Source organism: Ancylobacter crimeensis, from assembly GCF_023016805.1.
In the GTDB taxonomy this organism is placed as follows: domain Bacteria; phylum Pseudomonadota; class Alphaproteobacteria; order Rhizobiales; family Xanthobacteraceae; genus Ancylobacter; species Ancylobacter crimeensis.
In genome coordinates this window covers 280,894-394,265 of record NZ_JALKCH010000004.1, presented here as the reverse complement: position 1 = coordinate 394,265, position 113,372 = coordinate 280,894, and the positions used below count along the sequence as shown (strand labels likewise).

The 113,372-nt window shown below is 66.9% G+C and carries 101 protein-coding genes, 1 tRNA gene and 2 pseudogenes (1 of these 104 running past the window's edge); 45 read left to right on the top strand and 59 right to left on the bottom strand.

Annotated elements, in window-relative coordinates; genetic code table 11:
• A protein-coding gene (locus MWN34_RS08045; RefSeq protein ID WP_247028318.1) for an Lrp/AsnC ligand binding domain-containing protein crosses the window boundary here: on the top strand, positions 1–5 show its 3' portion. Its footprint begins 232 nt before the window's first position; 5 of the gene's 237 nt are visible here — the last part of the coding sequence; its start codon lies off the left edge, out of view; its stop codon occupies positions 3–5.
• 4 nt (positions 6–9) lie between these two features.
• On the opposite strand, the gene MWN34_RS08040 is transcribed toward MWN34_RS08045, so the two are convergent.
• The 4 genes from MWN34_RS08040 to MWN34_RS08025 form a co-directional block, all read right to left on the bottom strand.
• Positions 10–936 (bottom strand): DMT family transporter, encoded by a 927-nt coding sequence (locus MWN34_RS08040; protein ID WP_247028317.1) that lies wholly within the window; start codon positions 934–936, stop codon positions 10–12.
• An 87-nt stretch (positions 937–1,023) separates the two neighbouring features.
• Positions 1,024–1,755 (bottom strand): cytochrome b/b6 domain-containing protein, encoded by a 732-nt coding sequence (locus MWN34_RS08035; RefSeq protein ID WP_247028316.1) that lies wholly within the window; start codon positions 1,753–1,755, stop codon positions 1,024–1,026.
• Between the two features lie 10 nt (positions 1,756–1,765).
• Positions 1,766–2,200, bottom strand: a complete 435-nt coding sequence (locus tag MWN34_RS08030; RefSeq protein WP_247028315.1) for a c-type cytochrome — start codon at positions 2,198–2,200, stop codon at positions 1,766–1,768.
• A gap of 110 nt (positions 2,201–2,310) precedes the next feature.
• On the bottom strand, positions 2,311–3,159 hold the full coding sequence (locus MWN34_RS08025) for a fumarylacetoacetate hydrolase family protein (RefSeq protein WP_247028314.1): 849 nt from the start codon (positions 3,157–3,159) through the stop codon (positions 2,311–2,313).
• A gap of 149 nt (positions 3,160–3,308) precedes the next feature.
• Between MWN34_RS08025 and MWN34_RS08020 the strand changes: the two genes are divergently transcribed.
• The 5 genes from MWN34_RS08020 to MWN34_RS08000 all read left to right on the top strand — a co-directional run bounded on the left by MWN34_RS08020 (position 3,309) and on the right by MWN34_RS08000 (position 7,716).
• A complete protein-coding gene (locus MWN34_RS08020) occupies positions 3,309–3,929 on the top strand; it encodes a LysE family translocator (protein ID WP_247028312.1) in 621 nt (206 codons plus the stop codon).
• A 90-nt stretch (positions 3,930–4,019) separates the two neighbouring features.
• On the top strand, positions 4,020–4,829 hold the full coding sequence (locus MWN34_RS08015; protein WP_247028310.1) for a UDP-2,3-diacylglucosamine diphosphatase: 810 nt from the start codon (positions 4,020–4,022) through the stop codon (positions 4,827–4,829).
• A complete protein-coding gene (locus MWN34_RS08010) occupies positions 4,829–5,908 on the top strand; it encodes a glycosyltransferase family 4 protein (protein ID WP_281502913.1) in 1,080 nt (359 codons plus the stop codon). The genes MWN34_RS08015 and MWN34_RS08010 overlap by 1 nt, the downstream gene beginning before the upstream one ends.
• Positions 5,909–5,995: 87 nt before the next feature.
• Positions 5,996–6,616 carry a helix-turn-helix domain-containing protein gene (locus tag MWN34_RS08005; RefSeq protein WP_247028309.1) on the top strand — a complete coding sequence of 207 codons (621 nt, stop codon included), beginning with the start codon at positions 5,996–5,998 and terminating at the stop codon, positions 6,614–6,616.
• A 92-nt stretch (positions 6,617–6,708) separates the two neighbouring features.
• Positions 6,709–7,716 carry a threonine ammonia-lyase gene (locus tag MWN34_RS08000; RefSeq protein ID WP_247028307.1) on the top strand — a complete coding sequence of 336 codons (1,008 nt, stop codon included), beginning with the start codon at positions 6,709–6,711 and terminating at the stop codon, positions 7,714–7,716.
• Positions 7,717–7,803: 87 nt separating this feature from the next.
• Here MWN34_RS08000 and MWN34_RS07995 read toward each other — a convergent pair whose 3' ends face one another.
• The 5 genes from MWN34_RS07995 to pncB all read right to left on the bottom strand — a co-directional run bounded on the left by MWN34_RS07995 (position 7,804) and on the right by pncB (position 14,238).
• On the bottom strand, positions 7,804–8,958 hold the full coding sequence (locus MWN34_RS07995; RefSeq protein ID WP_247028306.1) for a DegT/DnrJ/EryC1/StrS family aminotransferase: 1,155 nt from the start codon (positions 8,956–8,958) through the stop codon (positions 7,804–7,806).
• 12 nt (positions 8,959–8,970) lie between these two features.
• Positions 8,971–9,954, bottom strand: coding sequence for a Gfo/Idh/MocA family protein (locus tag MWN34_RS07990; protein WP_247028304.1), 984 nt, complete (start codon positions 9,952–9,954; stop codon positions 8,971–8,973).
• A gap of 146 nt (positions 9,955–10,100) precedes the next feature.
• Positions 10,101–10,940 (bottom strand): glycosyltransferase family 25 protein, encoded by an 840-nt coding sequence (locus MWN34_RS07985; protein WP_247028302.1) that lies wholly within the window; start codon positions 10,938–10,940, stop codon positions 10,101–10,103.
• A gap of 181 nt (positions 10,941–11,121) precedes the next feature.
• Positions 11,122–12,561: an SH3 domain-containing protein gene (locus MWN34_RS07980; RefSeq protein WP_247028301.1), complete on the bottom strand. Its 1,440-nt coding sequence runs from the start codon at positions 12,559–12,561 to the stop codon at positions 11,122–11,124.
• A 375-nt stretch (positions 12,562–12,936) separates the two neighbouring features.
• Positions 12,937–14,238, bottom strand: coding sequence for a nicotinate phosphoribosyltransferase (gene pncB / locus MWN34_RS07975; protein ID WP_247028299.1), 1,302 nt, complete (start codon positions 14,236–14,238; stop codon positions 12,937–12,939).
• Positions 14,239–14,552: 314 nt separating this feature from the next.
• On the opposite strand from pncB, the gene murJ reads away from it, so the two are divergent.
• The 4 genes from murJ (at position 14,553) to MWN34_RS07955 (ending at position 21,945) form a co-directional block, all read left to right on the top strand.
• Positions 14,553–16,118 (top strand): murein biosynthesis integral membrane protein MurJ, encoded by a 1,566-nt coding sequence (gene murJ / locus MWN34_RS07970; protein WP_247028297.1) that lies wholly within the window; start codon positions 14,553–14,555, stop codon positions 16,116–16,118.
• A gap of 127 nt (positions 16,119–16,245) precedes the next feature.
• Entirely contained in the window at positions 16,246–17,472 is a 1,227-nt protein-coding gene (locus MWN34_RS07965) for an efflux RND transporter periplasmic adaptor subunit (protein ID WP_247028295.1), read from the top strand.
• Positions 17,473–17,487: 15 nt separating this feature from the next.
• Positions 17,488–20,679, top strand: coding sequence for an efflux RND transporter permease subunit (locus MWN34_RS07960; RefSeq protein ID WP_247028293.1), 3,192 nt, complete (start codon positions 17,488–17,490; stop codon positions 20,677–20,679).
• 165 nt (positions 20,680–20,844) lie between these two features.
• Positions 20,845–21,945, top strand: a complete 1,101-nt coding sequence (locus MWN34_RS07955; protein WP_247028291.1) for an alkene reductase — start codon at positions 20,845–20,847, stop codon at positions 21,943–21,945.
• A gap of 76 nt (positions 21,946–22,021) precedes the next feature.
• On the opposite strand, the gene MWN34_RS07950 is transcribed toward MWN34_RS07955, so the two are convergent.
• From MWN34_RS07950 to MWN34_RS07915, 8 genes are all read right to left on the bottom strand, one after another.
• On the bottom strand, positions 22,022–22,396 hold the full coding sequence (locus MWN34_RS07950; protein WP_425532073.1) for a RidA family protein: 375 nt from the start codon (positions 22,394–22,396) through the stop codon (positions 22,022–22,024).
• Between the two features lie 213 nt (positions 22,397–22,609).
• A complete protein-coding gene (locus tag MWN34_RS07945) occupies positions 22,610–23,500 on the bottom strand; it encodes a transglutaminase family protein (protein WP_247028287.1) in 891 nt (296 codons plus the stop codon).
• Positions 23,501–23,620: 120 nt separating this feature from the next.
• The gene (locus tag MWN34_RS07940; protein WP_247028285.1) at positions 23,621–23,836 is read right to left on the bottom strand and encodes a hypothetical protein; all 216 of its coding nucleotides are present in this window, start codon (positions 23,834–23,836) and stop codon (positions 23,621–23,623) included.
• Positions 23,837–23,949: 113 nt separating this feature from the next.
• Positions 23,950–24,120 carry a hypothetical protein gene (locus MWN34_RS07935; protein ID WP_247028283.1) on the bottom strand — a complete coding sequence of 57 codons (171 nt, stop codon included), beginning with the start codon at positions 24,118–24,120 and terminating at the stop codon, positions 23,950–23,952.
• Positions 24,121–24,495: 375 nt separating this feature from the next.
• Positions 24,496–24,571, bottom strand: a tRNA-Lys gene (locus MWN34_RS07930).
• Between the two features lie 95 nt (positions 24,572–24,666).
• Positions 24,667–26,166, bottom strand: coding sequence for a tripartite tricarboxylate transporter permease (locus tag MWN34_RS07925; protein WP_247028281.1), 1,500 nt, complete (start codon positions 26,164–26,166; stop codon positions 24,667–24,669).
• A 10-nt stretch (positions 26,167–26,176) separates the two neighbouring features.
• Complete coding sequence (locus tag MWN34_RS07920) at positions 26,177–26,653, bottom strand: tripartite tricarboxylate transporter TctB family protein (protein ID WP_247028279.1); 477 nt, start codon at positions 26,651–26,653, stop codon at positions 26,177–26,179.
• Positions 26,654–26,762: 109 nt separating this feature from the next.
• Positions 26,763–27,821, bottom strand: coding sequence for a tripartite tricarboxylate transporter substrate-binding protein (locus MWN34_RS07915; protein WP_247028277.1), 1,059 nt, complete (start codon positions 27,819–27,821; stop codon positions 26,763–26,765).
• 416 nt (positions 27,822–28,237) lie between these two features.
• Here MWN34_RS07915 and pabB point away from each other — a divergent pair, with 416 nt between their 5' ends.
• The 3 genes and pseudogenes from pabB to MWN34_RS07900 all read left to right on the top strand — a co-directional run bounded on the left by pabB (position 28,238) and on the right by MWN34_RS07900 (position 31,222).
• On the top strand, positions 28,238–29,647 hold the full coding sequence (gene pabB / locus MWN34_RS07910) for an aminodeoxychorismate synthase component I (protein ID WP_247028275.1): 1,410 nt from the start codon (positions 28,238–28,240) through the stop codon (positions 29,645–29,647).
• 7 nt (positions 29,648–29,654) lie between these two features.
• Positions 29,655–30,224 (top strand): annotated as a pseudogene (locus MWN34_RS07905) (anthranilate synthase component II); the annotation flags it as partial.
• A 188-nt stretch (positions 30,225–30,412) separates the two neighbouring features.
• Entirely contained in the window at positions 30,413–31,222 is an 810-nt protein-coding gene (locus MWN34_RS07900) for an aminotransferase class IV (protein WP_247028273.1), read from the top strand.
• Here the strand turns inward: MWN34_RS07900 and MWN34_RS07895 are convergent.
• From MWN34_RS07895 to MWN34_RS07880, 4 genes are all read right to left on the bottom strand, one after another.
• Complete coding sequence (locus tag MWN34_RS07895) at positions 31,219–32,271, bottom strand: serine hydrolase domain-containing protein (protein WP_247028271.1); 1,053 nt, start codon at positions 32,269–32,271, stop codon at positions 31,219–31,221. The genes MWN34_RS07900 and MWN34_RS07895 overlap by 4 nt on opposite strands.
• Before the next feature lie 8 nt (positions 32,272–32,279).
• Positions 32,280–33,851, bottom strand: a complete 1,572-nt coding sequence (locus MWN34_RS07890; protein ID WP_247028269.1) for a 2-isopropylmalate synthase — start codon at positions 33,849–33,851, stop codon at positions 32,280–32,282.
• 343 nt (positions 33,852–34,194) lie between these two features.
• Positions 34,195–35,769, bottom strand: a complete 1,575-nt coding sequence (locus MWN34_RS07885; RefSeq protein ID WP_247028370.1) for a DHA2 family efflux MFS transporter permease subunit — start codon at positions 35,767–35,769, stop codon at positions 34,195–34,197.
• Positions 35,770–35,823: 54 nt separating this feature from the next.
• A complete protein-coding gene (locus MWN34_RS07880; RefSeq protein ID WP_247028267.1) occupies positions 35,824–36,984 on the bottom strand; it encodes an HlyD family secretion protein in 1,161 nt (386 codons plus the stop codon).
• 172 nt (positions 36,985–37,156) lie between these two features.
• Here MWN34_RS07880 and MWN34_RS07875 point away from each other — a divergent pair, with 172 nt between their 5' ends.
• A complete protein-coding gene (locus MWN34_RS07875) occupies positions 37,157–37,813 on the top strand; it encodes a TetR/AcrR family transcriptional regulator (RefSeq protein ID WP_247028265.1) in 657 nt (218 codons plus the stop codon).
• A 34-nt stretch (positions 37,814–37,847) separates the two neighbouring features.
• Here the strand turns inward: MWN34_RS07875 and MWN34_RS07870 are convergent, their stop codons facing one another.
• Complete coding sequence (locus tag MWN34_RS07870; RefSeq protein WP_247028263.1) at positions 37,848–39,068, bottom strand: SAM-dependent methyltransferase; 1,221 nt, start codon at positions 39,066–39,068, stop codon at positions 37,848–37,850.
• Positions 39,069–39,438: 370 nt separating this feature from the next.
• Between MWN34_RS07870 and MWN34_RS07865 the strand changes: the two genes are divergently transcribed.
• The gene (locus MWN34_RS07865) at positions 39,439–40,311 is read left to right on the top strand and encodes an undecaprenyl-diphosphate phosphatase (protein ID WP_247028261.1); all 873 of its coding nucleotides are present in this window, start codon (positions 39,439–39,441) and stop codon (positions 40,309–40,311) included.
• Between the two features lie 12 nt (positions 40,312–40,323).
• Here MWN34_RS07865 and MWN34_RS07860 read toward each other — a convergent pair whose 3' ends face one another.
• Positions 40,324–41,697 (bottom strand): malonyl-CoA decarboxylase, encoded by a 1,374-nt coding sequence (locus MWN34_RS07860; RefSeq protein ID WP_247028259.1) that lies wholly within the window; start codon positions 41,695–41,697, stop codon positions 40,324–40,326.
• Between the two features lie 97 nt (positions 41,698–41,794).
• Positions 41,795–43,153 (bottom strand): Nramp family divalent metal transporter, encoded by a 1,359-nt coding sequence (locus MWN34_RS07855; RefSeq protein WP_247028257.1) that lies wholly within the window; start codon positions 43,151–43,153, stop codon positions 41,795–41,797.
• A 235-nt stretch (positions 43,154–43,388) separates the two neighbouring features.
• Here MWN34_RS07855 and MWN34_RS07850 point away from each other — a divergent pair, with 235 nt between their 5' ends.
• The 3 genes from MWN34_RS07850 (at position 43,389) to MWN34_RS07840 (ending at position 46,758) form a co-directional block, all read left to right on the top strand.
• On the top strand, positions 43,389–44,138 hold the full coding sequence (locus MWN34_RS07850) for a DUF3750 domain-containing protein (protein WP_247028255.1): 750 nt from the start codon (positions 43,389–43,391) through the stop codon (positions 44,136–44,138).
• A gap of 122 nt (positions 44,139–44,260) precedes the next feature.
• Entirely contained in the window at positions 44,261–45,088 is an 828-nt protein-coding gene (locus MWN34_RS07845) for a lytic murein transglycosylase (RefSeq protein ID WP_247028253.1), read from the top strand.
• A 47-nt stretch (positions 45,089–45,135) separates the two neighbouring features.
• Positions 45,136–46,758 (top strand): GMC family oxidoreductase, encoded by a 1,623-nt coding sequence (locus MWN34_RS07840; RefSeq protein ID WP_247028252.1) that lies wholly within the window; start codon positions 45,136–45,138, stop codon positions 46,756–46,758.
• A 9-nt stretch (positions 46,759–46,767) separates the two neighbouring features.
• Here the strand turns inward: MWN34_RS07840 and mepA are convergent, their stop codons facing one another.
• The gene (mepA, locus tag MWN34_RS07835) at positions 46,768–47,697 is read right to left on the bottom strand and encodes a penicillin-insensitive murein endopeptidase (RefSeq protein WP_247028368.1); all 930 of its coding nucleotides are present in this window, start codon (positions 47,695–47,697) and stop codon (positions 46,768–46,770) included.
• Positions 47,698–47,885: 188 nt separating this feature from the next.
• Here mepA and MWN34_RS07830 point away from each other — a divergent pair, with 188 nt between their 5' ends.
• Positions 47,886–48,266 carry a PRC-barrel domain-containing protein gene (locus tag MWN34_RS07830; protein WP_247028250.1) on the top strand — a complete coding sequence of 127 codons (381 nt, stop codon included), beginning with the start codon at positions 47,886–47,888 and terminating at the stop codon, positions 48,264–48,266.
• A 65-nt stretch (positions 48,267–48,331) separates the two neighbouring features.
• Here the strand turns inward: MWN34_RS07830 and MWN34_RS07825 are convergent, their stop codons facing one another.
• On the bottom strand, positions 48,332–48,526 hold the full coding sequence (locus MWN34_RS07825; protein ID WP_247028248.1) for a YegP family protein: 195 nt from the start codon (positions 48,524–48,526) through the stop codon (positions 48,332–48,334).
• An 85-nt stretch (positions 48,527–48,611) separates the two neighbouring features.
• Positions 48,612–50,417, bottom strand: coding sequence for a translation elongation factor 4 (lepA, locus tag MWN34_RS07820; protein ID WP_247028246.1), 1,806 nt, complete (start codon positions 50,415–50,417; stop codon positions 48,612–48,614).
• A gap of 126 nt (positions 50,418–50,543) precedes the next feature.
• On the opposite strand from lepA, the gene MWN34_RS07815 reads away from it, so the two are divergent.
• Together MWN34_RS07815 and MWN34_RS07810 are read left to right on the top strand one after the other, a co-directional pair.
• Positions 50,544–51,179: an MBL fold metallo-hydrolase gene (locus MWN34_RS07815; protein WP_247028244.1), complete on the top strand. Its 636-nt coding sequence runs from the start codon at positions 50,544–50,546 to the stop codon at positions 51,177–51,179.
• 7 nt (positions 51,180–51,186) lie between these two features.
• Complete coding sequence (locus MWN34_RS07810; protein ID WP_247028242.1) at positions 51,187–51,651, top strand: PACE efflux transporter; 465 nt, start codon at positions 51,187–51,189, stop codon at positions 51,649–51,651.
• A 7-nt stretch (positions 51,652–51,658) separates the two neighbouring features.
• Here MWN34_RS07810 and MWN34_RS07805 read toward each other — a convergent pair whose 3' ends face one another.
• The 9 genes from MWN34_RS07805 to pdxY form a co-directional block, all read right to left on the bottom strand.
• Entirely contained in the window at positions 51,659–53,734 is a 2,076-nt protein-coding gene (locus MWN34_RS07805; RefSeq protein WP_247028240.1) for a putative bifunctional diguanylate cyclase/phosphodiesterase, read from the bottom strand.
• Positions 53,735–53,838: 104 nt separating this feature from the next.
• The gene (locus MWN34_RS07800) at positions 53,839–55,128 is read right to left on the bottom strand and encodes an amidohydrolase family protein (protein ID WP_247028239.1); all 1,290 of its coding nucleotides are present in this window, start codon (positions 55,126–55,128) and stop codon (positions 53,839–53,841) included.
• A complete protein-coding gene (locus MWN34_RS07795) occupies positions 55,125–56,069 on the bottom strand; it encodes an ABC transporter permease (RefSeq protein ID WP_247028367.1) in 945 nt (314 codons plus the stop codon). The genes MWN34_RS07800 and MWN34_RS07795 overlap by 4 nt, the downstream gene beginning before the upstream one ends.
• Positions 56,069–57,136 (bottom strand): ABC transporter permease, encoded by a 1,068-nt coding sequence (locus MWN34_RS07790; RefSeq protein ID WP_247028238.1) that lies wholly within the window; start codon positions 57,134–57,136, stop codon positions 56,069–56,071. The genes MWN34_RS07795 and MWN34_RS07790 overlap by 1 nt, the downstream gene beginning before the upstream one ends.
• A 52-nt stretch (positions 57,137–57,188) precedes the next feature.
• The gene (locus MWN34_RS07785; RefSeq protein ID WP_247028237.1) at positions 57,189–58,760 is read right to left on the bottom strand and encodes an ABC transporter ATP-binding protein; all 1,572 of its coding nucleotides are present in this window, start codon (positions 58,758–58,760) and stop codon (positions 57,189–57,191) included.
• 90 nt (positions 58,761–58,850) lie between these two features.
• Positions 58,851–59,888 (bottom strand): BMP family protein, encoded by a 1,038-nt coding sequence (locus MWN34_RS07780; RefSeq protein ID WP_247028236.1) that lies wholly within the window; start codon positions 59,886–59,888, stop codon positions 58,851–58,853.
• Between the two features lie 99 nt (positions 59,889–59,987).
• On the bottom strand, positions 59,988–60,710 hold the full coding sequence (locus tag MWN34_RS07775) for an NUDIX hydrolase (RefSeq protein WP_247028235.1): 723 nt from the start codon (positions 60,708–60,710) through the stop codon (positions 59,988–59,990).
• Positions 60,707–61,603: a PhzF family phenazine biosynthesis protein gene (locus tag MWN34_RS07770; RefSeq protein ID WP_247028234.1), complete on the bottom strand. Its 897-nt coding sequence runs from the start codon at positions 61,601–61,603 to the stop codon at positions 60,707–60,709. Before MWN34_RS07770 ends, MWN34_RS07775 begins: the two co-directional genes overlap by 4 nt.
• Before the next feature lie 4 nt (positions 61,604–61,607).
• Positions 61,608–62,456 carry a pyridoxal kinase PdxY gene (gene pdxY / locus MWN34_RS07765; RefSeq protein WP_247028232.1) on the bottom strand — a complete coding sequence of 283 codons (849 nt, stop codon included), beginning with the start codon at positions 62,454–62,456 and terminating at the stop codon, positions 61,608–61,610.
• Between the two features lie 207 nt (positions 62,457–62,663).
• Between pdxY and MWN34_RS07760 the strand changes: the two genes are divergently transcribed.
• Entirely contained in the window at positions 62,664–63,938 is a 1,275-nt protein-coding gene (locus MWN34_RS07760; RefSeq protein WP_247028230.1) for an amidase, read from the top strand.
• Here MWN34_RS07760 and MWN34_RS07755 read toward each other — a convergent pair.
• The 5 genes and pseudogenes from MWN34_RS07755 to MWN34_RS07735 form a co-directional block, all read right to left on the bottom strand.
• A complete protein-coding gene (locus MWN34_RS07755) occupies positions 63,895–64,254 on the bottom strand; it encodes a hypothetical protein (protein ID WP_247028228.1) in 360 nt (119 codons plus the stop codon). The genes MWN34_RS07760 and MWN34_RS07755 overlap by 44 nt on opposite strands.
• A gap of 35 nt (positions 64,255–64,289) precedes the next feature.
• A pseudogene (metH, locus tag MWN34_RS07750) lies at positions 64,290–68,109 on the bottom strand (methionine synthase).
• 11 nt (positions 68,110–68,120) lie between these two features.
• Positions 68,121–68,492: an endonuclease domain-containing protein gene (locus MWN34_RS07745; RefSeq protein WP_247028227.1), complete on the bottom strand. Its 372-nt coding sequence runs from the start codon at positions 68,490–68,492 to the stop codon at positions 68,121–68,123.
• 164 nt (positions 68,493–68,656) lie between these two features.
• Positions 68,657–69,574: a methylenetetrahydrofolate reductase [NAD(P)H] gene (gene metF / locus MWN34_RS07740; RefSeq protein WP_247028225.1), complete on the bottom strand. Its 918-nt coding sequence runs from the start codon at positions 69,572–69,574 to the stop codon at positions 68,657–68,659.
• The gene (locus MWN34_RS07735; protein ID WP_247028223.1) at positions 69,574–70,620 is read right to left on the bottom strand and encodes an ArsR/SmtB family transcription factor; all 1,047 of its coding nucleotides are present in this window, start codon (positions 70,618–70,620) and stop codon (positions 69,574–69,576) included. The genes metF and MWN34_RS07735 overlap by 1 nt, the downstream gene beginning before the upstream one ends.
• Positions 70,621–70,727: 107 nt before the next feature.
• On the opposite strand from MWN34_RS07735, the gene tsaA reads away from it, so the two are divergent.
• Both tsaA and MWN34_RS07725 read left to right on the top strand, forming a co-directional pair.
• Positions 70,728–71,315 (top strand): tRNA (N6-threonylcarbamoyladenosine(37)-N6)-methyltransferase TrmO, encoded by a 588-nt coding sequence (gene tsaA, locus MWN34_RS07730; RefSeq protein WP_247028222.1) that lies wholly within the window; start codon positions 70,728–70,730, stop codon positions 71,313–71,315.
• 156 nt (positions 71,316–71,471) lie between these two features.
• The gene (locus MWN34_RS07725) at positions 71,472–72,563 is read left to right on the top strand and encodes a L,D-transpeptidase (protein WP_247028221.1); all 1,092 of its coding nucleotides are present in this window, start codon (positions 71,472–71,474) and stop codon (positions 72,561–72,563) included.
• 94 nt (positions 72,564–72,657) lie between these two features.
• Here MWN34_RS07725 and MWN34_RS07720 read toward each other — a convergent pair whose 3' ends face one another.
• Positions 72,658–73,266 carry an MOSC domain-containing protein gene (locus tag MWN34_RS07720; protein ID WP_247028220.1) on the bottom strand — a complete coding sequence of 203 codons (609 nt, stop codon included), beginning with the start codon at positions 73,264–73,266 and terminating at the stop codon, positions 72,658–72,660.
• Between the two features lie 289 nt (positions 73,267–73,555).
• On the opposite strand from MWN34_RS07720, the gene MWN34_RS07715 reads away from it, so the two are divergent.
• From MWN34_RS07715 to MWN34_RS07700, 4 genes are read left to right on the top strand one after another with little or no spacing between them, the layout of a single operon-like run.
• Entirely contained in the window at positions 73,556–74,134 is a 579-nt protein-coding gene (locus tag MWN34_RS07715) for an HdeD family acid-resistance protein (RefSeq protein WP_247028219.1), read from the top strand.
• A gap of 11 nt (positions 74,135–74,145) precedes the next feature.
• On the top strand, positions 74,146–75,414 hold the full coding sequence (locus MWN34_RS07710; RefSeq protein ID WP_247028218.1) for an OpgC family protein: 1,269 nt from the start codon (positions 74,146–74,148) through the stop codon (positions 75,412–75,414).
• Between the two features lie 15 nt (positions 75,415–75,429).
• Positions 75,430–76,233, top strand: coding sequence for an SGNH/GDSL hydrolase family protein (locus MWN34_RS07705; RefSeq protein WP_247028217.1), 804 nt, complete (start codon positions 75,430–75,432; stop codon positions 76,231–76,233).
• A 2-nt stretch (positions 76,234–76,235) separates the two neighbouring features.
• Positions 76,236–77,237, top strand: a complete 1,002-nt coding sequence (locus MWN34_RS07700) for an SGNH/GDSL hydrolase family protein (RefSeq protein WP_247028215.1) — start codon at positions 76,236–76,238, stop codon at positions 77,235–77,237.
• Between the two features lie 37 nt (positions 77,238–77,274).
• On the opposite strand, the gene MWN34_RS07695 is transcribed toward MWN34_RS07700, so the two are convergent.
• Positions 77,275–77,955, bottom strand: coding sequence for an O-methyltransferase (locus tag MWN34_RS07695; protein WP_247028213.1), 681 nt, complete (start codon positions 77,953–77,955; stop codon positions 77,275–77,277).
• Positions 77,952–78,248, bottom strand: coding sequence for a hypothetical protein (locus MWN34_RS07690; protein ID WP_247028211.1), 297 nt, complete (start codon positions 78,246–78,248; stop codon positions 77,952–77,954). The genes MWN34_RS07695 and MWN34_RS07690 overlap by 4 nt, the downstream gene beginning before the upstream one ends.
• Before the next feature lie 149 nt (positions 78,249–78,397).
• Here MWN34_RS07690 and prmB point away from each other — a divergent pair, with 149 nt between their 5' ends.
• The 3 genes from prmB (at position 78,398) to MWN34_RS07675 (ending at position 80,390) form a co-directional block, all read left to right on the top strand.
• A complete protein-coding gene (gene prmB / locus MWN34_RS07685) occupies positions 78,398–79,300 on the top strand; it encodes a 50S ribosomal protein L3 N(5)-glutamine methyltransferase (protein ID WP_247028210.1) in 903 nt (300 codons plus the stop codon).
• Positions 79,301–79,402: 102 nt separating this feature from the next.
• Positions 79,403–79,702, top strand: coding sequence for a hypothetical protein (locus tag MWN34_RS07680; protein WP_247028208.1), 300 nt, complete (start codon positions 79,403–79,405; stop codon positions 79,700–79,702).
• A gap of 109 nt (positions 79,703–79,811) precedes the next feature.
• Entirely contained in the window at positions 79,812–80,390 is a 579-nt protein-coding gene (locus MWN34_RS07675; protein WP_247028206.1) for a hypothetical protein, read from the top strand.
• 28 nt (positions 80,391–80,418) lie between these two features.
• Here MWN34_RS07675 and MWN34_RS07670 read toward each other — a convergent pair whose 3' ends face one another.
• Positions 80,419–81,657 (bottom strand): lytic murein transglycosylase, encoded by a 1,239-nt coding sequence (locus tag MWN34_RS07670; RefSeq protein WP_247028204.1) that lies wholly within the window; start codon positions 81,655–81,657, stop codon positions 80,419–80,421.
• Between the two features lie 136 nt (positions 81,658–81,793).
• Between MWN34_RS07670 and MWN34_RS07665 the strand changes: the two genes are divergently transcribed.
• Complete coding sequence (locus tag MWN34_RS07665; protein ID WP_247028202.1) at positions 81,794–82,273, top strand: VOC family protein; 480 nt, start codon at positions 81,794–81,796, stop codon at positions 82,271–82,273.
• 3 nt (positions 82,274–82,276) lie between these two features.
• On the opposite strand, the gene tam is transcribed toward MWN34_RS07665, so the two are convergent.
• Positions 82,277–83,059 (bottom strand): trans-aconitate 2-methyltransferase, encoded by a 783-nt coding sequence (gene tam, locus MWN34_RS07660; protein ID WP_247028200.1) that lies wholly within the window; start codon positions 83,057–83,059, stop codon positions 82,277–82,279.
• A 137-nt stretch (positions 83,060–83,196) separates the two neighbouring features.
• A complete protein-coding gene (gene ettA / locus MWN34_RS07655) occupies positions 83,197–84,852 on the bottom strand; it encodes an energy-dependent translational throttle protein EttA (RefSeq protein WP_247028198.1) in 1,656 nt (551 codons plus the stop codon).
• 373 nt (positions 84,853–85,225) lie between these two features.
• On the opposite strand from ettA, the gene otsB reads away from it, so the two are divergent.
• Genes otsB through otsA form a run of 3 tightly spaced genes read left to right on the top strand, consistent with a single transcriptional unit; the run spans position 85,226 to position 89,156 of the window.
• Complete coding sequence (otsB, locus tag MWN34_RS07650) at positions 85,226–85,972, top strand: trehalose-phosphatase (protein WP_247028196.1); 747 nt, start codon at positions 85,226–85,228, stop codon at positions 85,970–85,972.
• Positions 85,969–87,765: a glycoside hydrolase family 15 protein gene (locus MWN34_RS07645; RefSeq protein WP_247028195.1), complete on the top strand. Its 1,797-nt coding sequence runs from the start codon at positions 85,969–85,971 to the stop codon at positions 87,763–87,765. Before otsB ends, MWN34_RS07645 begins: the two co-directional genes overlap by 4 nt.
• On the top strand, positions 87,750–89,156 hold the full coding sequence (otsA, locus tag MWN34_RS07640; RefSeq protein WP_247028193.1) for an alpha,alpha-trehalose-phosphate synthase (UDP-forming): 1,407 nt from the start codon (positions 87,750–87,752) through the stop codon (positions 89,154–89,156). Before MWN34_RS07645 ends, otsA begins: the two co-directional genes overlap by 16 nt.
• A 296-nt stretch (positions 89,157–89,452) precedes the next feature.
• On the opposite strand, the gene MWN34_RS07635 is transcribed toward otsA, so the two are convergent.
• Positions 89,453–90,355, bottom strand: a complete 903-nt coding sequence (locus MWN34_RS07635) for an aldose 1-epimerase family protein (RefSeq protein ID WP_247028191.1) — start codon at positions 90,353–90,355, stop codon at positions 89,453–89,455.
• 124 nt (positions 90,356–90,479) lie between these two features.
• On the opposite strand from MWN34_RS07635, the gene MWN34_RS07630 reads away from it, so the two are divergent.
• On the top strand, positions 90,480–91,745 hold the full coding sequence (locus MWN34_RS07630) for an MFS transporter (protein WP_247028189.1): 1,266 nt from the start codon (positions 90,480–90,482) through the stop codon (positions 91,743–91,745).
• 88 nt (positions 91,746–91,833) lie between these two features.
• Positions 91,834–92,043, top strand: coding sequence for a DUF1328 domain-containing protein (locus MWN34_RS07625; protein ID WP_247028187.1), 210 nt, complete (start codon positions 91,834–91,836; stop codon positions 92,041–92,043).
• Positions 92,044–92,052: 9 nt separating this feature from the next.
• Here MWN34_RS07625 and mbfA read toward each other — a convergent pair whose 3' ends face one another.
• From mbfA to MWN34_RS07600, 5 genes are all read right to left on the bottom strand, one after another.
• Positions 92,053–93,030: an iron exporter MbfA gene (gene mbfA, locus MWN34_RS07620; protein WP_247028185.1), complete on the bottom strand. Its 978-nt coding sequence runs from the start codon at positions 93,028–93,030 to the stop codon at positions 92,053–92,055.
• 58 nt (positions 93,031–93,088) lie between these two features.
• The gene (locus MWN34_RS07615) at positions 93,089–93,388 is read right to left on the bottom strand and encodes a hypothetical protein (RefSeq protein WP_247028183.1); all 300 of its coding nucleotides are present in this window, start codon (positions 93,386–93,388) and stop codon (positions 93,089–93,091) included.
• Positions 93,389–93,558: 170 nt separating this feature from the next.
• Entirely contained in the window at positions 93,559–95,556 is a 1,998-nt protein-coding gene (rpoD, locus tag MWN34_RS07610) for an RNA polymerase sigma factor RpoD (RefSeq protein ID WP_247028181.1), read from the bottom strand.
• 219 nt (positions 95,557–95,775) lie between these two features.
• Positions 95,776–97,692 carry a DNA primase gene (gene dnaG / locus MWN34_RS07605; protein ID WP_247028179.1) on the bottom strand — a complete coding sequence of 639 codons (1,917 nt, stop codon included), beginning with the start codon at positions 97,690–97,692 and terminating at the stop codon, positions 95,776–95,778.
• Between the two features lie 157 nt (positions 97,693–97,849).
• Complete coding sequence (locus MWN34_RS07600) at positions 97,850–98,308, bottom strand: GatB/YqeY domain-containing protein (protein WP_247028177.1); 459 nt, start codon at positions 98,306–98,308, stop codon at positions 97,850–97,852.
• A 289-nt stretch (positions 98,309–98,597) separates the two neighbouring features.
• On the opposite strand from MWN34_RS07600, the gene carA reads away from it, so the two are divergent.
• Positions 98,598–99,818 carry a glutamine-hydrolyzing carbamoyl-phosphate synthase small subunit gene (gene carA / locus MWN34_RS07595; protein ID WP_247028175.1) on the top strand — a complete coding sequence of 407 codons (1,221 nt, stop codon included), beginning with the start codon at positions 98,598–98,600 and terminating at the stop codon, positions 99,816–99,818.
• Between the two features lie 59 nt (positions 99,819–99,877).
• Here the strand turns inward: carA and MWN34_RS07590 are convergent, their stop codons facing one another.
• The gene (locus tag MWN34_RS07590; RefSeq protein ID WP_247028173.1) at positions 99,878–100,633 is read right to left on the bottom strand and encodes an SDR family oxidoreductase; all 756 of its coding nucleotides are present in this window, start codon (positions 100,631–100,633) and stop codon (positions 99,878–99,880) included.
• Between the two features lie 109 nt (positions 100,634–100,742).
• Here MWN34_RS07590 and MWN34_RS07585 point away from each other — a divergent pair, with 109 nt between their 5' ends.
• The 5 genes from MWN34_RS07585 to MWN34_RS07565 all read left to right on the top strand — a co-directional run bounded on the left by MWN34_RS07585 (position 100,743) and on the right by MWN34_RS07565 (position 107,129).
• Positions 100,743–101,162, top strand: a complete 420-nt coding sequence (locus MWN34_RS07585; RefSeq protein WP_247028171.1) for a winged helix-turn-helix transcriptional regulator — start codon at positions 100,743–100,745, stop codon at positions 101,160–101,162.
• Between the two features lie 92 nt (positions 101,163–101,254).
• The gene (locus tag MWN34_RS07580; protein WP_247028169.1) at positions 101,255–101,770 is read left to right on the top strand and encodes a cupin; all 516 of its coding nucleotides are present in this window, start codon (positions 101,255–101,257) and stop codon (positions 101,768–101,770) included.
• Positions 101,771–101,996: 226 nt separating this feature from the next.
• The gene (carB, locus tag MWN34_RS07575; RefSeq protein WP_247028166.1) at positions 101,997–105,332 is read left to right on the top strand and encodes a carbamoyl-phosphate synthase large subunit; all 3,336 of its coding nucleotides are present in this window, start codon (positions 101,997–101,999) and stop codon (positions 105,330–105,332) included.
• A gap of 141 nt (positions 105,333–105,473) precedes the next feature.
• Complete coding sequence (greA, locus tag MWN34_RS07570; RefSeq protein ID WP_247028164.1) at positions 105,474–105,947, top strand: transcription elongation factor GreA; 474 nt, start codon at positions 105,474–105,476, stop codon at positions 105,945–105,947.
• 66 nt (positions 105,948–106,013) lie between these two features.
• Positions 106,014–107,129, top strand: coding sequence for a glycosyltransferase family 4 protein (locus tag MWN34_RS07565; protein WP_247028162.1), 1,116 nt, complete (start codon positions 106,014–106,016; stop codon positions 107,127–107,129).
• On the opposite strand, the gene MWN34_RS07560 is transcribed toward MWN34_RS07565, so the two are convergent.
• Genes MWN34_RS07560 through MWN34_RS07550 form a run of 3 tightly spaced genes read right to left on the bottom strand, consistent with a single transcriptional unit; the run spans position 107,105 to position 109,526 of the window.
• Positions 107,105–108,148: an ELM1/GtrOC1 family putative glycosyltransferase gene (locus MWN34_RS07560; RefSeq protein WP_247028160.1), complete on the bottom strand. Its 1,044-nt coding sequence runs from the start codon at positions 108,146–108,148 to the stop codon at positions 107,105–107,107. The two genes, MWN34_RS07565 and MWN34_RS07560, sit on opposite strands and share 25 nt — an antisense overlap.
• Positions 108,145–109,053 carry a glycosyltransferase family 8 protein gene (locus MWN34_RS07555; protein ID WP_247028158.1) on the bottom strand — a complete coding sequence of 303 codons (909 nt, stop codon included), beginning with the start codon at positions 109,051–109,053 and terminating at the stop codon, positions 108,145–108,147. The genes MWN34_RS07560 and MWN34_RS07555 overlap by 4 nt, the downstream gene beginning before the upstream one ends.
• Positions 109,050–109,526, bottom strand: coding sequence for an Lrp/AsnC family transcriptional regulator (locus MWN34_RS07550; RefSeq protein ID WP_247028156.1), 477 nt, complete (start codon positions 109,524–109,526; stop codon positions 109,050–109,052). The genes MWN34_RS07555 and MWN34_RS07550 overlap by 4 nt, the downstream gene beginning before the upstream one ends.
• Before the next feature lie 268 nt (positions 109,527–109,794).
• On the opposite strand from MWN34_RS07550, the gene trxB reads away from it, so the two are divergent.
• Together trxB and MWN34_RS07540 are read left to right on the top strand one after the other, a co-directional pair.
• Entirely contained in the window at positions 109,795–110,769 is a 975-nt protein-coding gene (gene trxB, locus MWN34_RS07545; RefSeq protein WP_247028154.1) for a thioredoxin-disulfide reductase, read from the top strand.
• 48 nt (positions 110,770–110,817) lie between these two features.
• Positions 110,818–111,711 carry a LysR family transcriptional regulator gene (locus MWN34_RS07540; RefSeq protein ID WP_247028366.1) on the top strand — a complete coding sequence of 298 codons (894 nt, stop codon included), beginning with the start codon at positions 110,818–110,820 and terminating at the stop codon, positions 111,709–111,711.
• A gap of 28 nt (positions 111,712–111,739) precedes the next feature.
• Here MWN34_RS07540 and MWN34_RS07535 read toward each other — a convergent pair whose 3' ends face one another.
• Together MWN34_RS07535 and MWN34_RS07530 are read right to left on the bottom strand one after the other, a co-directional pair.
• Positions 111,740–112,267 (bottom strand): DUF2380 domain-containing protein, encoded by a 528-nt coding sequence (locus MWN34_RS07535; protein WP_247028152.1) that lies wholly within the window; start codon positions 112,265–112,267, stop codon positions 111,740–111,742.
• 438 nt (positions 112,268–112,705) lie between these two features.
• Positions 112,706–113,344, bottom strand: coding sequence for a glutathione S-transferase family protein (locus MWN34_RS07530; protein WP_247028151.1), 639 nt, complete (start codon positions 113,342–113,344; stop codon positions 112,706–112,708).
• Between the last annotated feature and the right edge of the window lie 28 nt (positions 113,345–113,372).

Genomic DNA, 113,372 nt, shown 5'->3' with positions numbered 1-113,372 from the left:
TCTGAAGGATCAGCCCGGCGGCCCGCCCGGCTGGGAGGCCGCGGCCTCCGCTTCCGCACGCGCCAGCGTCGGCCGGCGCTCCCGCCAGATCACGAACAGCCCGGCGCCGATGACGATGGCCGCGCCCGCGACCACCATCAGCGAGGGCACCTCGCCGAACAGGGCGAAGCCGATGATGGTGGTCCACAGCATCGCCGAATAGGCGAACGGGGCCACCACGGAGGCCGGCGCATAGCGGTAGCTCTCGGTGAGCAGGATCTGCGCGATGCCGCCGAAAATGCCGGTGGCGATCAGCAGCCCGGCCTCCGTCGGTGTCGGGAAATGCCACCCCCACGCCGCCGTCGCCAGCCCCGCCACCGCGGCGAGGCTCTGGAAGTAGAACACGATGGCCGCCGTCGATTCGCTGGCGGTGAGGCGGCGCACCTGAATCATCGCGCCCGCTGTGAAGAAGGCCGCCGCCAGCGAGAACGCGGCGCCGAGCCCGCGCTCCGGTGTATCGAAGCCCCCGCCCAGATGCGGCCAGAGCATCGCCACCACCCCTCCCAGCCCGATGGCGACGGCCACCCAGCGAAAGGCCTGCACCCGCTCGCGCAGGAACAGGGCCGCCAGCACCACCGTCATCAGCGGCGCGGTGAAGCCGATCGCGGTCGCGTCCGCCAGCGGGATACGGGCAAGGCCGGCGAAGGTCAGCACCATGGCGCAGACGCCGATCGTGCCGCGCACGATATGGCCGAGCGGATGGGCCGTGCGCACCGCCGCGCTGATCTCCCCGCGCCACGCCAGCAGAGCGAGCAGCGGGAACAACGCGAAGAACGAACGCGCGAACACAACCTCCCCGGTCGGCACCCGCTCGGAAACGATGCGCACCAGTGCCGACATGATCGAGAAGAGGAAGGTCGCGGCGATCTGCAGCGCGATGCCCTTGAGCGCGTTCATGGCCGCGCTTGCACCACCCTTCGCGCAGGCTGGCAAGGCCTCATCTCGTCGGGTCTCGCGGCCAAGCCATGCGCCCGCGAGGGAGCCTCACGGGAACGGCCGCCCACCCGCCAGCGCGACGCCGCCGAACACGATTCCGACCGCCAGCACGAGGCAGGCCAGTGCCCGCAGCACCGAGCCTGGCGTCGCTCGCTCGGCATCGACATAGTGGCCTGCCTTCTTGCGCCCGCTCAGCATGGCGCCGATGAGATTGTCGCGGCCAAAAGCGGAATAGAGCAGGTTCGCCGCGACATGCAGGCCGATGAGCGCCAGCAGCACCAGGTAGATCCGCGCATGCAGCGCCGAAGCGCGGGAGACGAAATGCTCGCTCGCCACCCGCACCATCGGCCCGTCGATCATGATGTCGTCGGTGGTGAAGAGGCCGGTCAGCGCCTGCGCGGCAACCGCGCCGAGCAGCGCCACCACCATCCAGCCCCCCGCCGGGTTGTGGCCGAGATAATGCCGCGGCCGCCCGCGCATCAGACCTGCGAGATAGCCGATCACCGTGCCCGGCCCGTAGAGAAAGGTCGAGAAGCGCGCCGTCGAGCCGCCGACCAGCCCCCACAGCAGGCGGAACACCAGCACCACGAGGATGGCGAGCCCGTTCCACATATGCCAGACGAGGTTGGCGTCGCCGTAGTAGCGGCTGGCGAAGGCGAGGCCGACGAGAATCGCCAGCAGCCATTTGGCGAGCCGCGTCGGCAGGTCCCACGCGAGCAGCGCCGGCGCGGTCTTTTCAGCGGTGCCAGCCGCCGCGCCCGTGGTGCCGGACAGGCTCAACCCCGACGCCTCACTTCTTCTGGCGGAAGGTGTCGTGGCAGGTGCTGCAATTCTTCACCACGCCGGGAAAATTGGCCTTGAAGCTTGCTTCGTCGGTGATGGCGGCGCGCGCTGCCGTGGCATCGCGCTCCAGCTTGGCATAGATCGCCGTGAACTCGTCGTGGCGCTTCCAGATCACCGGCAGGGCCTCGGTATCGCCCCCCTTGTCGGAACCCGGCGGGAACAGGTTCGGAAGCTGCTTCGCGTTCTTGATGTAGGTATCGAGCGCGGCCTGCACCGTGGCGAGATCGAAGGACGCGTCTCCCTTCAGCATGGCGCCGACCGGACGGGTCGCACGCCCCATTTCCTTGAGCAGCGCCTGCCGCTCCTTGATTGGATCGCCCGCGGCGGAAACCGAACTCAGCGCTACGCCGGCAAGAACGGCAGCGAGAACGAGACGTCGCATGGGCAAACCTCCCTGACCGGAGGCCCGGCCCTCCGGCTGAAGATTTACCTTAGTAAAGCTCCAAACGAGGTGGCAATCCGCCGCCCCGTGCCTCGCGCGCTCGTGATGAATCAGCCTGGGAAGGCGACGACCTTCTGGCGCTGTTGTCCCAGCCCCTCGATGCCCAGCGTCACCACGTCGCCCGGCTTGAGATAGACCGGCGGCTTCATGCCGAGCCCCACCCCCGGCGGCGTGCCGGTGATGATGACGTCGCCGACATCCAGCACCATGAAGCGGCTCAGATAGGAGACCAGAAAATTCACGTTGAAGATCATGGTCTTGGTGTTGCCGCGCTGGCGCGGCTCGCCATTCACGTCGAGCCACATGGCGAGGTTCTGCACGTCGGCGATCTCGTCCGGGGTGACGAGGAACGGGCCGAGCGGGCCGAAGGTCTCGCAGCTCTTGCCCTTGATCCACTGCCCGCCCTGTTGGAGCTGAAAGGCGCGCTCTGACACGTCGTTCGAGAGACAGAAGCCGGCGATGTGCCGAGCGGCGTCGGCCTCCGAAACATGACGGGCGCGGGTGCCGATGACGATGCCGAGCTCCACCTCCCAATCCAGCTTGGTCGAGCCCTTCGGCTGGATGATGTCGTCGTCCGGGCCGACGATGCAGTTCGGCGCCTTGGAGAACAGCACCGGCTCGGCGGGGATCGCCATGCCGGACTCCTCGGCATGATCGGCATAGTTCAGCCCCACCGCGATGAAGTGGCCCGGCTTCGCCACGCAGGCGCCGAACCGCACGCCGGCTGGAGCGACGGGCAGCGCTTCCACATCCAGCCCGCGCAGCGCGTCGAGCCCGGCGGGCGTCAGCGCGTCGCCGCCGATATCGGCCACCACGGCGCCGAGGTCGCGCACCACGCCGTTGCCATCGACCAGGCCGGGCTTCTCGCTGCCTGCCGCGCCGAACCGAACCAGTTTCATGACGTCCTCCTCAATCCTGGGGGCGCGGATATTCGTCCGTAAGCCGGCCCTGCGCAACGCCGCTCCACCGCCGATTCCGGGTTGCCGGACGCGGCGGCGACCGCTATCCCGCGCGGCACCCGAGATGGGCCAGCGGAGCCTGCCCCCCCATGACCGTGCCCTCCATGACCGCGCCGACCATGACCGTGCCGATCCTGTCGCTGCTGCTCTTCGCGATCGCCGGCGCCTTCACCCCCGGCCCGAACAACATGATCTCGCTGGCCTCCGGTGCCGCCTTCGGCTTCCGGCGCACCCTGCCGCAGATCTGGGGCGTCACCTTCGGCTTCATGATCATGGTGGTGGCGGTCGGGCTCGGGCTGGGCGGCCTGTTCGCCGCGGTGCCGAGCCTGCACGAGATTCTGCGCTATGCCGGCGCGGGCTATCTGCTCTATCTCGCCTGGAAGATCGCCAAGGCCGATCCCGCCAGCGGCGCGGCGATCGCCAAGCCCTTCACCGTGCTGCAGGGCGCGGCGTTCCAGTGGGTGAACCCGAAGGCGTGGACGATGGCGCTCAGCGTGGTGCCGGCCTTCACCGCGCCGGGCGGCGACGTCATCGCCGAGGTGTTGGTGATCGCCTTCGTCATGGGCATCGTGTCCTTTCCCGCGCTCTCGATGTGGGCCGGCTTCGGCATGGCGATCTCGCGCATCGTCTCCGACCCGCGCAAGCACCGCCTCATCAATGTGGGCATGGCCCTGCTGGTGGTGGCAAGCGTGGTCCTGCTGTTCCGCTGAGCAGCGAGTGTCATAAAAGCGTGACGGGACTCGCGATTATGTGAGGTCATGACACAGAGCGCACCGGGTCCCGCGGAAGACGCATCCCAGATGAGCGATGCGCCCGATGCGCGCCGCTTCCGCAGCCTGTTCATCTCCGACGTCCATCTCGGCACCAAGGGCTGCCAGGCCGACCTGCTGCTCGATTTCCTGCGCTATCACGACGCCGACACGGTCTATCTGGTTGGCGACATCGTCGACGGCTGGCGGCTCCGGCAGGGTTGGTATTGGCCGCAGGCCCATAACGACGTGGTGCAGAAGCTGCTGCGCAAGGGCCGCAAGGGCGCGCGCATGGTCTATCTGCCCGGCAATCACGACGAGTTCCTGCGCGACTATTACGGCAGCCATTTCGGCGGCATCGAGGTGGTGGAGACCGCGGTGCATGTGGCGGCGGACGGCCGGACCTACCTCGTCATCCACGGCGACGTTTTCGACGTGGTGGTGCGCCACGCCAAATGGCTCGCCTTCCTTGGCGACTGGGCCTACACCACCGCGCTCGGCATCAACACCTATCTCAATTTCGTCCGCCGCAAGCTCGGTTTTCCCTATTGGTCGTTGAGCCAGTGGGCCAAGCTGAAGGTGAAGAACGCGGTCAACTTCATCGGCCGCTTCGAGGAGGCGGTCGCCACCGAGGCGCGCCGCAACAAGGTGGACGGCGTCATCTGCGGCCATATCCACCACGCCGCCATGCACGACCATTTCGGCATCACCTATCTCAATTGCGGCGACTGGGTGGAAAGCTGCACCGCCCTGGTCGAGCATGAGGACGGGCGCTTCGAGATCATCGACTGGGCCCGCACCACCCGCGCCGCGACACCCCTCGCCCCCGCCCTTCTCGAACGTCCCCGGGCCGCCGCCTGATGCGTATCCTCATTGCGACCGATGCGTGGCATCCGCAGGTGAATGGCGTCGTCCGCTCGCTGCAGCAGACCGCCGATCATGCGACGGCGCAGGGCGCGGAGATCGCCTTTCTCTCTCCGGCCGACTTCCGCACCGTGCCGATGCCGACCTATCCCGAAATCCGGCTGGCACTCACGACCGGTCGTGCGGTGACCCGGCGCATCCGCGACATCGCGCCCGACTACGTGCACATCGCCACCGAAGGCCCGGTGGGGCTGCTGACGCGCAATGTCTGCCTCGCGCGGGGGCAGGTGTTCACCACCAGCTACCACACCAAGTTCCCGGAATATCTCGCCGCCCGCGCGCCGGTGCCCCAGCGCCTGTCCTATGCCTGGCTGCGGCGCTTTCATAATGCCGGAGCCGGAATCATGGTCTCCACCGGCACGCTGGAAGCCGAACTGACGCAGCGTGGCTTCCGCAACATCATGCGCTGGTCGCGCGGTGTGGATTCGGAGCTGTTCCGTCCCCGGACGATGGCCGAGATCGACGACGCACAGCTCACCGCCCTGCCGCGCCCGCTCTTCCTCTATGTCGGGCGGGTTGCCGTCGAGAAGAACATCGAGGCCTTTCTCCGCCTCGATCTGCCCGGCAGCAAGGTGGTCGTGGGCGATGGCCCGGCCCGTGCCGATCTTCAGGCGCGCTATCCTTCCGCCCATTTCCTCGGCAAGCAGGAGGGCGAGCGGCTGGCGCGCACCTATGCGAGCGCGGATGTCTTCGTCTTCCCGAGCCTCACCGACACCTTCGGCATCGTGCTGCTGGAAGCGCTGGCGAGCGGCCTGCCGGTCGCGGCCTTCCCGGTCACCGGCCCGCTCGACGTCATCGGCGGCACCCTCGCCGGACCCGAGCCGGTTGGAGCGCTCGATACCGATCTGCGGCAGGCGGCGCTGAAGGCGCTGCACCTCGACCGCGGCGCGGCCCGGCACTTTGCGCTCGGATATAGCTGGGAAGCGTGCACCCGCGACTTCCTCGCCAATATCGAGCGCGCGCAGGGCAAGGCGCGCCGCCCCTTCGCCCGCCCTCCGCTCGCCCACGCCTCCTGAGCGATCCACAGACCGCAGGCCGAACGGCGCATTGCGATACGGCCGGCATGAACTATCTTGCCCGCTCAACCAAGCGAGGGAGAAAGCATGTCGGGCCGCACGCGGATCGTCGACCGGGGCGGCATGGAAGCCGGCGCGCAGGCCATCACCGGCCAGCTCGGCCGCACCGTGCAGCGGCTGCGCAAGGCGTACAACCTCTCGCTTTCCGAACTTGCCGAGCAGTCCGGCGTCGCCAAGTCGATCATCAGCCAGATCGAGCGCAACGAGACCAACCCGACGCTCGCGACCGTCTGGCGGCTGTCGCAGGCGCTCGACATGTCGATCGAGCGTTTCCTCGCGGCGACCGACGACGAGCCCTTCGTCGAGCACCTGACCCGCGCCGACACGCCCATGCTTCTGTCCGAGGACGGCAAGTGCCGCCTCACCATCACCGGCTGGATCAAGACGGTGGAATGGCTGCAATGGTTCGACTTCGTCGCAGAGCCAGCCGGCGAGCTCGTCTCCGACGGCCACCAGCGCGGCTCGATCGAATGTCTGTCGGTCATCTCCGGCGAGTTGCAGGTGGAATGCGGCGACGTCATCGAGGTTGCCCGCGCTGGCGAGACTCTGCGCTACCGCTGCGACCGCCGGCATGTGATCCGCAACACCGGCGGCGAGATCGCCCACGCCACCATGGTGTGCCTGTTGAAGGCCGCGGTGCTCGACTGAACGCCGGGCCGGCGGAATCACCGTTTCTGCTCCTGGCACCAGCGCCTTGAAAAATCGAACACATCCCTTGCCTCATCCGCCGGAAGATCCCGATGACCAGCCCGACCGACGCCGCCCAGCTTCCGACCTATGCCGACGTGATCGCGGCCGCCGAGCGGCTCGCCCCGGTCGCGGTGCGCACGCCGCTTCTCGCCTGCCCGGCGCTCGACGCGCTGACCGGCGGGCGCATCTTCCTGAAGCCGGAACCGCTGCAGCGCACCGGCTCCTTCAAGTTCCGCGGCGCTTATAACCGCATCTCCCGCATCCCGGAGGCGGAGCGCGCGGGCGGCGTGGTGGCCTGTTCCTCCGGCAATCACGCGCAGGGCGTCGCGGCGGCTGCGACCATGCTCGGCATGCGCTCGGTGATCGTGATGCCCAGCGACGCCCCGGCGCTGAAGCGCACGCGCACCCTCGCCTTCGGCGCCGAGGTCGTCAGCTATGAGCGCGGCGTGGACGACCGCGACGCCATCGCCCATGCCATCGCGACCGAGCGCGGCGCCACCTTCGTCGCCCCCTATGACGACCGCTTCGTGATGGCAGGACAGGGCACGGTCGGCCTCGAGATCGCGCAGGACATGACCATGCTCGGCCTCGCGCCCGACGTGGTGATCGCCAATGCCTCGGGCGGCGGCCTCGCCTCCGGCATCGCGCTCGCGGTGAAGGAAGCGTTCCCCCATGCGCAGATCTACACCGCCGAGCCGGCGGGCTTCGACGACCATGCCCGCTCCTTCCAGAGCGGGCGGCGCGAGAGCAATGCGCAGGCCACCGGCTCGTTCTGCGACGCGCTGCTGGCCGCGACGCCGGGCGCACTGACCTTCCAGATCTCGTCCCGCATCGTCGGCAACGGGGTGGCGGCGAGCGATGCAGAGGTTGCGCGCGCCGTCGCCTTCGCCTTCGAGGAGGCCAAGATCGTGGTCGAGCCGGGCGGCGCGGTAGCGCTGGCGGCGGTGCTGGCGGGCCGGCTGGACCTTGCCGGCAAGACAGCGGCGATCGTGCTCTCGGGCGGCAATGTCGACGCCGCAACCTTCGCCACCTGCCTCACCATGGCCGGCAAGCTCTGAGGCAAAACGCAAAAGGGCCGACCCGAAGACCGGCCCTTTTCAATGAGTTGGAGAGGCTTTCGGAATCAGATCCTCAGCCGGCGTCTCTCATTTTCCCAGCGCGCGCCGCACCGCCGCGATCACGCGGTCCTGCGTCGGCGCGTCGAGATAGGCGTGCATCGGCAGGCTGATGACCTCGCCTGACAGTTGTTCGCTGACCGGCAGTCCGTTGCCGGCGGCGGGATAGTGCGCATAAGCCGGCTGGCGGTGCATCGGGATGCGGTAATAGACCGCCGTGGGCACGCCCTCGGCCTGCAAAGCCGCGGCGAGGCCGTCACGCACGCCATGCGGCAGCTTGATCGTGTACTGCGCCCACACCGAGGTCGCGCGCGGATCGACCACCGGCACCGTGCACACATCGCCCAATGCCGCGTTGTAGCGGCGGGCGGCGGCGTCGCGGGCGGCGATCTCCTCCTCGAAGATGGCGAGCTTTTCCAGCAGCACCGCCGCCTGGATGGTGTCGAGCCGGCCGGTCATGCCGATGCGGACATTCTCATATTTGTCGACGCCCTGCCCGTGCTCGCGCACGCTCTTGAGCACCGGCACGAGGTCGTCGTCATCGGTGAACACCGCACCGCCGTCGCCATAGCAGCCAAGCGGCTTGGCCGGGAAGAAGCTGGTGGCGGTGGCATCGCCGAAGGAGCCGGTCTGCCGGCCATTCCAGGTGGCGCCGAAGCCCTGCGCGGTGTCGCACAGCACCTTCAGCCCGTTCTCGGCGGCGATGGCGAGAATGGCGTCGAGGTCGGCGGGCTGGCCGAACAGGTCGACCGGGATCACCGCGCTCGGGTTCAGCCCCTCGCGCTTCGCCACCAGGATGGCCGCCTTCAGGCTTTCCGGGTCCATGTTGAAGGTGTCGGGCAGCACGTCGACGAAGACCGGCGTCGCGCCGACATAGGGCACCACCTCGGCGGTGGCGCAGAAGGTGAAGGCCGGGCAGAACACCGCGTCCCCCGCCTTCACGCCCCACGCCATCAGGATCATCGCCAGCGCATCGGTGCCGCTGGAGCAGGAAATGGCGTGCTTCGCCCCCGCGAAGGCGGCGAGCTTCGTCTCCAGCTCCGTCACTTCCGGCCCGTTCACGAAGCGGCAATGGGTCAGCACCCGCGTCACCGCCTCGTCGATCCTGCTGCCGAGCCGCGCGCGTTGGCCCACGATGTCGATGAAGGGAATGGGGGCGGCCTTGGTCGTCACATGCGAGGTCATGGGTTCCAATCCTCAGCCGGCGGCACGGATGCGAAGCGGCGCGGGCTCCGCGCCCGGCAGGCAGCGAATAGCGGTGGCAATGGCGGAGACGCCGTCCTCGCCGGTCACGTCGGGCGCCTCGCCGGTGCGGATCGCCTCGAGGAAGCGGGAGAGTTCCACCCGCAGCGGTTCGGCATAGGCGACGGGCAGATGGCGCATGGAATAGCTGCCATCGGGCTTGTAGTCGAAGCACTCGGTCACCTGGCGGGTCAGCAGGTCGCCGGTGACGTATTTGTTGCGGGTCGCCACATGCACCGTGCGCGCCTTGAAGGGCGTCAGCCAGTTGGTGTTGATGTGGGCGAGCACGCCATTGCCGGTGCGGAACTGAAGCAGCGCGATGTCCTCGCGGTCCGCTACCGCCGCCTTCACCTGCGGCTGCACCTCGGCGATGTGCGAGCCGGTGAAATGGCAGATCAGGTCGATGTCGTGCACCGCGAGGTCGATCACCACGCCGACATTGGACATGCGGGGCGGGAACGGGCCGACGCGGGTGATGCCGATGGAGAGGATCTCCTCACCCCGGATCGCCGCCTTGATCGCGGCCACCGCCGGGTTGAAGCGCTCGACATGACCGACCATCAGCGTGACGCCGGCGGCCTTTGCGGCGGCGACGATGTCCTCGGCCTCGGCGACCGTGGGGGCGATCGGCTTTTCCACCAGCACGTGCTTGCCGGCGGCGATCGCCGCCAGCGCGACGGCGTGGTGCAGATGGGTCGGGGCGGCCACGACCACGGCATCGACGCCGAGCGCGATCAGCGCGCCGACATCCGGCACTGCGGTGCAGCCCAGCAGGCCGGCGACCTTTTCGGCCTGCGCGGCGTCGGGATCGGCAATGCCCGCCAGCGTCGCGCCGGGAAGGTCGGCCAGCACACGGGCGTGGTTGGCCCCCATGACGCCGACGCCGACGACACCGACACGCACCGGCGCGCGGGCCGCGGGAACTGCGCTTTGAGCCATGGCTCTGCTCCTCGTATGATCCTAACCGCCCGGGGCCCTCTAGCACGCGGGCCAGCCGCATGCGAGCCGTGGAACCGTTGCCGCGCTGCAACGCACATCAAGAATTGCTGCGCCCTGTTACACGAAAAGGCGATGACGCTGCGCCCTCAGCGCGGGCGGCGACGCAGCGTGCCGAAGGGAATGACGGCGCAGCGGGCGAAGGATGGCGGCTTTCCACGATAGCCGCGCGGACGCCCCTGAAGGCGACGCACCAGCTCTTCTACCGGGCGGGACAGGTTGCGCAGCACGCGACGCAGGCCCTTGCGCGCCGACACCGCGCCGGCACCCATGCGCTCGATCTCGAGCAGGCTGCCCGCCTCGTCCGGCGTCGGCTTTTCCAGGAGCCGCTCCTGTATCGCCACCGCCGGCGTGAGCTGGAGGATGCGGCGCGTTTCGAGGAAACCCGCCTCAGGGCCGAACACCACATGGTCGTTCGGCATGGTGGGCGTGGCGAAATGGGCGACCAGATGCACCGCGAAATCACGCGAGAGAATATAGGCCGCCGCGCCATAATGCTCGTGCAGCAGCCGCGCCAGGCTGAAGCCCCCCGGCAGCGGGACGGCATGGCGGTCGATCAGCGCCTGCTGGAACATGGTCTCGATCTTCACGCCGTCGGTGCCGGCGGGAATCCAGCCATCATCGGCAAGCAGGGCGGCCGCCCCCTGCGCGAAGACCACGTCATCCTCGAAGATGGCGCCATAGGGATCCTCGCCCGCGGCGATGCGCTGCCAGCATTCATAATGGCTGTAGAAGCAGCCGAGTTCGCTCGGCGCCAGCGGGCGACGCACGCTGCCGTCGGGCTTCAGGAAGAAGGCGGGCGGCAATTCGGTCCTGACGCCATCGATCGCCGGCACGCGCTCGAAGCCGAGGCCGAGCGCGCCGAAACGCGCGCGCATGACGGCGAGTCGCTCGGGCGAACGATCGAGGTTGATGAGATAGCACTTCATGCGGCACCGACCGATGACGTCCCCGAACGCAACGGCCAGGGGCGCCCACCTCTCCACTGGAACGATTACAGAGTGGAGAGGATGTCTTTAGACCATGTCGCCAAAAATTTGAACAATCCGTCACACGCGATGCACAGACAGGCCTGTGCACTCGTGTCCGGCAGCGGGGTCACAGGCCGGATCAGCCGCCGACCGAAACGAAGCTCTTGAAGATGTAGCCGGTCTTGCCGTCGAACTCGATGCGGCACCAGCTATCGCAGGAGACGACCGAAACCTTCTGGCCGGGCCGCAGCACGCCGATCGATGCCCCGCCGGGCGCAGCACGCACGGTCACGGTTCGGCGCACGGTGCCGGGACCCGAGTTCGCACCGGACGCCGGCGCGGCGCCGGCATCGGCGTCGGGGGAATCGGCCGCGTCCGCCGCGTCCGGCTCGGTGGGCTCGGCGTTGGCGACCGGGGTGTTGGCGGCGATGCTGGTGGGCGCCGCGAAGGCCGTGGCCGTGCTCGGCCTCGGCGACGGCGGCGCAACCGCTGCGATCTTCGGCTTCTGCTTCGGCAGAGGGGCGGTCTGCGGCAGGGTGGCGACGCTCGCGCCGCCCCCGGAATCGCCCGCCGCGCCTGCATTTGCCGCGCCCGAACCCGCGCCGGTGTCCTCAACCGCCGCGTCGGAGCCTGCGCGGCCGATCGGCGGCTCCGCATCGGCGAGCGTCTGTGCCGGAGCCTCTGCGGGCTGCGCGGCGGGCTGGGCGGCGGCACCCCGCGGCGGTACGGCCGAAGCCGCCGGGCCGGAAGACGTCGAGCCTGATGACGCGGCTGCGCCCGGCTGCACTGGCGTATAGGGGGCGGCCTGCCGAACCGGAGGCTGCTGCGCCCGCGCGAGATCGCCGGAATTCACGACGTTCGAGGCGACGAGCTGGCCGGAGGCCGGTCCCGTCTCAGCCATATCGTCATTGCGGGAGGCAAGGGACTGCAGCACGATGCCCGCGCCACCCGCGATCGCCACCACGAGAGCGAGCACGGCGAAGCGCTGCCAGGTGAAGGTCTGCGACCCGCTCTTGCGGCGCTGGGCACGACGGACCACGGCTTTGGAATCATCGGCCTCGTCACGTCCGCCGGGCCGCAACCCGAAGCGCGCGGCGCCCTCGACGGACGCCGGCACGCCAGCCGGAAATGCCTCGGCGCGGCTCGCATAGGCGGTGCCCGCCGGAGCGGAAGGACGCAGCAGGCTCACCGCCTGCGCCGCGCCGGAGCGCGGAGCCTGGGCCGCGTTCTGCCCGTCCAGCGCACCACGCAGGCCATAGGTGGCCTCGGCCGGGGCGCGACGTTCGCGGGCCGCTCGCTCAGCGGCGGCGCGGCTGTTCTCCGGGCGCGCAAGGCCGCCGGCGGACAGAAGGCTGTCGACCGCGATCCGCTCGGCCATCAGCCGCTCGCTCGCGGCGCCACGCGGACGCTCGGAAGCCGGGCGGGCGACGGGGTCCCTCAGCTCGGCGGCGATGCGGGCGGCCTGTGCGGAGAGCGAGCGCCGCGGGGAGGAAGCATCCGGCGCCTCGGCCGGCTGCGGTTCGGGGCGGACAGGCTCGGCGCGGCTCGGTGCGGATGTACGGGCAGGAGCGGCACTCATCACCTCCTCCGCAGCAAGAGAAACCGGCGCACCGGAAACCGGCGCCAGAGAAATCGGAGCCTTGGCCGTCGAAACCCTGGAGCCCGACGCTCTCATGCGCTCGGCCGGGGACGATACGCGACCGGGGCCCTGTAGGGGACCGAGATCGGCGGGGCTGTCGTGTTCCAGAGCACTCGGCATGCACACTCACTCACTCAGAGCCGAAGGACCGGGATCCGACGGGCCGGCGCCCGCCACATTCACCTGACGCACTGTTTCCAAGAAGTCACATTGTTGCTGAACGGCAACATGGTGACTTTATCGTTAAAATTAATTGCGGCAAGTCTTAGCCGAGATTGTGGCTCGCTGCCATATCCCGGCAAACGATCCGGCCCACTAAACCAGCACCGGGCGCGCAACCGGTTCCGGCGCCTCGAAAACCCGCCGATAGCGCGCGACCTCCGCGGGAGGGCCCATCGCCTTGGTGGGATTGTCGGAAAGCTTCACCGCCGGCCGCCCGTCCGCCGAAATGACCTTGCACACGATGGAGATGGGTCCCAGCGAATCGCCGGCCGCGAGGCCACGGAAATCGTTGGTCAGCAGCGTGCCCCAGCCGAAGCCCATCCGCATCCGCCCGTGGAAATGCCGCCAGATGCGCTCGATGTCATCGATGTCCAGCCCGTCGGAGAAGATCGCGAGCTTGGTCTGCGGGTCTTCCCCGCGCGAGCTCCACCAGCGGATCGCCTCCTCCCCGCCCTCGATCGGATCCTTGCTGTCGATGCGGATGCCGGTCCAGCGCGACACCCATTCGGGAGCGTCGGCGAGGAAGCCGGTGGTGCCGTAGGTGTCCGGAAGCAGGACGCGCAGATTGCCGTCATAATCCTCCTGCCAGTCGGCCAGCACGCGATAGGGCGCGGCGGCGAGGCCGGCATCGTCATCGGCCAGCGCGGCATAGACCATGGGCAGTTCATGAGCGTTGGTGCCGGTCGCCTCCACCTCGCGGCGCAGCGCGATCAGGCAGTTGGAGGTGCCGAGGAAGCCGGCGCCGAGCCCTTCCATCATGGCCTGCACGCACCAGTCCTGCCACAGGAAGCTGTGGCGGCGGCGCGTGCCGAAATCGGCGACGTTCACCTCGCCCGGCGCCCCGAGCGCCCGCAACCGCTCCACCTTCTCCCACACCCGCGTCATGGCGCGGGCATAGAGCACCTGCAGCTCGAACCGCCCCATGTCCCGCAGCACGGCGCGCGAGCGCAGCTCGTTGATGATGGCGAGCGCGGGAATCTCCCACATGGTCGTCTCGATCCACGGCCCGTCGAAGGTCAGCTCATACTGGCCGTCGCGCTTTTCGAGGTGGTAGGCCGGAAAGCGGAAATCCTCCAGCCAGGCGATGAAGTCGGGCGCGAACATCTGGCGCTTGCCGTAGAACATGTTGCCGCGCAGCCAGGTCGACTCGCCCCGCGTCAGGGCCAGCGTGCGCACATGGTCGAGCTGCTCGCGCAGCAGCCCCTCGTCCACCAGATCGGCGATCCGCACGCTGTGCGAGCGGTTGATGATGCCGAAGGTGACGTTCACGTCGCGGTGGCGGCGATAGATCGTCTGCGCCATCAACAGCTTGTAGAAATCCGTGTCGAGCACGGAGCGCACGATCGGGTCGATCTTCCAGGTGTGGGCGTAGACGCGGGAGGCGATGTCGATCATGCGCGGGCTGCTCTGGCAGGGGACCGTCACCGGCCGGAAGGAGAGCGCCTGTTCTAGAGCATTGCCCCGGGGAAAAGAATGCGTCTCCTGCGCTCTTTCCTGCAAATGCTTGATGGACGACGCTTTTTTAAGGAATTCCAGACCAGGGGCGGACGCATTCCGCAGGTGTCCGCGCGCTTTTCCCGGGCTGTGGCGGCGAAGCGCTGGCCCGCGCCCGCGGCTGCGGCTAGGTTGCGCCGCGACATGCCGGCCACGGCTCCCGCTCCCGTCGAGGCCGCCTCCCCCACGCCCGCCGAACCCACGATTCCTGGCTCATGATCCGCAGCATCTTCTCCGTCGGTGGCTGGACCCTGCTCTCGCGCCTTTCGGGCTTCATCCGCGATATCATGCTCGCCGCCGTGCTGGGCGCCGGGCCGGTGGCGGAGGCCTTCTACATCGCCTTCCGGCTGCCGAACCATTTCCGCGCCATCTTCGCGGAAGGGGCGTTCAACGCCGCCTTCGTGCCGTCCTACACGCGGGTGAAGACGCAGGAGGGCGAGGCGCGCGCCACCCGCTTCTGCGGCGAGATCCTCACCGGTGTCGTGGCGGTGCAGTTCGTGCTGCTCGGCCTCGCGCTGGCCGGTACGGAATGGGTGGTGCGGCTGATGGCGCCGGGGCTGATGGAAGACCCGGCGCGCTTCCACCTCACCGTCACCCTCACCCAGATCACCTTTCCCTATCTCTCGCTGATCGCCCTGGTGACGCTGGTGGGCGGCGTGCTGAACGCCAATGACCGGTTCTGGGCCGCCGCGGCCGCCTCCATCTTCCTCAATGTCGCGATGGTCGGCACGCTCAGCGTCGCCGGGCTGTTCCCCTCGGCGGGGCACGCGGCGGCTTGGGGCGTGCTCATCTCCGGCTTCCTCCAGCTCGGCCTGCTGCTGTGGGATGCGGAGACGCACGGCATCAACATCCGCTTCGCCCGCCCGCGGCTCGACCCGGAGATGCGCGCCTTCCTCAAGGCGCTCGGTCCGGCGATCATCGGTTCGGCGGGCGTGCAGCTCGCGATCTTCGCCGACACGGTGATCGCCTCCTTCCTGCCGGCGGGCGCGATCGCGGCGCTGTTCTATGCCGACCGCATCAACCAGCTTCCCATCGGCGTGGTCGGCATCGCGGCGGGCATCGTTCTGCTGCCCGAAATGTCGCGCCGCATCGCCGCCGGGGACGAGGACGGCGCCCGCCATGCCCAGGCGCGCGCAGTGGAACTGACGGTCACGCTCGCCCTGCCCTTCGTCGCCGCCTCGCTCGCGATCCCGGAGATCGTGATGCGCGGGCTCTTCATGCGCGGCGCCTTCACCGCCGAGGCGGCGGCGGCGGCCGGCGCGACGCTCGCGGCCTACACGGTGGGGCTGCTGCCCTTCGTGGTCATGCGCGCCTTCATGTCGCCCTTCTATGCCCGCGGCGACACCCGCACGCCGGTGGTCGCGACGCTGCTGGCCGCAACGGTCAACATCGCGCTCAAGGTGGCGCTCATGGGCTCGCTCGCGCAGGTCGGGCTCGCGCTCGCCACCGCGGTCGGGGGCTGGATCAACCTCGCTTTGCTGCTGCTCTTCGCCCATCGCGCGGGCTACGGGGTGGGAGATTCGGCGCTGTTCCGCTCCCTGCCCCGCCTTGCGCTGGTCGGCGTTCTGCTCGCCATCGTGCTGTATTTTACCGCACGCTTCGGCACTCCGCTGGTCGCGGGACTGCCGCGCTTCGGTGAGGAAACCCGGCTCGGCCTGTGTATTTTCATCGGCGCGCTGGCTTATGCGGGGTTATTGTTGGCGCTGGTCGGGCCTGCCCATTTGCGCAGCATGTTGCGTACGCGGCCGCTGCGGAAGGCGGCAGGCGCCTCGGAGGTATGACAATCCGGCTTACGCAGTGCAACATAGTTGTGCTAGGTGCTGCGCTCAGGCGCCATCGTTGCGGGACGGTCGGGCAGCCGACGCCGACATTCGTTGGCACCAGCATTCCACGTTCGGAGAGCGATCGATGAAGGCCTTCGTCCCGCGCATCACCCTTGGTGCGGCCCTTGCTGCCCTGGCCTTTTCCCTCTCCGCATGCGGGGATGGCAAGCAGGCCCAGCAGGCGGCGCCGTCCCCTCCGCAGGTGACGGTGGCAAGACCCGAACTCCGGCAGATCACCGATTACGACGAATATGTCGGCCGTTTCGCCGCGGTCGATCTTGTCAACGTCTATGCCCGCGTCTCCGGTTACCTCGACAAGATCGCCTTCACCGACGGCCAGATCGTCAAGCAGGGCGACACCCTGTTCCTGATCGACAAGCGCCCCTTCCAGGTCGCTCTGGACCAGGCGAAAGCCAATCTGCAGAGGTCGCAGGCCGATCTCGATTTCGCCGTCTCGGACCTCCAGCGCGCCCAGACGCTGCTGCAGGACAAGAACTCGACCGCGATCTCCAAGCAGACCTTCGACCAGCGCCAGCAGACCGAGCGGAGCGCCCGTGCCCAGGTCGCGGCCAATCAGGCGGCGGTGCAGGCCGCCCAGCTCGACCTCGAATTCGCCGAGCCGCGATCTCCCGTGACCGGCCGCATCGGCGATCGCCGCGTCTCGGTGGGCAACCTCGTCACCGGCGGCGCGGGCGGCACCAACACCAATACGCTGCTCGCCACCATCGTCTCGCTGGACCCGATCTATTTCGAGTTCACCTTCGATGAGGCCTCCTATCTGCGCTACAAGCACATGGAGGAGCGGTTCGGCCGCGACTCCAACCCGGTTCCGGTGAAGCTTGGCCTCATCAACGAGAAGGGCTTCCCTCACGACGGCACCATGGACTTCGTCGACAACCGGATCAGTGAGACCACCGGCACGATCCGCGGCCGCGCCAAGTTCGCCAATCCCGATGAACTGTTCACGCCGGGCATGTTCGGCCGCATCCAGGTGCCGGCCTCCGCGCCGCACGACGCGCTGCTGGTTCCCGATGTCGCCATCGGCACCGAGCAGACCAAGAAGTTCGTCTATGTGATGGCGCCCGGCGACGACCCGCAGGCACCGCAGATGAAATACGTCACCCTCGGCCGCCAGTTCGACGGCATGCGCGTCATCACCTCCGGCCTCACCGCCGACGATCGTGTGGTGGTCAACGGCCTGATGCGCATCCGCCCCGGCGCCAAGGTGGTCGCCAAGGAAGAGCAAAAGACCGAAGAGCAGAAGCCCGCCGATCAGGGTTCCGCCGGGCAGAAGCCCGCTGCCGCCAACTAAGGCCGGGAGGCCCCCATGCGCTTCTCGCACTTCTTCATCGACCGCCCGATCTTCGCCTCCGTCGTCTCCATCGTCGTGATGATCCTCGGCGCGGTGGCCTATATCTCGCTGCCCGTCGCGCAGTACCCGGACATCGCCCCGCCGGTCATCAACGTCACCGGCCAGTATCCCGGCGCCAGCGCCGAGACGGTGGCCGACACCGTGGTCGCGCCCATCGAGCAGCAGATCAACGGTGTGGAGAACATGCTCTACATCTCGTCGAACTCGACGGCGGACGGGCGCTTCTCCATCGCCGTCACCTTCGAGGTCGGCACCAATCTCGACATCGCGCAGGTGCAGGTGCAGAACCGCGTGGCCACCGCCACGCCGCGCCTGCCGGCAGAGGTGCAGCAGATCGGCGTCACCACCGCCAAGTCCTCGCCGGACATCCTGATGGTTGTCAGCCTGTTCTCGCCGGACGATTCCCGCGACGCGCTGTTCATCTCGAACTACGCCAACCTGCAGATGAAGGACCAGCTGCAGCGCGTGAAGGGCGTCGGCTCGATCACCGTGTTCGGCTCGCGCGACTACGCCATGCAGGTGTGGCTCGACCCGACCAAGCTGCAGTCGCTGAACCTCACCGCCAGCGACGTCACCGCCGCGCTCCAGGCGCAGAACGTGCAGGTCGCCTCCGGCGTGCTCAATGCCCCGCCTGTGCCGAACCAGCTCGCCTTCCAGGTTGCGGTTCGAACGCTCGGGCGCCTGTCGACGCCGGAGGAGTTCGGCAATATCGTGGTGCGGCAGACCAACGACGCCGTGGTGCGCCTGCGCGACGTGGCCCGGCTGGAAATCGCCGGCCAGGACAATTCCTCGATCTCCTATTTCGACTCGAAGCCCTCGGTGGCGCTCGGCATCTTCCAGCTGCCGGGCTCCAACGCGCTGGAGACCGGGCAGGCGATCGAGGCGGAGGTGAAGAAGATCGCCGAGGGCTTCCCCGCCGGCATCACCTATTCCACCGCCTACAACCCCACCCAGTTCATCCAGGAATCGGTCACCGCGGTCGAGCACACGATCTTCGAGGCGGTGATCCTCGTGGTCATCGTGGTGGTGCTCTTCCTGCAGACCTGGCGGGCGGCGATCATCCCGATCCTCGCCATTCCGGTCTCGCTGATCGGCACCTTCTTCATCATGAAGCTGTTCGGCTTCTCGCTGAACAACCTGTCGCTGTTCGGCCTCGTGCTCGCCATCGGCATCGTGGTGGACGACGCGATCGTGGTGGTGGAGAGCGTCGAGCACAACATATCGACCGGCCTCTCCCCACGGGACGCCGCCTACAAGACCATGGACGAGGTGGGCGGCGCCCTTATCGCCATCTCCCTGGTGCTGGCCTCGGTGTTCATTCCCTCGGCCTTCATCACCGGCATTTCCGGCCAGTTCTACCGCCAGTTCGCGCTTACCATCGCGGGCTCGACGCTGATCTCGCTGCTCTGTTCGCTCACCTTGTCGCCGGCCATGTGCGCCCTGCTGCTGAAGCCGCATGAGAAGGACAAGCAGCACCCCTGGTACGCCCGGCCCATCACCGGCTTCTTCTGGGCCTTCAACAGCGGCTTCAACGGGCTGTCGCGCGGCTATGGCTGGCTGACCTCGCGGCTGGTGCGCTTCGCCGTGATCGTGCTGCTGGTCTATGCCGGCATCCTGTTCTTCGGCTTCCAGATGTTCCGCGACACCCCGCAGGGGTTCATTCCCCAGCAGGACCGCGGCTATCTGATCGTTGCCTCTCAACTGCCCGGCGGCGCCGCGCTGCAGCGCACCGACGAGGTGATGACCCGCGCCGCCAAGATCGCGCTCGACACGCCCGGCGTCGCCCATGTGGTGAACATCGTCGGCTTCTCGGGCGCCACCTTCACCAATGCGCCCAACGCCGGCGCCATGTTCATCATCCTCGGGCCGGCAGCGGAGCGCGCCAAACATCCCGAACAATCCGCCGCCGGGATCCAGGGGGCTCTGTTCGGCAAGCTCGCCGCGATCGAGGAAGCGTTCATGATCGTGGTGCAGCCGCCGCCCGTGCAGGGCATCGGCAATGCCGGCGGCTTCCGCATGATGGTGGAGGACCGCAACGGGCGCGGCTACCAGGCCCTGCAGGGCGCGGTCTACGCCATGATGGGCCGCGCGGCCCAGACGCCGGGGCTCAGCCAGGTCTACAGCCTGTTCGAGACCTCGACTCCCCAGCTCTTCCTCGACATTGACCGCACCAAGGTGCAGTTGCTGGGCGTGAACATGGCGGAGGTGTTCGGGGCGATCCAGACCTATATCGGTTCGTCCTATGTGAACGACTTCAACCTGTTCGGCCGTACCTACCGGGTGCAGGCGCAGGCCGACGCGCCCTTCCGCCTCACGCAGGAGGACCTGCTCAGGATCCGGGTGAAGAACAATCTGGGCGAGACCGTACCGGTCGGCTCCTTCGCCACGGTGCGCGACATCTCCGGCCCCTACCGCGTGCCGCGCTACAACCTCTACCCGGCCGCCGAGCTCGACGGCAACGCCGCGCCCGGCTTCTCGCAGGGCCAGGCGATCCAGATCATGCAGCAGCTCGCGCAGGAAACCCTGCCGGACGGCTTCGCCTATGAGTGGACGACGCTCGCCTTCCAGCAGCTTCGGGCCGGCAACACCGCGATCTTCGCCTTCGGGCTCGGCGTGGTGTTCGTCTTCCTGGTGCTGGCGGCGCAGTATGAAAGCCTGACCATGCCGCTCGCGGTCATCCTCATCGTGCCGATGTGCCTCATCGCCGCGGTGGGGGGCATCCTGCTGCGGCACATGGACAACAACATTCTCAGCCAGGTCGGCTTCATCGTGCTCATCGGCCTCGCCGCGAAGAACGCGATCCTCATCGTGGAATTCGCGCGCCAGCTCGAGGACCAGGGCCGCGACCGCTTCCAGGCCGCGACCGAGGCCGCGCAGCTGCGCCTGCGGCCGATCATCATGACCTCGCTCGCCTTCATCCTCGGCGTGGTCCCGCTGGTGATCGCCACCGGCGCCGGCGCCGAGCTGCGGCAGGCGCTGGGCACGGCGGTGTTCTTCGGCATGCTGGGCGTGACGGTGTTCGGCCTGCTATTCACCCCGACCTTCTACGTGGTGACGCGCTGGATGGCCGGGCTCGGCCGTCGGAAGAAGAAGGCGCCGGCCGCTTCCTCGACGCCCTCCGCCCCTTCGCAGGGCACCGCCCACTGAGGAAGGTGGGGCGTCCCCTTTCCGTCATCGTCGCATCGTCGCCGGCCCTGCCCCGCCCCTGTGGCGGATATGCAGGGCCGGCAATTCTTTTTCGCCCAGGGTCTGGCGGATGCGCTGCGGCGCACATAAGTCGCGTCCGATAAAATCCTTCACGGGAGATCCCGCATGAGCGAAAACGCGCCTTCCCTGTTCGATTCCTACGTCCTTGGCGACATCACCCTTTCCAACCGCATCGTCATGGCCCCCCTCACCCGCAACCGCGCGGGCGAAGGGCTGGTGCCCACCGAGCTGATGGCCGAATATTACGGGCAGCGCGCCAGCGCCGGCCTCATCGTCGCCGAGGCGACGCAGGTGTCCGCCACCGCGCAGGGCTATCAGGACACCCCCGGCTGCTACACGCCGGAGCAGGTCGCCGGCTGGCGCCGCGTCACCGACGCCGTCCACGCCAAGGGTGGGCGCATCTTCCTGCAGCTCTGGCATGTCGGGCGCGTCTCGCATCATTCGCTGCAGCCCGATGGCGGCGCGCCGCTGGCCCCCTCGGCCATCCGGGCCGAGACCAAGACCTTCGTCGACAACGCCTTCCGTGACGTGGACACGCCTCGCGCGCTGACGCTGGAGGAAATCCCCGGCATCGTGCAGGACTTCGCCCACGCCGCGCGTTGCGCCATCGAGGCCGGCTTCGACGGCGTCGAGATTCATGCCGCCAATGGCTATCTGATCGACCAGTTCCTGCGCGACGGCTCCAACCAGCGCACCGACGCCTATGGCGGGTCCATCGAGAACCGCACCCGCTTCCTCAAGGAGGTGATGGAGGCCGTGATCGCGGCGATCGGCGCGCACCGCGTCGGCATCCGCATCTCGCCGGTGACGCCGGCCAACGGTATCTCGGACAGCGATCCCGCCGCGCTGTTCGGCCATGTGGTCGATGTTCTGGACGCGCTGAAGCCGGTCTACGTCCACATCATCGAGGGCGCCACCGGCGGCCCGCGCGACGTGGTGCCGGGCTTCGACTTCCACGCCCTGCGCACGCGCTTCCACGGGACCTGGCTGGTGAACAACGGCTACGACCGCGCCATGGCGGACGAAGTGCTGGCAAAGGGCGAGGCGGACCTTGTCGCCTTCGGCCGCCCCTTCATCGCCAATCCCGACCTCGTGGAGCGCCTGCGCCGCGGCGCGTCGCTGAACGAGATCGACCGCGACCACCTCTATGGCGGAGGCGCGACCGGCTACACCACCTATCCCGCGCTGGACGCACAGGCGGCCTGACGGCTGCCCGGGCCGGGCAAGCGGGACAACTGCCAGCCGGCTGCGAAAACCCCGCAGCCGGCGCTTTCTGCGGTCCTCAGGGGCGGTAGGCGACGAAATCGACCTCGACCAGCGCATCGCGCGCCAGCCCGGTCACGCCGATGCAGGTGCGCGCAGGCAGGCGGCCCTCGGCGAAATAGGAGCGGTACACGGCGTTCATGCCGGGATAATCGCGCTTGAATTCGGTGATGTAGACCCGCGCCTGCACCACATCGGCCAGCCCGTAGCCGACGCCTTCCAGCACCAGAACCAGATTGTCCATCACCCGACGGGTCTGCGCCTCGATGCCTTCGGGCAGCGGCGCGGAATCGTCCGCCGGATCGGTCGGCATCTGGCCGGTGACGAAGAGCCACGGACCGACCTTCACGCAATGACTGAAGGGCGCCACGGGCGTCGGCGCGCCGGGTACCATGTGGAAGCTTGGCGGCGGAAACGCAGGCGGGAGTGTGGAATCGCTCATGAGGGGAGCCTAGCGCGTCCCCCGCGGCCTGTCATAGCCGACGTTGGCCTGCGGGGGCGCAGCGCCCTCCCCGGAAGCGGTCACCTGCCGTGAAGGAGGTCGCCCCGATCAGAGACGATGCCGGGCCTCCCTTCGGCTCCGGCTCGATGACGGGGTGCGGCGCCCTCACGCGGCCATCAGCACCGGATGCGAACGCACCGAGACATCCACCGTCATGCCGAGATAATCACCGACCATGCCTGTGAAGCCGCCACCCACCGGCACCGCCTGGGACGGATCGCGCGTCACCGCGATGCGGATGAGACTGTCGCAATTGACGATGCCGTTGGTCGGGTCGAACTCCACCCAGCCGGCGCCCGGCAGATAGATATCAGCCCAGGCGTGGGTCGCACCCGCACCCACGATGCCCACATCGTCGCCGTCCAGCGCCGGGTCGTAGAGATAGCCGGTCACGAAACGGGCGCCGAAGCCGAGCGAGCGGGCCGCCTCGATCAGTAGCAGCGCGAAGTCGCGGCACGAACCGGAGCCGAGCCGCAGGGTCTCGAGCGGCGGCTGCGTGCCCTGCTCGTTGCGCACCTGATAGGCGAAGCTGTTGCGGATGCCGTTATTGATGTCCATCAGCAGCGCCATGGTGTCGGTCGGCCGCGAGGCGACGAAGCTCTGCGCCCACGCCGCCAGTTCGCCGGCCGGATCCGGGTAATGGCACTCCAGCATCCGGCCGAGATCGGCGCGGTCGTCCGTCGAATAGACGAAGGGGTAGGTCCGCGCGGATTCGTCCAGCTCGAAATTCAGCCCGCCGGTGCCATAGCGCTCGATCGTCAGCACGCTCTCGATGCGCAGCTCGTTGGACGGTTCGGCGAAGTCGACGATGGCGACCGAATTGCCGAACACATCGTGCAGCCAGCGCACCGAACCGGCCGGCGAGAGCGTCAGCTCGGCGTCGACGAGGCGAAGGTCATGGCTGTCCCGCGGCCGCAGCATCAGCTTGTGCGGATGGAACACGACCGGATTGGCGTAATTGTACTGCGTCACATGGCGGACGGTCAGCGTCTGCATCTTGTCTCTCCCCCGGCCGCATCGGCGGCCAGACGTGTCGTTCTGCCCCCGGGAAAAGCCGGCGGACGATCCGGTGCGTGGGCCCTTGGCCGCGCCGCACCTCGAACCGCCCGCGGCCGGTCAATTGCTGAAAAGCCGCCCCACGACATAGCCGGCAAGGCCCGCGGCCACCAGCGCGTGGAACGAATAACGCCGCTCGGGCTGCATCTCGTCGGCAAGATCGTCGAGCGCGTCGTCGGCCTTGTCGGCCATGCGGTCGGCCGCGCGCGAGGCGGAATCGATCAGATCCTCGCCGTCCTGCTTCGCCTTGCGGCCGAGATCCGTCACATTCGCCATGGGATTGCCTCCTGTGTAGAGCAGCGCGGGGCGCCCCGCACGGGCGTCCCTCTTCGCGCGGACAACGTGCCACGGGAGAAATCGTTCACTCGAAAGCCCGCGCCCCGCGCCTTTCAGCGCCGCCCGGCGATGAAGGCGACGAGTTCCGCCGGGCTCGCCACCCGCCGCAGCTTGACGCGACGTCCCCCGCACATGTCGCAGCGCAGCCTCTGGCCCTCGGGCAGCGGCTCTGCGGCACGGTCGGAACGGTGATCGGCGAGCATCGCGGAGGGCCGGCCGAGCATCGACCGCCGTCCGCACCTCAGGCATTCGGCGCACAGCATGAATCTCTCTCCGGCCGGAACATTCCGCGAAGGCGATGGGCGCTCGCGAGCGGAAGACGCTTTCGTTATCTGCATGCGGAGCCCCTTGCGATCAGGTGAGGGGCTCCTGTCGACATATAGGGTGGCGAGGCCTCCGGCGCATCGGCCCGCGCCCGGATGCCGGCCGGCCTCATTCCGCCGAGGCAAGGCCGGGGCGATGGCAGGATGAATGGCAGGATGATCCGCCGATCACGGCGACAAAGCAGCGCGGTGCGGCAGAAAGATACGACGCTGATCAGAGAAATGGGGGAGATATCTGCATCCCGCCTGGGACCGGTTCGGCATCCATCGAGACGATGGTGGGCGCACAAGGACTCGAACCTTGGACCCGCTGATTAAGAGTCAGCTGCTCTACCAACTGAGCTATGCGCCCGAACCGGTCTAGGTGGCGTCGCCACCGCGAGTGGCGGCGATGTAGCAAAGCCTTTCCGGCCTGTCCATAGGGGGGCGAAATAATCCACAGCCCCCCTATTCGCGAAACGCCTCGTCACGGGTCTTGCGCACCGACGGCAGCAGCACGACGACGAGCGCGAGCACCGCCAGCGCCAGCAGGGTCGCCGAGAGCGGGCGGGTGACGAACACCATGGGATCGCCACGCGAGATCAGCATGGCGCGGCGCAGATATTCCTCCAGCATCGGCCCGATGATGAAGCCCAGCAGCAGCGGCGCCGGCTCGCATTCCAGCTTCGCCAGCACGTAGCCGAACACCCCGAACAGGGCCATGGCGTACACGTCGAAGGCGTTGTTGTTCACGCTGTAGACGCCGATGCAGCAGAAGCCGACGATCAGCGGGAACAGCACGTGATAGGGCACGGTGAGCAGCCGCACCCAGATGCCGATCAGCGGCAGGTTCAGCAGCACCAGCATGAGGTTGCCGATCCACATCGAGGCGATGATGCCCCAGAACAGGTCCGGCTTCTCGTTCACGACATTCGGCCCCGGCACGATGCCCTGGATGATGAGCGCGCCGATCATCAGCGCCATCACCGGGTTCGACGGTATGCCGAGGGTGAGCATGGGGATGAACGAGGTCTGCGCGCCGGCATTGTTGGCGCTCTCCGGCGCGGCCACCCCCTCGATGGCGCCGCGGCCGAAACGCTGCGGGGTCTTGGAAAGCTTCTTCTCGATCGAATAGGCGGCAAAGGAGGACAGGATCGCCCCGCCTCCCGGCAGGATGCCGAGCAGCGAGCCCAGCACCGTGCCGCGCAGCACCGGCTTCACGATGGCCTTGAAGTCGGCCTTGGTCAGCATCAGCCCGGTGACCTTCTGCACCCCGACCGTGCGGCCGTGCTCGTCCTCCAGGTTGCGGATCAGTTCGCCGAGGCCGAACACGCCCATGGCCAGCGCCACGAACTCGATGCCGTCGGCGATGTCGGTGATGTCGAAGGTGAAGCGCGGGATGCCGGTGTAGACGTCCTGCCCGGCGAGCCCGAGCAGGATGCCCAGCACCACCATGGCGAGCGCCTTCATCACCGAGCCCGAGGCCAGCGCCACCGAGGCGACGAGGCCGAGCACCATCAGCGCGAAATATTCCGGCGGGCCGAACTTCAGCGCGAGATCGGCGAGCGGCGGGGCGAACAGCGCCAGCAGCAGCGTCGCAACCGTGCCGGCGAAAAAGGAGCCGAGCGCCGCCGTGGCGAGCGCCGCCCCGGCCCTTCCCTGCCGCGCCATCTGGTAGCCGTCCAGCGCCGTGACGACGGAGGAGCTTTCGCCCGGCAGGTTGATGAGGATCGCCGTGGTCGAGCCGCCATATTGCGCGCCGTAATAGATGCCCGCGAGCATGATCAGCGCGGAGACCGGCGGCAGGCCGAAGGTGATCGGCAGCAGCATGGCGATGGTCGCCACCGGGCCGAGGCCCGGCAGCACGCCGATCAGCGTGCCGAGCAGCACGCCGATGAAGCAGTAGAGGATGTTCTGCAGGGTCAGCGCGACGGAGAAGCCGAGCTCGAGATTGGAAAGAATGTCCATGAACCGAGCCTCAATAGCCGCCGAGCAGCGGGCCGAGCATGGGCAGCGGCAGGCCGAGCCCCTTGATGAACACCGCCCAGGCGAACAGAACCATCAGCCCGGTCATCGCCAGCGCGGAGGCGAGATGGAAGCGCCGGCTCGCCATGGCGGAGATGAACACCGCCAGCCCCATCGCCGGCCCGAGGCCGAGCGGGCGGATGCCGACGCCGAACACCACCACCGCCAGCGTCACCAGCACCAGGCCGCGCCACGGCAGGGCGGCGAGGCGGATCGGCTCGCCCTCGTCGGCGAAGCGCAGCCCGCCGATGAAGACGATGAGCCCCAGAACGCCGAGGATCCCCGAGAGCACCAGCGGGAAATAGCCCGGTCCCATGCGCACCGCGCTGCCCATCGGCAGGTCGAGCGAGAGAATGCCGAACATGGCCGCAAGGCCGATCAGCAGGATGCCGGCCCCGACATCCTTGGGATTCCTCACGAAGCGCTCCATGCCGCTTCCCTCCTTTTCGGTGACGCCCTCATTCGCGAGGGTTCTGGCAGCGCCTTGAGCGCTTTCGCCCCGCGCCGGCGCGCCCGGCGCGGGACGGTTCAGGCCGGCATCAGTCGGCGAAGACGCCGGCCTTCTCGATCACCGGCTTCCACTTCGCGACCTCGGAGGCGACGAAGGCCTTGTGCACCTCGGGGGTGGCGCGATCGAGGGCCACCGGCTCGGTGCCGAGGTCGGCGAAACGGGCGATCACCTTTGGATCCTGCAGCGCCGCCTTCAGCGCGCCGTTGAGCTTGGCCACCACCTCCGGCGGTACGCCCTTGGGCCCATACATGCCGTGCCACACCGCGACCTCAAAGCCCTTCAGCCCGGCCTCGTCGAAGGTCGGCAGATCGGGCAGCGACTTCACGCGGGCCGGCGTCGTCACGCCATAGGCCTTCACCTTGCCGGACTTGATCTGGCCGGTGGTGTTGGTGGTCTGGTCGCACATCAGGTCGATCTGGCCGCCGACGAGGTCGTTCATCGCCGGTCCGGTACCCTGATAGGGGACGGTGGTCATCTGGGTATCGAGCGCGGACATGAACAGCATGCCGCACAGATGCGAGGCCGAGCCGACGCCGGCATTCCCGTAGACGATCTTGTCCTTGTTCTCTTTCACATAGGCGATGAGCTCGGGAATCGAGGTCGGCGCGAAGTCCTTCTTCGCGATCATCGTCATGGGCACGTCGGTGATGAGGCCCATCTCGGTGAAGTCGGTCAGCACGTTGTAGGCGAGCTTGCGATAGAGCGTGGCCGAGGTCGCCTGCCCGATATGGTGCACCAGCACGGTGTAGCCGTCCGGCGTCGCCTTCGCGACCTGCCCGGCGCCGCGGGTGCCGCCGGCGCCGCCGACATTTTCCACCACCACCTGCTGGCCGAGGCTCTTCGACATCGATTCGGCGATCAGGCGGGCCACCGTATCGGTGGGCCCGCCCGCGGCGAAGGGCACCACCATGGTGATGGCGCGCGTGGGAAACTCCTGCGCCTGTGCCGGCTTGCCGGCAAAGGCGAAGGCGGCAAGCGCGCCGGCGGCGAACAGGGCGAGCCGGCGGCCAAGGAGCCGGCGGCCAGGGCTGTAGGGCTTGTCGGCGCGGCAAAGGCTCTCGCGCACCGCGGAACTGGAGCGGGTCATCGGATGTCTCCTCCCTGGAGGGGAATGCCTTGCGTTTCTGGGTCCGGCCGTCATGCGGGCAAGCGGCGGCCGGTTGTGGACGCTAGGCGAGCATTGCAGAAACCCTACGTCAAGCCAGCCTATGGTTTGAGAACCGTTCGGGAAGCGCGAGCCCCCTCCTCTTCGGAAGGCGCCGGGCCACGCCCGCGGACTAAGGCCTGAAGCCGGCGCATCGGGTCCGCGGAAGGTGCCGCCGCATGGCGAAGAGCGCCGAGCAGGAGCGCCAAAGCGGGGGCGTCATGCTGGCGCATCCGGGAATGGAACCGTCCTCCGACCTCGCAGCCTGTTGAATCAGCGGCATTTTCCAGCGAAGGGCGATTGTGGGGGGCTGGCAGGAGGCTCTAGGAAGCCGCATCGCGAACGCCCATATTGCGCGGATGATCCACGAAGCCCCGCCCCTCGTCGCCGAGATCGACGCCCGCGACCGCCTGGACCCCTGGGAAGCGGCACGGCGCCTCGCCGCCGGCGGGGCGGAAGGTCTCGTCTTCCTCGACAGCGCGATGGTGCATCCGGCGCTGGGGCGCTGGTCCTATGTGATGGCGGACCCCTTCGCCCGCTTCCGGGTCGAAGCCGGCACGGCGTATTGGAACGGCGCGCGCGAGGACGCTGCGCCAATCGAGGCGCTGCGCCGCCGGCTCGCAGCCTTCCGCCAACCGACGCTGCCGACCGGCGCCTCCTTCCAGGGGGGCGCGGCGGGCTATGTCGCCTATGAAGCCGGCCGGCTGTTCGACCGCTTCCCGACACCCGCGCCGGAGCCCGGCGAGGGGCCGGAGATCGACCTCGGCTTCTATGACGTGGTGTTGGCCTTCGACCACGCCTCCGGCCGCTCGCACCTCATCTCCACCGGCTGGCCGGAAACCGATCCCGCCCGCCGGCAGGCCCGTGCCGGGGAGCGGCTGCGGAGCATGAGCGAGAGGCTGGCCCGTCCCGCCGCGCCGCTCGCCGGCCGGCTTCCAGTGCCCGACTGGCGTTCGAATTTCACCGCCGAGGCCTATCGCGCGGCGGTCGCCAAGGTGGTGGACTACATCCGAGCCGGCGACATCTTCCAGGCCAACTTCACCCAGCGCTTCGCCGCCGACATCGGCGCGGTCGATCCGCTGCTGCTCTATGACCGGCTGCGTCGCGCCAACCCCGCCACCTTCGCCGCGCTGATCGTGAACGGCGACCGGTTCATCGCCTCCTCCTCGCCGGAGCGCTTTGTGCGCGTCGGCGGGCGCACGGTGGAGGCGCGCCCCATCAAGGGCACGGTGCTGCGCTCGGTCGAGCCGACGCTGGACGCCTTTCGCGGGCGCGAGCTGACCCAGAGCGAAAAGGACCGCGCCGAGAACGTCATGATCGTCGACCTGCTGCGCAACGACATCTCGCGCGTGTGCCGCCCCGGCACGGTGCAGGTGCCGCGCCTCTGCGGGCTGGAGACCTATGCCAACGTGCATCACCTCGTCTCGGTGGTCACCGGCGAGCTTGCCGAGCGCCGCGACGCGCTGGACCTGCTGGCGGCCTCCTTTCCCGGCGGTTCCATCACCGGCGCGCCGAAGATTCGCGCCATGGAGATCATCCGCGAGCTGGAGGGGCGGCCGCGCGGCATCTATTGCGGCTCCATCGGCTATATCGGCTTCGACGGCACGGTGGACCTCAACATCGCCATCCGCACGCTGAACGTGCAGAAGGGCGAGGCGAGCTTCGGGGTGGGCGGCGGCATCACGCTGCTGTCCGATCCGGCGCAGGAGCACCAGGAGAGCCTCGCCAAGGCCGAGCGGCTGTTCCGCGCCTTCCGCGGAACGGAATGAGGGCGCCATGATCCTCCTGATCGACAATTACGACAGCTTCGTCTTCAACGTCGCCCGCTACCTCATCGAGCTGGGCGCGGAGGTCGAGGTCGCGCGTAACGATGCGCTGTCGGTGGATGCGGTCGCCGCATCGGGGGCGGAAGCGATCATCGTCTCGCCCGGCCCCTGCTCCCCGGACGAGGCCGGCATCTCGTTGCCCGCCATCGCCGCCCTGTCGGGCCGCCTGCCCATTCTGGGCATCTGCCTCGGCCACCAGTGCATCGGCCAGGCCTTCGGCGGGCGCGTCGTGCGGGCGAGGACGCCGATGCACGGGCGCGCCTCGCAGATCACCCATCGCGGCAGCGACGTGTTCGCCGGCCTGCCCTCCCCCTTCGCCGCCGGGCGCTATCACTCGCTGGCGGTGGAGCTCGACGAGGGCTCGCCGCTGATCGCGACCGCGTGGAGCGAGGACGGCGAGATCATGGGCCTCGCCCATCGCGACCACCCGACCTACGGGGTGCAGTTCCACCCCGAATCGGTGCTCACCGAACATGGCTATGCGATCTTCGCGAACTTCCTCCGGCTGGCCGGCGTGAGAACCGCCGGCCGGAGGATCGACCCCGCCGGGACCATCGCCGGATCGACCGAGGGGAATGCGCACCCGATGCTGGACGCCGCACGCATCGCCTCCGGACTCATTACCCACCACACTGGACTGACTGGACCGGGCTCCGCCGCGCATTTTCCCCTCCCCGCCGGACGGCGGGCGGATGAGGAAACCGGCCGGTGAGCCAACCCTCCACCGTCAGCACGCAGGACCGCGGCTTCACCCTCGGCGACGGCGTCTTCGACACCGCGCTGGCACTGGGGGGCGTGGTCATGGCACGCGCCCGCCATGTGGAACGCCTTCATAATTCCGCACAAGCTATTGGTATATCTATAGAAAGAAATAAGATCGAGGTTGCGCTCGACGAAGCTATGACCCCCGCGCCGCAGATCCTGCGCACCACCATCACCCGTGGCATCGCCGGCCGGGGCCTGTGGCCGAACGGAGACGTCGTCCCCACGCTTGTGGTGGGCAGCGCCCCCTGGAGTCCGTCCCTGATCGGCCAGCCGGCCCGGCTCGCGATCGCGACGGGTCGGCGTAATTCATTGTCAAATATCACGAATTTGAAGACGCTCAACTATCTCGACCACATCCTCGCCGCCCGCGAGGCCGCCAAGGCAGGGGTCGAGGACGCGCTGATGCTGAACATCGGAGGCCGTGTTGCCTGCAGCACCATTGCCAATGTCTTCGCGCTGAAGCAAAGCCGGCTCGCAACCCCGCCGCTGATCGAGGGCTGCCTGCCTGGCGTGATGCGGGGGATCCTGCTGGAAACGGCGCCAATGCTGGGTTTTGAGCCTGTCGAGACGGCACTGACAGTGGAAGAGCTGATGGCCGCCGACGCCGTCTTCCTGACCAACAGCGTTCGCTTCCTGCGGCCCGTCACGGCAATCGACGGGCAACGGACCGGAACAGCTCCGGAAGCAACGGATCGCCTGCTGCGCCATCTTCTCGACCTCGCCGAAGCCGAATGCAGGGTGAGGCTGCCCTAAGGCGCGGGCGCAGCTTCGACAATTTTTCGAAGCAGGCCAATAACTTGCGATCCACGCAGCTTGCGGCCCTCCTTTCGCCAGCCGTTGGTAACCGCAACGACGAGCTTCTTTTCCGGCACGATGGCGATCATCTGGCCGCCATAGCCGGCAGCAAAGGCCGCGCCGGCGCCATAGCGGTCAGACGGCAGCGTCCACCACAGATAGCCATAGCCCAGCCGCCCCCGCCCCGTCTGCGAAAAGGTTGAAGTTGAGTCTCTAACCCATTGCGCAGGAACGATTTGTTTACCGTTCCAGCTTCCGCCCTGCAAATAGAGCCGGCCGAACCGGGCGGCGTCCCGCGCCGTCAGGCGAAACGGATAGGCCGGATGTTCGGATATAGGCTCCCGCACATAGCGCCCATCGGCGGGCACGAAGTCCTGCATGCCGATGGGGCCAGCGATCTTCGTGGCGAAGGCTTGGAAAATATCGAGGCCGGTGGCGCGGCGGTAGATCGTCCCTAATGCATTGAAATCCCAATTATTATAGAGCCAGAACGTGCCGGGCGCATGGCTCCCGCGCGCCGGCCGGTCCCGCTTCATCGGCGCCGTCTCGTGGGCGGCCGGGTGGTAGATGCCGGAGCGCGCCATCAAGAGGTCGCGCACGGTGGCCTGCCGCTCCTGCGGGGTGAGGGACGGCGGAATGTCGTCGATGCCGAGGTCGGCAAGGGTGGCATCGAGCCGAATCTGCCCCGCGTCGACGGCAATGCCGATCAGCGCGCCGAGCAGGCTCTTTCGGACGGAAACCACGTCGACCTTCGCCGCGGAATCGCCAAAAGTCTCAATGATTGCATCATCTTGCAGGATGACGAGCGCCGTCACAGGCAGGCGCTCGGCCTCCGCGCCCAGCCTCGTCAGCCTGTCCGTCGGCCAAGGAGAGACGGCAAAGGCGGCCCGCGCCCATCCGGCCACGGCACCGCCTTGCAGAAGCAGCCCCAGTACCGCCCGGCGCGAGAGCTGCCTATGGGAACCGCCGGCCGGGGCAACGTCGAAACGTCTGTCCCAGCCGGCCATCGCCCGTCCTACTCCGCGGCAGGCCGCGACTGGGCGTTCACGCTGTCGCGCTTGGTCTGCAGCTTGTTGAGCGCAATGATATAGGCCTGCGCCGACGCCACCAGCGTATCGGGATCGGAGCCGCGCCCCGTGACCGCCTTGTCGCCGTCCTCCAGCCGTACCGAGACCTCCGCCTGTGCGTCGGTGCCCTCGGTGACAGCATGGACCTGGTAGAGCGCCAGCTTGCCCTCATGCGGGACGATCGCCTGGATACAGTTGAAGGTCGCGTCAACGGGACCATTTCCGGCCGATTCCGCGGTGATGACCTGGCCGTCGACCTCCATCTTCATGGTCGCGCGCTGCGGACCGTGGCTGCCGGCGATGACGGTGAGCGAAACCAGCTTCATGCGGTCATGAGCGACGGCGATCTCGTGATCCACCAGCGCCTCGATGTCCTCGTCATAGACGACCTTCTTGCGGTCGGCGAGGTCCTTGAAGCGCGAGAAGGCGTCGTTCAAGGCGTTCTCGCCCAGTTCGTAGCCCAGAGCCTTGAGCTTGTCGCGGAACGCCGCGCGGCCGGAATGCTTGCCCATCACCAGCGAGGTCTTGGTCACGCCGACACTGTCCGGCGTCATGATCTCGTAGGTGGTGTTGTTCTTCAGCATGCCGTCCTGGTGGATTCCGCTCTCATGGGAGAACGCATTCCGCCCGACGATGGCCTTGTTGTACTGCACCGGGAAGGAGGTCACCGCCGATACCAGCTTGGAGGCGCGGGTCAGCATGGTGCTCTCGATGCCGGTGCGGTAGGGCAGCACGTCGCCGCGGGTCCTGATGGCCATCACCACCTCTTCCAGCGCGGCATTTCCGGCGCGCTCGCCGAGGCCGTTGATGGTGCACTCGATCTGCCGGGCGCCGCCGGCCAGCGCGGCCAGCGAATTGGCGACCGCCATGCCGAGATCGTCATGGCAATGCGCGGAGAACACGATCTTTTCCGCGTTCGGCACGCGGTCCATCAGATAGGCGCGCACCTGCCGGAACATCGCCTCATATTCCGACGGCGTGGCATAGCCCACGGTGTCGGGCAGGTTGATGGTGGTGGCACCGGCCTTCACCGCAGTCTCGACACAACGCGACAGGTAGTCGATCGGCGTCCGGGTGGCATCCATCGCCGACCATTCGACATCCTCGACCAGATTGCGCGCCTGCACCACCGTGCCGGTGATGATGTCGATCACCTGTTCCTGGCTCTTGCGCATCTGGTGTTCCAGATGGATCGGCGAGGTCGAAACGAAGGTGTGGATGCGCGGGCGCGCGGCATGCTTCACGGCCTCGCCGGCGCGGGCTATGTCGGCGGGAATAGCGCGGGCGAGACCCGCGATGACGGAGCGCTTCACCCGGCGGGCGATCTCGGCGACGGATTCGAAGTCGCCATTTGAGGCGATCGGGAAGCCGGCCTCGATGACGTCGACACCCATCGCGTCGAGCAGGTCGGCAACTTCCAGCTTCTCCTCGAACGTCATCGAGGCGCCGGGGCACTGCTCGCCGTCGCGCAGGGTGGTGTCGAAGATAACGATGCGATCGGCGGAGGACGAGGCGGTCATGTCAGGCTTCCTTCTCGGGTGCGGCCCGGCGCGGTCTGGCGGCGTCACAGGCGGCTTGGTTCTTTGTCTTGGCTTTTTTCGGCGCGTCATCCCCTGAGCGCCCAGGCACGAAGCCCGGCCGGCTCTCAGGGGCGGCTAAGAAGAAGGAGGCCAGACACAAGGAGAGCGCTACCCGGAGACCGCGTGGCGGCCGGGTTCGCGGTGCGGCTGTTGGACGTGTGCGTCACAATCGGCTCTCGCGAAGGCTCTCTCGTCTCCGCTGAATAGCCGAGCGCGGGCAGGACGGCAAGGGGGTGCGACGACGGGGGTGGTACAGGACCCGCATCCCGGTCGCCGCCCTGGCTCAATGTCCCCCGCCGCCGCCCTTGCCGGGTTCCGGCCGGCTCATCAGCGGCGACAAGAACAGAAGCCCGACGAACAGCACGGTCAGCACCATGAAAACATCGGCAAAGGCCATCACCTCGGCCTGGGTACGCACCTGCATCGCCATCGTCTTCAGTGCGGCCTGCTCCGCATCCGAGCCGAGCGCCGACATCGCCTGCGTCATCTCGTTGAGGCGCTCCACCGCGACACCGTTCGCCCACTGCACGCTTTCGTGCAGACGCGCCAGATGCAGGTCCCAACGGTCGTTCAGCACGGTATTGATGAGAGCGAGGCCCACCGCGCCGCCGAGATTGCGCATGAGGTTGAACAGGCCGGACGCATTCTTGATCTGCGAGGACGGCAGGGTGCCGAGCGAGATGTTGTTGATGGGTATCATCGCCATCATGATGCCGACGCCGCGCAGGATCTGCGGGACCAGAAGCTCCCAGAAATCCCAGTCCGCCGTCAGTCCGGTGACCATCCAGGTGCCGTAGGCGAACGCACCGAAGCCGAAGGCGATCATCAGCCGCGGGTCGACCTTGCCGATCAGCCGCCCGGCGATGGGCGCGCAGACGAACATGGTGAGGCCGGAGACGAACATCGTCTCGCCGATCTGCAGCGCCGAATAGCCCCGCACCCGCGAGAGATAGAGCGGGTAGAGATAGGTGAGGCCATAAAGGCCGATGCCGACGACGAAGCTGAAAGCCGAGCCCACCGAAAAATTGCGATTGCTGAAGGCCCGCAGGTTCACCACCGGCTCGCGCGCCATGAAGACGCGGAAGAAGAAGGCGACGGACGACACCGAGCCAAGAATGGTGAGGAAGAAGATCGTATCGTCGCCGAACCAGTCATTGGTGGGGCCCTCCTCGAGCACATATTCGAGGCTGCCGAGGAAGCCCGCCATGAACAGCAGCCCCCACCAGTCGAAATGTTCGAGCAGCCCGAAGTCGGGCTCGTCGAAATCGATCATCGTCGCCGAGATGAGGATGACGAAGATCCCGGGCACGACGTTGATCAGGAACAGCCAGTGCCAGGAGAACAGGTCGGTGAGATAGCCGCCGATGGTCGGCCCGATGGTCGGCGCCAGCGTGGCGACGAGGCCGATCAGCGGCGTGACGACCGGCTGCTTCTCGCGCGGAAAGATGGAATAGGCCGAGGCGAAGACGGTCGGGATCATGCCGCCGCCGAGAAATCCCTGCAGCGCGCGATAGACGATCATCTGTTCGATGCTGGTCGCCGTAGCACACATGAAGCTCATGGCGGTGAAGCCCACCGCCGATGCAGTGAACAGCCAGCGGGTGGACAGCGCGCGGGACAGGAAGCCCGACAGCGGGATCATCACCACCTCGGCGATGAGATAGCTGGTCTGCACCCACGAGATTTCGTCCGAAGACGCGGCCAGGCCGGCCTGGATTTCCGAGAGCGACGCCGAGACGATCTGGATATCCAGGATCGCCATGAACATGCCGAAGACCATGCACAGGAAGACGAACATCCGCCGCCCGTCGGACGAGACGGCGGATTGGCCTTTTCCTGCGCCGTGGCCGGCGGTCATTGTTGTGTCGGACATGGTTGGCGTCCTTCCGGCCGTGCCGGCTCCGCGGAAGCGTCAGGAATGCCCGCGCGTATCGACGATCGCCGTCACCGACATGCCGGGACGCAGCTCACCCTTGGCGCGCGCGGCTTCGTCGATCTCGACCCGCACCGGCACGCGCTGCACGATCTTGGTGAAATTGCCGGTCGCATTCTCGGGCGGCAGCAAGCTGAACACCGAGCCGGAGGCGGGCGAGACGCTGGCGACGCTGCCCTCGAAATCCTCGTTCGGATAAGCGTCAACCTCGATGCGCACCCGCTGCCCCGGCCTCAGGCGACCGAGCTGGGTCTCCTTAAAGTTGGCATCGACATAGACCGCGCTCAGCGGCACTACCGCCGCGATGCGGGTACCTGCCTGCACGAGCTGGCCAACCTCCACCGCCCGATTGCCGACGACACCGTCGAACGGCGCCCGAATGGCGGTGAAGTCCAGATTGCGCTGAGCCTGATCGCGCGCGATCTTCAATTCGTCGAGCGTGCGCTCGGCTTCGGTGCGCTGGGCGCCGACCACCGATACATTGACGTCGGCGGCCGTAACCGCCGCCTGCGCGGCATCGACGGCGGCCTTGGCCTTGTCGCGGGTGGCGCGGGCGGTGTCGAGCGTGGCACGGCTGGCGAAGGAATCCTTTGCGAGCTCCTGCTGGCGCTGGAAATCTGCCTGTGCCCGGTCGAGTTCCGCCTGATCGGCAACCACCTGCGCCTTTGCCTGGACAAGGCTCGCTTGCGCGGCAGCGATCTGCTGGGTATAGCGGTCGAGCGTCGCCTGCTGGGTCGCGATCTTTCCTTCCGCGGCCTTCACCGCGAGCTTGTAGTCGACATCGTCGATGCGAGCGATGACATCGCCCTTCCTGACCGGCTGATTGTCGGCGATATCGACGCCGACAATATAGCCGGACACCTTGGCAGCAAGCACCGAGGTATCAGCGGCGACATAGGCGTCGTCGGTCGAAATCATGAAGCGACCGACCCGCCACCACTCCTGGCCGTAATAGCCACCGGCTGCCAGGGCCAGAAGCAGAATGCCGCCGAAAATCAGCTTCTTGCGGGAACGCTTGGGGGGAGCCACATCAGCACTGTCCGGTGAAGCGTCCGCTTCGGACGGGTCGAGCTTCTTCCGGAGCGTGAACGGCACAGGCTCATTGGCCGGCGTGCGCTCGATCTCTGCGGTCTGTGCCATGGTCTTTCCGCCTTACTGGAATGCCCGCGCCGGGCGCGGAGAGTCGTTCGCCATAACGCTTAAACGACTGAACCGTTCAGTTTGATGGCCTTTACATATCAAACTGAACGGTTTAGTCAATTGATTTGACAGGGTTGCGTATGGAACCTATGCGGGAGGAGAGAAACGCCAGATGAGTATGACTGACTCCGATACCTCTCCGCGGCCTGCGGCGCGCCATGAGACCGAATCCTCGAAGCGTCGGGACATTCTCGACGGCGCCCGGCGCGTATTCTTCGACAAAGGCTTCGACGGCGCCAGCATGGACGAGGTTGCACGCGCGGCCAGTGTCTCCAAGGCGACGATCTACGTTTATTTCCCAAGCAAGGAAGAGCTGTTCGAAGCGCTGGTCCACACCGACCGGGCACGCTCGGCGGAGCTGCTGTTCGAGATCGACCGCGACAACGAGGATGTGGAGAGCCAGCTGCGCCGCATCGGCGTATCCTTCATGACCATGATGGTGCAGCCGGACCATATTCGCCTTGTACGCATGGTCATCGGCGTCGCGGAGAAATTCCCGAATATCGGCAAAGCGTTCTACAACACAGGTCCCTGCAACGGCGGGCGACGCCTTGCCGACCTGCTCCGCCAGCACGCCGATCGCGGCCATCTGGTGCTCGATGACGAGATCGCGGCGGCGCATCTGTTCTTCAATATGTGCCAGAGCAGCATCACCAAGGGCCTGCTGTTTGGCGAAACGCAACAGCCTGCGCCGGAGCAGATCCAGCAGACCGTCGACCGTGCGGTGCGCGTCTTCCTCGCCGCCTATGGCCCCCACAAGCCGGACTGATGAAGGCAGGCACAGGGCCCAACCCCTGCTGCGACTAAGCCAGTTTCGCCAGCGCCCGCTCTTCATCGACGATGTAGTCGCGGATGACCGGCACCGCATCGCGTTCGTTGGCAAGAAGAAGCTGGTAGACCATGTTCGAGCCATGCAGGAAGCCGAGCTCGACCGCTACCAGATAGAACTCCCACATGCGGGCGAACCGTTCGCCCATCATGGCGACCACCTCCGGCCGCTTCGCCTCGAAGTTGAGCCGCCAGTTCCGGATGGTCCAGTAATAGTGCAGCCGCAGGATCTCGCAGTCGGCTGCCCAGAGCCCGACGCGTTCCAGCGAGGAAAAAACCTCGGACATCGCGGGCACATAACCGCCGGGAAAGATATACTTGCGGATGAAGGGCGCCGTGGTGCCGGGCGGCGACATCCGCCCAATGGCGTGGATCATCGCAAATCCGCCGGGTCCCAGCAGGCGCTTAACGGTGGCGAAATATTCGTCGAAATGATTGACGCCGACATGCTCCATCATCCCGACGGAGACGACGCGATCGAAGCTGCCCGTCAGCTCCCGATAATCACGCTCGAAGAACGTGATGCGATCAGCGACGCCGGCGGCCTCGGCGCGCTTGCGCGATTCCGCGAGTTGTTCGGTCGCAACATTGATGGCGGTGACATGCACGCCCCGTTCGGCGAGATAGATGGCGAGCGCGCCCCAGCCCGAGCCGATCTCAGCCACCTTCATTCCCGGCTCCAGCTTGAGCTTGGCCGCGATGTGCCTGAGCTTTGCTTCCTGGGCTTCCTCCAGCGAGGCATCTGGCGTGGGGAAATAGGCGCACGAATAGATCATCCGGCTATCGAGCCAGAGACGATAGAAGTCCGGCGGATGATCGTAATGGCTTTGCGCATTGCTGGCCGCACGGCCGAGCGGGTTTGACTGGTGCCAGCGCCTCAGCCCTCGCCACGCCCGCCGCAGACCCTGCTGTACGGGGTGGGAACCAAGCCCCTTGCGGTTGATCGAGAACAGATACAGGAAATCATAGACGCCCGATCCACCCTCGAAGGTCAGGCGACCATCCATATAGGCCTCGGCGGCGACCAGTTCGGGATTGAAGAACAGCTCCCGCTCCAGCTTCGCGTCGGCGAAACGGATGGTGACTTCGGGGCCGTCCCTTCCCGTTCCGAAGCTCTGGTAGCTGCCACCGGCATCGATGACGACCAGCCGCCCCTTTTCGATGAAACGCTTCAGGAGGTGGGGAAGAAAACGCATCGGATCACCGCTCCGGGAATGACCGGGTCATCGGGCCCCATGAGCGACATGACTGTCAAGTGACGCCTCGACCTCACGATGACAACAGTCGCTGCATCAGCACCTTCTTCATTTATAATGATCTCATATTACTTTAAGTCATTATTTCGGAAAAATATAATCAATAGAAACTGATTTTTATCAAATCCATTCTCCTAACTCCCTAAACGCAGCGTAAACAGAACGGGCGTATTACTTAATTTCGACTTATATTTTGATAGATGACTCAACAAATGACTGGACATTATCGCTGCATGAGCTAGATCGGCGCATGGCTATGCGGCCTCGCATCACGGTGACGCGCGGTTGTGCGAAAGCGTCGGGGGCATAGATGGTCGATGCGTGCACGGTCGGGTCGGCTACGGGCTTCGTGGATCTGAGTGCGGCGAAGGTTGCCATTCTTGGGGTGGTGCAGGGCATCACCGAGCTGATGCCGATTTCCTCCAGCGCCCATATGCGCGTGGTTCCCGCGCTTCTGGGATGGCCCGATCCCGGCGCTGCCTTCTCTGCCGCGATGCAGATGGCAGCGCTCGTGGGCGTCGTCAGCTATTTCTGGCAGGACATCTCCACCATCGGCGGCGGCGCCGCGTCGGCGATCAGGCGTCGCGATTTCGGCGATTATGATTTTCGCCTCGTGGTATGGATCCTCATCGGCACCCTCCCGATCGTCATTGCCGGCCTTGCTCTGTCGCACAGCCTCAACAGCTGCGGCTCGCCTCTGCGCAGCATCTGGGCCGTGGGCCTCGCCTGCCTCGTCATGGGTGGTCTGCTGGCACTGACGGAACTCATGGCTTCCCATCGCCGCGATTTCGACGATCTCAGGACACGCGACCTCATGCTGGTCGGGCTCGCGCAGGTGGCTGCGCTCATCCCCGGCGTATCCCGCTCCGGCTCGACCCTGACCGCCGGTCTGGCACTGGGGTTCCGCCGCGACGAAGCAGCGCGCCTGTCCTTCCTCCTCGGCCTACCCGCGATCGCGCTGGCAGGCATCAAGGAAATCTGGGAACTGTACAAGCTGGGGCTGGACGGCCATGGCTGGATGCTGCTCGCCATCGGCATCGTGGTCGGCGGGCTGTCGTCCCTCGTCGCCATCTGGGGCTTGATGCGCGTGTTGGAACGCTTTTCGACCTGGCCCTTCGTCATTTACCGCATCGCACTCGGCGTGCTGCTGCTCGTGCTGGCCGCGCGCGGCGTCATTGCCTGAGGCGAAAGAGATCTAACCCGCGACAAGTGCAGCCTGCTGGCTCTCCGCCCGCAGCATGCGATGCACCTGCGGACTGGCGACGATACGCCCCTTGTCGAAGAAGGCTTCGTGGTTGGCCTCGATGTCCTCCTGGACATAGCGATAATTCACCATGAGTCCTGCTGCCTGCCTCAACCCCTTCTCGGAGACATCGCCGAAGGGGTTGATCCGCTCCAGCCGCGCGCCATTGCCGAGATGGAACCTGGCGACGGGATCCTGCGGACGGCCCTTGGGGCTCCGGGCGATCAGGAAATAATGCGCAGCCAACGCCGTGAGCACCGGCGTCAGCACCTCCTGCGCAGCGGGGTTCTGCGCCAGATCCTGCCAATCGAGCCCCTGCAGCGCACGTCTGTCCGCCTCGGTCAGGACGACCGACGACGCACTGGCACGCTCGCCCTCCAGCCAGGCACGGAAGCCGGGCACGGGCGAAAGAGTCACGAAACTTCCGAGGCCCGGCAGTTCACGCGAGATTTCCTCGACCACCTGCTTGATCAGGAAATTACCGAAGCTCACGCCTCCGAGGCCGGTTTGGCAGTTGGATATGGAGTAGAATACCGCAACCTTCGCCGTGGCGGGATCGAGCGGCGTGCGCTTGCCGGCGAGGAGCGGCGCTATGGCGCCGGGCATCTCGCGCATCAATGCGACCTCGACGAAGATCAGCGGCTCGTCGATCAGCGCGGGATGGAAGAAGGCGTAGCAGCGACGGTCTGGGCTATCGACGCGCGCGCGCAGGTCGTCCCAGTCCCGGATCTCATGCACCGCCTCGTAGCGGATGATCTTTTCCAGCACGTTGGCAGGGGTCGACCAGTCGATCCGGCGCAGCACGAGAAACCCCCGATTGAACCAGGATGTGAAGAGATGGGTGAAATCCCGATCCACGGAGGAGAGATCAGGCCGACGTGACAATACGTCAAGCAGCGCCGCGCGCATCCCCACCAGGACACCTGTCGCGCCCGGCGCGAGGTTGAGCCGACGGATCAGCTCCTGCCGGCGCGGCTCGCTGGCGGCATGAAGGCCGGCAATGCTGCGCTCCGTCGGATCGGCCACATGCGCCGCGATCGCGCGGTCGAGTGCGGCGCGATCGACAGCGAAGGCCTGGGCCAATGCCTCGAAGAACGCGATCCGCTCACCCGTCTTCAGCCCGCCATAGCGCGCGAGGATCTCCTGCGCCAGAGCGACCCGCGAAGCCTCCCCACGCCCGGAGAGGAGGCGCTCGCACAACGACACGATGCTCGCCGCCTTCTGGCCGCCGGTCGGTTTCCGGTCCCGACCGAGATCGAGCATCGCACGACCGCGCTCCGAGATCTGGGTCAGCAGGTCTCCGAAGAAGGTGCCGTTTGCAGGCATGTTGGCTCCCTGACGACATCTGATCCGCAGGGTCCAGCATGGAAGCAGGCGGACCGGTCCGGCAAGGGGCATGGACCGGCAGAGACGCTTCTTCCGATCACCCCATCGCGAGGTCGGTCAGAAGCTTCAGGTTGAGCCCGATGATGAGCAACGCCGCCAGCGCCGCCAGCACGCTCTGCCAGCGCGGCGCGACGAACACCCCCATCTTGCGCCGATCTGCGGTAAACATCACCAGCGGAACAACCGCAAAGGGCAGTTGCAGGCTCAGCACCACCTGGCTGAAGATCAGGAGAGCTCCGGCGCCCTTCTCGCCATAGGCCACCGTCACCACAGCGGCCGGGACGATGGCTATGAAGCGGGTAAGAAGACGACGCAGCCAGGGAGCAATCCTGAGCCGCAGGAAACCCTCCATCACCGCCTGCCCGGCAATGGTCGCCGTCACCGTGGAATTGAGGCCGCAGCAGATCAGTGCCACAGCGAACAGCGTCGGCGCCAGCGCACTGCCGAGCAGCGGATTGAGCAGTTCGTGAGCCCGCCCGAGATCGGCAACCTCCCCTACCCCGCCATGATGGAAACTGGCGGCGGCGAGAATCAGGATAGAGGCATTGATGAGCAGGGCGAACATCAAGGCGACGGTGGAATCGAGCGTCGCATAACGGATTGCTTCCTTCACCCCGACCTCGGACGGATCATGCCGACGGGTCTGCACGATGGCGGAGTGCAGATAGAGATTATGCGGCATCACCGTCGCGCCGAGGATGCCGAGCGCCAGATAGAGCATGTCGGGATTGGTCACGATCTCCGTGGTCGGTGCGAAGCCCCTGATCACCTGCCCCCAATCGGGATCGGCCATCGCGATCTGGACGCCGAAGCACAGGGCGATGACGCCAAGAAGCGTGATGATGAACGCCTCGACGAAGCGAAAGCCGAGCTTTTGCAGCCAGAGGATGAGGAAGACATCCAGCGCCGTGACGATCACGCCGATCTCGAGCGGCAGCCCGAACAGCAGGTTGAGGCCGATTGCGGTGCCGATGACCTCGGCAAGATCGGTCGCGCAGATCGCCGCCTCCGCGAGGATCCAGAGCACGAAACTGACCGGGCGGGGGAAACTGTCGCGACAGGCCTGAGCGAGATCGCGGCCCGTTGCCACGCCGAGGCGCGAGCAGAGGGCCTGCAGCAGAATAGCGATGATGTTGGACAACAGCGCGACGGTGAGCAGCGCATAGCCGAAGCGCGAGCCGCCAGCCAGCGAGGTCGCCCAGTTGCCGGGATCCATATAGCCGGTCGCGACCAGATAACCCGGCCCGAGAAAGGCGAGCAGCCGGCCGAAACCGCGCCGCTTGGGCACGCCGACCGTGCCATGCACGTCGCTGAGCGCAGGATCTCCGCGTTCGTGACGCCAACCGCCAGCCGCGCCGCCGGACCGTCCCTCGTTGATCTGTTCCAGCATACTCATCGACACGCTCTCAGGGATGCGCCGCGCGCATCTGCGAATTGTTCGCAACAAAAATGGGAGGCTTCGCGGTGCCTGTCAATGAGAATGCGAATGACTCGCAGAAATGCAATCGACCCACGAGACAGCCGCTTCTGTCCCGATCCCACACGCCCGCATTCACAACCGCGACAGAGCGCGGCTACCTGCGACGGGAGGAAGGGCAAATTGCTATGCGGGTCACTAACTTCACCGCTCGATGCCCCTGATTCTGCGTTCCGTGAAAATCATCCTCATCGTGTTCACTCTGGTTTTCCTGCTGCCGCTCGGGCTTCACGCCCTGACGTGGCAGCGGGAGGACTGGAGCCGACCGTGGCGGGGGGCGGACTGGTCGAGCGCTGGCCTGCTGCCGGCGGCCACCGATCATCCCGGTGCCATGGTGCGGATCTATTCTGCTCGTGTCGGACGCTGGCGCGGCATATTTGCCACTCATTCCTGGATCGTGGTGAAGGACGCCGGCCCAAGCGGCTATGAGCGCTACGACAAGGTCGGCTGGGGCGCACCGATCCGGCGCAACGGTTACCCGCCTGATGGGCGCTGGTACGGCAATGAGCCGGAACTCGTCTTCGCGGCGGACGGCGCCGAAGCCGAAAAGTTGATCCCCCGCATAAGAGAAGCGGTGCGGGCCTACGCCTTCGCCCGGCCCGGTGACTATCATGTCTGGCCCGGGCCGAACTCGAACAGCTTCATCGCCTCGGTGCTGGCCGCCATTCCAGAGACTGGCGCAACGCTGCCTCCCACGGCGATCGGCAAGGATTTTCCGGTTGATGGCCGATGGATAGGCCCCGCCCCGTCGCGGACAGGCCTTCGATTGACGCTCGGCGGCTATGCCGGGCTCACCCTTGCCTGGGTGGAAGGGATAGAGGTCAACATTCTCGGTGCCGTCGCGGGTCTTGATCTGCGTCATCCCGCGCTGAAGGTGCCCGGGTTCGGCCGTCTCGGCCTTTAGCCGGGGCCGACGAAAGACGATATTCACCCACCGCCCCAAAACCCCGGATCCGACGAGGTCCCGCCTTGCGTCAACTCGGCCGGCAGGCATAGATACGCGAAGCACATCAACGGGGTGGCTGAATGTTCCCGCGCATCGACTGGCAGGCTGCGCTCAAGCGCGGCGCCCTTGCTTTTGCCGTTCTCTCCTCTCTCGCCGGCCCTTCGCTTGCGGCTCCCTGCGGGGATGACGGCGCTGGCTTTTCGGCCTGGCTGAACGACTTCAAGACCACGGCCGCTGCGCAGGGCATCTCCCCCCGTACGATTTCAGCGGCGCTTGATGGCGCCCAGTACGATACCAGCGTGATCCGGCTCGACCGCAACCAGAAGCACTTCGCGGTAAGCTTCGAGCAGTTCATCGCCGGGCGTGTGACCGCGGGACGCATCTCGCAGGGCAAGGCCAAGCTGAAGCAATATGCCGACGTGCTGGCGCGCATCGAGCGGCAGTTCGGCGTTCCCGGCCCCATTCTGGTCGCGATCTGGGGCATGGAAACCGATTACGGCGCCAATCAGGGCAAGAAGCCGGTCTTCCCCTCGCTGGCGACGCTCGCCTATGACTGCCGCCGCAGCGACTTCTTCACCGAACAGCTGTTGTATGCGCTGCGCATCGCGGACCGTGGCTATCTCGCCATCGGGGACATGCGGGGCGCCTGGGCCGGCGAGATGGGCCAAACCCAGTTCATGCCGAAATCCTATTACCAGTTCGCGGTCGATTTCGACGGCAATGGCCGCCCCGACCTGATCCGCAGCGCGCCGGACGTACTAGCCTCCACCGCCAATTACCTCAAGAACTATGGGTGGAGTGGAATGTCCTGGGAAAACGGAGCCAATCGGGCTGCGTTGGCGGGCTGGAACAAGGCTGCCGTGTACCAGCAGGCCATCGCTTATTTCGCCAGCAAGCTGGTGAACTGAGAGCGCCTTCGCCGGACCGACAACCCGCATAACGGAAGTGCCTTTTCATGCCAGATTCCGCCGCATCCGAAGCTTACGACTACATCGTCGTCGGTGCGGGTTCGGCGGGGTGCGTGCTCGCCAACCGGCTTTCGGCGGATCCGCGCAACCGGGTGCTCTTGCTTGAGGCTGGTGGCCGGGACAACTGGATCTGGTTCCACATTCCCGTTGGCTATCTCTTCGCCATCGGCAATCCGCGCGCCGACTGGTGCTTCCGGACCGAGGCGGAACCGGGCCTCAACGGACGTTCCCTCGCCTATCCCCGCGGCAAGACGCTGGGTGGCTCCTCCGCCATCAACGCCATGATCTACATGCGCGGGCAGGCCGCGGATTACGACCACTGGCGACAGCTCGGCCTGTCCGGCTGGGGATGGGACGAGGTGTTGCCGATCTTCAAGAGCCATGAAGACTTCTTCCTCGGCGCCTCGGCCCATCACGGGGCTGGCGGCGAGTGGCGGGTGGAAGCACCCCGCCTCCGCTGGGCGCTGCTCGACACGGTGCGCGCCGCGGCAGCGGAGGCCGGCATTGCTCCCATCCCCGACTACAACACCGGCGACAATGAGGGTTCGGCGTATTTTCAGGTGAACCAGAAGCGCGGTCTGCGCTGGAGCGCGGCGCGCGGCTTCCTCAAGCCCGCCATGAACCGACCCAATCTCAGGGTCGAGACCGGCTGCCTCGTGACCCGCATCGCCATCGACCGCGGTCGCGCCCGGGGCGTCGAATGGCGGCAGGGTGGCACTGATCGCCGGGCGAGCGCACGTGCGGAGATCGTCCTGTCCGCCGGCGCGATCGGCAGTCCGCAACTGATGATGCTGTCGGGGATCGGCCCTGGCGCCGAGCTCGCGCGGCACGGTATTCCCGTCGGCGTCGAGCGGCCCGGCGTCGGCGCCAATCTGCAGGACCATTTGCAGCTGCGGCTCATCTACCGGGTGAGCGGCGTCCCGACCCTGAACGAGCAGTATCACTCATGGATGGGGCGAGCGCGGATGGGGCTGGATTTTGCCCTGCGCCGCCGCGGTCCGTTGACCATGGCACCCTCGCAGCTCGGAATCTTCACCCGCTCGCGCAGCGACGTCGAGAGAGCCGACCTCGAATTCCACGTCCAGCCGCTTTCCCTACCGAAATTCGGCGAACCGCTGCACGATTTTCCTGCCTTCACAATGAGCGTGTGCCAGTTGCGGCCAACCAGCCGCGGCCATCTTGGACTGCGTGATGCCGACCCGGTCTCCGCACCGGTGATCGCACCGAACTATCTGTCCACCGAGGATGACCGGCGGACGGCCGCCGATGCCATCCGCATGGCCCGCCGTATCGCCGGCCAGCCGGCGCTGAAGCCTTATGCGCCGGACGAGATCCTACCCGGCCCGACGACCGACAATGACGACGCCTCGCTGATCCGGGCAGCGGGCGACATCGGCACGACGATCTTTCACCCTGTCGGCACCGCGAAGATGGGACTTCCCTCCGATCCGCTTGCGGTCGTCGACGAACGACTGCGGGTGTTCGGCGTGGACGGCCTTCGCGTTGCCGACGCCTCGGTGATGCCGACCATCGTGTCCGGCAACACCAATTCTCCCACCATCATGATCGCCGAGAAGGCCGCGCGGATGATCCTTCAGGATCGCCGTTGAACGCAGCACTCATTGGCCGAAGAGAACCGCGCGGCAGGCAGTGGGGAGATCGGCGACCATCATGGGCCGCGGCGGCTTCGGAGGCACCGCAGGCGGCTTGGGGTGCAGCACGGCGTCGCTGAACCACCAGTCGAGTTCGGGACCACACCCCTCGCCTTCGACCACCGCCACCTGCCGCTTGCATTCCGGACTGCCGGGAGCGCAGCCGAGCCGCACATGCATGTGATAATCGTGTCCCCAGTTTGGCCGCACCTTCTGGAGCCAGCTCCGATCACCACGCGCATCCCGGCACAACGCCTTCTTGATCGCGGGATTGACGAGAACGCGCTCAACTTCCGGATCCTGAGCGACGGCGCGGATCACGGCGACATGCGAGGGCGTCCAGACCTTCGGGTCGATGTCGAGCCGATCGGGCCGCACAATCATCGTTGCCGACATCGTCTCACGCTCCTCGCGCGTGAGCTCGCGACGCGGCATGGGAGTCAGCCAGATGTCGGCGTCCAGGCCGATCTGATGGGACGCGTGGCCGGTCCGCATGGGTCCGCCGCGCGGCTGCGACATGTCGCCTACGAGAATGCCCGGCCATTGCGAGACGCGCGGCACCGTCGCGCCAAGGCGCTGGAGAAAGGCGATCAGCTTGGGATGCCCCCAGAACCGGTCGCGCGACACACGCATAACTTGCCAGCCCGGCCCGTTGAGCGGCAGCGCTGCGCCACCGGCGAGACAGCCCTTGGAATAGAAACCCACCGATTGCGGCACGCCGCGTTCCGGCGTGCGCACGGCACCGAACAATTGCTTCGCCGGCATCGCATCGGCCATTGAGGGTATCAGCACCGGGGCCGGCGGCGGAGGGGCGAGCGTTCCGACATCCTGCGCCTGCGCGCTCGGCAGAGTGGTGCCCAGCAAGAAGCCGGCCACGAGAAACGAGGTCACGCGCATGGTTCTGTCTCCCTCGCGGTCAGCACGGATCAAGGCCGCGTTCGCGCTCTCCAAGCGTCCTGCCGCACCCTCGCGCACAGGGAATCGCGGCGAAGCAACAGACCAGAGTGGGAACCGGATGGGTTAAGCAAACGTTGCGTTTTCATGGCATCCGCCAACGACCCCAGGTCCATATTGGAGGATCACACATGCAGACGTCGCATCAGAATCTCGAGTCGCGCGAGACCATGACGCTCATCGGCAGCGACAAGGTGGAGGGCACCGCGGTCTATCGCCCGAGCGGCGAAAAGATCGGTTCCATCGCCCGCGTGATGATCGACAAGCTTACAGGACAGACCGCCTATGCGGTGATGAGCTTCGGCGGCTTCCTTGGCTTCGGCGAGGATTATTATCCTTTGCCCTGGTCGCTTCTGAAATATGACGAGGCGCTGGACGGCTATGTGGTCGACATCACGGAGGAGCAATTGACTGGCGCTCCAAAGCTGCATGCCACGGACGAGCCGGGCTACGACCCGGATTGGGACCGCAAGGTCAATGACTACTACCACGTGCCGCCCTACGTCATCTGACGGCGGGGCGAAAGAAGAAGTTCCCCAAAGGCGAAGGCCGGGCAGCGAGCCCGGCCTTTTCATGTTCAGGATTTCGCTTCCTCGACCGTCTGGTCGACGATGCCCGCGCCGGGTGCGTTTTTCTTGATCGATTCGATAGCGCCCAGTGCCGACGCCTTGGCCTTGTAGCCTTCGGAAACGAACATCGTTTCACCGTTGGACGCCTTGAAGCGGAAGCGGAACTCGCCGGCCTTGTCCTTGTAGACTTCAAATTTGTACATGCGTGTCCTCCTGAACCTGCTACCAGCCGTTGCGGGCAACCCCGTCCCCCGGCACCGTTGCAGGTAACAAGTTGGCGCTCGCCGCTCAGTCGTCAACCTTCAATGCGGCGATGAAGGCCTCCTGCGGGATTTCGACCTTGCCGAACTGCCGCATCTTCTTCTTGCCTTCCTTCTGCTTCTCCAGAAGCTTGCGCTTGCGGGTAATGTCACCGCCATAGCACTTCGCCGTGACATCCTTGCGCAGCGCCCGGATGGTTTCGCGCGCGATGATCTTGGCGCCGATCGCTGCCTGGATCGGGATCTGGAAGAGATGCTGGGGAATCAGGTCCTTCAGCTTTTCACACATCGCCCGACCACGGAATTCCGCGCGCGTACGATGCACCAGCATCGAGAGTGCATCGACCGGCTCGGCATTGACGAGGATCGACATCTTCACGAGATCGCCCGGCCGATATTCGGTGATCTGATAATCGAAGGAGGCATAGCCCTTCGAGATCGACTTCAGACGATCATAGAAGTCGAACACCACCTCGTTCAGCGGCAAGTCATAGGTAACCATAGCCCGCGAGCCGACATAGGTGAGTTCGATCTGGTTGCCACGGCGGTCCTGGCAGAGCTTCAGCACTGCGCCAAGATAATCGTCCGGCGTGAGGATTGTCGCGCGGATCCACGGCTCGCGGATCTCCTTGATCTTCACCACGTCCGGCATGTCGGCGGGATTGTGCAGCTCGATCACCGAGCCGTCATTCATCTCGATCTCGTAGATGACCGATGGCGCGGTCGCGATCAGGTCGAGATTGAACTCGCGTTCCAGCCGTTCCTGAATGATCTCCAGATGCAGCAGGCCGAGGAAGCCGCAGCGGAAACCAAAGCCGAGCGCCGCAGAGGTCTCCATTTCGAAGGAGAAACTGGCGTCGTTCAGGCGCAGCTTGCCCATGGCCGCGCGCAGATCCTCGAAGTCGGCGGCATCGACCGGGAACAGGCCGCAGAACACCACCGGCTGCGCCGGCTTGAAGCCGGGCAACGCCTCGGCGGTCGGGCGCTTTTCTTCGGTGATGGTGTCGCCGACACGGGTGTCGGCCACTTCCTTGATCGAGCCGGTGAGGAAGCCGATCTCGCCCGGCCCGAGGCTCTCGAACGTCACCATCTTCGGGGTGAACACACCAACGCGATCGATGTCGTAGACCGCGCCAGAGCCCATCATCTTGATGCGCTGCCCCTTCTTCAGCACGCCGTCGACGATGCGCACCAGCACGACGACACCCAGATAGACGTCGTACCAGCTATCGACCAGAAGAGCCTTGAGCGGGGCGTCGCGGTCGCCCTTCGGCGGCGGCAGGCGGGTGACGATCGCCTCCAGCACGTCGGGAATACCGAGGCCGGTCTTGGCGGAAATGAGCACGGCGTCGGACGCATCGAGACCGATCACGTCCTCGATCTGGGCCTTCACCTTGTCAGGTTCGGCGGCAGGCAGGTCCACCTTGTTGAGGACCGGCACGATCTCGTGATTGTTGTCGATGGCCTGGTAGACATTGGCCAGCGTCTGCGCCTCGACGCCCTGCGAGGCGTCCACGACGAGGAGCGAGCCTTCCACGGCGGCGAGCGAGCGGTTCACCTCATAGGCGAAGTCGACATGGCCGGGCGTGTCTATGAGGTTGAGCACATAGTCCTTGCCGTCATGCGCGCGGTAGGAGAGCCGCACCGTCTGCGCCTTGATGGTGATGCCGCGCTCACGCTCGATGTCCATGCTGTCGAGCACCTGTTCGGTCATCTCCCGCTCGGACAGCCCGCCCGTCTGCTGGATCAGCCGGTCGGCAAGGGTCGACTTCCCGTGGTCGATGTGGGCCACGATGGAGAAGTTGCGGATGTTGTCGATCGGCTTGGTGCTCATGCCGCGCGGGATAGCATCGGCCCGGCGGCGCTACAAGCGCGGCAGCCCTTCCCGCACCTTGCGATCGACATGGCAATCGTTAAAAGTCCCCCTCCCGCAGCGGAGCCGCCAGGAAGCGAGGTCATCATGCCGGAACTGAAGATCGCCGTCGTCCCCGTGACCCCCTTCCAGCAGAACTGTTCGATCGTATGGGACGAGAAGACGAAGAGGGGCGCGGTCATCGATCCGGGCGGTGATCTCGATCGCATTCTGGCTGCCCTCGACGAGATCGAGGTCAATGTCGAAAAGATCGTGCTCACCCATGGCCACATCGACCATGCGGGGGGTGCCGCCGAGCTTGCCGAGAAACTGAAGGTACCGGTCGAAGGCCCCCACGAGGCGGATGCCTTCTTGCTTAACGACCTGCCGACTGCCGGCGCCCGCACCGGCATCCCCGGGCGTGTCGTCACGCCGTCGCGCTGGCTCAAGGAAGGCGACAGCGTGGATATCGGAGGCTTCACCTTCGAGGTGCTGCACGTGCCAGGTCACACGCCGGGCCATGTCGTGCTGTTCAACCGCGCCAACAATTTTGCAATCGTGGGCGACACGCTGTTCCAGCGCTCGGTCGGCCGCACCGATTTCCCCTATGGCGATCCCGAGTTGCTCATCGACGGCATCCGCAAGAAGCTGCTGACGTTGGGTGACGCGGTCGGCATCCTGCCGGGCCACGGCGCCACCTCGACGATCGGCGCCGAGAAGCAGTCGAATCCCTTCCTCCGGTGAAAGAGACATGAGCCAGAGTGCCGATATGGGCGCGCGGCCCGAGCGCCCGCCCCTCAATCCCTGGCTCCGACGCCTGATCTATGTGGTGGTGTTCGAGGCTCTGGCGATCATCCTCGCGAGCCTCGGCCTCACGCTGTTGTCAGGGGCGCCAGTCGCGGAAACCGGCCCCGTGACCGCGATCACGTCGGGGATCGCCGTGGCTTGGAACTTCGCCTTCAATGCCGTTTTCGAGGCATGGGAGGCGCGGCAGGTGGTGCGTGGGCGTAGCCTTGCCAGAAGGCTTGCTCACGCGGCCGGCTTCGAACTTGGCCTGACAGCGCTGATCGTGCCGCTTTTCGCCTGGTGGCTGGGCGTGACACTGATCGAAGCACTGATGTACGACCTCACGCTCGTCGTGTTCTTTCTCGTTTATACGTTCCTGTTCAATCTGGGCTTCGATCGAGTCTTCGGTCTTCCGGCATCTGCGCGCTGAGGCGTGATCAGCATTCCGTCACCTGGCGTTGTCGCAACCATGCGAGCAACCCTTCAGCCGGCATCGGCCGTCCGAACAGGAAGCCCTGAACCTCGTCGCAACCGAGCTTCACCAGCAGGTCGGCCTGCTCCTCGGTCTCGATACCTTCAGCAAGAACCGTCATGCCGAGGTCGTGGCCGAGATTGACCATGGCGCGGACGATCGCAAGATCGGCCGCGTTCCCGCTCATGCCGGCAATGAAGGACAGGTCGATCTTGATCTTGTCCACCGGCAAGCGACGCAGATGCGTGAGCGAGGCATAGCCGGTTCCGAAATCGTCAAGCGCGATGCTGAAACCAAGCGAACGCAGGTCGGACAGAATCCCGATCGCATTCTCGCCCGCGCGTCCGAGCGTCACCGTCTCCGGGACCTCGAGCTCAATCCGATCGGGTGTGAGCCCATGCTTCATCGTGGTGTCGAGCACGAAGCGAGGCAGATTGCGGTCGCGCAGTTGGCTCGCGCTGAGATTGACGGCGACGCGCCCCGGATCGAGCCCCAATCCCCGCCATTCGCTCAGGCGGGCGCAGGCCTCCTCCAGCACCATGGCGCCGATGCTCGGCAGAAAGCCCGCAGACTCGGCGAGATGAATGAAACGGGCGGGTGACAGCAGGCCGCGCACGGGATGACGCCAGCGCACGAGGGCCTCCAGCCCCGCAACGATGCGCTCGTGAAGCGAGATCAGCGGCTGAAAATGCACCTCGAACTGCCGCCGTGCGAGAGCCCGCCCCAGTTGTTCGACGAGTTCACGCTGCTCCTCCGCCGCGTGGCGCATGTTCCGGTCGAAGCAACGGAAGTCGAGCCCATCCTCGCTCTTGGCGGCGTAGAGCGCGAGATCGGCATTTCGTTGCAGAATTTCGGGGGTCTTCCCGTCATCGGGCCAGATCGCGGCACCAATGCTGGCCCCTACGGTGACCGGAATGCCCGGCCCGCTTGCCGTTGAAACGAACACCGGATACCGCAGCCGCAGCAGGATCTCCTCCGCGCGGGTGCTGACCGTATCGCTCGTCGCAACACCGGGGAGGATGAGCGAGAACTCATCGCCGCCAAGCCGGGCCGCAAGTTCACCCGGTCGCGTGACCGCCGACAGCCGCAGGCCCACTTCGCGCAGCACGGCGTCGCCCGCCCCATGGCCGAATGTGTCGTTGATCGACTTGAAGTCATCGAGATCGACCAGAAGCAGCGCGCCCCCGGCACCCGGGCGCTGCCGCACCTCCAGCCCGAGGCGTTCGTTGTATTCCGCCCGGTTTGCAAGCCCGGTCACCACGTCGTGGGCCGCCAGATACTCGACCCTTTCGCGCGCAGCCACCTGCTCTGTGATATCGCGTTCATTCACCAGGATCGCCGGCTGGCTCATGAGCGGATCGATGGTGGCCAGTGCGTGGAGGCGATGCCAGCGGCGGCCAGAGGAGGTGATCATGGCGAAATCGCCAGCCTCCTCGCTCGTCATGAAAGGATCCTGCACGCTAGCGATGCGGCCCAGCATACGCGCCCAGATCATCTCGCCCTCGGCGCGGTTCGCAAACCGTTCCACGAATGTCCGGTCGACGTCGCCGTAGGATATTCCGGCCGCGGGATTGTAGAAGAGCGGCAGCCCTTGCGTGTCGAACAGCGTGACACACACGCTGGTATGGCGCAGCGCCTCGACGCCGCGAAGGTCATCGGGACCGACTTCGCTGGCTGCCGCCTCCGAGAGCATCCCCACGGCGCCGTCCGGCAGTCTGACGCCGCTCATCACGCAATCGACATGCACCGCCTCGCCCTGCGGATAGAATGTCCAGCGTTCGGATACGATCTCACCTGCCGCGATCCGGACACTGAGGTCACCGAGGCGTTTCCGAATCGCGGCCGAATGAGGCCGGTAGTCACGCTCGAAGAGTTCCTCGCGCGTTTCCGCTTTCCAAAGAACCAAAGCCGCAGCGTTCGCGAATACCTTATGAAATGTGCCGAGATGCAAGACCCAGACAGGACGGCGCAACAGTTCGAGCCCCTCCGGACGGAACACAGGTAGCTCAGCCTTGCCGCCGGAGGTGAAACTGCTTGACATCGTGAAAGGGTATCGCGGTTATCCAGACGAGAATGCTCCTTATCAGGCGTCGTGAGCAAACACATCATTCCGCAACGTCGCCGAATGTGCACGTCAGCGAGTACTCAGGCGTCACGCGGCGCATAAGTGCTCGGATCGACCTCGGCAGGCCGCCCTTCGATTGCCAGCCGGGACCGTCGCGGCTGCGTCTCGGCGATCACCTTGCCCCGCCGCACAACGTAGAGCCGGGTCGCCTTCAGACGGATGGCCTCGATGGGATCAGCAGCCTGCAGCACGACGAAATCTGCATTGCAGCCCGGTTCAAGACCATAGCCCTCCAGCCCCATGATGCGGGCCGGATTTACGGTCACTGCCTCGAGACACCAGCGCATCGCCTCGCGGGACGTCATCTGCCCCACATGCAGCGCCATATGCGCCACATCCAGCATGTCTCCGGAGCCGAGCGAGTACCAGGGATCCATCACACAGTCATGGCCAAAGGCCACATTTACGCCGGCCGCCCGCAATTCCGGCACCCGCGTCATGCCGCGGCGCTTGGGATACGTGTCGTGCCGGCCCTGCAGCGTGATGTTGATCAGCGGGTTGGCGATGGCATGGACGCCAGCTTCCGCAATCAGCGGAATGAGCTTGGAGGCATAGTAATTATCCATGCTGTGCATCGAGGTCAGATGCGACCCGGCGACACGCCCGCCAAGACCGAGCCGCTGCGTCTCATAAGCCAGCGCCTCGATGTGGCGCGACATCGGGTCGTCGCTTTCGTCGCAATGGATGTCGACCCTCAGCCCGCGTGCCGCAGCGATCTCGCATACGGCCTTCAGGGAGGCTGCTCCATCGGCCATCGTCCGCTCGAAATGAGGAATGCCCCCCACCACATCGACGCCCATGTCGAGCGCACGCTGAAGGTTTGCCGCGGCAGTCGGGGAGCGGTAGTAGCCGTCCTGCGGAAAAGCCACCAGTTGCAGGTCGATATAGTCCTTGATGCGCTCCTTCACCTCCAGGAGCGCCTCGACGGCAAGCAGCCGGTCGTCGCAAACGTCCACATGGCTGCGGATCGCAAGCAGGCCCTGGCTCACCGCGAGGTCGCAATAGCGCAACGCGCGCTTGATCACCGCTTCATGAATGAGCAAAGGCTTGAGTTCGCCCCACAATGCGATGCCTTCCAGCAGCGTGCCTGACTGGTTCATGCGCGGCAGGCCGAGCGAAAGCGTCGCATCCATATGGAAATGCACATCGACGAAGGGCGGCGTGACCAGATGCCCGCCGGCGTCGATCACGCGCCCCGCTTCGGCGGCGATCGAGCGATCGAGCGCGGCGATCTTGCCCCCGGTGCAACCGATGTCGACGGTGCGCCCATCGGGTAGCACCGCATTGCGAAGCAGCAGGTCGAAGCTCATCGTTGTCCCTTGAAGTAAGGCTTCATCAATGCGCGGGGATAATCCGCCCGTCGGGCGACGGCGACCAGCGCGGCAATCGAGAACAGATAGGGTAGCATCAGGAACACCTGGCTCGGGACCACGCCGCCGGCGATGGTCTGGATGCGGAGCTGGTAGGCATCCAACGCGCCGAACAGCAGCGCCCCGATCAACGCCTTGCCCGGACGCCACGACGCGAAGACCGTGAGCGCGATGCACACCCAGCCGCGACCGTTGATCATCCCGAAATAGAAGGCATTGAAGGCCGAGAGGGTGAGAAAGGCTCCGCCCAGCGCCATCAGCGCCGAGCCCGCCATCACCGCCCCGATGCGCAGACCCATGACGGAAAGCCCTTGCGCCTCAACGGCTTCCGGATTGTCGCCTACCGCCCGGATCGCGAGACCGAGCGGCGTGCGGGCGAGCAGGACCGCAACCGCGCCAACACAAGCGAAGGCGAGCACGGTGAAGGCGCTCTGCTGGCCGATCACCGTGCCGATGAAGGGCAGTTCGCTGAGGAACGGAATGTGCAGCGGCGGGAACGGCTCGATGCGTGGCGGTGTCGAAACATTGGGAAAGGCGACGCGGTAGCCGAAATAGGTCGAGGAGGTCGCCAGCATGGTGATGCCGAGGCCGGTGACGTGCTGTGAGAGGCCGAGTGGCACGGTGAGGACGCCATGCAGCAGGCCGAACAGCGCACCCGTGCCGGCCGCCACCGCCACCCCACCCCACAGCGGAAGGCCGGAATAAACCGCCAGCCAGCCGCTCATCGCGCCGGCGACGAAGATGCCCTCGATACCCAGGTTCAGCACGCCGGCCCGCTCACAGATCAGGGCGCCCAGCACGCCGAAAATCAGCGGCGTTGCGATACGTATGGCCGCGGCCCAGAAGTTCGCCTGCGTCAAAATCTCCAATGCCGCCAACATCATGCGATCTCCCGATGGACAATCGCGATGCGGAAGCGGGTCATGAGGCCGCCGATCAGCACGCAGAGCAGCGCGAGCGCGACCACGAGATCGGCAAGGTAGTTCGAAACCCCGATGGCGCGGCTCATGCTGTCGGCGCCGACGAAAACTCCGGCGATGAAAATGGCCGAGGGAACGACGCCGAGGGGCGAGAGATTGGCGAGGGTTGCGACCACGATGCCGGCATAACCGAAGCCGGGAGAGAGGTCCGCGGTGAGATAACCCTTCAGCCCCGCCACCTCGCTGGCCCCTGCAAGGCCTGCCAGGCCGCCGGAAAGCACCCCGACCAGCGCCATCGAGGCCCCGACCGGCACGCCGGCATAGCGGGCGGCGCGGGCGTTTTCGCCCACCGCGCGGATGCGGAAGCCCCAGACGGTGCGGGACATGAAGACATGGAGCAACCCCGCGGCAACCACCGCCAGCACCAGCCCCCAATGGAGGCGCAACCCCTCGAACAGGCGAGGTAGCACCGCCTCGTCGACCAGCGGGGCGGATTGCGGCCAGCCAAGGGCCATCTCGTCCTTCATGGGCCCTTCCAGCATCATCTGGACGAACAGCATCACCACGAAGTTCATCAGCAGCGTGACCACCACTTCGTCGGCGCCGAAGCGGGTCTTGAACAGAACCGGCACCAGCAGCAGCGCCGCACCGGCGAGGGCTCCGCCGATCAGCACCATGGGCAGCAGGATCCAGGACGGCGCTGTGATCGCCCCTGCCCCGATCGCCACCGCTGCCAGTGCGCCGGCATAGAGCTGCCCCTCCCCGCCGATGTTCCACAGCCGTGCGCGGAAGGCGACCGCCGCGGCGAGGCCGGTGAAGATGAGCGGGGTCGCGCGCGTCAGCGTCTCCGCCAGTGCGAAGCCGGAGCCCGCGGCACCCTGCGCCATCAGCGAAAACGCCCGCAGCACCGGCGCACCGGCCAGCGCAAGCGGAATGGCGGTCAGCAACAGCGCGGCGAGCCCTGCGCCGACCGGCACCGCCAGAGACAGCCAGAGCGGCGTGCGCTCGCGGGGAATAAAACGGATCATCGGGGCGTCTCCATCCTCGCCCACGGCTTTCCAGGTCGCGCCCGCACGATCCTCATGCCGCTTCCCCCGCATGGCCGGCCATCATCAGACCCACCGTTCGCACATCGAGCCCTTCCGCCGGCAGCGCTTCCGACAGGTGGCCGGCGTGGATGACCGCGATGCGATCGGCGAGCGCAAACAGCTCGTCCAGATCCTCGGAGATCAGCAGCACGCCCGCCCCCCGGTCGCGGGCGGCCAGAAGACGGCGATGCACGTCGGTGGTCGCGCCGATGTCGAGGCCGCGCGTCGGCTGATGGGCGAGGATGAGGCGGGGCGCACGCTCCAGCACGCGCGCCAGCACCACCTTCTGCATATTGCCGCCCGAGAGCGACCGGATGGCGACATCCGGGCCCGGGCAGCGAATGTCGTAGGCCGTGATCGCCGCGGCGGCCCGCTCGCGGATCGCACGACCCTTCATGAAGCCGCCCCGCTGGTTCTCTGGCGCCGCGATCGTCTCCAGCACATAGTTCTCGGCGACGCTGAGCGCCCCCACCGTGCCGTCCCGATGCCGATCCTCGGGAATGCGCCCGACCCCGGCAGCAAGGCGCTGGCGCGGCCCGCTGCCCACCGCCTGCCCGGCGATCTCGACCACGCCGGCCCGCGCCGGCTGAAGCCCGGCGACGAGGGCCGCCAAGGCGCCCTGCCCGTTGCCCGAAACGCCGGCGATGCCGACGATCTCGCCGGTGCGCAGGTCGAGACTGGCACCCGTCAGCCGGTCCCGCTCGCCGGGACGGCCGACATCGACCTCCGCGAGGCGCAGCACGCTCGTGCCGGGGTGGCCCGCGGTCCGCTGGCGCGTCGGGATCGGCCGCCCCACCATGAGTTCGGCCAGCAAAGCGCGGCTCGCGCCGAGGGCCGGGCGGTCCGCGACCTTGGCGCCCCCGCGCAGCACCACGATGCGCTCGCACAGCGCCAGCACCTCATGCAATTTGTGGCTGATGAAGATCACCGCGAGGCCCGAGGCCGCCAGCCGACGCACCGTGTCGGCAAGGCCGTCCGCCTCCTGCGGGGTCAGCACCGCGGTCGGCTCGTCGAGAATGAGCACGCGCACGTCGCGATAGAGCGCCTTCAGAATCTCGACGCGCTGCTGCTCGCCGACCGAAAGCCGGCCTACCGGAATGTCGAGATCCACGGCGAGACCCGACTGCCGCATCAGCCCGGCGATCTTCCGCCGCGCCGCCGCCCGCCCGAAGCCGGGACGCCAGAGCGGCACCGTGCCGAGGATGATGTTCTCATAGCCGGTGAGGTTCTCGGCCAGCGCGAAATGCTGGTGCACCATGCCGATCCCGGCACCGAGCGCCGCCTCGGCCGAGCCGCCGGGAAGCGGCACCAGGGCGCCGGTCGCGTCCGCGATGTGGATGGTGCCCTCGTCGGCGACGTAATGGCCGAAGAGAATGCTCATCAGCGTGGTCTTGCCGGCCCCGTTCTCGCCAAGCAGGGCCACGATCTCCCCGGCATGGATGTCGAGGCTGATCGCGTTGTTCGCGGTCAGCGCGCCGAACCGCTTCGTGATGCCGGCGAGCGACAGCACGAGCGGGCGGGAGTTCGGGGAGCCGGAGTCCGGTCGGGACGGGTCGGAATGCATCGGCGTGCCTCGGCTTCGCGCATCTTCTCGGCCCGGCGGGCCGGTCCGCACGGGCCGGCCGAGCCTTCCTGTCTGCGGGGTCGGCCCGTGCTACAGCGTCGATTTGGGCTCGCCGTCGTTCACGTTCACCCGGAACAGTCCATCCTTGATCTCCTTCTCCTTGGCGAGAACGAGGTCGATCACGTCCTGCGGCACGAGCTTCGGATCGAGCGGCGCGAGGCTGGCGCCGCCTTCCGCCATGAAGCTGTACGGGCCGTAGTCGGCGGCGACGAAGGTGCCGGCCAACACCTCGTTGATCGCCTTGTCGATGGTCGGCTCCATCTGCCACAGCGCGGAGGCGATGATGGTTCCGGGGTACTGGCCCGACGTGTCGATGACGTTGCCGATCGCCTTCACGCCGCGTTCCTTCGCGGCATCGGACACGCCGAAGCGCTCGGCGTAGAGAATGTCGGCACCCTTGTCGATCTGCGCGAAGGCGGCTTCCTTCGCCTTGGGCGGATCGTACCAGCTGTTGATGAAGCTCACGAGGAACTTCACGTCAGGGTTCACCGACTTGGCCCCGTCCATGAAGGCGTTCATCAGCCGGTTGACCTCCGGGATCGCATAACCGCCGACGAGGCCGATGATGTTCGACTTGGTAACCTTGCCCGCCACCATGCCGGTGAGGAACGAGGGCTCGTGGATGAAATTGTCGAACACCGAGAAGTTCGGCTTTGTGGGGCCGAAGGAGGAGCCCATCAGATAGGCGGTCTTGGGGTAGTCCGCCGCCACCTTGCGGGCCGGCCGCTCGACCGCGAACACCTCGCCGACCACGAGATCCGCACCCTCCTGCGAATATTGCCGCATCACCCGCTCATAGTCGGTGTTCGCGACGTTCTCCGAAAAGGTGTAGGTGATGTCGCCGCGCGCCTCGGCGGCCTTCAGCGCCTTGTGGATGCGCGAGACCCACTGCTGCTCCACCGGAACGGTGTAGATCGCCGCGACCTTGATCGGCTTCGATTTTGCGGCCAGCGCCGGGCCCCCGAAGGCCGGGAGCGCGAGCGCACCGGCGCCAAGAGCCAGAAGCTGCCGCCGATCGAGAGCGGATGAGGAAAAATGCGGCACGGAGCGCGGCGTCTTCACGTCCATTCGGGTCTCCTCCCACAGCACAGGAATACGCCGGCCTCCATGCCAGCGCCGTGCCATCACATTACGTATCGCCAGCAATGACCATAGGGGATTCTGCGCTCACCCGGCATTGGTCCACATCGCGGTGAGATAGGCGGCGATGAAATCCGGCATGGCGGGAGAAAGGTCGGCCGGGGAGCGGGCGACGACGATCTCGTCGAGTTCCGGCCGCTCCTCCCGCGCGAGATTGGCGCGGATGCGCTCGGCAAGCCGTTCGGCCGGCTCCGGCGACAGCAGCGGAAGCATGAAGGCGATGCGCGGACCGGAGAAGACCGCGTGCCAGACCGGGGCCGGCTCGACCTCGTCCGGCGAAAGCCCGGTCTCCTCGCCCAGCTCGCGCAGCACGCTGGCGTGCAGGTCGACGATGCCGCCCTCCTTCACGTCCGACAGGTCCGGCGTACCGGCGGCGAAGTAGATGCGGCCGGCATTGGCGGTCCACGGCGCCATGCGACCGAGGATGTAGCCGCCATCGGAGCCCCGCAGGGCGCCCATGGCGAAGGCGTTGCGCATGCCGGGGTCGGGATAGCCCGTGTCCCGCCACCACAGCAGCGAGGCGAAATCGGCCTCGACATACCGCCCGTTGAACACCGCGCCGTCGATGTCGTGAGCGCCGAGCATGAGGATGCGGCCGTTCCACAGCGCCGGGTTGTCGACCTTGAGCGCGGCGAAATGGGCGTCGATCTCGGCGCGGCGGCTTTGGGCGAAAGCCCAGGGCCCCTCTACCAGCCGCAGATCCAGCCGGTCGAAACGACGGACCAGCGGCACGCTTCCCGCGCCGCTCACAGATGCAGGACCCCCTCGGACACCACCACCGCGTCGCCGCCGATGGTCACCCCTGCCAGCGCGCCCTCGACGACCTCGAGACCGAGCCGCACCAGGCTCGAGCGTCCCATCTCCACGCCCTGCAGGATGTCGAAGGCATGAAAGCCGTCGCCGGGCGCCTCTCCCGCCATGAGCACGGCGGCCAGCGCGGCGGCGGCGGAACCCGTGGCCGGGTCTTCCGCGATGCCCATATTGGCGCCGAACATGCGGGCGCGCAGGTCGCCCTCGCCGTCCTCGTCGCGACAGAACACATAGACCGAGTTGGCCGTACCGCCGAAGGCACCGATCATCGCGCCGGTGCTCGGGCTGATGCGCGCAAGCGCCGAGCGGGAGGCGAGCGGAATGCACACGAAGGGCACGCCGGCCGAAGCAACGACCGGCCGGTAGGCGTCGAAGCCGATATCCGCGACGTCGAGGCCCAGCGCTTCGGCGCAGGCCTCCGCCGGCACCGGCCGCTCGGCGACGATCTCCGGCAGGCGCGGCACCGCGAAGGTCGCGCTGCCGGTGCGCGGACCCTTCACCTGCACATGGCAGGGCACCGGGCCGACGCTCTCCTCCAGCGTGAAGTCGGCGGAGGTCTCCACCTCGTCGAGCAGAGCCAACAGCACCGCCGTGCCGACGGTGGGGTGGCCGGCGAAGGGAAGCTCGTGGTTCACGGTGAAGATCCGCAGCCGCGCGCGGTTTTCCTCCGCCGCCGGCTTTTGCACGAAGACGGTTTCGGAGAGGCTGAACTCGCGGGCGATGGCCTGCATCTGGTTGCCGTCGAGATCCTCGGCCTCCAGCACCACGGCCAGCGGGTTGCCGGACAGAGCCCGGTCGGTGAACACGTCGAGGGTGACGAAGCGGCGGGGCATGGGCTCAGAGCTTCTCCGGCGTGAACAGGCGCGAGGGGGTGACGAATTCGTCCTGCGCGGCGACGGTGAGAATCTCGCGCGATCCCGCCGCGGCGGTGCGGGCGAGCAGGCCATAGGCCGAGGACGCCGCCTTCATCAGGGCTTCCGCGGTGCTGTGGGTGCTCTTCCAGTGCACGAAGAACAGCGCTGCGATCGCGTCGCCCGCCCCGTTCACCGAAATACCGAGCCTCGGCGTGCGCACGCGGTAGCGGCCGTCCGGCCCGCTGGCGAGCAAGTCAATGGAATCGCCCGGCGTGTCCTCGGTGTGCAGGCTGGTGACGAGGATGACCCGCGGCCCGGTTGCATGGACCGCATCGCACGCCGCCAGCGCGCCCTTGAGCGTGGCGCTGCTCTGGCCGGAGAGGAAATCGAGCTCGAACTGGTTGGGGGTTATGAGGTCGGCCGCCGGCACCGCACGCTCGCGCATGAACTCCGGGATACCGGGCCGCACGAAGACGCCGCGCCCGACATCGCCGATCACCGGATCGCAGCAATAATGCGCGTCCGGATTGGCCGCCTTCACCCGAGCCACCGAGCCGAGGATGGCGTCGCCGATATCGGCCGCACCCATATAGCCGGAGAGCACGCCGTCGCAGCGGGAAAGCGCGCCTCGCTCCTCGATGCCGTCCACCAGATCGCGGATCAGCCCGGCGTCGAACACCTGGCCGCGCCATGCGCCATAGCCGGTGTGGTTGGAGAACTGCACGGTGTGGATGCCCCACACCTCATGGCCCAGCCGCTGCATGGGGAACATGGCGGAGGCGTTGCCCACATGGCCATAGGCAACCCAGGACTGGATCGAGAGAATGTTCATACGCGAACCCCGGCGGTATCGGAACATTCCGCACTTATCCCTTGCCGCGCAAGCACCCAAGCGCAATTCGTTGAACCGATCCATAAGCGATGCGAAACCGACGCAGCGGCAGCCGGCCCGATCCGCGCACAGGACGCGCTTGCTAAAGCCGCGCTGCCCGTGCGAGAGGCGAAGACTGCGTGCCGCCCCGCTCGCGTGGAACCGCTTATGACCACTCTGCTCTCCGCCGCCGCCCTCGCCGCCGCGATTCGCGAAGGCCGCCTCACACCCCTCGCGCTGGCCGAGCGTTGCGCCGAGCGGATCGCGGCGCTGGAGCCCGAGATCGGCGCCTTCGCCGCGCTCGACCTCGACCGGATGCGGCGCGAGGCGGCGAATGAGGGCCCGCGCCTCGCCGGCGCGCTCCTCGCCGGCCTGCCTGTCGGCATCAAGGACATCATCGACACGGCGGACTTCCCCACCCGGCGGGGCAGCCCGATCTATGCCGACCATCAGCCGGCGAGCGATGCCACGGCGGTGCGCATGGTGCGCCGGGCCGGCGGGCTCGTCGCCGGCAAGACCGAGACCACCGAATTCGCCTTCATGCATCCCGCCCGCACCCGCAACCCGCACAGCGCGCACCACACGCCCGGCGGCTCCTCGGCCGGATCGGCGGCGGCGGTTGCGGCCGGAATGCTGCCGCTGGCGTTGGGCACGCAGACCGGAGGATCGGTGATCCGGCCGGCCTCGTTCTGTGGCGTCACCGGCTTCAAGCCGTCCTTCAAGCTCATTCCCGTCAATGGAATCAAGGTGTTCTCCTGGTCGCTCGACACGATCGGGCTGTTCGCCGCCGGCGTGCGGGATGCCGCCTTCGCCATGGGCGCGCTGACCGGACGGGACTTCGCGCTGCCGGACTCATCGGGCACGCCGCGCATCGCCGTGGTGGACGCGATCGCGACGGAGGAGGCTTCGCCCGCCGCCCATGAGGCGCTGGCCCATGCCGCACGCCTCCTCGCCCGCGCCGGGGCGGATGTGCGGCCGCTGGCGCTGCCCGAGGCGGTGCATGCCGGCAACGCCGCGCACGGCACGATGCAGGAGTATGAGGCGACGCTGGCGCTGGCCGATGAATGGGACCGCCACCGCACGCTGCTGTCGGAGACGCTCTACACCTTCCTAGACGCCGCCCGCGCCGTGACACCGGAGCAGTATGACGAAGCCCGCCGGGTCGCCCGTCGCGCCCGCCACGCGTTGGCGGATGCCTTTGCCGATGTCGACGCCATCGTCACCTTTTCCGCCCCCGGCGAGGCGCCGGAAGGGCTCCACAGCACCGGCATCGCCTCCTTCAACCGGCTGTGGACGCTAATGGGCGCGCCCTGCGTGAACGTGCCGGGCTTGACCGGCGCCACCGGGCTGCCGCTGGGAATCCAGATCGTCGGCCGCTTCGGGCGGGATCGGGTTGCACTCACAGTTGCTGCAATGCTGGAGGATGCGCTGGCCGCGGGTTGATCCGAATGGCGCACTGGTTGAGATATACCGCTTCGATGGTGCAACCGGCATCGAAAGGAAGCACAACCGTGTCGGCGGCGGCGCTGTTTTTTGCTTCAGGAATGGCCGTGCGGCCGTCCAGCAACGCCGCCCTGAATGACGTCGCGCCCCGCCCGCCACGCCCGGTTCGTGAGCCCTCGACGGTCAACCCGCAGCTTCGGGGTTGCACCCGGCGAGCCGCCTTTGCCGCGCTTGGTTGCACCTCGATTTTCACCTGACCGATGAGACCAGAATCGAGTCCAGTGAGGTGAACAGTGAGTCCGATGAGGGCACCCATTCGGACCGCACATTCACCCTTGACCTCCCGCGCGGCTACTCCGCCGCCGGCTTCATCGACGCCGGATCGTAGTTCAGGATCGGCGACAGCCAGCGCTCGACCTCGGCGACGCTCATGCCCTTGCGCCGGGCATAGTCCTCGACCTGGTCACGCTCGATCCGGCCGACGCCGAAATAGGCGGCCTCGGGATGGGCGAAATAGAGCCCCGACACCGCCGCCCCCGGCCACATGGCGAAGCTCTCGGTCAGTTCCACGCCGATCGCCCCGCTCGCGCCGAGCAGACGGAACAGCGTCGCCTTCTCGGTGTGGTCGGGCTGCGCCGGATAGCCGGGCGCGGGGCGGATGCCGCGATAGCGCTCCTTGATGAGCGCCTCATTGTCGAGCGCCTCGTCCGGCGCATAGGCCCAGAACTCGCGGCGCACCCGCTCGTGCATCCGCTCGGCGAAAGCCTCGGCGAAGCGGTCGGCCAGCGCCTTGAGGAGAATGGCGGAATAATCGTCATTCTTTGCCTTGAAGGCGTCGGTCCGCTCCTGCTCGCCGAAGCCGGTCGCGACGCAGAAGCCGCCGATATAGTCGGTGACGCCCTGCCCTTCCGGCACGATGAAATCCGACAGCGCCAGATTGGCCCGTCCCGCGCTCTTCGCCATCTGCTGGCGCAGCGTGTGCAGCGTGGCGATCTCCGGGGCGTTTCCCGTCTCGCCATACAGTACGATGTCGTCGCCGGACGCGTTCGCCGGCCAGAAGCCGACAACCGCGCGGGCGGTGAGCCAGTTTTCCGAGACGATCCGCGCCAGCATCTTCTGCGCGTCGTCATAAAGCGCGCGCGCCGCCACACCGATCTTGGGATCTTCGAGAATGGCGGGATAGGTGCCGGCCAGTTCCCAGGACTGGAAGAAGGGCGTCCAGTCGATATAGGGCACCAGCTCGGCGAGGTCGTAAGTCTCGAACACCCGCGTGCCGAGGAAGGTCGGCACCGGCGGCACATAGCCCGCAAAGTCGATCGGCGCCCGGTTGGCGCGGGCGTCCTCGATCCGCATCCGCACCTTGTTGCGGTCGCTCCTGGCGTGCTGGTCGGCGATCTTCGCATATTCGGCGCGCAGATTGGCGACGTAGCCGGCCCGCGCATTGTCGTTCAGGAGATTCGACACCACGCCCACCGCGCGGCTGGCATCGGTGACATAGACCGCCTGCCCGCGCACATATTGCGGCGCGATCTTCACCGCGGTGTGCACGCGCGAGGTGGTGGCGCCGCCGATCAGCAGCGGCACGTCGAAGCCCTCGCGTTCCATCTCGGCGGCGACATGCACCATCTCGTCGAGGGAGGGGGTGATGAGGCCGGACAGCCCGATCACGTCGACCTTACGCTCGCGCGCGGTCTCCAGGATCTTCGCCGCCGGCACCATGACGCCGAGGTCGATCACCTCGTAATTGTTGCACTGGAGCACGACGCCGACGATGTTCTTGCCGATGTCGTGCACGTCGCCCTTCACCGTCGCCATCAGGATGCGGCCGGCGGCGGGGGCATCGGTCAGGCCCATCTCCTGCTTCTCCTGCTCCATGAAGGGCATGAGATAGGCCACCGCCTGCTTCATCACGCGGGCGGACTTCACCACCTGCGGCAGGAACATCTTGCCGGCGCCGAACAGGTCGCCCACCACATTCATGCCGGCCATCAGCGGCCCCTCGATCACATGAAGCGGGCGGGCCACCGATTGCCGGGCCTCCTCGGTGTCGGCCTCGACGAATTCGGTGATGCCGTTGATGAGCGCGTGCTCCAGCCGCTTCTCCACCGACCACGAACGCCAGGCGAGATCGGCCTCCTTCTTCTCCTTGCCCCCGCCGCGGAACCGCTCGGCCACCGCGAGCAGCCGTTCGGTGGAATCGGGACGGCGGTTGAGCACCACGTCCTCGCAGGCCTCGCGCAGCTCCGGCTCGATCTCGTCATAGACGCTGAGCTGTCCGGCATTGACGATGCCCATGTCCATGCCCGCCTGGATGGCGTGGTAGAGGAACACGGCGTGCATCGCCTCGCGCACCGTCTCGTTGCCGCGGAACGAGAAGGACAAATTGGAGACGCCGCCCGAGACATGGGCATGCGGCAGGTTCTGCCGGATCCAGCGGGTCGCCTCGATGAAGGCGACGCCATAGCCGGCATGCTCCTCGATGCCGGTCGCCACCGCGAAGATGTTGGGGTCGAAGATGATGTCCTCGGGCGGGAAGCCCACCTCGTCCACTAGGATGCGGTAGGCGCGCTCGCAGATCGCGATCTTGCGCTCATAGGTGTCGGCCTGGCCCTGCTCGTCGAACGCCATGACGACGACCGCCGCGCCATAGGCCCGCACCAGCCGGGCGTGATGCTTGAAGGCCTCGACGCCTTCCTTCATCGAGATGGAATTGACGATGCCCTTGCCCTGAATGCACTTCAGCCCGGCCTCGATGACGCTCCATTTGGATGAGTCCACCATCACCGGCACGCGGGCGATGTCCGGCTCGGCGGCGAGCAGGTTGAGGAACGTCACCATCGCCTTCTCGGAATCGAGCAGGCCCTCGTCCATGTTGACGTCGATGATCTGCGCACCGTTCTCCACCTGGTCGCGCGCCACCGCCAGCGCGGCGGCGTAGTCGCCATTGGTGATGAGCTTGCGGAAGCGCGCCGAGCCGGTGACGTTGGTGCGCTCGCCGATGTTGATGAAGGTGGCGACGGGTGCGGTCATGACAGGGGCTCGTTCCAGTAAAGCGCGGACAAAAGGCGAGGCAGGCGGACGGCGTTCACGCCCGTAGCTCGAACGGCTCCAGCCCCGACAGCCGCAGGCGCGGGGCGATGGTGGGGATGTCGCGCGGGGGATGAGGCGCCACCGCCTCGGCGATCGCGCGGATGTGGTCCGGCGTGGTGCCGCAGCAGCCGCCGACGATGTTGACGAGGCCGGACGCCGCGAACGCCCCCACCAGCTTCGCCATCGCCGCCGGACTCTCGTCATAGAGCCCGAATTCGTTGGGCAGGCCGGCATTGGGATAAGCGCAGACCAGCGTGTCGGCGATGCGGGACAGTTCGTCGATATGGGCGCGCATCTCCTTGGCCCCCAGCGCGCAGTTCAGCCCGATGGAGAAGGGCGCGGCGTGGCGCACCGAGTTCCAGAACGCCTCGGGCGTCTGGCCGGAGAGGGTGCGGCCGGACAAGTCAGTGATGGTGCCGGAGATCATCACCGGCACGCGCAGGCCGCGCGCCTCGAACAGCCGCTCGATGGCGAAGATCGCCGCCTTGGCGTTCAGCGTGTCGAAGATGGTCTCGATCAGCAAGAGGTCGGCCCCGCCGTCGAGCAACGCGGCCGCCTGCTCGCCATAGGCGGTGGCGAGCTCGTCGAAGGAGGTGGCGCGGAAGCCGGGGTCGTTCACGTCCGGCGAGATCGAGGCGGTGCGGTTGGTCGGCCCGATGGCGCCGGCGACGAAGCGAGGGCGGCCGTCCTTCTCCTGCGCGATGAGGGCGGCCTCCTTGGCGAGCCGGGCACCCTCCACGTTCAGCTCCCGCACCAGCTCCTCCATGCCGTAATCGGCCATGGCGATGGTGGTGCCCGAGAAGGTGTTGGTCTCGACGATGTCCGCCCCGGCCATGAAATAGGCGAGGTGGATGTCGCGCACCGCATCCGGCACGGTGAGGTTGAGCAGGTCGTTATTGCCCTTCACGTCGCGCGGCCAGTCGCGGAACCGTTCGCCGCGATAGCCGGCCTCGTCCAGCTTCAATTGCTGGATCATGGTGCCCATGGCGCCGTCGAGGATGAGAATGCGCTGCCGGGCGGCGTCCTTGAGGGCGGCGAAGGTGGAGGCGGGCGCGGTTGCAGACGTGGCGGTGGCGGTCATGGGTGGGCCTCCTACTCCCTCTCCCCGTGGGGGAGAGGGTCGGGGTGAGGGGGTGCCGGGCGCAGGCTTTCAAGAATGCGCCGCAGCACGCCGTCAAGATTTTCAAGCACGTCGTTATTCCAGAAACGAATGACGAGATAGCCGTCGGCCTCGATCATCCGGGTTCGTTCCGCATCCGCTTCCGGCGTGTGGTGGCCGCCGTCAAGCTCGATCACGAGCTTCGCGTCGGCGCAGAGGAAATCCACGACATAGGGTCCGACAGGCACCTGACGGCGGAATTTCCACCCCGCCAGCCGGCGATCGCGCAAGCGGGACCAGAGGAGGCGCTCGACCTCGGTCTGGTCGCGGTGCAGGCGTCGGGCTCGTGCGATGCGGTCCTTCATCAACGCCACCTCGGCGCTCCCCCTCACCCGGCGCTCCGCGCCGACCTCTCCCCCTCGGGGAGAGGTCAAGGCGTCGTGCCCGATCTTTCGGGCGCGACATCTCCGCCATCGTACACTGCTCCCTCTCCCCGTCGGGGAGAGGGTTGGGGTGAGGGGTCACGCCCCTACGCCGCCGCCGCGCCCTCCGCCGCGGCCGGGGGGCGGATGCCCAGCAGGTGGCAGATCGCGTAGACGAGGTCGGCCCGGTTCAGCGTGTAGAAGTGGAACTCGGTCACCCCGCGGTCCACGAGGTCGAACACCTGCTCGGCGGCCACCGCCGCGGCGATCAGCTTGCGGGTCTCGGGGTCGTTGTCGAGCCCCTCGAAGCGCGAGGCGATCCAGTCCGGCATGTAGGTCGCGGTCTTCTCGGCGAAGTTGCGGGCCTGCTTGAAATTGCTCACCGGCAGGATGCCGGGCACCACCGGCACGTCGATGCCGCGGGCGCGCACCTTGTCGAGATAGCGGAAATAGATGTCGTTATCGAAGAAGCACTGGGTGATGGCACGGGTCGCCCCGGCCTCCACCTTGGCCTGCAGGATGTCGAGATCGACATCGAAGGACGCGCTCTCCGGGTGCTTTTCCGGATAGGCCGAGACCGACACCTCGAAATTGGCGATGCGCCGCACCCCGGCCACCAGATCGGCCGAGGAGGAGTAGCCCTGCGGATGCGGTTCATAGGCCTGGCCGACACCGCCCGGCGGATCGCCGCGCAGGGCCACGATGTGGCGCACCCCGGCATCCCAATAGCCGCGCACCACCTCGTCGACCTCCCCCTTCGCCGCGGCGACGCAGGTGAGATGGGCGGCCGGGGCAAGGCGCGTCTCCTCCACGATGCGAGCGACCGTGGCGTGGGTGCGCTCGCGGGTGGAGCCGCCGGCGCCATAGGTCACCGAGACGAACTTCGGTGCCAGCGGCGCCAGCCGGGTGATGGAGTTCCACAGCGTCGCCTCCATCTCCGGGGTCTTCGGCGGGAAGAACTCGAAGGACACGGCGATGGGACGCCCGCTGCTGCGGCGGCTGCGGCGCTCGGTCTCGGTGGGCATCAGGCGACCTCCTTGCGGTCTTCCGTCTCGTTGTTGGCGTCGCGGTCCGGCACGGCATCCCCCGGGCGGGGGTCCTGCGCCAGCCACAGCGACACGGTGAGGGCTTCATGCGCGGTCTCGCCCGCCGACAGGTTCCGGTGCGGCGCGAGCTCGGTGTGGGTGCGCGGGACGACGCCGGCCTGAAGCAGCGCGGCGGTCATCGCCTCCGCGGAAAAGCCGAGGCGGCGGTGGGCGTGCTGCTCGCGCAGGAATTCCAGCCCGTGCGGGGCGAAGTCGATCACCAGCAGCCGCCCCCCCGGCTTCAGCATGCGGGCGGCCTCCTTCAGTGCGCGGGGCACGTCGTCGAGGAAGTGCAGCACCTGGTGCACGATCACCACGTCGAACTGGTCGCGCGGCAGCGGCAGGCCGTAGATATCGCCCTGCCGCACCGTGCAGTTGCGCACCCCGGCGCGCTCCAGATTGGCGCGCGCCACGGCGAGCATGTCGGCGGAGAGGTCGATGCCGACGCCGCGCCCGATCTGCGGGGCGAACAGTTCGAGGATGCGCCCGGTGCCGGTGCCGAGATCGAGCAGCGAATCGATGCGGCCCCGGCCGAGAGCGTGGCGGATGGCGGCCTCGACCTCGCGCTCGGGGGCATGCAGCTTGCGCAGGGCGTCCCATTCATGGGCGTGGGCGCGGAAATAGGCCTGCGCCGCCTCCGCCCGCGCCGCGCGCACCTCGACGAGACGCTCGCGGTCGCGCAGCAGCACCGGGTCGTCCCGGTCCAGCAGGGCCAGCAGGGCGGCGGTGAGCATGGAGGCGGAGCTTTCCGTACCGTGGCGATGGAACACCCAGCTCCCCTCGCGGAACCGCTCCACCAGCCCGGCCTCGGTGAGCAGCTTGAGATGGCGGGAAATACGCGGCTGCGACTGGCCGAGAATATCGGTAAGCTCGGAGACGGTGAGTTCTCCGTCGCCGATCAGCGCGAGCAGCCTGAGGCGCGTGTCCTCGCCGGCCGCCTTCAGGCCGTCGAGCAGCGCCGGCAGGTTGAGCATCTGAACGGGCATCGCCACCTCACATTAGATATAAAGATATCTTTATGTCTTATCTTACTTGTATGCAAGCGGATCGTGAGCGCGACGCACAGCCCGTGCCGCCCGATGAGCGTTTTTCCATGAGTGAACCCGGCAACATCCCCCGCCCGCCCCTCGCACGCGGTTCGCGCGCCGAGGACCCCGAGAGCTTCGGCGCCCGGCCGGGCGAGGTCGCCATAACCCTGCCGGAGACGTTCGACGCCGGGCTGCATTTCATCGGCAGGCTGCGCACGCCCTGGATCGAGCGCCGCCAATGCCCGAAGAACGGACGCGAGAGCGATGCGGTCTGCCGGGTGGAACTCGACCGGCTCTACCGTCCGGGACTTGCCGATCTGGCCGGCACCACGCATCTGTGGCTGCTCTACTGGATGGACCGGGCGCCGCGGAATCTCGTGGTACAGACCCCTCGCATCCACGGCACCGGCCGCGGCACCTTCGCCCTGCGCAGCCCGGCCCGGCCGAACCCGATCGCGCTCAGCGCGGTGCGGGTGGTGGGACTCGATGCGGACGGGCTTTCCGTGGTGGGGCTGGACTGCCTGGACGGCACGCCGTTGCTCGACATCAAGCCCTATTTCACCTCGACCGATTCCCTCCCGGAGGCCGTGGTGGGCTGGAGGCAGGAACAGGAGGAACGCCGCAAAGGGGCGGCACCGTCGGAGAGGACGTAACGTCAGGCGAGTGTGGCGTTGCCGCATCACCCCTGCGCTGCACGCATATGTGTAACGATCATGGCAGGCGCCGCTTCAATCTGGTCTTGAACCTGCCTTCTTCCTGCGTCATCTCCACCCTCAATCGTCCCGCACATCATGCCTGCAGGATCAATGATGGCCATTCGCCTCACGCTCGTTCCCGCCGTCGCGATTTCGCTGCTCACCACCGTCAGCTTCGCGTCTGCACAGTATTATCCGGCCCAGTCCAGCGACCAGGGCGACTACCAGCAGCAGGCTCCGGCGGCTGATGCCCAGCAGCAGATGCCGGCACCGCAGGTTCCGGCGGCCTATGATCCCTATGGTTCGGCCAATGGCGCCGGCCAGGCTGCGGCCCCGCAGGGCCAGCCGGCCTATGGCCAGCCCGCCGCCCATGCGAGCGCACCGACCAACGTTCCTGCCGGCTATCCCGCCGGCGCCTATTCCGGCCAGCCCCCGGCGGGCATGAACTCGCCCTATGGCGCGACCGCCAGCCAGGGCTATCCCGCCCAGCAGCAGGCTCCCGCCTATCCGGCCCAGCAGCAGGCCGCCTATGGCGCGCCGCAGCCCGTCGGCGCGGTTCCCCCGGCGGGTGTCGGCCAGAGCGCGGCCCAGAGCGCTGGCCAAGGCGCGAACGGCTCCAGCGTCGCCATGCTGCCGCCGGAAGACCAGCCCGAAGAGGGTACGCCCGAGCCGCTGCGCCCCGACCTGCAGAAGCAGCTCGTGGACTACACCGGCAAGGAAGCCCCCGGCACCATCATCATCGACACGCCGAACACCCACCTCTATCTGGTGATGCCCGGCGGCAAGGCGATGCGCTACGGCATCGGCGTCGGCCGCGAGGGCTTTACCTGGGCCGGCACCGAGAAGATCACCGCCAAGAAGGAATGGGCCGACTGGCGCCCGCCGGCGGAGATGATCGAGCGCCAGCCCTATCTGCCGCGCTTCATGGCCGGCGGCCCGGGCAATCCGCTCGGCGCCCGCACCATGTATCTCGGCGCCACCGTGTACCGCATCCACGGCACCAACCAGCCGTCGACCATCGGCAAGTTCATGTCCTCCGGCTGCATCCGCATGCTGAACGAGGACGTGGAAGACCTTTATGACCGCGTGAAGCTCGGCACCAGGGTCGTCGTGCTCCCGGCCTCCGACCCGCAGAAAACCGCGTCGGTCGCGCCCTCCGCGCAGCCGATCCCGGTCAGCGCCCCCGCCTCCTCCGCGGTGCGCTGAGCGCGCTTCGGTTTTCGGCCTGAACGATAGCGCCCGGCCTCGTGCCGGGCGCTTTTCGTTTGAGGGCGTGGGTCCCTGCGGCGTGGGCTCGCTGTTAGCGTCGCCACGGACGCTGCGCGGGCACCCGCACCTCGACCTGCGTGCCCGCCTCGATCTCCCCGGCCCTCTCCACCCACGCGACGAGGCCGCGCAATCCGACCGCGGCCTTGACGAAATCCAGATCAAGCCCGCTCCGCGCCGGATGATGCGCCGCGACCGCCCGCCCGGCATGCCGGCAGGGGGCGTTCTCTCCCTCCACCGCCAGCGTCGCGCCGCCTGCCATGTGCAGCCGCGTGCCCGGCGGGAGCAGGGTCAGGTCGGGGACGCCCTCCAGCACCAGATTGGCGCCGAGCCATTCGGCCTCGACCACGGGAATGGCGAGGCCCTGCGCGATGGCCGCGAGTTCGTCCGGCGCCACGATGGAGATCTGCCGGCTGTTGCGGATCGGCGTGCCGCGCGGAAACCACGGCACCCGCGCATCCGCGCCGCGGGAAAACCCGGCGTGACGATCCCCGCCGATTCCCTCCAGCGTCAGCGCGCAGCGCGCGACCGGCCGCGTGACGAACCCCTCGCCATCGGCCACCAGGAGCCGGGCCAGCCGCGCCTTGAAGCGCTGCGCAGGAATGCTTGCCGCCCCGAAAAGTTCGCCCTGAGTCGCGCTCATGCCTGCCTGCTCCCATGGTACCGCCCGCCGGGCACGCTGCACACCAGGATGGGAAAGCGTCCCGTTCCATCGCCCGCACTCCGAAAAACCGTCAACGCGGCCGCGAATGATGGCGATGGCTGTGCGGATTTCGACGTTTCTCCATCTCCGCGCGTGCCCTGTGCCCGGCGGACAGCTAACATGCCGGCACGCTCCCGGCACACGGCCTGAGCATCAGGCATCAGTAGCTGGCACGGGAACACCGAAGGCGCGAGAGCGTTCTCGCGTCGGGGTATCATGGGGTGCATCAATGACCTTTCCATCCGACTCCCTCTCGCCGTCGCCCGGCAGCCAGATCGCCGGCAAGCTCGCCGCGCTCCACGCAAAATGGGGCTGGTTCGTCGCCCTGGGCATCCTGATGATCCTCGCCGGCGCCTACATCCTCGGCAATGAGGTGGTGGGCACGGTGCTCTCCGTGGTCACGCTCGGCGTGTTCCTCACCATCAGCGGCGTCGCGCAGATCATCCACGCCTTTGGCGTGAAGGGCTGGGGCTCCTTCGCCTTCTGGCTGCTCGACGGCCTGTTGCACCTTGTTGCGGGCGCCATCGCCATCATCAATCCCGTCGTCGCGGCCGGGATCATCACGCTGATCCTCGGCTTCTCGCTGCTGATCGCCGGCGGTTTCCGCCTTGCGGCGGGCTTCGGCGCCCGCCCGGCGCCGGGCTGGGGCTGGCTGGTAGTCTCCGCCATCGCCACGCTGGTGCTCGGCGCGCTGATCGTGATGGGCTGGCCGGCGAACACGCTGTGGGTGCTGGGCCTGCTGCTCGGCATCGACCTCGTCTTCAACGGCGTCGCGGTGCTGATGCTCGGCCTGCGACTCAAGAGCTGAGCGGAAGGCCGGTGGCGGTGCGGCACGGCAGCGAGCAGGCAACGCTCGATCGGCAACGTTCCCCGGAACTGCGTCGCGGGGCATCGAGCGTGCTGCCCCCCGGCGACGCCAGCCTGGAAGACACCTCCGGCAAGGACGGGCGGGCGGGCGAGAAGCCGGCCCGCACCGGCCGCGACCTGAGGCTCGACCTGTTCCGCGGCCTCGCCTTGTGGTTCATCTTCCTGAACCATGTGCCGAACAACGTGCTGAACTGGTTCACCACGCGCAATTTCGGCTTTTCCGACGCCACCGAAATCTTCGTCTTCATCTCCGGGTACACGGCCGCTCTGGTCTATGGGCGGCAGATGGACAGCAGCGGCACCTTCGTCACCTCCGCACGCATCCTGCGGCGGGCGTGGCAGCTCTATGTCGCCTTCATCTTCCTGTTCGTGGTGTATCTGGCGGAGATCTCCTACGTCATCGGCCGGTTCTCGAACCCGCTCTACGCCGAGGAGATGGGCGCGCTGCAATTTCTGAGCGAGCCCGACGTCGCGCTCGTGCAGGCACTGCTGCTGCGCTTCCGCCCGGCCAACATGGACGTGCTGCCGCTCTACATCGTGCTGCTGGCGAGCTTCCCGCCCGTGCTGTGGCTGCTGAAGCGGCTGCCGGACACCACGCTCGTCGTCTCCTTCCTCATCTGGCTCGGCGCGGGCTGGTTCGGCTGGAACTTCACCGCCTATCCCGACGACCGCGGCTGGTTCTTCAACCCGATCGCCTGGCAGTTCCTGTTCGTGTTCGGCGGCTGGTGCGGGCTCGGCGGGAGCGACCGGCTGGGCGCGCTGGTGCGCAACCGGGCCGTGCTGGTGCTGGCGAGCCTCTATCTCGTGCTGTCGCTCCTGGTGGTCCTGAGCTGGTGGTGGCCGCCGATGGAAGGCTTCGTGCCGGACGCCGTGGGCCGCTTCATCTACCCGATCAGCAAGACCGACCTCGCCCCGCTGCGCCTGCTGCACTTCCTCGCGCTCGCGGTGGTCACCGTCCGCCTGATACCGCCGAACGCGGCGCTGCTCGAGGCGCCGGTGCTGCGGCCGATGATTTTGTGCGGCCAGCACTCGCTGGAGATCTTCTGTTTCGGAGTCTTCCTTTCTTTTGCCGCACATTTCGTGCTGAACGAGGTCGTCGGCACCGTTTGGATGCAGTTGGTGCTCAGCGTCGCCGGCATTGCACTCATGGTTGCACTCTCCGCAATGCTCTCGTGGTATGCTCGCGTCGAACGCGGGCTTGGCGCGCGTAAGGGCAAATGAACGGCGCGGTCGCTCGTGGCACGAATCGGGTTCGCACTTTTCCTGTCGACCGTCCTGCTGGGAGCCGGCGGCTTTCCGGCTGCGCGGGCGCAGGATGCGGCGACCTCTGCGTGCAGCATGCCCGCGGGCCTGATGGAAAGCGTGTCGCTGCCGCGCCTCGCCGCCGGGCTCAAGGACAATGCGACCAAGACCACGATCCTCGTGCTGAACTCGGCGAACGGCGTTTCCCGGACGACCCCGGCGACGGGCGCGGCTCCCACGGAGGAACCGCGCGAGGCGGCGCCCCGCACCTTTCCGAACTACATGCAGGAAGGGCTGCGGACGCGCTATCCCGACGGGCGGGTGAGCGTGCTGGTGCGCAACCAGCCGCGCCGCACCGCGCGGGAGGTTCTCGACGCCTTGCCGGGCATTCTCGCCAAGGACAAGCCGGCCCTGCTGATCTGGCAGACCGGCACCTATGACGCCATCCGCGGCGAGGACATCGAGGCATTCGCGCAGGCCCTTCAGGAGGGCATCCGACTGACGCAGGAGGCGGGCTCCGACATCATCCTGGTGAGCCCGCAATACAGTCCGCGAACCGACTTCGCCTTCGACGTCACCCCCTATGTGACGACGATGCGCTGGCTGACGCGGAGCAACGGGGTGGGCTTCTTCGATCGCACGGCGCTGATGCGCTACTGGAGCGAGGAAGCGGTGTTCGACTTCAGCGGCGGGCGCAGCGGCGCCGCTTTGTTCAACAATGTCCACAACTGCATCGGCCATCTGCTGATCCGCATGATCAATAGTGGCGTCGAGCTGAAGACGGTCGGATCCCACTGAAGATGAAGACGTTTTCCTGCCTTCCCCGCCATGCCCGTCTCGCGCTGGCGCCCGCCGCACTCGCCGCCGCGCTGGCCGGCGGGCCTCTTTTCGCTGTCCAACCTGCCGCAGCCACCACGCTGCTTCCGGCCGCCTGCCCGGCAGATGCGACGCTGGTGAAACTGGGAAAGCCGATGCCCCGGCTCGCCGCCGCCATCGCCGGCACCGGCACGGTCACCATCGTCGCCATCGGCTCGTCCTCCACCGCCGGGGCCGGAGCGAGCGCGCCCGCTCTCACCTATCCGGCGCGCCTGCAGGCGCTGCTGCGCCAGCGTTATCCGGGCCGCGACATCACCGTGATCAATCGCGGCATCAACGGGCAGGACGGTCCCGAGATGCTCGCCCGCTTCGACACCGACGTGGCGGCGCTGAAGCCGGACCTCGTGATCTGGCAGGCCGGCGTAAACGCGCTGTTCCGCGCCGATGGCCTCGCCACCGCCGGCGGCATCCTGCGCGAAGCGATCGCCCGCACCCGGGCGATCGGCGCCGACATGCTCATCGTCGACGCGCAATACGCCCCGCGCATCGTGGCCGACGCCGACACCGCACCGATGGTGACGTTGATGTCCAGCATCGGCGAGGAGGAGAACGTGCCGGTGTTCCACCGCTTCTCGCTGATGCGGGAGTGGCACGAGGCCGACGGCATGCCGTTCGAGGCCTTCCTCTGGAAGGACAAGTTCCACATGAACGACTGGGGCTATGACTGCTTCAGCCGCGACCTCGCCCGCGCCATCTCGGCCAATGTCGATTCCCAGCAGCGCTCGGCCGACGCGAGGCCTGCCGCCGTTCCGGCCAGCGCCCCGGCCAACACCCCTGCAAAGCCGCTCGGCATCACCGCCACCAGCGCCGTCATTCCCGCCAGCGCGACCAGCGACGCGGTCTCCGCGGCCAAAGCCTCCACGGCCACTGCCGGGCCCACCGCCAAAACCACCAACGCGACCAAGACGGCCACGGCGACCGACTGATCCGGCACCGGGCGCCCGTCCGGGCGCCCGCGCCCTCTCAGGGATCGCGCGTCACGAGCGCGAGGGCGAAGCCGTCATAGCCCTTCTCGCCCACGGTCTGGATCGCGGTGGCGGACAGGCGGGCCTCGGCGGCCATCGCCTCGAACATGGCGCGCACGCCTTCGACATTGGCATCGCCCGTGGCCGGGTCGATCACCCGCCCGTCGCGCACCACATTGTCGGCGATGATGACGCTGCCCGCCCGCGTCAGCCGAAGCGCGCTGGCGAGGTAGTTCGGATTGTTCGGCTTGTCGGCGTCGATGAAGACGAGATCGAACGGCTCGTCCCCCTCGGCCTCCAGCGCGGCGAGGCTCTCAAGCGCCGGCCCCACGCGGATCTCGACCTTGCCGTCGACGCCGGCCGCTTCGAGATTGGCGCGCGCCACCTCGGCGTGGCGGGGGTCGAGTTCCAGCGTCACCAGCCGACCCTCATCCGGCAGTGCCCGCGCCAGCCAGATGGTGGAATAGCCGCCCAGCGTGCCGATCTCCAGAATGCGCCGGGCGCCGCGCATCCGAGCCAGCAGCATCAGGAGCTTGCCCTGGTTCGGCGCGACGTTGATGGCGCGGATGCCGGCAGCCTCGGTCGCCGCCAGCGCGCTCTCCAGCAACGGGTCGGCCGGCAACAGGTGGGCGTTGAAATAACGGTCCACCGCGCTCCACGTCGTTCGGTCCCCGCTCACGCGCCGCCCTCGTCTTCGCCATCGCCGGAAAAGGCCCCGCCGAAGCGCTTCGATACCGCCTGCCGGGCGGCGATCACCTTGCGCTCATAGTCCGGCGCCAGCGGCTCGCTCAGCACGCTTTCCAGCGCCGCCATCAGCACCCACAAAGCGGGGATCTCGGCTTCGTCCTCGATGAACTCGAGAACGGCCTCGCCGTCATCGTCATCCACCGTGCGGGAGAGGAATTCGAACAGGACCAGCGCCACCGAGCGGTCGAGGGTGAGCGTGATCTCATCGGAGGGCTTCTGCGGCATGGAACGCTCCTGGAAACGACCGCCCTGATGTAGCACGCCGCATCCGCCCGCGCGCCTCCCTCGCGAGCGCCACGCTTGCTTCTCGCGCCCCTTGCTTTCCCGCGCCGCCCGTGCTGCCTCTCGCGCGTGACGGGAGAGGGAGAGACACGGTGCCGGCGGCAGACGACCTTCACACGATCCGCGACTTCGTGCGCTACGGCGTGACGCGCCTGACCGCGGCCGGGGTGAGCTTCGGCCACGGCACCACCACCGCGCTCGACGAGGCGGCGTTCATGGTGCTCGAATCGCTGCATCTGCCGGTCGACGAACTCGACCCCTGGCTCGACGCGCGCCTCACGATCGAGGAGCGCACCCGCCTCGCGGCGCTGTTCGAGGAACGCTGCACCACCCGCAAGCCGGCGGCCTATCTCATGGGGCGTACCTATATTCGCGGCGTTCCCTTCCGCTCCGACGCGCGGGCCATCGTGCCGCGCTCCTTCATCGGCGAATTGCTGGCCGGCGACCTGTTCGGCGAGGAGGGCATCGGTCTGATCGCGCAGCCCGACCGCGTGCAGCGGGTGCTCGATCTGTGCACCGGCTCCGGCTGCCTCGCTATTCTCGCCGCCATGGTCTACCCGCAGGCCGAGGTGGATGCCGTGGACCTGTCGCCGGACGCGCTGGCGCTGGCGGCGGAAAACGTCGCCGAGCACGGCATGGAGGCGCATGTGCACCTTCATCGCGGCGACCTGTTCGCCCCGCTCGGCACGACGCGCTACGACCTCATCATCACCAACCCGCCTTATGTCGATGCGGAGGCGGTGGCGGGACTGCCCGCCGAATACCGCCACGAGCCGGTCATGGCCTTCGCCGGTGGCCCGGACGGCCTCGACATCGTGCGCCGCATCCTCGCCGAAGCCCCGAAGCACCTGGCGGCCCATGGCGGCATCATCTGCGAGATCGGCACCGGCAAGGAGATCCTTGAGGCCGAGTATCCCGGCCTGCCCTTCCTGTGGCTCGACACCGAGGACAGCGAAGGCGAAGTGTTCTGGCTCTCCGCGGCCGATCTGGGGTGAAGACCGGCGACGCCGCACCCCTCTTTGGACGCCGTCTGCGCCTCTTCACACCGCCGCCATTCGGATTACCATCCGCGTCGGAACCCCGGATGGAGGCGTGCCATGCTGACCGGCAACTGGCTGTCCAAGACGTGCGCCGCGATCGAAGACGCATACGATGTCGTCATCACGGACTATGCGCGCGGTCTCATCCTTCAATCCGTCGTGGCGCTGCGCGCCGACCCTCATCCGGGCTGGGGAGATGCGCGACCCTCGGATGACGAAGTAAAGAAGCGCGTGCGCGAGCAATTGTCCGATCTGGCGAGACAGGTCGCAGAACGCCCGGCGAAGATCGTCACCTATTTCGATGTCCTGCATCACCTTGTCGAAGGGTGCAAAGGCTGGCCGGTTGCGAAGCGATAGACGCGCCCTCCGGCAACACGCCCCGGCGTGACGGAAGCGCTTCCGTTCCTTTGCTCCTGGTCAGGAACACTGTTCTCCAGCGGCAGAAAGCTGCCGATCAGAGGCTCCCGTGAGCGACATACCCGACCGCATGGCGGTTCTCGTCGACATGAACAAGCAGATCGTCGGGGTGTCGGGCGCCATGATCGCCCTTGCCGCGACCTTCCTCACCGGGCTTATCGGCCAGAACTCCAGCCCATGGGTCCTGTCGGCGATCGGGATCGCCGCCCTCCTGCTGCTCCTCGCGACCTGCTGCGCGCTCATCAGCCATGCGAAGGCCCCGCAATATTATGCCGCGCTGGCGGCCCCGCCCCCGAACGCGGACGCGATCAAGCAAGCGTGGAGCGGTTGTGCGGGATGGGCGAACACAGCCTTCATTCTTTTCGCCGCCGCCCTCGCCGCAATCTTCGTCTTCGGCGCGTTGCGGGTGCTCGACCCCGGCGCCAACGATGCGCGCACCGCCATCGACAAGAGCGCGGAGCTGCTGCTGAAGGACGGCAAGATCGCCGATCGCAAGGACTGGACCTCGATCGCCACCGCCGGCAGCGGCGACAGCGAGCACTGGGTGGTCACCTTCAACGGAGTGAAGGGCACCACCGTCGCCTGCAAGGTCTCGACCCGCAGCGGCGCGCTGCAGGCGTGCCAGTAAGCCGGCAAAGCATCGCCTGCCTATCGACCTACCCGCCTTTCATATGCCGCAGCACGTCGGCATCGGGCCAGCAGTCGAGCTTGAGGCCGTTGGCCTTCTGGTAGGCGCCGAGCGCGGCGCGGGTCTTCATGCCGGCCTTGCCGTCCACCTTCTCGTCATAGAAGCCCTTCTTCGTCAGCACCTGCTGCATGAAGGCGAGGTCGGCGGTCTTCACCAGCGTGATGTCCTTCCAGCCCTGCGCGAAGGGGCGGTCGTCCTCGATACGGTCGGCGAGATGGCCGACATAGAGCACGTAGAGATCGGCGAAGTTGTAGCTCTTCAGCACGAAATAGTTCTTCGGCGTCAGGAAGGCCGGGCCGAACGGGCCGGCGGGCATGATGATGGAGGCCTCGTCCCTGAGCGCGGACGGCGGAACCTTGCGGCCATCCGCCACCGCGACGCCGCGCTTCAGCCAGTCCCCGATCGGGAGCGTCACCGCCGGCTCGGCCTGCGTGCAGTCGAAACCGGCCGGCACGCGCACTTCATAGGCCCAGCGCTTGCCGGCCTGCCAGTCCTTGCTGGCGAGCAGGCTGGCGGTCGCCGCCAGCGCCTCCGGCACCGAGGTCCAGATATTGGCGGTGCCGTCGCCGTCGAGATCGACGCCGTAGCGCAGATAGTCGGTCGGCATGAACTGGGTGAGGCCGAGCGCGCCGGCCCATGAACTCTTCATTTGCGCGCGGGTGACGTGGCCCTCGTCGAGAATCTTCAGCGCGGCGAGGAACTCCTCGGCGAACTTCTCCTTGCGCCGGCCGACATAGGCCTGCGTCGCCACCACGGTGAGGGCATCGTAATTGAGCTTCGCGGCGCCATAGGCGGTCTCGCGGGCCCAGATGGCCAGCAGCACCGGGCCCGGCACGCCGAAGCGCTTTTCGATGGCCGCAAGCGGCCCGGCATATTGCGCCCGGAGCGCCCGCCCCTGTTTCGCCAGTTTTGCAATGCCGGCGTCCGAGACATAGTCGGCCGGGGTCTGGACGAATTCCGCCTGCCGGTCGGGCTTCTGCGGCTGGCCGGGGATGGCGAGATCGGGCAGCGTGTAATCCGGCTCCAGCTTCGCCGTCTCGCGGTCGAAGGTGGCGCGGGAAATGCCCATGGCCTGCGCGGCCGGCCACTGCGCGGCGATGAAGCGGTCGAAACCGGCATCGGCGCGGGCAACGACACTGCCGAAAAGCAGCGCCAGCACGGAGAGGGCGGGAAGGGCGAAACGATTCCGGCGATGAAGCATGCGCATGCCCCATCCTTAACGCACCGGGAGCCGGCGCGGAAATGCCGGGGGCTTCACAGTCTCGGGGGCAATGATCGAACGGGTTGTCGGATCGCGACCGGCCGCTGCGTCCTTGCAAAGCAACACCAGCAGGAGAAACGCCATGGGCGCGAAGAACGCGATCACTCCCTATCTCTGGTTCGACGGCAATGCCGAGGAGGCCGTGCGGTTCTACTGCTCGGTGTTCCCGAACGCCCGCATCACCGGCATGTCGCATTATGCCGAGCATGACGGACAGTCACCCCGCCGGGTGATGGGCATCAACCTCGAACTCGACGGCCAGTCCTTCGGCGCGATCAATGGCGGGCCGATCTTCCAGATGAGCGAGGCGACCTCGTTCCTCATCGACTGCGCGACGCAGGCCGAGATCGACCATTACTGGGAGACGCTCGGCGAAGGCGGCACGGAGCAACCCTGCGGCTGGCTGAAGGACCGCTACGGCACGGTCTGGCAGGTCAACGCCATGCACATCGTCGAAAGGCTGGTGGGCGCCGACGCCGCGACCACGGGGCGGGTGATGAAGGCGATGGGCTCCATGCGCAGGATCGACCTCGCCGCGCTGGAGAGGGCCTTCGAGGGGTGACGTCTACCGCACGGCCACCATGAACAGCCGCGGAAAGCGCAGCAGCACCTTGCCGTCGACCCGCCGGGGATAGGCGTCCGCGATCCGCGCGGTATAGGCGGAAAGGAAGGCGGTGCGCTCCCCGGCATCGAGTGGGGCGAGGAAGGGGCGAAGGCCTGTCGCCTTCACCCATTCGACCACCGCCTCGGGCCCGTCCAGCGGGTGGTTGTAGAAGGTATGCCAGATGTCGACATGCCGGGCGTACGGGGCCAGCAGGTCGTAATAGCTGCTGACCGGGGGAAGCGGGGCGCGCGCGGCGCTCCGGAGCTTCTGCGCCCACGGCCCGTCCGCGGCGGTTTCGCGCATCAGCCGATGGGTGGGCTCGGTCAGATTATCCGGCATCTGCACCGCCAGCACGCCCCCTTCCGGCAGGGCCTGAAGGAGCCGCTGCAGGATGGCGGGATGCTCGGGCAGCCACTGGAAAACCGCGTTGGCGAAAAGCAGGTCGGTGTCGGGTTCGGGTTGCCATGTCGCGACATCCGCAACCTCGAACCGTACCCCCGGCAGGGTGCGGGCCGCCTCCTCGATCATGGCCGGTGAGGAATCGATGCCTTGCGTCTGCGCCTGCGGCCAGCGCTGCACCAGAAGCCCGGTGGAATTGCCCGGCCCGCAGCCGATATCGACGATGCGACGCGGCGCGGTAAGCGGCACCTGCGCGAGCAGGTCGCGCGAGGGCCGCGTGCGTTCGTCGGCGAAGGTGAGGTAGAGGCCGGGGTTCCAGTCCTCGGTGCCGGTCTTTGCGTTCATCGCGTCCCTCCTCGTTCGAGTGGGGGACCATGCCGGAGGCACGTTGGACCGCCAAGGGGTGCCCCTGCGGCGGTGCGACGGAAAACGGCGCGGGGCTGACCCGCGCCGTTTGCAGGGATCGTCGATGAAAGGCAGCCTCAGCGGGTAAGCTTCTTGTGCTTCATCCGGTGCGGGATGATGGCATCGACGCCGAGGCGACGCTTCTTGTCTTCCTCATAGTCGTGGAAATTGCCTTCGAACCATTCGACATGGCCCTCATCCTCGTAGGCGAGGATGTGGGTGGCGATGCGGTCGAGGAAGAAGCGGTCATGCGAGATGATGACCGCGCAGCCCGCGAAATCCTCCAGCGCCTCTTCAAGCGCGCGCAGGGTTTCGACGTCGAGATCGTTGGTCGGCTCGTCGAGCAGCAGGACATTGGCGCCCTGCTGCAGGATGCGGGCGAGGTGGACGCGGTTGCGCTCGCCGCCCGAAAGCATGCCGACCTTCTTCTGCTGGTCGCCACCCTTGAAGTTGAAAGCGCCGCAATAGGCCCGCGAATTGATCTCGCGCTTGCCGAGATAGAGGATCTCGTTGCCGCCGGAAATCTCCTCCCAGACGGTCTTCTTGTCGTCCAGCGCGTCGCGATTCTGGTCGACATAGCCGAGCTTCACGCTGTCGCCGATGGTGATGGTGCCGGCGTCGGGCGTCTCCAGCCCGTTGATCATGCGGAACAGCGTGGTCTTGCCCGCGCCGTTCGGCCCGATGACGCCGACGATGCCGCCCGGCGGCAGCTTGAAGGACAAATCGTCGATCAGCAGGCGGTCGTTGAACGACTTGGTGAGACCCTTGAACTCGATGACGTTCTGGCCGAGCCGCTCGGAGACGGGAATGACGATCTGGGCGGTGGTCGGGCCCTTCTCGGAGGCCTTCTTCACCAGGTCTTCATAGCGCTGGATACGCGCCTTGTTCTTGGCCTGCCGGGCCTTGGGGGAGGCCGCGATCCATTCCTGCTCGGAGGCGAGCGCGCGCTGGCGGGCCTCGTCCTCGCGGTTCTCCTGCTGCATCCGCTTGGTCTTCTGGCTCAGCCAGGAGGAATAATTGCCCTCATAGGGAATGCCGCGGCCGCGATCGAGCTCGAGGATCCAGCCGGTCACGTTGTCGAGGAAGTAGCGGTCATGGGTGACGATCAGGATCGCGCCCGGATAGTTCCGCAGATGACCTTCCAGCCAGTTGGTGGTCTCGGCGTCGAGATGGTTGGTCGGCTCGTCGAGCAGCAGCAGTTCCGGCTGCGAGAGCAGGAGCTGGCACAGCGCGACGCGGCGGCGCTCGCCGCCCGAGAGCCTCGCGACGTCGGAACCTTCCTCCGGGCAGCCGAGGGCGTCCATCGCCTGGTCGATCTTGCTGTCGAGATCCCAGAGCCCCTGCCCTTCGATCTCGTCCTGGAGCGCGGTCATCTCATCCGCGGTCTCGTCCGAATAATTCATGGCGAGTTCGTTGTAGCGGTCGAGGATCGCCTTCTGCTTGGCGACGCCGAGCATCACGTTCTCGCGCACCGACAAAGCGGGATCGAGCTGCGGCTCCTGCGGCAGGTAGCCGACGCGCGCGCCTTCCGCGACCCAGGCTTCGCCGGAGAAATCCTTGTCGATGCCGGCCATGATCTTGAGCAGGGTCGACTTGCCCGAGCCGTTGGGACCGAGGATGCCGATCTTGGCGGTCGGGTAGAAGGAGAGGTGGATGTTCTCCAGCACCTTCTTGCCGCCCGGATAGGCCTTGGTCATGCCGTGCATGTGATAGACGTACTGATAGGAAGCCATACGTGCCGAACCTGATCTGAGCCGTGAGCGGGGCCCCGCGCGAAGCCTTTACCGCCAGCAGGCGGCGGGGCGGGTGCGCGGCGGGCAATGGGTTGGCCGCTATGTAAACGCGCACCCGGCACGGGGCAAGGTCCGGGACGCCCGCGGGCGGCAGAAGCCGCGCCCGTTCCTCTCCCGAAAGGCCGGTTTCCCGCGGTGCCGGATTCGACGCGGCACGGGTTTTTCGCCGCGCTGCGACATTGGAAGGGAACCAAGCGGCGCATAGGCCGTTATCACGTGCCGCATCGTGATACCGGGGCGGGCGTGCCGTATCGTCATGGCGCCGCCTTTTCCGGCCATGCGCGAGGCGGCGCGTTTACGAACAGGACCCCTTATGCTCCCTCCTCCCCAGCCCGATTGGGCCCTTTTCTTCGACATCGACGGCACGCTCATCGAGCACGCCGACCATCCCGAAGGAGTGAGCATTCCCAACGACCTGCCCCAGCGCCTCGCCGCCGCCCAGACGGCGCTCGGGGGCGCCGTGGCACTGATTTCCGGCCGCACCATCGCGTGGATGGACTCTCATTTCGAGCCGGTGCGTCTGCCCGCCTCCGGCCAGCACGGCGCCGAGATCCGGCTGGCCCCCGATGCGCCGGTGGTGCCGATCCCCATGCCGAAATGGCGGGCGCCGCTGGAAGAGCGGCTAAAGACCGAGCTCGCCTCCTGGCCCGGCGTCTATATCGAGCACAAACCGTTGTCGCTGGCGGTGCATTTCCGCGCCGTGCCGGAATTCGGCGATGCGATTATGGAGCGCGTGACGCAGGTCGGCCTGTCGATGGGCCCCGATGTCGAGTTCCTGCGCGGGCGCTTCGTCATCGAGGTGCGCCAGAGCGGGCGGGACAAGGGCACCGCGGTCGCCGAGCTGATGAGGACCGCCATCTTCGCCGGTCGCAAGCCGCTGTTCTTCGGCGACGACGTGACCGACGAGGACGGCTTCCGCGAAGCGCGGCGCCTCGGCGGTTTCGCCGTCGCGGTCGGCCCGCGGGCGACCCAGCAGGCCGATTATCGCCTGGCCGCACCCATCGAGGTGCGCGCCTTCCTCAATCGTGTCCCCAAGCTTCTGGAGCAAGCGGCCTCGTGAGTGCGGATCTCGATCTCGCCGCCATCGGCAACGGAACCATCGCCGCCCTCATCGACCGCGCCGGCCGCATCTCGTGGTGCTGCTGGCCGCGGATCAATGGCGACCCGGTCTTCTCCAGCCTGCTCGGCGGCGACGAGCCTGCCGGCGGTTTCTTCGACGTGGTGCTGGAGGGACAGACCCGCTCCCGTCGTCGCTATATCGAGAACACCGCGATCATCGAGACGGTGATCGAGAACGACGCGGGCGCCAAGCTGCGCATCACCGACTTCGCGCCGCGCTTCAAGCTCTATGACCGCATCTATCGCCCCGCCATGCTGGTGCGCCGCATCGAGCCGCTGGCCGGCACCTGCCGCATCACCGTGCGGCTGCGCCCGCAATTCGGCTGGGGCAGCCAGTCGCCCCGCCCGGTGCGGGGCTCCAACCACATGCGCTTTTCCGGCGACGACTTCGCCATGCGCGCCACCACCGACCTGCCGATCGTCTATATCGCCGAGGAACGGCCCTTCGTGCTCGACCGCGCCGGTGTCGTCGTCATCGGCCCGGACGAACCCTTCGCCTCCGGCATCACCGAGACCACCCGCAGCTTCGAGGAGAAGACGCGCGACTATTGGTATGAGTGGGTGCGCTATCTTTCGATCCCGTTCGAATGGCAGGACGCGGTCATCCGCGCCGCCATCTCGCTGAAGCTCTGCGCCTATGAGGAGACGGGTGGCATCGTCGCCGCGCTCACCACCTCGATTCCCGAGGCACCGCACTCGATCCGCAACTGGGACTACCGGCACTGCTGGCTGCGCGATTCCTATTTCACCGTGCGCGCCCTGAACCAGCTCGGCGCGACGCGGACGATGGAAGACTTCATCCGCTACCTCACCACCATCATCGCTTCCGAACCGAGCGGTCGGCTGGCGCCGGTCTATTCCATCGTGCCCGGCACCCCGCTCGACGAGCATTTCGCCGAAAGCCTGCAAGGCTATCGCGGCATGGGGCCGGTGCGAGTGGGCAACCAGGCGGCCGAACAGGTCCAGAATGACGGCTATGGCCATGTCATCCTCGCCGCGGCGCAGATGTTCTTCGACCATCGCCTGCCGCAGCGGGGCGGGCTCTCGCTGTTCCACCTTTTGGAAGGCGTCGGGGCGCGAGCCATCGAATACGCCTTCGAGCCGGATGCCGGGTTGTGGGAGCTGCGCGGCAAGCGGCGCGTGCACACCTTCTCCTCGGTGATGAGCTGGGCCGCCTGCGACCGGCTGGCCCGCATCGCCCGTGTGCTGAATCTTGAGGATCGCGCCCGGTTCTGGTCCGAGGAAGCCAACAAGATCCGCGCGCGCATCCTCTCCTTCGCCTGGAACGAGAAGCTCAACACCTTCGTCGACGCCGACCAGGACGGCCAGCTCGACGCCAGCCTGCTGCTGCTGGCCGAACTCGGCTTCGTGCGGCCGGACGACCCGCGCTACATCTGCACGGTGGACACGATCGGCCATGAGCTGAAGCGCAACGGCTATCTGATGCGCTATGCGGCGGAGGACGATTTCGGCCTGCCCGAGACCTCCTTCACCATCTGTTCCTTCTGGTACGCCGGCGCGCTCGACCTGATCGGGCGGCGCGGCGAGGCGCGGGAGATGTTCGGCAGCCTGCTCGACCGGCGCAACGGCGCCGGCCTGCTGTCGGAGGACATCGACAACAAGACGCTGGAGCTGTGGGGCAACATTCCGCAGACCTATTCCATGGTGGGGCTGATCGACACGGCCATGCGGCTGTCGAAGAGTTGGGAGGAAGCATTTTGGCGCGGCTCGTAATCGTCTCGAACCGGGTGGCCTCTCCGAAGGAAAGGGCCGCCAAGGCGGGAGGACTGGCCGTCGCCCTGCGCGAAGCCCTCAGCGAACAGGGCGGCCTGTGGTTCGGATGGAGCGGGGAAACCGCCGTCGACGCACCGGCCGCGCCGAAGATCGTCCGCTCCGGGCGCGTCACCTATGCGCTGCAGACGCTCGATCCCGACGACCAGCGCGCCCATTATGCCGGCTATGCCAACGGCACGCTCTGGCCCCTCTGCCATTACCGGCTCGGCCTGCTCAGCGTGCGGCGCTCCGACTGGGAGGGATACCGGCGCGTCAATGTCACCTTCGCCGCCTCGCTGATGCCGCTGCTGAAGCCGGACGACGTGGTGTGGGTGCACGACTACCACTTCATCCCGCTGGCCAGCGAATTGCGCGCCCTCGGCTTTACCGGGCGGATCGGCTATTTTCACCACATTCCCTGGCCGACCCCGGAGGTGTTCTACACCCTGCCCTCCCATGCCGCGCTGGTGCAGGACCTCTCACAATACGACCTCGTCGGGCTACAGACCGAGCACGATGTGCGCGCGCTCCTCACCTACATCTCCTCCGAGGCGCGGGGCTGGATCGGGCCCGGCGGCATTGTGGGCCTTAAGAACCGGCGCTTTCGCGTCGCCGCCTACCCCATCGGTATCGACACCGAGATGTTCGTGAAGGATGCGACGCACGCCCAACGCAGCGAGGACATGCGCCGCCTGCGCGCCAGCCTCGCCGGGCGCACGCTGGCGGTGGGCGTGGACCGGCTAGACTATTCCAAGGGCCTGCCCAACAAGTTCGCCGCCTTCGACAATCTGCTCGAGCGCTGGCCCGAGCATCGCTCGCACGTCACCATGATGCAGGTCGCGCCGGTCAGTCGCGGCGAGGTCTCGGAATACCAGATCCTGCGCCGGGAGCTCGAGGAATCGGGCGGCCGCATCAATGGCCGCTTCGCCGAGTTCGACTGGGTGCCGCTGCGCTATCTCAACAAGGTGTTTCCGCGCAACACGCTGGCGACGCTCTACCGCCATGCGAGGGTCGGCCTCGTGACCCCGCTGCGCGACGGCATGAATCTCGTCGCCAAGGAATATGTCGCCGCGCAAAATCCGGAGGATCCCGGCGTGCTGGTGCTGTCCCGCTTTGCCGGGGCAGCGGACGAGTTGACGGGCGCGCTGCTCGTGAACCCCTACGACATCGAGGGCATGGCGGAAGCCATGGACGCGGCGCTGCGCATGCCGAAAGAGGAACGGATCGAGCGCTGGCGCGCCAATATGGAGCCCGTCAGCCGCAACACCATCCACGCCTGGTGCGCACACTTCCTCCGCGATCTCGGCACGGAAGCCGACGCCGCGATCGCCGGACCGGAGAGTCGCGCATGAGCCATGCCCCGCCCTGCGCATCTGCCGTCGCAGATAGGGGTTGGCGCTGAACAGCGGTCTTTGAAGGGCTGTCCCCGTTTCGCGTCATGATGCGGCCCGAATAGGTTGCCGCTGGACCTTAATCTCCGAACCCCTATCCTTGAACCGCCCCATTCCCTTGCTTCTGCTCGGAAATGGGGCGCTTGGTCGGCGATTTTTCTCAAGGTGCTCGCGGCCCGCTGGCGCCAGCACGATGACGGTCCGTGCGCGCGACCAAGCCCAATCGCCGGGCAAGATTAGCGAGAGGCCAATCGCGCTCAGGGACCGATGTCCCGTCCCACATCGGGAAGCCAGCGCACCTGCATTGCAAAGCGCACCTCATTGCCCGGCTGCACCTGGATGAGCCCCGGCTTCTCGGCGAAGGGACGGGTGTCGCCTTCCGGCGTCGCATAGCCGAACCACGGCTCGAGGCAGATGAAGGGCGCGCCCGGCTTCGACCACAGCGCGAATTGCGGCATGCCGGCAAAGGCGATCTCCAGCCCCGGCTGCCCCGGCACGCCGTAGCGCACATGGTGCGAGCGGATCTGGTCGAAGATCAGCGCATCGCGTTCGAACAGGGCAGGATCATCGAGCGTAATCCCCCCGCCCATCGCCGGGCTCGGCTCGGTGTAGCGGGACAGGAGGCCGTCGACCGGGCGATGGATCGGTGCCACCTCGGGCTTCTCAAAGCGGATCGTGTGCTCTTCCGGCGTGCCGCCATAGGGCAGCGGCCAGCGGAAGGCGGGATGGAAGCCGAAGCTCACCGGCAGCCGGGCGGTGCCGGGATTGTGCACCCGCGCCTCGATCGCCAGCGTCGCATCCAGCAAGGTGTAGGAGATGTAGAGGCCGAAGGGGAATGGATACTGCTTCAGCGTCTCCTCGTCCTCGGTCAGTCGATAGATCGCGCGGCTGGCGGTGGCGCTGAGCAGAGTGAAGGCGCGGCGGCGGGCAAAGCCGTGCTGCTTCATCGGGTAGGAGACGCCGTCATGCACGAGCGCATCGTCCGGCAGACGGCCGACGATCGGGAAGAGAAGTGGCGCGCGCCCGGTCCACCAGGCAGCACCTCCGTCCCAGAGCAGGTCGCGGCCATCCGCATCGGTCAGGCGCTGCAATTCGGCGCCGAGCGGCGCGATCTCCGCGGTGAGATGCTCCGACTTCAATACGACCGGCTTTTCCGACATGCGCAGCCCCACCTGTCTCGACTCTGCCCGAGTTGAGGTCTAACCGATCCGATGGCGCCGCGCATCCGGCGTCCTGCCACTTTTCTCGACCAATTCTCCCCGTCGTCCCTTCCCGGTTCCCGCCATGGCCCAGACCCTCGGACCCGTCGCATCCCTCCTGCTCGGCGTGTTCTTCCTCGTCTCGGGCAGTGGCCTGCAAGGCACGCTGCTGCCGTTGCGCGGCGCCTATGAAGGGTTCAGCGCGGTCAATCTCGGTATTCTGGGCTCGTCCTACTATCTCGGCTTCGTGGCCGGCTGCCTCATCGTGCCGCGGCTCGTGCGGCGCGCCGGACATATCCGCTCCTTCGCCGCCCTGACCGCCGGCGCGATCGCTGCGATGCTGGCCCACGCCATCTTCTTCGAGCCGGTGGTGTGGTTCGTGCTGCGCACCATCACCGGCTTCTGCTTTGCCGGGCTCTATCTCGTCATCGAAAGCTGGCTGAACGACCGCGCCACCAACAAGACCCGCGGCCTGGTGATGTCGGTTTACGTGATGGTCGACTATGTGGCCCTCACCGTCGGGCAGATGCTGGTAACGGTGTACCCGGTGAAAGGTTTCGAGCCCTTTGCGCTCGCCACTATGCTGTTCGCCCTCGCCATGCTGCCGGTCACCATCACCAAGGCCGGCCAGCCCTCCCCCATCGAGGCGGCGCGCATCCGGCCGATGCGGCTGCTGAAGGCCGCGCCAGTGGCGATGGTCGGCTGCTTCATCATCGGCCTGACCAACGGCTCGCTCTGGTCGCTGGGACCGATCTTCGGCATCGGGCGAGGACTGACCGCCGACGGCGCGGCGACGTTCATGAGCGCGGTCGTCGCGGCGGGCGCGCTGGCGCAATGGCCGATTGGCCGCTTCTCCGACAGGATGGACCGGCGCATCATGCTGTCCGGCCTTCTGGGTGGCGCCGCGCTGGCGGGGCTGGCGCTGGGCCTCGTTCCCGCGAGCGTGACCGGACTGACGCTGCTCTGCATTCTCGGTGCGCTGTTCGGCAGCCTGGCGCTGCCCGCCTATTCGCTGACCGCCGCCCATGCCTATGACCGCACTCCGCCGCAGGAAGCGGTGGAGACGGCGGCCGGCGTGCTGCTGGCCTATGGCATCGGCTCGATCGCCGGCCCCTCGGTCGCCTCGGTAACCATGGCCCACTATGGACCGGGCACGCTGTTCTTGTTCACGGCGGCGTGCCATGCCTCGTTCATGTGCTTCGTGCTGTGGAACCTGCGCCGCGAGCGTTCCGCCAAGACCGTGGCGCCAGAGATGGCGCCCGCCGCGCCAGTCGGCATGGTGGGCGTGCCGGAGCCGGAAACGCGCATGGAGGCGCCCCCCGCCGGCCCGGCGCCCTTGTCGGGATCCTGAATACAGCCATACCCCTTGAAATGGCTTGGAACGACCCTAGCGCGAGGTCGTTATTGGCGGACAAAACACGGCATAACGGATCTTGCGCATGTTGAAATACGCCCTGTTCTTTCTCGTCATCTCGCTTCTTGCCGGCGCCATAGGGCTCACCAACGTCTCCACGATCGCACGCCGGATCTCGCTTATCCTGTTCGGCGTTCTGTTTCTGGCCTTCCTTGGCCTCGTTCTGTTCGCCCTTCTCGTCGACCGGGCGATGACCACCTCGCTGCTCGTTCAGGCGCGCCTGCTGCTCGCCTGAGCACGGGGCTCACGCCCCGCCGATCAGAACCCCCGCGGCCAGCACGAGCGCGCCGCCGATCACGACCTGGACGACTGCACGCAGGAAAGGGGTCTGCATGTAGCGGTTCTGAATCCACGCAATCGCCCAAAGCTCCACAAACACCACGAGGCCGGCGATGGCCGTCGCGGTCCAGAAATCGGAGATGAGATAGGGCAAGGCGTGGCCAAGGCCGCCCAGCGTCGTCATTACCCCTTCCGCCAGCCCCCGCTTCAAAGGCGAGCCGCGCCCGGAAATGACGCCGTCATCATGGGCCGCCTCGGTAAAGCCCATGGAAATGCCCGCACCCACCGCCGCCGCGAGGCCGACCGTGAGGGTGGTGCGGGAATCCTGCGTCGCGAAAGCCGTGGCGAAAATCGGCGCCAGCGTCGAGACCGAGCCGTCCATCAGGCCGGCGAGGCCGGGCTGCACCCAGGTGAGCACGAATTGCCGCCGCGCCCTGGCATCCTCGACTTCGCGCGCCGGGGTGCCGGCGTGGCGGGCCTCCAGCGTCTCAGCGGTGACGAGATGAACGCGCTCGGCCGCGGCAAGGTCGCCCAGCAGCTTGCGCGTTTCCGGATCGCCCGTCGCCTGCGCCGCGTGGAGATAGAAGCGGGTCGCGTCATCCTCCATCTTCGCCGCTTCCTGCCGGATGCGCTCGATCCCGAGATTCTCCACGAGCCACACCGGTCGGCGGCCATAGAAGCCTGCCACATGCTCGCGCCGGATCAGCGGGATGACGGCGCCGAAACGCCGGGCATAGAGGTCGATGAGCTGGCGCCGGTGGCCATCCTCCTCCTTCGCCATGGCGTCGAAGATCGCCGCCGTGTCGGGATAGTCCAGACGCAGCCGCTCCGCATAAGTCGCATAAATGCGCTCGTCATCCTCCTCGGAGGAAATGGCGAGCGCGAGGATCTCAGCTTCGGAAAGCTCGGAAAAGCGACGGCGATGGTGGAGAAAGCCAAACATGGCCAAACTTTAGAATAAATAAAAACAAGAGCCAACCACACTTGTCGCGCCGACCCGTTCACGTCGACCCTTTGTCGCCCGGCTCTTCGATGTCCTTGTCGTCGTCCTCGGTTTCGACATGGAAGGCGTGGAGCACGTGATGAACGATGGGCGCCAGCACGACGCCGGTCGCGATCACGATGACGAGGCCGGAGAAGATGGCGTAGGAGCCGGCGAAGAGCTTGCCGCCGGTGGTCTTCAATTCGCCCACCGGACCCATGCCGGACAGGATCATCGCCGCATTCAGGTAGGAATCGGAAAAGCCCATGCCCTCGTAATAGCTGTAGCCGGCCATGCCGATGACCAGCCCGAACAGCATGAGGACGCACCACGCCACGATCGACCCGGCAAGGCGGCCAAGGAAGACCCGGCGCGAGGCGAGCGGCTGGGAAATCGTCTCGAACGAAAAAAGCGCCCGCTTCCGGGCGCTTTTCGTTTGTCTGTCCTGCCCGACGCGAGGCGAACGGTTCGGCGTCACGCCCCGCCCCGTCAGTTGTCGAGGAAGCTGCGCAGCTTGCGCGAGCGGCTGGGGTGCTTGAGCTTGCGCAGCGCCTTGGCTTCGATCTGGCGGATGCGCTCGCGCGTCACCGAGAACTGCTGGCCGACCTCTTCCAGCGTGTGGTCGGTGTTCATGCCGATGCCGAAGCGCATGCGCAGCACGCGTTCCTCACGCGGGGTGAGCGAAGCCAGCACGCGGGTGGTGGTCTCGCGCAGATTGGACTGGATCGCGGCGTCGATGGGCAGGATCGCGTTCTTGTCCTCGATGAAGTCGCCGAGGTGGCTGTCTTCCTCGTCGCCAATCGGGGTTTCGAGCGAGATCGGCTCCTTGGCGATCTTCAGGACCTTGCGCACCTTTTCCAGCGGCATCCCGAGCTTCTCGGACAGTTCCTCCGGGGTCGGCTCGCGGCCGATCTCGTGGAGCATCTGCCGCGAGGTGCGCACGATCTTGTTGATCGTCTCGATCATGTGCACCGGGATGCGGATGGTGCGGGCCTGGTCGGCGATCGAGCGGGTGATCGCCTGCCGAATCCACCAGGTCGCATAGGTCGAGAACTTGTAGCCGCGGCGGTACTCGAATTTGTCGACCGCCTTCATCAGGCCGATATTGCCTTCCTGGATGAGATCGAGGAACTGCAGGCCGCGGTTGGTGTATTTCTTGGCGATGGAAATGACGAGGCGCAGATTGGCCTCCACCATTTCCTTCTTCGCCTGCCGGGCTTCTCTCTCGCCCTTCTGCACCATCTGGACGATCTTGCGGAATTCCTGGATTTCCAGCCCCGTCTCGGTTGCGAGCGAGTGGATCTCGGACCGCAGGTCGCGAATGGCGTCCAGCTCTTGCCCGACAAAGCCCTTCCAACCGCGCGAAGCGAGGTTCTTCACCCGCATGATCCATTTCGGATCGAGCTCGGAACCCTGATACTGCTTGAGGAAGTCTTCGCGGGAGACGCCGAAGCTCTCGGCAAGGCGCATCAGCCGGCCCTCGAGCGAAACGAGGCGCTTGTTGATGTCGTAGAGCTGCTCAACGAGGTTGTCGATGCGCGCCTGGTTCAGCGACAACGACTTCACGTCGAGGATCAGGTCGTCCTTGAGCTTCTTGTAGCGCCGCTCCTGCGAGGGCGAGAGGCTCTCGCTCTTCAGCTTGGATTCGACGTTCTGGTCCTGCAGCCGGCGCAGGCGCTTATAAGCGTCGGCGACGCGGTCGAAGGTTTCCAGCACCTTCGGCTTGATCTCGGCTTCCATCGCGGCGAGCGACAGGGAGTTCTCCATGTCGTCGTCGTCATCGGCCGCGATGCTCTCGCCGATGGTCTGTTCGCGCTCCTCGTCACCTTCCGGTGCCAGCGCACCGCCGTCGACCAGCGGGGCGTTCTTGCCCTCGGGACCGGCATAGGTAGCTTCAAGGTCGATGATGTCGCGCAGGAGGACCTTGCCCTCCACGAGTTCGTCACGCCAGATGATGATGGCCTGGAAGGTCAGCGGGCTCTCGCACAGACCGGCGATCATCGCCTCGCGGCCGGCCTCGATGCGCTTGGCGATGGCGATCTCGCCCTCGCGGGACAGCAGCTCGACCGAGCCCATCTCGCGCAGATACATGCGCACCGGATCGTCCGTGCGCTCGCCTGGCTCGGACTTGGTCTCAGACCGGATGACCGCGCGCGGAGAGGCCTCCGCGACCTCGCCGCCGGACTCCTCTTCCTCGTCCGCCGCCTCGCCGGCTTCCTCGGCCTGCTCTTCCGCCTCGGCTTCCTCGGCCTCGATCACGTTGATGCCCATCTCGTTGAGCATCGCGTAGATGTCCTCGATCTGGTCGGAGGACACCTCGTTCGAGGGCAGGACGTCGTTCAGCTCGTCATACGTGACATAGCCACGCTTCTTGGCGAGCTTGATCATCTTGCGGACGGCGGCATCCGAAAGATCGAGCAACGGGCTGTCCGGGGTGTCGCCATCCTTCTCCGGGGCTTCCGTTGCTTCCGCCGCCTGCTTCGCCATGCGTGTGCTCCTCAACCACCGAATCCGTCATCGACCCCGCGCTTCCGGCAACCGCGGGTGCGGCACCGTGCCTGCACACTGTTTCCAAAGACATTCGCGGCGCCGGCCTTCCGGCCGATCCCGCAACGCTCCCAGCAACAGCCGTGCCGGTTTCGACGCAAATGAGGCCACACGCACCACGCGCTTTTCCACGCACGCGGGCGAGCGACCCCAGAACTCCTACATACCGCGCGCCGAGCGACCCGACGCAGCGCCGAACCCCTCTACCAAAGCTTCGGTCCCGTCAAGTGCCGCGATTCGTTTTTGGACGTCCAGGAAGCGAGCCCAGTTCATCTCGGTCGGCTCCTGCGCCAATGCGGTCTCGGCTTCCTTCAGCTCCCTAGATAGGGCGTGGGACCTTTGGTGCAAGGCCATGCGCTGATGCCACCACAGTTCCACGTCGCTGCGCCCGGCATCGGCAAAGGCCGGCCAATCGTGACGGGCGACGGCGCTGGCCCGCACGCGGGCCACCAGTTCATCGAACCCCATCGCGGACATGCGTCCGGCGAGATGCTCGGCGGTCTCCGTTTCACCTTCGCCATGTGCATCGAGCAACGCCTGCCGGAGCGTGACCGCCTCCCGGCTGGCGAAGGGCAGTTCCGCCAGTTCCTCCGCATGATGATCGAGCAAGAAGGGATGGTTCAGCGCGGCGAAAAGAAGCAATGCCTCGTTGCGCGGCAGGCCGGCGGCAACGCCGCGCACCACCGCCGAGCGGCGGACCCCTTCGCCGGCCACCGGCGGCGCCTCCACGGCATCGAACGGGCGCCGTCCGCGCTGGCGTGCCCCGCCCGGAGCCCGGCGCGCGCCGGGGCCGCCGGACGAGGGGGATGGCGCGAACAGCTTGCGGAAACGATCGGAAAGATCGGCGCGATAGTGCTTGCGCACCGTCTCGTCGGCGATCTGGCGGATGATCTCGCCGATCCTTGCCTCCAGAGCGGCGCGGCGCTCCGGCGTATCGAGCGCAGCGCCCTCGGTTTCGCGGTTCCACAGCACCTCGGCGAGCGGCCGCGCCCCGTCGAGTACAGAAGCTGCGGCCTCGCGCCCGCCATGGCGCACCAGATCGTCGGGATCCTGTCCATCCGGGAGCGTGCCGAAGCGCAGGCTCATGCCGGGCTTGAGATGCGGCAGGCCGATATCGACCGCCCGCCACGCCGCCCGCCGCCCGGCCTTGTCGCCGTCGAACAGGAGGATCGGCTCGGGCGCCATCTTCCACAGAAGGGCAAGCTGGTCTTCGGTGAGCGCGGTGCCGAGCGGGGCGACAGCGCCGGGAAAGCCGGCTTCCACCAGCGCGATCACGTCCACATAGCCTTCCACCACGATCACCGGCTCGCCCTTGTGGGCCGCGGCGCGGGCGTTGAAGCCGTTATAGAGCAGTGATCCCTTGTGGAAGAGCTGGGTCTCCGGCGAATTGAGATATTTGGCCGGCACGTCCTTTTCGAGGGCCCGGCCGCCAAAGGCAACCACCCGGCCGCGCAGGTCGGTGATCGGGAACATCACGCGGTCGCGGAACCTGTCATAGGGCACGGGAATGTCCGGCCCCGCGATCAGCAGCCCGGCCTCGACCATGTCCTCCACCGGCACGCCATTGCCGCCCAGCGCCTCCTTCAGCGCGAAGCGCTCTGCCGGGGCATAGCCGAGCCTGAAGCGGGCCTGCGTCGAAGGGCCGAGCGCGCGGTCGGCGAGATAACCCCGGGCCTTGGCGCCGGCGCGCCCCTGAAGGCAGGACTCGAAGAATTTCGCCGCCAGTTCCAGCACCTCGTGCAGGGTCTTGCGACGGGTCTCGCGTACCTCTTCCTCGCGCGAGACGACAGGCATCTGCAGTCCGGCCATACCGGCGAGCCGCTCCACCGCCTCGGGAAAGGGCAGCCCCTCGGTCTCCATGAGGAAATCGAACTGGTCGCCATGCTTGCCGGAGGAGAAGCAGTGATAGAAGCCCTTCTGGTCGTTTACATAGAAGGAGGGCGTCTTCTCCGGGTTGAAGGGCGAGAGGCCCCGCCATTCCCGCCCCTGCTTCTTCAAGGGCACGCGCTTGCTCACGACCTCCGAAACCGGAAGCCGCATGCGGATCTCATCGAGAAAGGCGGGCGGGAATCGCATCGTGTGAATCAGCTCCCGGCGATGGATCTGCTTCTAGCAGGCCACCCCGCATCCGGCGGTCGGGCCGCCCGCCTGCCACCGTTCACAAGATGGGGATTGCCGACGCTGTGCCCGCAATCCCCGCTGTTCACCGGCGCCGGGGCGCCGGGGCATCGGCTCAGCCGGCGGTCAGCAGGCCCTTCACCGTTCCGCTGGCCTTGGCGAAGTCCATGGTACCCGTGTAACGCTCCTTGAGCGCCGCCATGGTACGGCCCATGTCCTTGAGCCCCTGCGCGCCGATCTCCTCGATCACCGCCTTCACCGCGGCGGCGGCCTCGGCCTCGGTCATCTGCTTCGGCAAGAAGCCCTGGATGACCACCACCTCGTCCCGCTCCTGCGTGGCGAGATCGACACGGCCGGCCTCCTCATAGACCTTCGCGGATTCCTCGCGCTGCTTGATCATCTTGGTCAGCAGCCCGAGCACTTCGTCGTCGGACAGGGGGTCGCGACCATGGCCGCGCGCCTCGATGTCGCGATCCTTGATCGCGGCGTTGATGAGACGCAGCGTCCCCAGCCGGAGCTTGTCCTGGGCCTTCATCGCATCCTTCAGGGACGCGTTGATCGCATCGCGCAGCACGTGTGCCTCGTCTTTCCGTATGAGGAGGATACGTCGGCGCCACAAGGTGACGGCCATCCTCTTGCCAAATGTTCATCGTCGATGCCGGAGCGGCGGCGCCATGGGAAACGCCTCCGTAACCGCAGCCCCGCTCGCGCATTAAGGCGGCAGCGCCCCACGAAAGCCGCGCCGCTGCGCGAAACACGGAGGCCGCCCCTACCGTCATGCGGGTCTGCTGCGCCTTAACGGCGCTGGCATCCGGCGCGGTGAACGATTAATTAGGCCAGCGATGACGCAGGAACAAGACGAGATGAGCGGCACCGATCCCCACAACACCCCCGCGCCCGAAGCGCATGACGATGCCTGGGCCGAGCCGGCCGCCACAGCCGTATTGGTGCTCGCGGACGGAACCGTGATCAAAGGCATCGGCCTCGGCGCGAGCGGCCATGCCGTCGGCGAGGTGTGTTTCAACACAGCAATGACCGGTTACGAGGAAATCCTCACCGACCCGTCCTATGCCGGGCAGATCATTACCTTCACCTTCCCCCATATCGGCAATGTCGGCACCAACGAGGAAGACATCGAAACCGTCTCGATGGCCGGCGCGTCGGGCGTGCGCGGCGTGGTGCTGCATTCCTCGATCACCGATCCGTCGAACTACCGTGCCACCCGCAATTTCGACCAGTGGCTCAAGGCCCGCGGCATCGTCGGCATCGCCGGTATCGACACCCGCGCCCTGACCGCACTGATTCGCGACAAGGGCATGCCGAATGCGGTGATCGCCCATGCCGAGAACGGCGTGTTCGACATGGCCGCGCTGAAGCAGGAAGCCGCCGGGTGGCCGGGCCTCGTCGGCATGGACCTCGTGCCCATGGTCACCAGCGGCCAGCGCTTCACCTGGGACGAGACGCCGTGGGAATGGGGCAAGGGCTATGGCCGGCAGGAGGCGCCGGCCCACCATGTCGTCGCCATCGACTACGGCATCAAGCGCAACATCCTGCGCCTGCTCGCCCGCGCCGGGTGCAAGGTGACGGTCGTGCCCGCCACCACCTCCTCCGAGGACATCCTCGCACTCGCCCCCGACGGTGTGTTCCTGTCGAACGGCCCCGGCGATCCGGCGGCGACGGGTGAATATGCAGTGCCGGTGATCCGCGACATCATCGACCGCGGCATCCCGACCTTCGGCATCTGCCTCGGTCACCAGATGCTTGGCCTCGCGGTCGGCGGGCGCACCACAAAGATGCACCAGGGCCACCACGGGGCGAACCACCCGGTGAAGGACATGACCACCGGCAAGGTCGAGATCACCTCGATGAATCACGGCTTCGCGCTCGACCGCGACAGCCTGCCGGGCACCGCGAAGGAGACGCATGTCTCGCTCTTTGACGGCTCCAATGCCGGCATAGAGCTCACCGACAAGCCGGTCTTCTCGGTGCAGTACCACCCCGAGGCGAGCCCCGGGCCGCAGGACAGCCACTATCTGTTCGACCGGTTCGTGGATCTGATCGCCAAGACCAAGAGGGCGGCCTGAGGCCGCCTTGCCGGACTATCGTCCTGAAGAGGCCGGGAGCATGCTCCCGGCCTTTTTCGTCAGTGCCGGCCGTCGTTCAGAAGCGAGAAGACCTGCGCATAATCGCCGCGCGCCTCGGCCCCACGCAGGAAGCCGACCCGCTCCACGCAGATCTCCGGCCCCTTCGGGTTGGCCTTGAGCAGCGCCACAGTCTCGCTGATGAAAGCGTCCAGCGGCATCGAATTCGGGTTCTGCGCATGGCCGGGCATCAGGTCGGTGGCGACCGCCGGCGGGGCGATCTCGATGACGCCCACCGAGGTCTCGCGCAGCTGGTGGCGCAGCGACTGGCTCCAGGAATGGATCGCCGCCTTGGTCGCGTTGTAGGTTGGGGTCGCCGTCAGCGGAACGAAGGCGAGGCCGGAGGAGACCGTGATCACCGTCGCATCCTTCTGCCGGCGCAGATGGGGAAGGAGCGCGGCGGTGAGGCGGATGGGGCCAAGCAGATTGGTCGCGATCGTGGCTTCCGGCACGGACAGGTCGACCGGATCGGCCGTCAGGTCCTCCGCGATCATAATACCCGCATTGTTGATCACGACGTTGAGGGCAGGAAACTCCTCGACGATGCGCGCCCCGAAAGCCGCCACGGAGGCCGCGTCCGCCATGTCGAGCACGCGCCACTCGATGCCGGGATGGGCCTCCGCCGTCGCGCGGAGCGTGTCCTCGCGGCGGCCCGTGATGATGACCTTGTTGCCCTCCGCCTGCAGCGCCACGGCCAGCGCCTGGCCGATGCCGGCATTGCCGCCGGTGAGGAGGATGGTGTTGCCGGTGATGTCCATGAGAGCGCCTCGCTTCAGGCCGTTGCGGATGGAGAGGCTTTTAGGATAGTTACTTTCCAATGGAAAGAAGGCACCCGAATGTTCGATACTTACCCGATGGAGAGTAACGATGCGTGACGCACCGCTGGTGGCCGCCTGTTCCGGAGAGCCGCGGCCTGCCGACCCGGCCGCCATCGACCCGCGCATCGAGACCCTGGTGAACGAGGTGATCGGGCGGGTCGCCGACAAATGGACAATGATCCTCCTTGAAGTGCTGGTCGAGCACCGCGAGTTGCGCTTCTCGCAGATCGCCAAGCGCGCGGACGGCATCAGCCAGAAGATGCTGACCCAGACCCTGCGGCAGATGGAGCGCGACGGCCTCGTCGCCCGCACCGTCCACGCCGTGGTGCCCCCGCGAGTGGATTACCGGCTCACCGACCTCGGCCACACGCTAAGCGAAGCGTTCTGCGGGGTGTGGCTGTGGGCGGAGAGGAATGTCGAGCGGATCGAGGCAAGCCGTGCGGCTTTCGATCGCCGGGCGAAAGACTGAGAGCGAGGGGCTGACGGCCAGCAGTGGGAACCCGACGGGCGCCACAGCGGTTGCGCAAGGGCCCTTCGCCCGCCGCTTGCCCGGAGCTCTTCATGCCCGTTCCCGAGACCCTGCACTTCGCGCCGTCGCACGGCGTACCGAACAATCCGCGACTGCCGGTCCTTTATTATCGCACCGTGCTGATCGGCACCCCAGCCACGATCGAATCGTTGATACAGGCGAACGGGTGGGAACCGCGATGGCGCAACGGGGTCTATGACTTCCACCACTTCCATTCCACGGCGCATGAGGCGCTGGCGGTCGCGCATGGCACGGCGAGCGTGATGCTGGGCGGGGAAGACGGAATGGTCCTCGACATCGGGCCCGGCGACATCCTCATCCTGCCGGCCGGCACCGGCCACAAGCGGATCACGGCCAGCGACGACTTCCTGCTGATCGGCGCCTATCCGCCCGGCCAGGACTACCAGATCGAGCGCCCGGATGCGGGCAGGCCGGACGCCGCCCTCGCCCGCATTGCCGTCGTTCCCTTGCCGGACAGCGACCCCGTGACGGGGCGAGACGGCGCGCTGCCGGCACTTTGGAGGGCGGCGACGGACAAGCCGGCGTGATGTCCGGCAGGCGCGGCGCATGGCTGTCATGCAGCCTTGTCCCCCACCACGGATGCCCTGCCCTTCCCCCTTTGCGGAATCTGGTCTATGGGAGGCCCCCAGATCAAAATGTCCGCGGCGGGCAACTGTCGCCAAGAAAGTCCAATCCGGTCCGTTCAAAGGACGCGTCCAACACACGCGTCCTTTTTCGTGCGACCGGACCAATGCGCGAGCCGCACGGAAACCGATGCCGAAACGCACAGACCTCTCGACCATCCTCATCATCGGCGCCGGCCCCATCGTCATCGGGCAGGCCTGCGAGTTCGACTATTCCGGCACCCAGGCGGTGAAGACCCTTCGCCAAGAAGGCTACCGGGTGGTGCTGGTGAACTCCAATCCGGCGACGATCATGACGGATCCGGATCTGGCCGATGCCACCTATATCGAGCCGATCACGCCCGAGATCGTGGCCAAGATCATCGCCAAGGAGCGGTACGCCGTCCCCGGCGGCTTCGCCCTTCTGCCGACCATGGGTGGCCAGACCGCGCTGAACTGCGCACTGTCGCTCAAGAAGATGGGCGTGCTGGAAGAGTTCGACGTCGAGATGATCGGCGCCACGGCCGAGGCCATCGACAAGGCCGAGGACCGGCAGCTCTTCCGCGACGCGATGACCAAGATCGGGCTCGACACCCCGCGCTCGATGCAGGTCAAGACGCTCGCCCAAGCGCTCGGCGCGCTGGATTATGTCGGCCTGCCGACCATCATCCGCCCCAGTTTCACCATGGGCGGTCAGGGTGGCGGCATCGCCTACAACAAAGCCGAGTTCATCGAGATCGTGGAGCGCGGCATCGACGCTTCGCCCACCAACGAGGTGCTCATCGAGGAGAGCGTGCTCGGCTGGAAGGAGTACGAGATGGAGGTCGTCCGCGACAAGGCGGACAACTGCATCATCATCTGCTCCATCGAGAACATCGACCCGATGGGCGTCCACACCGGCGATTCCATCACCGTCGCGCCGGCGCTGACGCTGACCGACAAGGAATACCAGATCATGCGCGATGCCTCGCTGGCGGTGCTGCGCGAGATCGGAGTGGAGACCGGCGGCTCCAACGTGCAGTTCGCGATCGACCCGGCCACCGGCCGGATGATCGTGATCGAGATGAATCCGCGCGTCTCGCGCTCCTCGGCGCTCGCCTCCAAGGCGACCGGCTTCCCGATCGCCAAGGTCGCAGCGCGCCTTGCCGTCGGCTACACGCTGGACGAGATCGCCAACGACATTACGGGCGGCGCGACCCCGGCCTCCTTCGAACCGACCATCGACTACGTGGTCACGAAGATTCCGCGCTTCGCCTTCGAGAAGTTCCCCGGCGCCGACCCCGTGCTGACCACCTCGATGAAGTCGGTCGGCGAGGCAATGGCCATCGGACGCACCTTCCAGGAATCGCTGCAGAAGGCGCTGCGTTCGCTCGAAACCGGCCTCACCGGCCTCGACGAGATCGAGATCGAAGGCCTAGGCCATGGCGACGACAAGAACGCCATCCGCGCCGCCATCGGAACGCCGACGCCCGACCGCCTGCTGAAGGTCGTGCAGGCGATGCGGCTCGGCTTCGACAACGAGACGATCCACACCGGCTGCAAGATCGACCCTTGGTTCCTCGAGCAGTTCCGCGGCATCGTCGACATGGAGGCGAAGGTCCGCGCCCACGGCCTGCCGCGCAATGCGGCGGCGCTGCGCAAGCTCAAGGCCATGGGCTTCTCCGACCAGCGCCTCGCCGTGCTGGCGAACATGACCGAGGAGGAGGTGCGCGGCCGCCGCCTCGCGCTCGGCGTGCGGCCCGTCTACAAGCGCATCGACACCTGCGCGGCCGAGTTCGCCTCCCCCACCGCCTATATGTACTCGACCTATGAGGCGCCCTTCTGCGGCGCGCCTGCGGACGAATCTCGCCCCTCCGACCGGAAGAAGGTCGCGATCCTGGGCGGCGGTCCGAACCGGATCGGCCAGGGCATCGAGTTCGACTATTGCTGCTGTCACGCCGCCTTCGCGCTGAAGGATGCCGGGTATGAGACCATCATGGTCAACTGCAACCCGGAAACCGTCTCGACCGATTACGACACCTCGGACCGACTCTATTTCGAGCCGCTGACCGCGGAGGACGTGATCGAGGTGCTGGAGCGCGAGAAGACCGCGGGCACGCTGCACGGCGTGATCGTGCAGTTCGGCGGCCAGACCCCGCTGAAGCTCGCCCGCGCGCTGGAGGAGGCCGAGATCCCGATCCTCGGCACCTCGCCGGATGCCATCGACCTCGCCGAGGACCGCGACCGCTTCAAGACGCTGCTGGACAAGCTGAAGCTGCGCCAGCCGGCCAATGGCATCGCCTATTCGGTGGAGCAGGCCCGGCTCGTCGCCGGCGACCTCGGCTATCCGTTGGTGGTGCGGCCCTCCTATGTGCTGGGCGGCCGGGCGATGCAGATCATCCACGACAACGGCCAGCTCGGCGACTATCTGCTCGACACGCTGCCGGGCCTCGTGCCGAACGACGTGAAGGCGCGCTACCCGAACGACAAGACCGGGCAGATCAACACCGTCCTCGGCAAGAATCCGCTGCTGTTCGACCGCTATCTGACCGATGCCACCGAGGTGGATGTCGACTGCCTGTCCGACGGCACCGACACTTTCATCTGCGGGATCATGGAGCACATCGAGGAAGCCGGCATCCATTCGGGTGATTCGGCCTGCTCGCTGCCGCCCCACTCGCTGACGAAGGAGATGATCGCGGCGCTGGAGAAGCAGACCCGCGACATGGCGCTGGCGCTGAAGGTCGGCGGCCTGATGAACGTGCAGTACGCCATCAAGGACGGCAAGATCTACGTGCTGGAGGTCAATCCCCGCGCCTCCCGCACCGTGCCCTTCGTCGCCAAGGTGATCGGCGAGCCGATCGCGAAGATCGCCTCTCGGGTGATGGCGGGCGAAACGCTGGCCAGCTTCGGCCTGACGCCCAAGCCGCTGAACCATGTGGCGGTGAAGGAAGCGGTGTTCCCCTTCGCTCGCTTCCCGGGCGTCGATACCGTGCTCGGCCCGGAAATGCGCTCCACCGGCGAGGTAATGGGCCTCGACGCCTCCTATGAGGTGGCGTTCGCCAAGAGCCAGCTCGGCGGCGGCACCAAGGTCCCGAAGTCGGGCACCGTGTTCGTCTCGGTGCGCGAGGACGACAAGCCCCGCATCGTGGAGAGCATCCGCCTGCTGAGCACGCTCGGCTTCAAGGTCATCGCGACCTCGGGCACCCAGCGCTACCTTGCCGAGCATGGCATCGAGAGTGCGAAGATCAACAAGGTGCTGGAAGGCCGGCCGCACATCGTCGACGCCATCAAGAACGGCGAGGTGCAGTTGGTGTTCAACACCACCGAGGGAGCGCAGGCGCTGGCGGACAGTCGCTCGCTTCGCCGCGCCGCCCTCTTGCATAAAGTGCCGTACTACACCACGCTGTCGGGAGCCGTCGCAGCCGCGCTCGGGATCAAGGCCTATATTGGCGGCGATCTTAAGGTGCGCGCGCTGCAGGACTATTTCGGCTCCGCAGATTCCTGAGCTCCGGCGGCGCAGGAAGCCGGGCGGCGCCCACACTGACATCGTGGCCATCGCGATGGACCTTCAGGCTGCCCCGAAAGGGGCCGCCGAAAAGGCCCACGCGAGGGCAACGTTTGCTTTTAGGGAGGTCCAGCGAGACCTATGGAAAAGATTCCGATGACCGTCGGCGGGCATGTCGCGCTCGAGGCGGAACTGAAACAGCGCCAGCAGATCGAGCGTCCGCGCATCATCTCCGCGATTTCCGAAGCGCGCGCCCATGGCGACCTGTCGGAAAATGCCGAATATCACGCCGCCAAGGAACAGCAGGCGCTCAATGAGGGCCGCATCGCCGACCTCGAGGACAAGCTGTCCCGTGCCGAGATCATCGACGTCGCCAAGCTGTCCGGCGATGTGGTGAAGTTCGGTGCCACCGTCACCCTCGTCGACGAGGACACCGAGGAAGAACGCCGCTGGCAGATCGTCGGCGACATGGAGGCGGACGCCAAGGCCGGCCGCATCTCCATCTCCTCGCCGATGGCCCGGGCGCTGATCGGCAAGAAACTCGGCACCTCGGTCGAAGTGGTGACGCCCAAGGGCGCGCGCTCCTACGAGATCACGGACGTGCGCTTCGTCTGAGCTTCCCCTGAGCGGTATCTGGCGCCCGGTTGCCGACCGGGCGTCCCACCTCCGAAGGGACTTCGCATGCCGGATCGTTCGCAGGCCCATTCCGCCGAGCCGGCCTCCGGCACGCGGCCCCGCGCCGCGGTGGACCTTTCGCGCATCGAGGCGATCGCTCCCAACTTCAAGCGTCGCCTCTCCGGCGTCACCGCCACGTTGGAGCGTGTGGTGCCTGCGCAAGGTCGGCATATCGGCATCGCGACGCTCGGCCCCGGCCTTTCGGGCGCCTTCCCTCACCTGCGCTGGCTCGACCTCGTGCGCCTCTGGCGTCGCCCCGCAAGTGGGCGCCCCCGCATCTGGCACGCAAGACGCAACGTCGAGATGCTGCCCGGCATCCTCCTGCGCGACGGGCTGCGCATGCCGCTGAAGCTGGTCTTCACCTCCGCCTCGCAGCGCCGCCACACCGGCTGGACCCGCTTCCTGATCCGGCGGATGGACGCCGTCATCAGCACGTCCTCGGCTACTGCGAACTATCTGGAGCGCCCCTCCACCATCATCCACCACGGCATCGACACCGAGCGCTTTCGGCCCGCGCCGGACCGCGCGCAAGCGCGCGCCGCGCTCGGCTTGCCGGACCTCAAGCTCATCGGCTGCTTCGGTCGCATCCGCCACCAGAAGGGGACGGATGTGTTCGTGGACGCGCTGATCGAGGTCCTGCCGGCCCGGCCGGACTGGGGTGGCGTCGTACTCGGCCGCGCCACGGGCACGCACGAGGTATTTCTCGCCGGGCTGAAGGAGAAGGTCGCGGCGGCGGGGCTGGCGGACCGCATCCTGTTTCCCGGAGAGGTGGCGACCGACGCCATCGCCGACTGGTATCCCGCCCTCGACCTCTATGTCGCACCGCAGCGCTGGGAAGGCTTCGGTGTAACGCCGCTGGAGGCCGCTGCTTGCGGGGTTCCGGTCATCGCCACGCTTGTCGGCGCCTTCCCGGAAATCGTCTCGGAAGGCCGCACCGGACGCCTCGTCCCGCCGGACAACGTCGCCTCCATGGCGACCACGATGGCGAGCTTCATGGATGCCGCGCCGGACCAGCAGGAAACCATGCGCTTCGCGGCACGTGAGGAGGCCCTCGCGGAGCACTCCATCGAGGAGGAAGCCCGCAGGATCAATGCGGTCTACGAGGCGGTCTGGCGCGCCTGAACGGCATGCGGTGCGCTGAGCCCGAGGATGGGTGCCACCGCCGCGCAGATCCGGTCGCGTGCATCGGTGGTGGGGATCGTGAGCCCGGTCAGCGTTCGCGCGAACTGCTCGGCGCTGACGCTCGCCAGCGGCAGGATGGCGAGGCTCGGCCCTGCCGCCATCGCCGCGATCGCCTCGTTGGCATAGCCGTCCTGCACCACGGCCGAACGCAGCCCGATGACCGGCCGCCTGGCGCTGAGCCCTTCGGCCAGCATGCTCATCGAATCCTCGGTCACGACGATCGCATCGGCACGGAACAGGTCGCCCGCCGACCCGACGCCAGCGCGGCGGAAGTCGATGAACTCGGCGATCCGTCCCTGCGCGGCCAGTCCGGCCAGCAGATCGGCCGCCTCGTCCGGCGTGCGGCGCGAGGTCGTCACCCGCCAGCGCACGCCATAACGCTCCGCCACCTCACCCACCAGCCGGGCAAGCCCCTGCCATTCGTTCAGCGGATATTCCTTGCGATAGGCGGTGCCTCCGACCAGCAGCGCGATTTCCGCCCCGCGCAGGTCCTCGACGGTGCGCAGCGGGCGCGCGGGCGGCAGCGCGTCGGGATCGACGATGTTCGGGATGAGCACCCAGGCCGAGCGTGGATTACCGGCGGAGCGTGGCGAGGCGACAAGCTGGAGGTCGACCTCGCGCGTGTCATAGCCGCCGATCTGTCCGGAGTAGAGAAACGGCACCTTGAAGATGCGCTTCAGGAAGATGCCGGCGCAGATGGTCGGCCGGCCGGAGCCGATGATGGCATCGGGCGGCTCCAGCATCGACGGATCGACATGGTACATCGCCTTGAGCCAATAGACCGGATCCCTGCCCCAGCGCCGCATGATGAGCTTGCGGATGTCGTCATGGGCGAACCAGCTTGGGCGAATGTCGAGCCGCGCGACCTCGATCGGCGCCATCCGCCCGATGGCGCGGGCGACGCCTTCGGCCTGGTTGAAATGCCCCGGCTTCTTGTCGCGCAGAACGAGCAGCTTCATGCGTGTCTTCCCTGTCCCGCCAGCCCAAGCGCGGCCTTGAGCCGGGCCATCCTGCGCTTCAGAGCCGCGACGCGCTTTGCGATCTTGCGCGACAGACGGCTTTTCAGTGGGGCGTTGGCGAAGGCACTGCGGGCACGGTAGCGCAGGAACAAATCCCGCGCCGGGTGGCGGCAATCGGTATAATTGGGCTTTTCCTGCCCGACGAAATGCACCACATGCGCCGCTTCCCAGACCTCCAGCGGGTCGTCGGCGCCGGAGGCTTTCCTGGGGCGGTGCATGTTCCAGGTCTCGCCGAGCGGGGCCCAGTCGCCTGCCACCGCGCCGTTGAGCGCATCCTGGTCCATCATCGGCAGGTCCGGTCGCGAGGCGGCAAAGGCAAAGACACGCTCGGTCAGGCCCGCCGCCCGCCAGCGGTCGAGGTCGATCAGCAGCACGCCGCTGTTGAAATAAGGCGTTGCGTCCGGCAGGCCGACCCGGCGGTTGCGCGCGATCCTCCGCTCGGGGGTCGCCGCATCTTCCACCGCGCCGAAGGCATGGCCACCAAGACCGAGCGTCTCCAGCGCATCGAGCGGATGGTTCACCACCGTGTCGCAGTCGAGATAGAGGAGCCGTCCCCTCTCCTGCGCCAGCATCATCGGCATGACGACGCGGGCATAGGCCGTGCGCGAGAGATGCCGGCTTACCGGCAGGCGCCCGAAACGGTCCAGCTCGGCATCGGTAAGGTCCAGGAAGGACAGCCCCTCGCGACCATAGCTTGCCGCGAGCTTCGCTTTATCCTGCGCCGAGACCCCGTCGCAGAACACCACGACCCGGCTCGCCTTTTCGCCGGCCTGCAGGGCCAGCGACGCGAGCAGCACGGCGGTCAGCTCGACATAGCCCGCATCCGTGGCCGTGGCGAGGATCATGTCGCCGGGCTCTCCATCGGCACGATGGCCGCGTCTTTGGACTGGCGCAGGGTCAGCGCCGTCTTCACATTGCGCACATTGGGCGCGCCGGTGAGCTCGTGCACGAAGTTCTGGAAGCTGCGCAGGTCCGGGGCGACACAGAGCAGGATGAAATCGGTCTCGCCGGAGAGCATCCAGCAGTCCCGCACCAGCGGCCAGCGCTCGACCCGCTCGGCGAAGGCGGTGAGGTCGGCCTCTGCCTGACTCACGAGATGCACCATGGCGAAGGCCATCAGGTCGAAGCCGAGCTTCTTTTCGTCGAGAAGGGCGCGGTAGCCCTTGATGAAGCCTTCCTCCTCCAGCGAACGCACCCGGCGCAGGCAGGGCGGCGCGGAGATTCCCACCCGTCGCGACAGCTCGACATTGGTGATGCGGCCATCCGCCTGCAGTTCGCGCAGGATGTTCGCGTCGATGTCGTCGATTCGCCGTACCACGCAAGGCTCCCTTTTGGCCGCCCGGCCGTGGGGTCGGCGGCGCGCGCACCATACTGGACGGGGTGCCCAGCGCAATAATCTTTCACAGATCGGCGCCAATCACCGCTTCTTCTCTGAACAAGTGACGCTGGAGAACCGCGCCGCTTGCAGAGGAGACACCGCGCTCCTACATTTTCGCATGGCTGCGTGCCACCCTTCGCAGTCTGTCCGCTGAACGAATCAAGCGTCCCTGTCCCTTGCGGGCCCGGGCCTCGCCGAAGAGATCGCCATGTCCGCCTCCCCCGCTCCGCAACATGTCAAGGTGCTGATCATCGGATCGGGTCCAGCGGGCTACACCGCGGCGATCTATGCCGCCCGCGCCATGCTGGAGCCGGTGCTGATCCAGGGCATCCAGCCGGGCGGGCAACTCACCATCACCACCGATGTCGAGAATTATCCCGGCTTCGCCGATCCCATCCAGGGTCCGTGGCTGATGGAGCAGATGCAGGCGCAGGCCGAGCATATGGGCACGCGCATCGTCACCGACCTCGTGACGAAGGCGGACCTGTCGAGCCGGCCGTTCCGGCTGGAGACGGATTCCGGGCAGATCTGGCTGGCGGAAACGCTCATCCTCGCGACCGGCGCACAGGCGCGATGGCTGGAGCTGCCGTCGGAGCAGGCCTATCGCGGCTTCGGCGTTTCCGCCTGCGCGACCTGCGACGGCTTCTTCTATCGCGGCAAGGAGGTCATCGTGGTCGGCGGCGGCAACACCGCGGTCGAGGAGGCTCTGTTCCTTACGAATTTCGCCTCCAAGGTCACGTTGATCCACCGCCGCGACCATCTACGCGCCGAGCGTATCCTGCAGGAGCGGCTGTTCGCCCACCCCAAGGTCGAGGTGGTGTGGAACACGGCTCTGCACGAGGTCGTCGGCGAGCAGGAGCCGCCGAAGGTGAAGTCCGTCGCCCTGAAGAATGTCGAGACCGGCGCGGTGACGCATCGCGCGGTGGACGGCGTCTTCATCGCCATCGGCCACGCTCCGGCGACCGAACTGGTGCAAGACCAGCTCAAGCTGAAGCCTTCCGGCTATGTCTGGACGGCGCCTTATTCCACCGCCACCTCGGTCGAGGGTGTGTTCGCCGCCGGCGACGTGGCGGACGACGTCTATCGCCAGGCGATCACTGCGGCGGGCATGGGGTGCATGGCGGCTCTCGAGGCCGAGCGTTTCCTCGCCGCGCGCGAGCCGCTCGCCCAGGCGGCCGAATAGGGGACAGCGGGGCGCAGCATGGATTCGCCGAGGTCGCGAGCGGGCGGCATGGACTGGGACAAGCTCAAGGTGTTCCACGTCGCCGCCGAAGCCGGATCGTTCACCCACGCGGGCGAGGCGCTTGGCCTTTCGCAATCCGCGGTGAGCCGGCAAGTCTCTGCGCTTGAACAGGAATTGAACATTCCGCTGTTCCACCGCCACGCCCGTGGCCTGATCCTTACCGAGCAGGGCGACCTGCTCTATCGCACCGCCCACGAAGTCTTCATGAAGCTGGAGGCGGCACGGGCGAAGCTGACGGACAGCCGCGAGAAGCCGAATGGCGAATTGCGCGTCACCACCACCATGGGCCTCGGTACCCATTGGCTGACGGCGCGGATCGGTGAATTCCTGGAGCTCTATCCCGACATCCGCATCACGCTGATCCTGACAGACGAGGAGCTCGATCTCGCCATGCGCGAGGCCGATGTCGCCATCCGCCTGCGCCAGCCGGTGCAGCCGGACCTCATCCAGCGCAAGCTCTTCACCGTGCACTTCCACGCCTTCGCGTCCGCCGACTATCTGAAGCGCAACGGCCATCCACGCACGCTGGACGAGCTGGAAAAGCATCGCATCATCCTGCTGGGCGGCCCGATTCCCTCTTATTTCCAAGCCCTTAACTGGCTTGAACGTGCTGGCCTCGAAGACGGTCAGGAGGGGCGCGTGCCTGCCCTTTCCGTCAATAACGTGCTCGGCCTCAAGCGCGCGGTGGAGCGGGGCGTCGGTATCGGCATCGTGCCGGACTACCTGCTTGAAGACAGCGCGACCCTGGTTCAGCTCTTCAATGAGCGCCCGACCCCGACGCTGGAAGCGTATTTCGTCTACCCGCAGGAAATGCGCTCCGTAGCGCGCATCCAGGTGTTCCGCGACTTCCTCGTCGCCAAGGCACAGCGCTGGAGCTTCTAGGCTCAAGCTATTGTCTTGGAAAGACTTTCTACCGCGCAGCCGCGATGGCGGGGGCGATGTCGGCCGCGACATACTCCGCGGCGCGGCGCCAGCCTTCGTCTGTATCGCCGCGAAAGCTGAGCCAGCGCTCTGCGATTAGGCGGCCGGTCGCGACATCCAGCACGCCGACACGCATGCTCAATATGAGCGTGCTCATTTTGTGGACACCACATACCAGCACCAGAGCCGCGCCCTTCTGTCGCGCCCGCTCGCGCAGAGCCGCGACGCCCGGCTGGTCCACCTCGCAACCGTCGGCCGGACAGGAGAGCGCGACGACCTCCGCGGGCACCGCCCGCGCCAATGCCTGCCGCAGCGTTTCCGCGACCGTTTTCAGCCGTTCCCGATGCGCCGCCTGCTGGTTGCCCGGCTCGCCCGACGAGTCGGCGAAACCGGGATCGGCCACGGCGAGAAGTGTTGTGGATGCAAGGACATGGCGGGGAACAGCAACTCCGCCGGATGCCAGTGAAACGGCAACCAGCAGGGCACGGCATGACACGCGAAGCGGCAGGACCGCCATCGAATCCTCCAGGCATCTCGGGGGGTCGGGAGACATGCTAGGCGCATTTGCCGAAGCTCGCGCGGCACCCGGTTACGGCGCACCGCACGCGCTGCACTGCGGGAGGATGAAAAGTTCCATCCCAGCCGCCCCTTAGGTGCATGCCTGCCATGCGGGCATATGCGATTGAGTTTTGCACGTGCGATAGGCATAAAGGTGGGGAGCTGTAGCGACTGCTTCAGCTGTTCCCCTCTGGAAGGTTGCCGCGCAAGCGGCAGAAACTTTATGCCGGGCTCCGCAAGGACGCCCGGCTTTTTCTTGCCCAAATCGACGGTGCAGTCAGTCCGGTGTGGTGGACGATGAGTCCAGCCACCGCTCCATCAGCCTCGTCGCCGCCGCCTCCGATCCGATGAGGGTATCGGCAGGGGCACGGCCGAAGGCCGGCCCCATTCCCCACCGTCATGCCTGCGCCACCAGCGTCGCCTCCGCCGGCCGCCACTCCATCGGCACATGGCCGGGTGACCCGGCGACACGATCGAGCCACCCCCGCACGGCGGGGAAGCCGGCGAGGTCGAACTCGCCTTCCTGTGCAACATGGGTGTTGGCATAGAGCGCGAGGTCGGCGATGGTCCGCCGCTCAGCCACGAAGAAGCGCCGCCGTGCGAGATGGCGCTCCATCACCCCGAGCGCCGCATAGCCGTCCTCCTGCCAGCGGTCGATGTCGTGGGTGCGCAGGTCGCGCCCGCCCTTCACCAGCGCCAGCCAATGCCGGGCCGCGCCGATGCTGGTGGCGTGGCTGTGCTGCTCGAAGAACATCCAGCGCAGCACCTCGGCGCGCTCGAGGCGGTCATCGGGCAGGAAAGGCGTGCCCTCGGCGAGATAGGCGAGGATCGCATCCGATTCGGCGAGGAAGCGCCCGCCCGGCAGTTCCAGCAGCGGCACCCGGCCTTCCGGGTTCTTCAGCAGGAAATCCGTCGTCCGGTTCTCGCCGCGGAACAGGTCGATGTCGATGTGGCGGAAAGGAATGCCGAGAAGCGCCAGCATCAGGCGAACCTTGTAGCAATTGCCCGAACTCTGGGTGGCGTGAAGCTTCAGCACGGCGAAAATCCCGAAGAAGGAGGCGAAA

Coding starts and splice junctions, on each gene's coding strand:
- MWN34_RS08040 (WP_247028317.1), bottom strand. CDS start 936: ATGAACGCGCTCAAGGGCATCGCGCTGCAGATCGCCGCGACCTTCCTC.
- MWN34_RS08030 (WP_247028315.1), bottom strand. CDS start 2,200: ATGCGACGTCTCGTTCTCGCTGCCGTTCTTGCCGGCGTAGCGCTGAGT.
- MWN34_RS08025 (WP_247028314.1), bottom strand. CDS start 3,159: ATGAAACTGGTTCGGTTCGGCGCGGCAGGCAGCGAGAAGCCCGGCCTG.
- MWN34_RS08020 (WP_247028312.1), top strand. CDS start 3,309: ATGACCGTGCCCTCCATGACCGCGCCGACCATGACCGTGCCGATCCTG.
- MWN34_RS08015 (WP_247028310.1), top strand. CDS start 4,020: ATGAGCGATGCGCCCGATGCGCGCCGCTTCCGCAGCCTGTTCATCTCC.
- MWN34_RS08010 (WP_281502913.1), top strand. CDS start 4,829: ATGCGTATCCTCATTGCGACCGATGCGTGGCATCCGCAGGTGAATGGC.
- MWN34_RS08005 (WP_247028309.1), top strand. CDS start 5,996: ATGTCGGGCCGCACGCGGATCGTCGACCGGGGCGGCATGGAAGCCGGC.
- MWN34_RS08000 (WP_247028307.1), top strand. CDS start 6,709: ATGACCAGCCCGACCGACGCCGCCCAGCTTCCGACCTATGCCGACGTG.
- MWN34_RS07995 (WP_247028306.1), bottom strand. CDS start 8,958: ATGACCTCGCATGTGACGACCAAGGCCGCCCCCATTCCCTTCATCGAC.
- MWN34_RS07990 (WP_247028304.1), bottom strand. CDS start 9,954: ATGGCTCAAAGCGCAGTTCCCGCGGCCCGCGCGCCGGTGCGTGTCGGT.
- MWN34_RS07985 (WP_247028302.1), bottom strand. CDS start 10,940: ATGAAGTGCTATCTCATCAACCTCGATCGTTCGCCCGAGCGACTCGCC.
- MWN34_RS07980 (WP_247028301.1), bottom strand. CDS start 12,561: ATGAGTGCCGCTCCTGCCCGTACATCCGCACCGAGCCGCGCCGAGCCT.
- pncB (WP_247028299.1), bottom strand. CDS start 14,238: ATGATCGACATCGCCTCCCGCGTCTACGCCCACACCTGGAAGATCGAC.
- murJ (WP_247028297.1), top strand. CDS start 14,553: ATGATCCGCAGCATCTTCTCCGTCGGTGGCTGGACCCTGCTCTCGCGC.
- MWN34_RS07965 (WP_247028295.1), top strand. CDS start 16,246: ATGAAGGCCTTCGTCCCGCGCATCACCCTTGGTGCGGCCCTTGCTGCC.
- MWN34_RS07960 (WP_247028293.1), top strand. CDS start 17,488: ATGCGCTTCTCGCACTTCTTCATCGACCGCCCGATCTTCGCCTCCGTC.
- MWN34_RS07955 (WP_247028291.1), top strand. CDS start 20,845: ATGAGCGAAAACGCGCCTTCCCTGTTCGATTCCTACGTCCTTGGCGAC.
- MWN34_RS07950 (WP_425532073.1), bottom strand. CDS start 22,396: ATGGTACCCGGCGCGCCGACGCCCGTGGCGCCCTTCAGTCATTGCGTG.
- MWN34_RS07945 (WP_247028287.1), bottom strand. CDS start 23,500: ATGCAGACGCTGACCGTCCGCCATGTGACGCAGTACAATTACGCCAAT.
- MWN34_RS07940 (WP_247028285.1), bottom strand. CDS start 23,836: ATGGCGAATGTGACGGATCTCGGCCGCAAGGCGAAGCAGGACGGCGAG.
- MWN34_RS07935 (WP_247028283.1), bottom strand. CDS start 24,120: ATGCTCGGCCGGCCCTCCGCGATGCTCGCCGATCACCGTTCCGACCGT.
- MWN34_RS07925 (WP_247028281.1), bottom strand. CDS start 26,166: ATGGACATTCTTTCCAATCTCGAGCTCGGCTTCTCCGTCGCGCTGACC.
- MWN34_RS07920 (WP_247028279.1), bottom strand. CDS start 26,653: ATGGAGCGCTTCGTGAGGAATCCCAAGGATGTCGGGGCCGGCATCCTG.
- MWN34_RS07915 (WP_247028277.1), bottom strand. CDS start 27,821: ATGACCCGCTCCAGTTCCGCGGTGCGCGAGAGCCTTTGCCGCGCCGAC.
- pabB (WP_247028275.1), top strand. CDS start 28,238: ATGATCCACGAAGCCCCGCCCCTCGTCGCCGAGATCGACGCCCGCGAC.
- MWN34_RS07895 (WP_247028271.1), bottom strand. CDS start 32,271: ATGGCCGGCTGGGACAGACGTTTCGACGTTGCCCCGGCCGGCGGTTCC.
- MWN34_RS07890 (WP_247028269.1), bottom strand. CDS start 33,851: ATGACCGCCTCGTCCTCCGCCGATCGCATCGTTATCTTCGACACCACC.
- MWN34_RS07885 (WP_247028370.1), bottom strand. CDS start 35,769: ATGACCGCCGGCCACGGCGCAGGAAAAGGCCAATCCGCCGTCTCGTCC.
- MWN34_RS07880 (WP_247028267.1), bottom strand. CDS start 36,984: ATGGCACAGACCGCAGAGATCGAGCGCACGCCGGCCAATGAGCCTGTG.
- MWN34_RS07875 (WP_247028265.1), top strand. CDS start 37,157: ATGAGTATGACTGACTCCGATACCTCTCCGCGGCCTGCGGCGCGCCAT.
- MWN34_RS07870 (WP_247028263.1), bottom strand. CDS start 39,068: ATGCGTTTTCTTCCCCACCTCCTGAAGCGTTTCATCGAAAAGGGGCGG.
- MWN34_RS07865 (WP_247028261.1), top strand. CDS start 39,439: ATGGTCGATGCGTGCACGGTCGGGTCGGCTACGGGCTTCGTGGATCTG.
- MWN34_RS07860 (WP_247028259.1), bottom strand. CDS start 41,697: ATGCCTGCAAACGGCACCTTCTTCGGAGACCTGCTGACCCAGATCTCG.
- MWN34_RS07855 (WP_247028257.1), bottom strand. CDS start 43,153: ATGAGTATGCTGGAACAGATCAACGAGGGACGGTCCGGCGGCGCGGCT.
- MWN34_RS07850 (WP_247028255.1), top strand. CDS start 43,389: ATGCCCCTGATTCTGCGTTCCGTGAAAATCATCCTCATCGTGTTCACT.
- MWN34_RS07845 (WP_247028253.1), top strand. CDS start 44,261: ATGTTCCCGCGCATCGACTGGCAGGCTGCGCTCAAGCGCGGCGCCCTT.
- MWN34_RS07840 (WP_247028252.1), top strand. CDS start 45,136: ATGCCAGATTCCGCCGCATCCGAAGCTTACGACTACATCGTCGTCGGT.
- mepA (WP_247028368.1), bottom strand. CDS start 47,697: ATGCGCGTGACCTCGTTTCTCGTGGCCGGCTTCTTGCTGGGCACCACT.
- MWN34_RS07830 (WP_247028250.1), top strand. CDS start 47,886: ATGCAGACGTCGCATCAGAATCTCGAGTCGCGCGAGACCATGACGCTC.
- MWN34_RS07825 (WP_247028248.1), bottom strand. CDS start 48,526: ATGTACAAATTTGAAGTCTACAAGGACAAGGCCGGCGAGTTCCGCTTC.
- lepA (WP_247028246.1), bottom strand. CDS start 50,417: ATGAGCACCAAGCCGATCGACAACATCCGCAACTTCTCCATCGTGGCC.
- MWN34_RS07815 (WP_247028244.1), top strand. CDS start 50,544: ATGCCGGAACTGAAGATCGCCGTCGTCCCCGTGACCCCCTTCCAGCAG.
- MWN34_RS07810 (WP_247028242.1), top strand. CDS start 51,187: ATGAGCCAGAGTGCCGATATGGGCGCGCGGCCCGAGCGCCCGCCCCTC.
- MWN34_RS07805 (WP_247028240.1), bottom strand. CDS start 53,734: ATGTCAAGCAGTTTCACCTCCGGCGGCAAGGCTGAGCTACCTGTGTTC.
- MWN34_RS07800 (WP_247028239.1), bottom strand. CDS start 55,128: ATGAGCTTCGACCTGCTGCTTCGCAATGCGGTGCTACCCGATGGGCGC.
- MWN34_RS07795 (WP_247028367.1), bottom strand. CDS start 56,069: ATGTTGGCGGCATTGGAGATTTTGACGCAGGCGAACTTCTGGGCCGCG.
- MWN34_RS07790 (WP_247028238.1), bottom strand. CDS start 57,136: ATGATCCGTTTTATTCCCCGCGAGCGCACGCCGCTCTGGCTGTCTCTG.
- MWN34_RS07785 (WP_247028237.1), bottom strand. CDS start 58,760: ATGCATTCCGACCCGTCCCGACCGGACTCCGGCTCCCCGAACTCCCGC.
- MWN34_RS07780 (WP_247028236.1), bottom strand. CDS start 59,888: ATGGACGTGAAGACGCCGCGCTCCGTGCCGCATTTTTCCTCATCCGCT.
- MWN34_RS07770 (WP_247028234.1), bottom strand. CDS start 61,603: ATGCCCCGCCGCTTCGTCACCCTCGACGTGTTCACCGACCGGGCTCTG.
- pdxY (WP_247028232.1), bottom strand. CDS start 62,456: ATGAACATTCTCTCGATCCAGTCCTGGGTTGCCTATGGCCATGTGGGC.
- MWN34_RS07760 (WP_247028230.1), top strand. CDS start 62,664: ATGACCACTCTGCTCTCCGCCGCCGCCCTCGCCGCCGCGATTCGCGAA.
- MWN34_RS07755 (WP_247028228.1), bottom strand. CDS start 64,254: ATGGGTGCCCTCATCGGACTCACTGTTCACCTCACTGGACTCGATTCT.
- MWN34_RS07745 (WP_247028227.1), bottom strand. CDS start 68,492: ATGAAGGACCGCATCGCACGAGCCCGACGCCTGCACCGCGACCAGACC.
- metF (WP_247028225.1), bottom strand. CDS start 69,574: ATGCCCACCGAGACCGAGCGCCGCAGCCGCCGCAGCAGCGGGCGTCCC.
- MWN34_RS07735 (WP_247028223.1), bottom strand. CDS start 70,620: ATGCCCGTTCAGATGCTCAACCTGCCGGCGCTGCTCGACGGCCTGAAG.
- tsaA (WP_247028222.1), top strand. CDS start 70,728: ATGAGTGAACCCGGCAACATCCCCCGCCCGCCCCTCGCACGCGGTTCG.
- MWN34_RS07725 (WP_247028221.1), top strand. CDS start 71,472: ATGGCCATTCGCCTCACGCTCGTTCCCGCCGTCGCGATTTCGCTGCTC.
- MWN34_RS07720 (WP_247028220.1), bottom strand. CDS start 73,266: ATGAGCGCGACTCAGGGCGAACTTTTCGGGGCGGCAAGCATTCCTGCG.
- MWN34_RS07715 (WP_247028219.1), top strand. CDS start 73,556: ATGACCTTTCCATCCGACTCCCTCTCGCCGTCGCCCGGCAGCCAGATC.
- MWN34_RS07700 (WP_247028215.1), top strand. CDS start 76,236: ATGAAGACGTTTTCCTGCCTTCCCCGCCATGCCCGTCTCGCGCTGGCG.
- MWN34_RS07690 (WP_247028211.1), bottom strand. CDS start 78,248: ATGCCGCAGAAGCCCTCCGATGAGATCACGCTCACCCTCGACCGCTCG.
- MWN34_RS07680 (WP_247028208.1), top strand. CDS start 79,403: ATGCTGACCGGCAACTGGCTGTCCAAGACGTGCGCCGCGATCGAAGAC.
- MWN34_RS07670 (WP_247028204.1), bottom strand. CDS start 81,657: ATGCGCATGCTTCATCGCCGGAATCGTTTCGCCCTTCCCGCCCTCTCC.
- MWN34_RS07665 (WP_247028202.1), top strand. CDS start 81,794: ATGGGCGCGAAGAACGCGATCACTCCCTATCTCTGGTTCGACGGCAAT.
- tam (WP_247028200.1), bottom strand. CDS start 83,059: ATGAACGCAAAGACCGGCACCGAGGACTGGAACCCCGGCCTCTACCTC.
- ettA (WP_247028198.1), bottom strand. CDS start 84,852: ATGGCTTCCTATCAGTACGTCTATCACATGCACGGCATGACCAAGGCC.
- otsB (WP_247028196.1), top strand. CDS start 85,226: ATGCTCCCTCCTCCCCAGCCCGATTGGGCCCTTTTCTTCGACATCGAC.
- MWN34_RS07635 (WP_247028191.1), bottom strand. CDS start 90,355: ATGTCGGAAAAGCCGGTCGTATTGAAGTCGGAGCATCTCACCGCGGAG.
- MWN34_RS07630 (WP_247028189.1), top strand. CDS start 90,480: ATGGCCCAGACCCTCGGACCCGTCGCATCCCTCCTGCTCGGCGTGTTC.
- MWN34_RS07625 (WP_247028187.1), top strand. CDS start 91,834: ATGTTGAAATACGCCCTGTTCTTTCTCGTCATCTCGCTTCTTGCCGGC.
- mbfA (WP_247028185.1), bottom strand. CDS start 93,030: ATGTTTGGCTTTCTCCACCATCGCCGTCGCTTTTCCGAGCTTTCCGAA.
- MWN34_RS07615 (WP_247028183.1), bottom strand. CDS start 93,388: ATGCTGTTCGGGCTGGTCATCGGCATGGCCGGCTACAGCTATTACGAG.
- rpoD (WP_247028181.1), bottom strand. CDS start 95,556: ATGGCGAAGCAGGCGGCGGAAGCAACGGAAGCCCCGGAGAAGGATGGC.
- dnaG (WP_247028179.1), bottom strand. CDS start 97,692: ATGCGATTCCCGCCCGCCTTTCTCGATGAGATCCGCATGCGGCTTCCG.
- carA (WP_247028175.1), top strand. CDS start 98,598: ATGAGCGGCACCGATCCCCACAACACCCCCGCGCCCGAAGCGCATGAC.
- MWN34_RS07590 (WP_247028173.1), bottom strand. CDS start 100,633: ATGGACATCACCGGCAACACCATCCTCCTCACCGGCGGCAATGCCGGC.
- MWN34_RS07585 (WP_247028171.1), top strand. CDS start 100,743: ATGCGTGACGCACCGCTGGTGGCCGCCTGTTCCGGAGAGCCGCGGCCT.
- MWN34_RS07580 (WP_247028169.1), top strand. CDS start 101,255: ATGCCCGTTCCCGAGACCCTGCACTTCGCGCCGTCGCACGGCGTACCG.
- carB (WP_247028166.1), top strand. CDS start 101,997: ATGCCGAAACGCACAGACCTCTCGACCATCCTCATCATCGGCGCCGGC.
- greA (WP_247028164.1), top strand. CDS start 105,474: ATGGAAAAGATTCCGATGACCGTCGGCGGGCATGTCGCGCTCGAGGCG.
- MWN34_RS07565 (WP_247028162.1), top strand. CDS start 106,014: ATGCCGGATCGTTCGCAGGCCCATTCCGCCGAGCCGGCCTCCGGCACG.
- MWN34_RS07560 (WP_247028160.1), bottom strand. CDS start 108,148: ATGAAGCTGCTCGTTCTGCGCGACAAGAAGCCGGGGCATTTCAACCAG.
- MWN34_RS07555 (WP_247028158.1), bottom strand. CDS start 109,053: ATGATCCTCGCCACGGCCACGGATGCGGGCTATGTCGAGCTGACCGCC.
- trxB (WP_247028154.1), top strand. CDS start 109,795: ATGTCCGCCTCCCCCGCTCCGCAACATGTCAAGGTGCTGATCATCGGA.
- MWN34_RS07540 (WP_247028366.1), top strand. CDS start 110,818: ATGGACTGGGACAAGCTCAAGGTGTTCCACGTCGCCGCCGAAGCCGGA.
- MWN34_RS07535 (WP_247028152.1), bottom strand. CDS start 112,267: ATGGCGGTCCTGCCGCTTCGCGTGTCATGCCGTGCCCTGCTGGTTGCC.